Raw genomic sequence first — 114,102 nt, forward strand, 5'->3', positions numbered from 1 at the left:
CGCAACGCGCGCGCGAGATCTTCCGTCGACAGCACCAGCGGCGCGTAGAAATTAAGCCCCTTGGCGTTGAGCCGGCGCGCGATTTCCATGGTGCACTGGTCGGGCCGATAGGAGTAGGGCGCGCCGAGATTGCCGCAGAGCTGCACCACCGTGACATCCTGCAGGTCGGCATAGGACATGATGTCGGCGATCGTATAGACGGTGCGGCCCCAGGCGACGCCGATGCGGTCGCCCTTCTTGACCAGTTCGAGAAAGACGCTCGCCGCCAGCACGGCGATATCAGTCGACGGGTCCGGGATATAGCCGTTCTCCGGCGCGATCCAGACCGCGTCGAGCTTCAAGGCATCCTCGAGCCTGCGCGCCATCACGTCATCGGTGAACAGCTGCGTCGAGGTCGAGATGTTGACGATGCCGGTCTCGCGCGCCTTGCGCAGATACATGGCCACCGAAGCACGTGAAATGTTAAGCTGGCTCGCAACCTGGTCCTGCCGCAGGCCATGCGCATAGTAGAGCCAGGCGGCTTTGTGAATGAGTTGTTCTGCCGGTCGGATCGCCATGCCGTCTCCTCGGCTGACATTAGTCACGGCTCTCGACAAAAGTCAAATTGGCATGCGTGAGTGCGATCGCCTCTAAACAAAACGCATCCGGGATGGTCGTTCTACAAAGTCCGGACAGCATAGCATTTTCGACCATTCAGGGGGATGGCCTGACGAGAGCCCTAAGGTTAGAAAGCTCGAAAAGGACTTGGGGAGGACGGGATGGGCAATTCCTACGAACAGGATCTGGACAGGAACGCGGCCAACCACCAGCCTCTGACGCCGCTCACCTATCTGGAGCGCGCGGCAAAGACCTATCCCGACCACATCGCCATCATCCACGGCCGCCAGCGCATCAGCTACCGCGATTTCTGGCACCGCTCGCTGAAGCTCGCATCGGCGCTGCAAAAGCGCGGCATCGGCAAGGGCGACACGGTCACCGTGATGCTGTCCAACACGCCGCCGATGCTGGAGGCGCATTTCGGCGTGCCGATGACCAAGGCGGTGCTGCATTCGCTCAACACCCGCCTCGACGCCGCGGTCATCGCCTTCCAGCTCGACCATGCCGAGACCAAGGTGCTCATCGTCGACCGCGAATTCTCCGGCGTCGTCCGGCAGGCGCTCGATCTGGCCAAGGTCAAGCCGCTGGTCATCGACTATGACGATCCCGACTACGCCGCCGACGCCCCCTATCCGAAGGGCGAACGGATTGGCGGGCTCGACTATGAGGATTTTGTCACCGGCGGCGACGAGGATTTCGCCTGGTCGATGCCCGACGATGAATGGGACGCCATCTCGCTCAACTACACCTCGGGCACGACGGGCAATCCGAAGGGCGTCGTCTATCACCATCGCGGTGCCGCCCTGATGGCCTACACCAACACCATCCATGCCGGCATGGCCAAGCACGCCGTCTATCTCTGGACGCTGCCGATGTTCCACTGCAATGGCTGGTGCTTTCCGTGGACTCTGGCCGTCCAGGCCGGCACCCATGTCTGCCTGCGCTGGGTGCGGCCGAAGCCGATCTACGACGCCATCGCCGATCACGGCGTCACCCATCTCTGCGGCGCGCCGGTCGTCATGTCGGTGCTGATCAACGCCCGGGATGAGGACAAGCGCACGTTCGCGCAGACGGTGACCTTCAACACCGCGGCCGCGCCGCCGCCGGAAGCCGTGCTGTCGGGGATGGCCGATGCCGGCTTTGCCGTCACCCATCTCTATGGCCTGACCGAGACCTATGGCCCGGCCGTGGTCAACGAATGGCACGGCGAATGGGACGATCTCGCAAAGGGCGAGCGCAGCGCCAAGAAGGCAAGGCAGGGCGTGCGCTACGCCGCGCTCGAAGGCCTGACCGTCATGGACCCCGAAACGATGCAGGCGACGCCGGCCGACGGCGAGACCATCGGCGAGGTCATGTTCCGTGGCAACATCGTCATGAAGGGCTATCTCAAGAACCGCAAGGCCAGCGACGAGGCCTTCGCCGGCGGCTGGTTCCATTCCGGCGATCTCGGCGTCATGCATCCCGACGGCTACATCCAGCTCAAGGACCGCTCCAAGGACATCATCATCTCGGGCGGCGAGAACATTTCCTCGATCGAGGTCGAGGATGCGCTCTACAAACACCCGTCCGTCGCTTCCTGCGGCGTTGTGGCGCGCCATGACGACAAATGGGGCGAGGTGCCGGTCGCCTATGTCGAGCTGAAGCCCGGCAAGACGGCGAGCGAGGCCGAGATCATTGAGCACTGCCGTGCGCTGCTTGCCCGCTTCAAAGTGCCGAAAGCCGTGATTTTCGCCGAGATTCCAAAGACCTCGACCGGCAAGATCCAGAAATTCCGGCTCCGGGAAATGGCCAAACTCGCCTGAAGAGCGACTGCCTCTCAAAAAATATTTCGAGTTGCCCGCATCCTTGGGCCGCTTGGTGACGTCTGTTGGATGTCACCATCTGTCACGATATTGAACGCGTACGTCGATTTCGCGTTGACATCCCACCTTCTTCAATTTACGACTGACGAAAATTGAAATTCGTCACTTGTCAAACGAAAGAGCCATGTCCGAAGCCGCCAACATCATGGTCGATACCGCCAGACAGGAGAATGTGACCCGCATTCTCGACTGCGCCGAGCGCCTGTTCCGGCACTATGGCTACGGCAAGACCAATGTAGCCGACATTGCCCGCGAGCTTGGCATGTCGCCGGCCAACATCTACCGTTTCTTTGCCTCCAAGGTCGAAATCCACCAGGCGGTGTGCGGCCGGATGCTCGGCGCCAGCTACAAGATGGCTTACGAGATCATGCACCTGCCGATCGGCGCCGAGGAGCGGCTTCGTCGCTACATCCATGCGCAATACAAGATGACGCTGGAGACCATGCTCGATGCGCAGAAGGTCCATGAGATGGTCATCGTCGCGCTTGAGCGCGATTGGGGCGTCATCGACAAGCACGTCGACAGCATCCACGATCTCTTCGCGGAAGTGATCCGCGAGGGTATCGAGGCCGGCGAGTTCGCCAAGCAGGACCCGGTGACCGCGTCACGCTGCTTCGGCGCCGCTACAATCATCCTTTGCCACCCGCAGATGGTGGCGCAGTGCCTTGCCAAGACCAACCGGGCAATGCCCGACGAACTTATCGACTACGCCATCAGAGCCTTGAAATAGCCGCCGGTCGCCGGTGTCGGCAGTCCGCCTCCAGTCGGGAGTATTACTATGTCCTTGTCCCATTCCATCATCCGCGGGTTGCCGGTCGCGGGCCTGGTAGTCGCGGCGCTCGCGCTTGCCGGCTGCAGCCAGGAGAAGGCCGAGGTCAAGGAAATCATCCGCCCGGTCAAGGTCGTCGAGATCGCCCAGGCGCATGACTCCCGCACGCTCTCCTATTCGGGGTCGGTGCGGGCCCGCACCGAAAGCGCCCTGGCTTTCCGCGTCAACGGCAAGATCACCGAACGTCTGGTCGACATCGGCCAGCATGTGGTGCCGGGCGATGTGCTCGCCCGCATCGATCCCACCGACTACGATCTGTCGGTCAAGAGCGCGCAGGCAGCGCTCGATGCCGCCGAACGGCAGGTCGAGACGACAGAGCTTGCGCGCAAGCGCGCCGAGCAGCTTTTCGCCAAAAACTTCGCGCCGAAATCGCAGCTCGAACAGGCGACGCTGACCCATGACCAGGCGGTCGCCACGCGCGACTCCGCCCGTTCCTCACTTGACCAGGCCAAGAATCAGGTCGGGTATACCGACCTCAAGGCCGACAGGGACGGCATCGTCACGGCTGTCAACGCCGATGTCGGCCAGGTGGTCGGCTCCGGCACGCCTGTGGTCACTGTCGCGGTCGACGGCGAAAAGGAAGTTCTGATCGCGGTGCCGGAAATGGAGATCGCCGAGTTCAAGCCCGGCAAGTCGGTCAAGGCCGGGTTCTGGTCGGACAGCGCGCTGGCGCTCGACGGCAAGGTCCGCGAGGTTGCCGGCAGCGCAGATCCACAGTCGCGCACTTTCGCCGTCCGTGTCAGCCTGCCCAATGATCCACGTGTGCTTCTCGGCATGACCGCCAATATCGAGGCCTCGGCCGCCAACGAAAAGCAGCTGGTTTCGATCCCCTTGAGCGCGTTGGCGGAGAAAGACAGCCAGTCGATCGTCTGGACCGTCGATCGTGACGCCGACACCGTTCATGCCCGTCCGGTGAAGGTTGCCAAGTTCGCCGCCGATGGCGTGCGTGTGGCCGAAGGATTGAAACCCGGCGATGTCGTGGTCGCCGCCGGCACCCAGTTCATGACCGAGAATCTGAAGGTCAAGCTCGCCGGCGGCGTGGCGCAGCAATCCGCGTCCGCCGAGGGCGACGACGCCAGCCGGCTGCGCTGAGGACAGATAGGTCGGCCGCGCGTTCCCGCGGCCGCAGGTTTCCGGGCGGCGTGCGCCCGAAGGTTGAGACGTCACGGCCGATGTACCCCCGCATCGACCTAGCGTCCCACCGCGATGAGTGTCTCTCCGCTCGGAAAGCCTCGCCGCCCGGAAGCCAGATCGAACACGGATGATTTCGTTTCGCGCGCCCTGCTTCTTCGAAGCGCCAGGCGCCGGCAAACAAGCAAAGTGGACCTGCAACGATGACGACCTCCACTGAAGAAAAGCGGCCCTTCAACCTGTCGCGCTGGGCCATCGGTCATCCCTCCATCGCGCGCTTCCTGTTCGGGCTGATCATCATCGCCGGTGCGCTCGGCCTGATGCGCATGGGCCAGAAGGAAGACCCCGATTTCACCTTCCGGGTGATGGTCGTCCAGGCGATCTGGCCGGGTTCCTCTATCCAGGAGATGGAGGACCAGGTCGTCAACAAGATCGAGCGCAAGCTGCAGGAAACGCCGCATCTCGACTTCGTGCGCTCCTTCACGCGCGCCGGCAGCGCCATCATCACCGTGCAGATCAAGGGCGACACCAACGCCGCCGAGGTGACGGACGCCTTCTATCAGGTGCGCAAGAAGGTCGGCGACATTTCCGGCGACCTGCCGCAAGGCCTGCTCGGCCCCTATTTCAACGACGAGTTCGGCGACACCTTCATCACCCTGCATTCGATCAGCGGTGACGGCTTCTCCTATCCAGAGTTGAAGAAGTTCGCCATCCAGGCGCGCGACATGCTGTTGACCACGCCAGGCGTCGAGAAGGCCGTCATCATCGGCGACCAGCCGGAAAAGCTCTATATCGATGTCTCGTCCAAGGCGCTGGCCGAGCGCGGCCTGACGCTGACCGACCTGCAGAACGCCATCAAGGGCCAGAACAATGTCGATCCGGCCGGTGCCGTCGACACCGGCGTCAATTCGGTGCGCATCTCCGTCGAAGGCGACGTCACCAAGGCCGCCGACATCAGGGAATTGCGCCTGCGTGCCGGTGGGCAGGTAACCCGTCTCGGCGACATCGCCACCGTGACCTCCGGGCTCGAGGATCCCTTCCAGCGCAAATACCGCTTCAACGGTCATGACAGCGTGCAGCTTGGTGTCGTCATGGCGAAGGGTTTCAAGGTCACCGATGTCGGCAAGGACGTCGAGGCGACCTACAAGCGCTTTGAAGAAGCGCTGCCTTATGGCGTGTCGGTCGACCAGATTTCCGACCAGCCGGGCGTCGTCACCGATGCAGTGGCCGAATTCATGCATGCGCTCGGCGAGGCGCTGCTGATCGTGCTTGTCGTCTCGTTCCTGTCGATCGGCTGGCGTTCAGGGCTGGTCATCGCCATCGCCATCCCGCTGGTTCTGGCCGCTACCTTCGCCATCATGTACGAGCTCGGCATCGACCTGCAGCGCATTTCGCTGGGCGCCCTGATCATCGCGCTCGGCCTGCTCGTCGACGACGCCATGATCGTCGTCGAGATGATGGAGCGCAAGCTTGAGGAGGGGCTGGTCAAGATCGAGGCGGCTAGCTTCGCCTATACGTCGACCGCTTTCCCGATGCTGACCGGCACGCTCATCACCACCGCCGGCTTCATCCCGGTCGGCTTCGCCGCTTCCACGGCTGGCGAATATGTGCGCACGCTGTTTTATGTCGTCGGCATCGCGCTGATCGTCTCGTGGTTCGTCGCGGTCTATTTCACGCCGTGGCTCGGCAACATGATCCTCAAGCAGCGCAAGCATGCCGGCAGCCATCACGATGTCTTCGACACGCGCTTCTACCGCCGGCTGCGCTCTACCGTCGGCTGGGCCGTGCGCCACCGCATCATCGTTCTCGTCATGACGCTGGTGACTTTCGGCACCAGCCTGTGGGCGTTCCAGTTCATCCCGCAGAACTTCTTCCCGCAATCGTCGCGGCCGGAAATCCTGGTCGATCTGTGGCTGCCGGAAGGCACCAGCATCAAGGAGGTCGAAACGCAGGCCAAGGCGCTGGAAGCCAAGATGATGGACGACAAGGACAAGCGCTTCATCGCCACCTATATCGGCGAAGGCGCGCCGCGCTTCTTCCTGCCGCTCGACCAGCAGCTGCGCAACCCGAACTTCGCCCAGATGCTTGTCATGGCCAATGACGAGCCTGCGCGCGAGCGGCTGATCGTCAAGCTGCGCACGGTTCTGGCCGAGGATTTCCCCTCGATCCGCGCCAAGGTCGATCGCCTGTTCCTCGGACCGCCGACCGGCTGGCCGGTGCAGATGCGCGTCATGGGTCCCGATCGCCAGGAGGTGCGCCGCATCGCCGACCAGGTGAAGGCGAAATTCCGCGAGGATCCGCTGCTGGGCGCGGTGCATGACGATTGGCTCGAGCCGGTGCCGGCAATGAAGCTGGTCATCGACCAGGATCGTGCTCGGGCGCTCGGCGTTACCTCGCAGCGCATCCGCCAGATGCTGCAGGCGACCATGGCCGGTGCGCCGCTCGACGACTTCCGCGACGGCGAGGAGACGGTCTCCATCGTTGCCCGCGAGCCGGATGCCAGCCGCAGCCTGCTGTCCTCGGTCGATTCGGTCTACATCCCGACCGATTTCGGCGGTTTCGTGCCGCTGTCGCAGGTGGCCAAGGTGGTGCCGGTGCTGGAGCAAGGCATCGAGTGGCGCCGCGACCGCCTGCCGACGATCAGCGTGCGTGCAACGCTTCCCGATGGCGTGCAGTCCAACGACGTCGTCACCAAGATGTACAAGGACATGCAGGGCCTGCGCGACGGCCTGGCGCCCGGCTACAAGATCGAGATCCAGGGCGGTGCCGAGGATTCGGCCGAAAGCCAGGCGTCGATCGCCGCCAAGGCGCCGGTCATGCTGGCCATCATCGTCGTGCTCCTGATGATCCAGCTGCAGAACTTCGGCAAGGCGATGCTGGTGCTGGCCACCGGTCCGCTCGGCATCATCGGGGCTGCCGCCGCGCTTTTGATCAGCGGCGCGCCGTTCGGCTTCGTCGCCATTCTCGGCGTCATCGCGCTGCTCGGCATCATCATGCGCAACTCGATCATCCTGGTCGACCAGATCGACCAGGACATCGCCAGAGGCATGGAACGTTCGGAGGCCATCATCGGCTCGGCCGTGCGTCGTTTCCGGCCGATCGTGCTGACGGCGATGACGGCGGTGCTGGCGCTCATCCCGATCTCGCGCGCCGTGTTCTGGGGGCCGCTCGCCTACGCCATGATGGGCGGCATCGTGGTTGCCACCGTGCTGACCATCCTGGTGCTGCCGGCTGGCTACGCCCTGTTCTTTGGCCGCGAGCCGAAGAAGGTGGTGAACAATGAGCAGGCGCCCGAGCCAGAGTTGGCGACCGAGCGGCCGCAACTGGCCCTGGCCGCGGAATAAGGAGGTTTCATCGCATCATCCGCCGTCAGCTATGGCGGATGATGCGGTGTGACGGCTGGTCCGTCGCACCGATGAAAATGCTCCCCGCTGCCGATTTTGCAAAACAGAATTCCTTCCCAGGGCCGCAATGCGGTTCCATGTTGAGCGACACCGGAGCGGCAACGCTCGTCCTCATCAGGATGTCTTCCCATGGCAGAAAAACGGCAATTGCGGCTTGGCGCCTTCATGCGCCCGGTCAGCTTGCACACCGGCGCCTGGCGCTATCCCGGCGCCTATCCTGACGCCAATTTCAACTTCGCGCATCTGAAGCGCTTCGCCCAGACGCTGGAGGCGGCGAAGTTCGACGCCTTCTTCATGGCCGACCATCTGGCCGTGCTCAACATGCCGATCGAGGCGCTGCGCCGCAGCCACACCGTGACCTCGTTCGAGCCGTTCACGCTGCTGTCGGCGCTGGCCGCCGTCACCGATCACATCGGGCTGGTCGCCACTGCGTCGACGACCTTCGACGCGCCCTATCACATTGCTAGGCGCTTCGCGTCTCTCGACCATATCAGCGGCGGACGCGCCGGCTGGAACATCGTCACCACGTCCAACCCCGATGCGGCGCTCAACTTCGGGCTGGACGAACATGTCGAGCATGACGAGCGCTATCACCGGGCGCGGGAATTCTACGATGTCGTGACCGGCCTGTGGGACAGTTTTGCCGACGACGCCTTCATCCGCGACGCCGAAAGCGGGCTCTATTTCGATCCCGCCAAATTGCACGTGCTGGACCATAAGAGCGAACACCTCTCCGTGCGTGGCCCGCTCAACATTGCGCGGCCGGTGCAGGGCTGGCCGGTCATCGTCCAGGCCGGCGCCTCGGAAGCCGGGCGGCAACTGGCCGCCGAGACGGCCGAGGTGATTTTCGCCGCCCATGGCGATCTTGCCGCCGGGCAGCGCTTTTTTGCCGACGTCAAGGGCAGGGCACAGAAGTTCGGCCGCTCCCGGGACGACATCAAGATCCTGCCTGGCGCATTCGTCATCGTCGGCGACAGCGTCGAGGATGCGCGGGCCAAGCGGGCGAAGCTCGACAGCCTGGTCTATTACGAGAGCGGCATTGCCTCACTGTCGATCGCGCTTGGGCATGACGCGTCGGCCTTTGATCCCGATGCAACGCTGCCGGACATACCCGAGACCAATGCCTCGAAGAGCAGCCGCGAGCGCGTCATCGAGCTTGCCCGGAACGAAAACCTGACCATTCGCCAGCTTGCCCAGCGGCTGGGCGGTTATTCCGGGCTCGCCTTCGTCGGCACGCCGCAAACCATTGCCGACGAGATGGAGGAATGGCTGGTCACCGAGGGATCGGACGGCTTCAACATCATGTTTCCCTATCTGCCCGCCGGGCTCGACGATTTCGTCGAGAAGGTGGTGCCCGAGCTGCAGCGGCGCGGCATCTTCAGGCGGCAGTATGAGGGCTCCACGCTGCGCGAGAATCTCGGCCTGAAGCGGCCGCCCAACCGGTTCTTCGAGAAGACGACGATCCGCAAGGCCGGTTGACGAAAAGCATCGGGCGCGCCGAAGCGCGCCCGATGCTTCATAAGTCGGCCTGTCAGATGACGAATACCCAGTTTGCGATCAGCATCACCGCCACACCGGCGATCAGCGTCAGATAGGGCAGCATGCCCGCTTTCTTAACCGCGAGGTCAGCTCCCGTCATGCCGAGATCGGCCAGCATGTGGTCGGGGAATTTGCCCTTGTCCTGGATGTAGTGGCGGTAGCAGAACACTGGGATAATCAGTGCCGCGGTGATCAGCCCGGCCCACAGCGCCATCGGGTTCCATACCTTGGCGCCGGCGCCCATGAAGATCGCGTTGACATAGGCGAAGATCGCCCCGATCCCGAGAAGCCAGGTCGGCGCTTTCCACGGCCGCGCGATATGGCCGTTGTCGATGCGATGGATCCAGCCGGCATTGAGGTTGAGGAAGTTGAAGATGATGTAGCCGCAATTCGACACGGCGAGGATGAAGAAGAAGCTCGTCGCGTCGGCCGAGGCGATGGCCAGCACGATCAGGTTGAAGCAGAGGTCGGTCCACATCGCGCGCGTCGGCGCGCCATGTTCGTTGACGTGGCTGAGATAGCGCGGCAGCCAGCCGTCGACCGAGCCCTGGTAGAGTGTGCGCGAGGAGCCGGCCATCGCCGTCATGATGCACAGCACCAGCGCCAGGATCATCAGCATCACCAGCAGGCTGTGGATAATCTTGCCGCCGCCGACCATGCCGGCCAGCGCATCCGCCACACCCGAGCCGTCGACGATCGGTGTCGCCAGCATGCCGTTCAAGCCCAGCACACCCTGGAAGGTGAAGGGCACCAGGATGAACAGAAGCATGCAGAGCAGGCCGGAATAGAAGATGGCCTTGAACGTGTCGGTGCCGGGGTTCTTGAACTCGGAGGTGTAGCAGACGGCGGTTTCAAAACCGTAGGTCGACCAGGCGGCGATGAACATGCCACCGAGCACCAGCGTCCAGCCGGCGATGTTCCAGGCGCCCGGGTCCGGCGCATAGGCGGCCGCCAGCGGCACCAGCGGCGAGAAATTGGCCCAGTTGATCTGTCCGGTGAAGATCGGCACGACGCCGACGATCAGCATCGGGATGATGACCAGCAGGCCAATATATTTCTGCACATTGGCCGTGCCGAGGATGCCGCGATGCTGGATCGAGAAGATGATCAGCATCAGCACCGCGCCGATGAAGAAGGTGGCGTTGAGCGTGAAGGAGACCGGACCCAGCGTGTGGCTGTACAGCGTCCAGTTGCGGATCGCCGGTGTCGCGGCCGCGGTCACCGCCGTGATGGCGTCCGCGGGCGCCGTTCCGGCATGCGCCGCTATATAGGCGACGACATCAGGCGAGGTCTCGGTGAACAGCGGCACCGGCGCCAGCGCGTTGAGGATATAGGCGGCGGCGATCGAGCAGCCGAGAGACAGCACCGGCGACCAGGCGAACCAGTTGCACCACACCGACAGCGGCGCGATGAACTTGGAATAGCGCAGCCAGGCGGTGGCGCCGTAGATAGAAGCGCCGCCAGACTTGTTTGGGAACAGGCCGGCGATCTCGGCATAGGTGAAGGATTGCAGGAAACCCATGATCATGGACACCGTCCAGATCAGGAAGGCCAGCGTCCCGGTCGTGCCGGCGATGCCGCCGATCGAAAACAGGACCAGTGCCGGAACGCCGCTCGCCACCCAGAAGGCGCCGCGCCAGTCGATATGCCTGAGCAGCTTGCTTTCGGCAGGCTGCTCGAGGGCCGTGCTTATGGTGCTCATGTCAGTGACTTCCCCTTTTTCTCGTGTTCCCCGCCAGCGATGCCTCGGCTTTGCGAAGCTTGCTCCCCGGCACATGACCTTACGACTCCGGTGTTTCCACTCAGTCGTATTTTTTTCTTAGGAGTGAAGATTGATCCGGCGCGCTTTCACGTCAAGCGTTTTGTGACGCCGTGCACATCACGCTTGCGCGCGCAGGCGGCAATACGTCTCGCGGCACCTCTGACGCGCGCGGTTTTACCTGTCCGGAGGGCAGCAATCAGGAGCGCGGCCGGGTCTTCTGCGGATCGTAATGGGCGAAGGCGACGACACGCGCCGGCAGCCGTTTGGCGTGGCCGTCGAGCTTGCCGATCTCGACCTCGGTACCAACAGCCGCGTGGGTGACGTCGAGCCTGGCCAGCGCGATGTTCTTGCCAAGCACCGGCGACCGCATGCCCGAGGTGACGACGCCGATCTGGGCGCGGCCGACATGCACGCAATCGCCATGGCCGACCGCGACATTGCTGTCGATGTCGAGCCCGACCAGTTTGTTCTGCGGGTTCTCTTTGCGGCGGATCAGCGCCTCGCGGCCGATGAAATCGTCGGTCTTGCTTTTCAGCGGCACGGTGAAGCCGATGCCGGCCTCGAACGGATCGGTCTGGTCGGAGAATTCGTAGCCCGCGAAGATCAGCCCGGCCTCGATGCGCACCATGTCGAGCGCTTGCAGGCCCATCGGCTTCAGCCCATGCGGCTGGCCGGCTTCCCAGATGGCGTCGAACACTTTTTCGGCGTCGCGCGGATGGCACCAGATCTCATAGCCGAGCTCACCGGTATAGCCGGTGCGCGAGACGACGACCGGAATGCCGTTGCCGCCGCCGATGCGGGCGACCGCGAAGCGGAACCATTCGAGCTCGTCGATCGAAGGCTGCAGCGGCGAAGTCCAGATCACTTCTCTGAGGATATCGCGGCTTTTTGGGCCCTGTACGGCGACATTGTGCATCTGGTCCGTGGAGGAGCGCACCAGGACATTAAGCCCAAGCTTCTTGGCGGTCTCTCGCAGCCATTCACCGGACAGATCGTCGCCGCCGACCCAGCGGAAATTATCCTTGCCGAGCCGCAGCAGCGTGCCGTCGTCGATCATGCCGCCATGCTCGTAGCACATGGCGGAGTAGACGACCTGGCCGACGCCGAGTTTTTTCACGTCGCGGGTCAGCGTGTATTGCAGCAGCGCTTCGGAATCCGGGCCGGTGACCTCAAATTTTCTGAGCGGCGACAGGTCCATGATCACGGCGTCCTGCCGGCAGGCCCAGTACTCGGCGATGGGGCCCTCCTTGGCGAAGGAGTTGGCCAGCCAGTAGCCCCTGTATTCCGAGAAATTGCGGGTGTGCTTGGCAAAGGACGAATGGAAGGAGGTCTCGCGGGTCATTTTCGGTTCCGAATCGGGCGTCATGCGTCTGGCGATCGCTCGCGAGAATTTGTGCTGGCCGGAATAGGTCCGCACATGGATGTCGGTGAGATCCCAGCCATTGGCCGGCGTCGTGTCGTCGGGGCAGGCGGAGGAGACGCAGACGATGTCGGTCAGCGCCCTGAGCAGCACATAGTCGCCCGGCCGCGACCATGGTTCGTCGGACACCATCACGCCATGCGCGTCGATGGCGGTGTTGAAGAAGAAGTTGATCGCCATCCACCCGGCGCGGGGATTGACGCCCTTGCCGGCCAGGGCGCCATTGAAATTCTCCGAGCAGTTGGTGTGGCCGGGATAGCCGATGTCGTCGTAATATTTCGCAGCACAGGCCAGCGCGAAGGCATCATGCCGGCCGCATGTGTCCTGCACCACCTCGACCAGCGGCTCCATGTCCTGGTCGTAATATTTGGAATGCAGGCCAGGCATCGGATAACTCGACCCCATCAGCGTGCGCGTCGTCGTCACGTCGAGCGGATGGTCGAGGCCCTTGTCCAGCTTGCGCGCCGAAAAGCACTGGAAGTCGGTGCATTGCCGGCCGTCGACATCGATGATCTGCAGATAGTCGCCGGCCTTGACGAAGTAGGATTCCGCCGTTGCCGAATGGACGCGCAGGTCAAGCACCGGATCGGCGAGGGGATCGGCCACCTGCGATTTTGTTTTCAGGCGGATCGTGGCGCGGCGCACGATGACGGTGAGCGGCGTCGCCGTGTCATGGCTGTCGACCAGCATCGGTCCGCCGGGCGCGGCGATGACCATCGAGCCGTCGCGCGTGACGGTGAAAGCCTGTTCGGTCCCGGCGGGCGTTGTGCTGCCGAACACGCGCAGCGCCTTTGCCTGATCGAGCACCACTTGCCGGCGCGCCAGCCCGCGGCGTAGGGACGCGAGACTGTCATCGCCCTCGGCGAGGAGCGCCTTGATGCCGGCGGCATTGCTGTTGGATTTTTCGCCGAAGATGCCGGGATCGGTGGTGCCTGTGGTGTCCCAGGCCAGAACTTCGCAGGCCTGGCCGCCTTCGACATTGCGTACGGTGATGATATCGCCGGCCTCGACCTCGATCAGCAAAGCCCCGTTGCCTTGGATCGTGTGGCGCTCCATGCCCGGCGGCAGCGCGATCTGACCGGGCCTCAGGATGAGGCTCGGGCGCGGCGGTCCGGCTGTGACTGTTGGGTAGGGCGACTGGCTCATCTCAGCCCTTGCGGTTCGAGAAACAAGTTTGCCTGTGTGTGAAATTATTTTAGCAGCAAGAATAGCAGCGCGGTTGCGTTTGGCAAGGCAGACCACCCCTTCTTCCTTCTCCCCTTGTGGGAGAAGGTGGATCGGCGCGCAGCGCCGAGACGGTTGAGGGGTGGGTGACGGAGTGCCGTCCTTGCCAAGCTGGAACACCCCTCATCCGACCTCGCTTCGCGAGGCCACCTTCTCCCGCAAGGGAAGAAGGGAAAAGCGCGCAAGGGCTACGCCAGTTGCTCTGAATGCGCGATCGCCAGGCCGTACTCCGCAGCCGAGTCCAGCATCGTGTGCCAAAGGCTCTCGGCGAAGGTCGCGAACACCAGAATGTTGAACACCGCCAGCCCATCCGCCAGGTCATTCCCACGCCAGAGCGTGACGCTGGTGTGATCCATCGACGTGGCCGCCGCCGCGCCGACGGCGAACACACCCGAATGCAGATCGATCGACGACAGCTTGGCCAACATCGCCCGCGCCTTGACGCCAGAAACGCTGATCAGCACACGGGCATGCGACTGGTCGGAGAGCGAAGCCGATTGCGCGAACGCTTGGCCAAGCGCCCCAATCGCGTGCTTGCCGCCCTTCGACAGGACAAAAAACTGATCAGGTCCCGACCAGATCAGCGTGGCATCCGAGCCTTGCACCGCCTGCGGTGTTTTCGGAGCCGCACTGCCGAAGCGTGCCTTCGCGGCCTTGGCCATCTCCGCCGCCTTGCCGCGCCGCGCCATCACCTGGACGAGGTCGAAATTGCGGATCTCGGTCAGCGTCACGCAGGCATCGCCACGCGCATCATACCGCCCCACCGCGAGCGCGCGATCGAGCGGACTGCGAACGTCCCAGGAAAACTCAGCCACGCTGGCGCCCTCCATCTGGATCATAGAAGACGGGATTGCAGAGCTCGACGTCATAGTCCTCGCCGCGTATCGGGTCATGCGCATGGACGATCTCGCCGATGCGCTCGCGTCCGCGCTCGACAAGCGCGAGCCCAATCCACTGGTCTGATGTCGGCGAGAAGCAGACCGAGGTGACATAGCCCTGGTCGTTGCCTGGCCCGGGCGTCTGCCCCTTCGGGATGATGTGCGCGCCCGAGCGCAGGCGGCGCGCTCTGTCCGTCGGCTTGATGCCGACGACGACCTGCCGGTCAGGCGCGACAAGCGCCTCGCGGCCGGCCATGACGCGGCCGATGAAATCTTTCTTGGTCGACGTCATCTTGCCGAGGCCAAGATCGGCCGCCGTCGTCGTACCGTTCAGTTCCGGTCCGGCTACGTGGCCCTTTTCGATGCGCATCACGCCGAGCGCCTCGGTGCCGTAAGGCGTGACGCCGAACGGCTCGCCGGCCAACATCAGATTGCGCGCCATCGCCTCGCCGTAGCGTGCCGGCACGGAAATCTCGAACGCCATCTCACCGGAGAAGGAGATGCGGAACAGCCTTGCCTTGATGCCGCCGCGCAATGCGACTTCCCGCGCGCCCATGAAGGGAAAACCTTCATTGGAAAGGTCCTCCGCCGGGTCGACGATCTCCTTCAGCAGGCCGCGGGTTTTAGGGCCGGCGATCGAGAATTGCGCCCACTGGTCGGAGACGGAGGTCAGCTGCACGTCGAGTTCGGGAAACAGCACCTGCCGGCAGAATTCGAGGTGCTGCATCACCAAACCGGCCTTGGCGGTCGTGGTGGTCAGGAAATAGTGGTCCTCGGCCAGCCGCGACGTCGTGCCGTCATCATAGACGATGCCATCCTCGCGCAGCATCAGCCCGTAGCGCGCCTTGCCGACGGCGAGGTTGGAGAAGGTGTTGATGTAAACGCGGTCGAGGAAGGCGCCGGCATCGAGACCGTGCACGTCGATCTTGCCGAGCGTCGAGACATCGCAGAAGCCGACGCCGCTTCGCACGGCCTTGACCTCGCGGGTCACCGATTCCAGCCAGTCCTTCTCGCCAGCGCGCGGATACCATTGCGCGCGTTTCCATAGGCCGGTGTCGACGAAGACAGCACCCTGTTCGGCGGCCCAGTGATGCGACGGCGTCAGCCGCGTCGCGTGGAACGTCTCGTCGCGATGATGGCCGGCAAAGGCGCCGATGGCGACCGGCACGTAAGGCGGCCGGTAGATGGTCGTGCCAGTCTCTGGAATGGATTTTCCGGTCACCGCTGCCATGATGGCTAGGCCGGCGACATTGGACGTCTTGCCCTGGTCGGTCGCCATGCCGAGCGTCGTATAACGCTTCAGATGCTCGACCGATTCAAAACCCTCGCGCTGCGCCAGTTCGATGTCGGAGGCGGTGACATCGTGCTGGTAGTCGACGAAGGCCTTGCCCTTGCCGGCGACGTGCCAGAGCGGCGTCAGCGAGAATGCCTCGTCGTTGGCAACAGGCGCGGTGCCTGCCTTGCCACTATGTCCGGCACCATGTGCCGCTGCCACGCCGGCGGCAAACCCTTTGGCGAGGCAGGCGCCAAGTCCGAAGTCGCCGTTGGCCGCACCGGCTGCGACCATGCCGGGAGGCGCGCCGTCGGGCACGAAGGCAGCAATGTCGTCGCGCCATTTCGGTCGGCCGCGATGATAGGAGGTGAGCCCGACCCCCGGATTCCAGCCGCCGGAAACCGCGAGCCCGTCGGCCTCGACTTCGGCGCGCGCGCCGCCGGTGAGCGACACTGCGATTTTCCGAACACCGTCCTTGCCGCCGTCAACGCCGCTGACGGAGCCGTGCAGCACCGTGAAGCCATTCCTGGAGGCCAGCGATCGATGTGACGGCGAAACGTCCGGCCGCGCGTCGATCACCGCCGCGATCTGCAGCCCGGCACCAAGCGCGGTCTCGACCGTGCGCCAGCCATCCTCATTGTTGGTGAACAGCGCGATGCGCTTTGCTGGAACAGCGGCATAGCGTCCGACATAGGTTCGCATCGCCGAAGCCATCATCACGCCGGGCGTGTCGTTGCCGGCGAAAACGATCGGCCGCTCAAGGGCGCCGGCCGCGACCACACAGCGCTTGGCCACGATGCGCCACATCCGCTGGCGCACCTGATGTTCGGGCGGCGAGGGCATATGGTCGTTGACCCGCTCCAGCGCGCCGTAGGTGCCGCCGTCATAGACGCCGAACAGCGTCGTGCGGGTCAGGATGCGGACATCGGGCATTGCCGCCAGTTCAGCTAGCGCCCGCGACAACCATTCGGCGGCCGGCAGGCCATCGATCGTGCCGCCATCCGACAGCAACCGGCCACCGAACGCAAAATCCTCTTCGCACAGGATGACGCGGGCGCCGCTGCGGCCGGCGGCCAATGCTGCCGCCAGACCGGCCGGACCGGAGCCGGCGATCAGCACATCGCAATGCGCCCAGGCCTTGTCGTAGTGGTCCGGGTCGGCAACACCGGCGGCACGGCCAAGACCGGCGGCGCGGCGGATCGCCGGCTCGTAGATGGCTTCCCAGAATTTCGCCGGCCACATGAAGGTCTTGTAGTAGAAGCCGGCGACGAAGATCGGCGAGAACAGCTGGTTCACCGACATCACGTCGAAGCGCAGCGACGGCCAGCGATTCTGGCTGGCGGCCTCGAGGCCTTCATAAAGCTCCGCCGTCGTTGCCTTGGTGTTCGGCTCGCGCCGGGCACCGGTGCGCAGTTCGACCAGCGCGTTGGGTTCTTCCGAGCCCGCGGTCAGGATGCCGCGCGGGCGATGATACTTGAACGAGCGCCCGACCAGCTTGACGCCATTGGCAACCAGCGCCGACGCCAGCGTGTCGCCCTGGAAGCCGGAAAAGCTCTTGCCGTCGAAGCGGAAGTTCAGCGGCGCCGAGCGGTCGATGAGGCCGCCATTGTTCAGCCGGTTTGTCTGCGCACCGGCCATCACGCGCCAACCTTCGCCGCACCGGCGCCCGCTGCCGGTTCGATCGCCGAAATCTCATGCGTCAGCGTGTTGCGGGTGACCTTCAGCCAGGCCCGGCAGCCACCGCCGTGATACCAGTTCTCGCTCATCACGCCGGCGATGTTGTCGCGCAGATAAACATAATCGTAGACGGCATCTTCACCGGCCCCCGCCGCCGGCCGCACCGGTTTGGCGTCGCCGAGATAGGTGAACTCGCCGAGTTCGCGTTCGCCGCAGAAGGGACAGACAATGCGCATGATTTTCCGGCCGTCCTCAGTGCAGGTTCGGTTGGGCGCCCTGGCCCTTTTCGTCGATCATGGCGCCAGTCCGGAACCGGTCGAGGCGGAACCGTACAGCTTCCTCGTGCGGCGTGTCGCGGGCCAGCAGGTGGGCGAAGACGAAGCCTGAGCCTGGCGTCGCCTTGAAGCCGCCATAGCACCAGCCCGCGTTGAGATAGAGGCCGTCGACCGGCGTCTTGTCGATGATCGGCGAGCCGTCCATCGACATGTCCATGATGCCGCCCCACTGGCGCAAAAGCCGCACGCGTCCGATCATCGGCATCAGCGCCATGCCGCCCTCGCAGACATCCTCCATCACAGGCAGATTGCCGCGCTGGGCGTAGGAATTGTAGCCGTCAATGTCGCCGCCGAAGACAAGGCCGCCCTTGTCCGACTGGCTGACATAGAAATGGCCTGCGCCGAAGGTCATGACATTGGGGATCAACGGCTTGATCGCCTCGGAGACGAAAGCCTGCAGCACATGGCTTTCGATCGGCAGGCGCAGGCCCGCCATTTCAGCGACGCGTGACGAGGAGCCGGCGACCGCCATGCCGACCTTGCCGGCGCCGATCCTGCCGCGCGAGGTTTCGACACCAGTCACCTTGCCGTTGGCGTCCCTGACAAAGCCGGTCACCTCGCAATTCTGGATGATGTCGACGCCAAGCCCGCTGGCCGCATGGGCATAACCCCAGACCACGGCATCGTGCCGCGCCGTGCCGCCGCGCCGCTGCAGCAATCCGCCTTGCACGGGAAAGCGCGCATTGTCGAAGTTCAGGAACGGCATCATCTTCTTGACCGCAGCGAGGTCGAGCAGTTCGGCGTCGATGCCGTTGATGCGCATGGTGTTGCCGCGCCGCGCATAGGCGTCGCGCTGCGCGTCGGAATGGTAGAGGTTGATGACGCCGCGCTGGCTGACCATCGCATTGTAGTTGAGGTCCTGCTCCATCCGCTCCCACAGCTTCATCGACAATTCGTAGAAGCCGGTGTTGCCGGGCAGGCCGTAATTGGAGCGGATGATGGTGGTGTTGCGGCCGGCATTGCCCGAACCGATCCAGCCTTTTTCCAGGACCGCGACGTTCTTGATGCCGTATTCGCTGGCGAGGAACCAGGCGGTGGCCAGGCCATGGCCGCCACCGCCGATGATCACCACGTCGTAGCGATCCTTCGGCGTGGCGTCGCGCCAAGTGCGCTGCCAGTTCTTGTGGCCGGAAAGGGCGGCACGGGCGAGCGAGAAGATCGAGTATTTCATACGTTCATTCCGAGGTCGCTCGCACCGGCAGGACGGCTATATGTCCAGCGTGTGGTCGCGCTCCCATTGCGTGAAGTGCGAAGCATAAGAATTCCATTCCTGGTGCTTCAGCTTTAGGTATGCCGACGAGAATTCCTCACCCAGCGCCGCCTTGAGTGATTTGTCCTTGTCGAACTCGCGCAGTGCGTCGAGCAGGTTCAGGGGCAGTTTCGGCGCGCCCTTCACCGTGTGGCCGTGCTGGTACATGTCGATGTCGTAGCGCTTGCCGGGATCGGCCTTCGAGCGGATGCCGTCGAGGCCAGCGGCAATGATCACAGCCTGCAAGAGATAGGGGTTTGCGGCACCGTCGGGCAGGCGCAGTTCGAAGCGGCCGGGGCCGGGCACGCGCACCATGTGGGTGCGGTTGTTGCCGGTCCAGGTCACCGTGTTCGGCGCCCAGGTCGCGCCCGAAATCGTGCGCGGGGCGTTGATGCGCTTGTAGGAATTGACCGTCGGGTTGGTGATCGCGGCAAGCGCGGAGGCATGCTTCATGATGCCGCCGAGGAAGTTCTTGCCCTTGGCCGACAGCCCAAGCTCCATCGAATTGTCGGCGAAGACATTGGTCTTGCCCGCCTTGTCCCACACCGAGATGTGGGCATGGCAGCCATTGCCGGTCAGGCCCTGGAAGGGTTTCGGCATGAAGGTGGCCCGCAGGCCGTGCTTCTCGGCCACCGACCTGACCATGAACTTGAAGAAGGAGTGCTTGTCGGCGGTGGCGAGCACGTCGTCGAAGGCCCAGTTCATCTCGAACTGGCCGTTCGCGTCTTCATGGTCGTTCTGGTAGGGTCCCCAGCCGAGCGCCAGCATGTGATCGCAGATCTCGGCGATGACGTCGTAGCGGCGCATCACCGCCTGCTGGTCGTAGCAGGGCTTTGAGGCCGTGTCGTATTGGTCAGAGATGACGCCGCCGTCCGGCGAGATCAGGAAGAACTCGGCCTCGACGCCGGTCTTGACATGCATGCCGTCGCCGGCGGCCTCCGCGATCAGCCGCCTCAACGTATTGCGCGGCGTCTGGTCGACCTCCTTGTCGTCCATGACGCAATTGGCGGCGACCCAGGCCACCTCCTTTTTCCACGGCAACTGGATGACCGAGTCTGGATCCGGCACTGCCAGCATGTCGGGATGCGCCGGCGTCAGGTCCAGCCAGGTGGCGAAACCGGCAAAGCCGGCGCCATCCTTCTGCATGTCTGATATCGCCTGCGCCGGCACCAGCTTGGCGCGCTGGCCACCGAACAGGTCGGTGTAGGAAATCATGAAATATTTGACGTTTTTCGCCCTTGCGAATTCTGCAAGATCAGCTGTCACGGAAGTTCCCCATTTTTTTGTCGATCGTTGCCCCAGAGCGTGCGGGCTTCGGCCCTTCGTTGATCAGAAGCCGTTCTTCCCCGGTATCCAGTTGGTGCCGGCCAGCGGCACGCCGGCCATGGCGGCTGCCTCGATTGTCAATGCGACGAGGTCCTCGGGTTCGAGATTGTGCAGGCTGTTCTTGCCGCAGGCGCGGGCGATCGTCTGCGCCTCCAGCGTCATCACCTTCAGATAGTTGGCCAGCCGCCGTCCAGCAGCCACAGGATCGACCCGCTTCATCAGCTCCGGGTCCTGTGTGGTGATGCCGGCAGGGTCGCGGCCTTCATGCCAGTCATCATAGGCGCCTGATGTGGTGCCGAGCTCGTTATACTCCGCCTCCCAGCGGGGATCATTGTCGCCGAGCGCGACCAGCGCCGCCGTTCCGATGGAGACCGCGTCGACGCCGAGTGCCAGCGCCTTGGCGACATCGGCGCCATTGCGGATGCCGCCCGAGACGATCAGCTGCACCTTGCGGTGCATGCCGAGATCCTGCAGCGCCTGCACCGCCGGCCGGATGCAGGCGAGCGTCGGCTGGCCGACATTCTCGATGAACACTTCCTGCGTTGCCGCCGTGCCGCCCTGCATGCCGTCGACGACGACGACATCGGCGCCGGCCTTCACAGCAAGCGCGGTATCGTAATAGGGGCGGGCGCCGCCGACCTTGACGTAGATCGGCTTTTCCCAGTCGGTGATCTCGCGCAGCTCGAGGATCTTGATCTCGAGATCGTCCGGGCCGGTCCAGTCGGGATGGCGCGAGGCGGAGCGCTGGTCGATGCCTTTCGGCAGGGTGCGCATCTCCGCGACGCGGTCGGAAATCTTCTGGCCAAGCAGCATGCCGCCGCCACCCGGCTTGGCGCCCTGGCCGACGACGACTTCGATGGCATCGGCACGGCGCAGGTCGCGCAAATTCATGCCGTAGCGCGACGGCAGATATTGATAGACCAGTTGCTTGGAATGGCCGCGCTCTTCCTCGGTCATGCCGCCATCGCCCGTCGTGGTCGACGTGCCCGACAGCGTCGCGCCACGGCCGAGCGCCTCCTTGGCCGGACCGGAGAGCGAACCGAAGCTCATGCCGGCAATGGTGATCGGAATCTTCAATTCGATCGGCTTCTTGGCATGGCGCGAGCCGAGCACGACGCTGGTGTCGCAGCGCTCGCGGTAGCCTTCGAGCGGATAGCGCGAGATCGAGGCGCCGAGGAACAAAAGGTCATCGAAATGCGGCAGCTTGCGCTTGGCGCCGGCGCCCCGGATGTCATAGATGCCGGTCGCCGCGGCGCGGCGGATTTCGGAAAGCGTGTAGTCGTCGAAGGTCGCGGATTTGCGCGGCGTCGTCGGCGGGTTGCGATAGGTCATGCTGCCTCAATACGCGTCGGCGTTGTCGATATTGAAATTGTAGAGGGTGCGCGCCGAGCCGTAGCGCTTGAACTCCGATGGCTTGACGCCGGTGACGCCGGCGCGGTCGAGCAGGCCCTGCAGCAGTTCCAGGTGTTCACCCCGCATCTCCTTGGCGATGCAGTCGGCGCCGAGGCTGTCGACCTTGCCGCGCACGAACAGCCGCGCCTCGTAGATGGAATCGCCCAGCGCATCGCCGGCATCGCCCAGCACCACCAGATTGCCGGACTGCGCCATGAAGGCCGACATGTGGCCGATATTGCCGTGCACGACGATGTCGATGCCTTTCATCGAGATGCCGCAGCGCGACGACGCATTGCCTTCGATGACCAGCAGGCCGCCCTTGCCGGTGGCGCCGGCATATTGGCTGGCATCGCCTTTCACGATGATCGAGCCCGACATCATATTCTCGCCGACGCCGGGACCGGCCGAGCCATGCACGGTGATGGTGCTGCCGGAATTCATGCCGCCGCAATAATAGCCGACGCTGCCGCGCACATCGATGGTCACGGGCTGGTCGACGCCGACGGCGACCGAATGACTGCCCTTCGGGTGCAGCACTTCCCACGCCGTTTCGTTCGAACCGGGCGTCAGATTGTGCAGCGCCTGGTTGAGCTCGCGCAGCGACGACATATCGAGATCGAAGATCCGCGAGGCGTGGTCGTGGGCCGCCGCCTTTGAAAGTTTGGTTGCCGTCATGAACTCAATGCTCCCAGAAATAGACGGTTGCGGGTTCCGGTTCCCAGACCCTCGCATTGTCTATGCCGGGCAGTTTGGTCAGCGCGCGATATTCCGAGCCGAAGGCGACATACTGGTCGGTTTCGGCCATGACGGCGGGCTTGCAGGCGATCGGGTCGCGCACCACGCCAAAACCGTTCTTGGTGCCGACGACGAAGGTGAAGAAGCCGTCGAGATCCGAGAGCGTGCCTTCCAGGGCTTCGCCGAGGTTCTTGCCATGCGCCATCTGGGACGAGAGATAGGCGGCGGCGACCTCGGTATCGTTCTCGGTCTCGAATTTCATGCCTTCGCGGATCAGCTCACGGCGGACATTGTTGTGGTTCGACAGCGAGCCGTTGTGCACCAGGCACTGGTCGGCGCCGGTCGAGAAGGGATGAGCGCCCATCGTCGTCACCGCCGATTCCGTTGCCATGCGGGTGTGCCCGATGCCATGCGTGCCGGCCATCTTGCGGACGTCGAAGCGATCGACCACCGCTTCCGGCAGGCCGACTTCCTTGTAGATCTCGACGACGTCGCCGGCGCCCATGATGCGGATGTCGGGGCGAAGTGCCTGGATGGCCTCGCGCGCTTCGTCAATCTTGGCCGGCGTCGTCCGCACGACGGCGTGCGTCGACTTGACCGAAATGCTCACCGGCGCACCGATGGCCTTGGCAAGCTCGGTATCGAGGTCGCGAAAATCGCGCGCGGGCTTCGCCGACTGGATGGTGATCTTGGCTTCATTCCTGGAAGGCGCGCCATAGATGGCAATGCCCGCACTGTCGGGCCCGCGATCGCTGAGCGATACCAGCATCTCCGACAGCATCGCGCCGAGCTTCGGCTCCAGCGACTTGTCTTTCAAAAACAGTCCGACAATTCCACACATGTCAGCCTCCCGGCGTTTGTAGCTAGAAGATGATGTATCGAATGAGTCCCGCAAATTCAATCATATGAAAAAAATTTTCCTCTAGTTACGTATAGGGCGTAATGCCGCCATGCGAGTTATCGCTGCCCTGCGTGGCATTGTGAACCCACGTGGCATGGCGGATACGGGCGAGCTTGTAGGCGTCCAGGATGGATAGCGCATAGATCAGGAAGCCGCCGGCGTGACGGCCGATGAAGCTGGCGTCGGGCGGCGCGATCTTGGCGGTCACCCATGCCAGGATCACCATGAAGAAAAGGAACTGCAGCCCGCGCACCGGCACGCCCAGAATGACATGGCCGCTCGCCGGCAGCATGATTGACGCGCCGAGGACGAGATAAGGGTTCACCGGCGCCGGCTGGGTGTTCGAACTGGTCATGCGGCTTGCCGTTCGCTTCGGTTGATGGCGTCGCGCAGCGCCGAGAGCGAGGTGAGCAGCCGCTCGATCAGCGCCGGATCGATCTGTGCCCCACCGAACGCGGCCTGCCGGAAAACGCCGTAGCGCGCCCGTTCGGCCTCGGCCAGCAGCCACACGATGCGCACCCCGTTTGGCGTGATCAGCAGCTCCTTGGCGCGCCCTTCCGAAAAGGGTTCCAGATGTTCGGCGATGATGCCCTGCGGGAACCGCGTGCCGCGGCGGTCGGTCCGCAGCACCGCCTCGGGGGGAAATCCCGGAGCCTTGGGCAGCGTATGCTGGAGATGGTCGAAATTGGAGAAGGTCGTCGGCGAGCCCGGCCGCATCATCATGTCGAAGGTCGCTGGGACGGCGACCTTTTCGGTGATCGAAACGCTGAGCCAACGCGCCGGCAGTTTTCGTGTCGCCAGGGTGTCGACGATGGTACGCAACTGAACGCGTTGGCCGTTCCACGACCCTTCCCAGGTGACGACACCGGCGGTGCCGTCCGAAACATCAGCGGCGTCGGCGACAATGGTGCGTATGCCGGCCTCCTCGGCGGCGAGCGCCGCCAATGCCCTGTTGCGGCTGCGCCGTGCCAGCCACGCAAGATGGAGAGCGAGAACCAGGACAATGGCCCCGGCGAACAGTGCTGATGTCACGTCGGACATTTTGTCATGTCCGGCCCGCCAAGGATCGGGGCGGGCCGTCTCCCATCAATAGCCCTGCGGTTTCGGCCACGGCATGGTGAACTGGTCGCCGCGCCGTACGAATTTGTAACGGTAGAAATGGAACCACAGCGAGATCAGGAAATAGAAGATGGTCATCGCGATCAGCTGTGAGCCGAACCCGAGGAAGATGGCGAAGAAGGTCACCACGCAAAGGCAGAACAACACGATCGCCGGCAGCGGATGGAAGGGATGCGTGTAGCCGCGGCGGATCGTGCCGAGCGGCCACTTCTTGCGGAACATCATGATGTTGATGCTCATGAAGGTGTATTGCAGCACGCCCGACAGGATCGAGAACGTGATCGCCTGGTTGAGGTCGGCAATGAAGGCGAAGGCGAGCGCGATCGGCAGCAGGAACAGGATCGAGCGGTAGGGCGTGCGATATTTCGGGTGCACGGCCGAGAACCAGCTCGGCAGATAACGGTCGCGGCCGAGCGAGAACCATGCGCGCGCCGCATCGTTGATGCAGCCATTGGCGGAAGCCAGCGCAGCCAGCAGCGTCGCGATGAACAAGAGGTTTTCCAGCAGCGGACTGCCGGTGAGCTTGCCGGCGTCCCACAGCGGATAATAGGTGATGCCGAGATATTCCCAAGGCATCAGCGAGGCGCAGACATACCAGGTCATGGCGGCGGCGATCAAAAGCGTGATCATGCCGGCCATCGTGCCGTAGGGCAGCGAGCGGGCCGGCGAACGCACTTCCTCGGCCGCCTGCGTGGTGCCTTCGATGCCGAGATAATACCAGATGCCAAACTGGAAGGCGGCGATGACGCCGATCCAGCCATAGGGCAGCGCATTGCCCGGCGTCACCAGCTCGTTGAGCTTCAGCACCGCGCCTTGCGTCCACGGGCTGACCGAGAAGAACAGGATGACGATCGAGATATAGGCAATTGCGGTGATGACGAAGTTGACGTTGAGCGTCATCAGCACGCCGCGATAGTTGAGCCAGGCCAGCACGACGATGGTGGCGGCGATGAATGAATTGTGGGTGAGCCCTTCGACGCCGGCCTTGGCGACGATGGTGTCGCCGAGCAGGATGGCGTCGGAGACCTCCAGCATCGTGTACGCGAAGACCAGGAACAGCGCGACGTTGAAGGCCATCAGCGGCCCGACAATATGCTTGGCCTGCGCATACTGGCCGCCGGCAGCCGCCACCGTCGACGTCACTTCGGAATCGATCATGGCGACCGAGGTATAGAGCAGCCCGACGATCCAGCAGACGATCAGCGCGGCGAGCGCGCCGCCCTTGTCGGCCGAAAAATTCCAGCCGGTGAATTCACCGACCAGAACGATGCCGACGCCGAGTGCCCAGACATGGGCCGGGCCGAGCACCCGCAGCAGTGAAACCCTGTCGCCGTGAATTGCCGGTTCAAGTACGGTCGTCGTCATTGTTCGTCCCCACTCAAATCCGGTGTTTCTCGGAAACGGCTTCAAGCTCGCCTTCGCGTGACGAGGTCAGAACGTCTTCGGAATAGGTCGTGTCGACCTTGAACCAGTCGTAGAGCATCCACAGGGCGAGCACGATCGAGATGCCCCAGCATGCGTAAGAGAGTGAAATCCACATGGTGCGTCCCCGATTGCTTGCCTTCGGAACTCTTACTTGTCGTTGAATTTTTCGTTGATGACGTCGCGATATTCGCGGTCGGAGGCTCGGAACAGGAAGACGAAATAACCGATCAGCACCGCCGCCATGATGATCAGCGTCGGCCAGTCGATGACATAGTGGAAGCGATTCTGGATGATGTCATGCGCAGTCTCGGGTGTGTAGCCGAGCTTCTCCCAGATGGCTGCCATGGTCGGGTTCTGGCCAAGCGCTTCCCAGGTCTTGGCATCGAGCGCGTCGATGGATTTGGCGGCTCCGGCAAGGCCGAGCTTCAGCGGCAGCCACAACGCCACGAAGATGGCGACAACCACGACGACGATATCGAAAACCTGGCCGGCCTTGCTCTGCTCCGGCGGCGTATAGCGGGACATTTCTTGTACCCCTCAGGACTGGCGGTTGCGGGATGCGTCGGCGTTCTTGATGTCGAGGCCGTAGATGAAGTCCTTGTCTTCCTTGTAGTGTTTGACCATCGCCAGGATCGCGGCCGTGTTGAAGATCAGCACGGCGGCGGCGGCAATCGCGACGACGGCCTTGATGCCGGCGTGCGGGATGTACGGCCATGTCATGAACAGGACGAAGAGGATCGTCGCCCACAGGCAGACGATCAGCAACGCGGATCCGCGCAAATCGGAACGGTACAGCGCCTCGATGCGCTGCTGCAGGTCTGACATCGGTTTGTCCCCTTTTTTCGACGCCCGGTTCCGAATCCACCTTGCGTCGCTCTCTTTCAAGAGAGTGAAATTTTTTTCATAAATTCAGGCCGTTTACCGCAATTGTCAAGACGAATTTACGCTGAGTTAACTGTTTGCTTGGGGCGGTCAATTTTGCCTGACAATGAAATTATTTGCTTTCAGGGGATTGCGGCTCTCCCGCGTTTGCGGTCAATATTCGCTCCAAAGCTCCGGCCACCGCGCCAAGGAGCGGGGAACAGTGGATTTTTGAACGGAGGACGAGCGGATGACGGCATCCTGGAGATTTTCGACCCTGGCGGATCGCCATCGCGCGCTGGGTTCGAAGCTCGAAGACTGGAGCGGCATGGGCACCGCCTGGACCTACGACAAGGATGCCGACGAGGAGTACATCGCCATCCGCACCAAGGCCGGGCTGATGGATGTGTCGGGCCTGAAGAAGGTGCACATCACAGGGCCGCACGCCTCGCATCTCATCGATCTCGCGACCACCCGCGACGTGGAAAAGATCTACCCCGGCAAATCGGCCTATGCCTGCATGCTGAACGAGGCGGGAAAATTCACCGACGACTGCATCCTCTACCGCACCGGCCCGAACAGCTGGATGGTCGTGCATGGCTCGGGCACCGGCCATGAGGAATTGCAGCGCGCCGCGATGGGCCGCGATGTCTCGCTACGCTTCGACGACAATCTGCACGATCTGTCGCTGCAGGGACCGACCGCGGTCGACTATCTGGCCAAGCATGTGCCGGGGATTCGCGACCTGAACTATTTCCATCACATGCAGACGCAGCTGTTCGGCTTGCCCGTCATGATCTCGCGCACCGGCTACACCGGCGAGCGCGGCTACGAGATCTTCTGCCGTGGCCAGGATGCTGGCACGATCTGGGACAGGATTCTCGACGAAGGCAAGAGCGTTGGCATCATTCCCTGCCGCTTCACCACGCTCGACATGCTGCGCGTCGAAAGCTACCTGCTGTTCTATCCCTACGACAATTCGCAAAAATATCCGTTCGAGAATGAAGGCCCCGGCGACACATTGTGGGAACTCGGCCTCGACTTTACCGTCAGTCCCGGCAAGACCGGCTTTCGCGGAGCCGAGGAACACTACCGTTTGAAGGGCAAGGAGCGCTTCAAGATTTTTGGCGTGCTGCTCGACGGCAAGGAGCCGGCCGACGAAGGCGCGCCGGTCTATCGCGACGGCAAGAAGGTCGGCGTGGTGACCTGCGCCATGTATTCGCCGCTGGTCAAGAAATCGATGGGCATCGCCCGCCTCGACGTCGACTGCGCGGTCAAGGACACCAAGCTCGAAATCCGCAACAAGAGCGGGTCGATCAAGGCGACGGCGCAGCCATTGCCGTTCGACGATCCCAAAAAGACCAAGCGCACGGCGAAAGGCTGAGGCATAATCAACAGCGAGGGGTTCGAGGCACGAAGATTTAAATGGCAGCAAAAAGCATCATCAGCCGGCCGGTCTACGGAACGCTCTCTCCGCAGCCCGGCAAACACCATCTTTTCATCGCCGATGCCGAAGGTGCGCTCGCTATTTCAGACATGGCCGCAAAAGCGCCTGCCGGGTTCTTCGATGGCGCCGAAATCGACTTTATCCCAGGGCCGGACAACAAACACGTCGCCGCCCTCGAAGCGCTGAGGCCGGCGCAGTTTCATCAGGCGCCATCCTTCGCCAGCCTGCTGCCGAGGCTGAAGCAGACGCTGGGCAATGCCCATATGGGCTTGCGCCTCTACCTCGCCGGCACCGAGGGACTGATCGGCCAGGCCATGCAGGTGGCGCTCGAAGCCGGCATCGACCACACCTCCATGCAGACGGAGCATCGTGGCTCGCTGGCCAGGCGCATGCAGTGCGTTCACTGCAAGGGCATCACCGAGAACGTCACGACACAGCCATCGACCTGTTCGCATTGCGGCTTGCTGCTTCTGGTGCGCGATCACTATTCGCGGCGCCTCGCCGCTTTCCAGGGCGTCTGCATCAATGCCGAGGATCGCTCGGAGATTCCTCCAATGGAGGAGGCCTTCCCATGAGCACCGGCACCACAAAACTCGATGTCGTCGTCAGCGACGTCGTTCCGGTCAACGAACTGGTCACCCGCTTCCATTTCCGCAGGCGCGACGGCGAGCTGTTGCCGACCTTTTCCGGCGGCGCCCATGTCGTGGTCGAGATGCGCGACGGCGATCGCACCCGGCTCAATCCCTATTCGCTGATGGGTTCGCCGCTCGACACGCGCGAATACACGATCTCGGTGCGCCGCGACGATGTCGGGCGTGGCGGCTCGCTGTTCATGCACCGGTCCGTCAAGCCGGGCCTGGAGATGGTGATCAGCTATCCCGTCAATCTGTTCTCGCTCGACTTGCGTGCCAGGAAACACCTGATGCTGGCCGGCGGCATCGGCATCACGCCCTTCATGGCGCAGACCGCGCAACTGGCGGGCGAGGGCGGCAATTTCGAACTGCACTACACCTGCCGGACCGCCTCTCTGGGCACTTATGCCGACGTGCTGCGGGAGCGCTACGACAGGCGCATCAGGCTCTACCATGACGACCGTGACGAGCGCATCGATCTTGATCGATTGCTGTCGACGCAGCCGCTCGGCACGCATCTCTATGTCTGCGGCCCGGCCGGCATGATCAACTGGGTGCGCGACCGCGCGGCCGCCTTGGGCTGGCCATCGGAGGCCGTGCATTTCGAGCATTTCGCGGCACCCCAGCCCGGCCTGCCGTTCGATGTGACGCTGGCAATCAGCGGCAAGACCATCCGCGTCGATGAACAGCTGAGCCTGCTGGAAGCGATCGAGGCGGCCGGGGTCGACCCGCCCTATCTCTGCCGCGGCGGCGTCTGTGGCCAGTGCGAGACCAACGTGATCTCCTACGATGGCAAGTTCATCCACAACGACCACTGGCTGAGCGAGGACGACCATCGCTCCGGCTGCAAGATCATGCCGTGCGTGTCGCGCTTCGAGGGCCGGTCGCTGGTGCTGGAAAGATAGGAGGCGAGCTTGGGCATCACCTTTCGCAAGGAAACCTTCCGCGACGACTTCACCTTCAGGAACAGCCCGGAGCACATCAGGCGGTTCCCGTTCCCGTTCCATGAAGACGCCTACATGTATGCGGTCAACATCGAGCCGCATGTCGTCGGGCCGAAGGGCAGCGTGCTGGAGAACCTGATCGATGTCGACGAGCACTACGTCGCCGAGATGCAGGACCGCGCTTTGGTGCTGGCCGAGGATCCGCTGCGCTGCCAGTCGCTGCCGCATATGACGCTGGCCGGCTGGGATCTGCTCGAACTGCTGATGGAACAGCAAGCCCTTGGCTATCCCGAACATTTCACGCTGACGCGGGACGGCGACCGCTGGCGCTGGATCAACCGGCCGCTCGGCATCGACGACACCTTCACCTTCGGCGACACCTCGACCCTGCCTTACGGTCCGATGGAATACATCACCCGCCAGAGCCAGGGCGATTTCTGCATCCTCGACCAGCGCGACGGCAATCTGTGGATGGATGCCGGCATGGTCACCACCCAGGCCGATTGGTCGCTCGATTTCGACATCGGCATGAATTTTTTCGAGTGGCACGCACCGGTGCCGCTGGCGCATGAGAAGGGCATTTTCACCAGGGCGCTGAAATTCCTCACCAACATCCAGCAGGGTAAGCCGGCGCGGCGCCTCAACTGGACTATGACCATCAATCCGCGCCTCGATACCAGCCCGGAAAATTACCACAAATGGGGTCCGGACCGGACAACCGTGACGCCCGAAAATGTCGGCGACAAGGTGCATCTGCGCGTCGAGCTGCAAAGCTTCTGGCGGCTGCCGCGCTCCAACGGCATCGTCTTCCCGATCCGCTGCTACCTGATCAAGATGGACGAACTCGTGACGCAGCCGAAATGGGCGCGACGCCTGCACCGCGTCATTCGCGATCTGCCCGAGGAACTCGCCACCTACAAGGGGCTCACACGCTATCGGCCAACCTTGGTGGAATGGCTGTCGAAGTTGGATGACGGGAGTGCGACGTCACTGGGGTTTGGACCTGATTGAAATCTGCCTGCTGCTATTTCAACGGGGACCTGATTTTCTTTCTCCGCTTGGATAATGTGACACGATGACCGAAAATCCCGAATATACCTTCCGATACATGCGGAAGGATCATACTGGCCAACTTCACAATGGCATTGTGTTGGTTGAGAGATACCTTGATGCGGCGGTGAGGCAACACGCTTTGATGATGGAAGCGTGGCAGGCAAAGCAGCCTAGGCGGGCCCTAGTGGAACTACACTTTTTTCTAATTTCCGTAGACAGAGTTAAGGATGGCATTGCCTTGGCAGCTAAAGTCCTAGGTAATAAAATGGCTAATCATTTGAGCGCGCTTGACCTAACCTTTTACAAGCAGGCCAGGGATCACTTTGAGCATATCGACGACCGGCTGTACCTATCTCGCAAGAATGCTCCAAAGCCGATTGAGGAAAATGGATTTGTGCGAACGATTCACTTTGGCTTGTCGTCTAAAGACATGACTTTCCGGTGGAGTGATCAAAGAATTGACATCTCGGGTCAGTTTTTAGACGTGTTTGTCGCGTGGGCCAAGGAAGCCTGCGCGATAGCCGATCAATCCCTCGTCGAACTTTAAAGTGTCGACAGAAAACCTCACCCCGCGCTGTTCTGCGGATAGCAGATGATCGACAAATACCGCATTGGCAGTTTCGTCAGCTGCTCCGGTCCGTGCGGCGCGTCGGCGTCGAAGAACAGGCTGTCGCCGGGCTTCATCGGGTAGAGGTTGCTGCCGTGCCGGTAAACCACTTCGCCCTCCAGCATATAGAGGAACTCCATGCCCTCATGCTGGAAAGTCGGGAACACGTCCGAATCTTCGGTCAGGGTGATCAGGTAGGGTTCGACGACGACGCCGCTGGTGTTCGACCCGATATGGCCGAGCAGATTGTACTGATGGCCGGCGCGCGTGCCGCGGCGCTCGACATCCAGCCCTTCGCCGGCTTTGACGAAGACGGCGCTGCGCTCCTCCTCGAAGCGGCGGAAGAAGGCGGTGACCGGAACGCCGAGCGCCCGCGACAGCGCCTGCAGCGTGGTCAGCGACGGCGAGGTGATGCCGTTCTCGATCTTCGACAGCATACCCAGTGAAATGTCGGTCGCGACGGCGAGATCGGCGACGGTGATGCCGAGCTTCTTGCGGAACGCCCGCACCTCGCGGCCGATGGCCACCTCCAGCACCTTCTCGCGTGTGTCGCGGATGGCGTGCGGGTTCTGCGTCAGTGGTGCGCGGATGGTCTTGCCGTCCGCCGAGACCTTTGGCTGGGGCTTCGGCTTGGCGCCGGCAAGCCCGGCCTTGGAACTGTCTTTCGCCATGTCGCCCCCGGACTTCGCGGATTTATTTCACTCAAGGTGAACATGTCAGGTGGCGATACAGCAGCGCGGCTGTGTCGGCAAGCTGTCTTAAGTCCATCGGACGATCCCATGGATTCTGTCCGCGAAGGTTTTTCGCCAGGAATCCTTTGCGGGCAAACGCCGTTCCCGCAGATGTCTGTTGACAGCACCGAAGGGCCAATTAGTGTCACTGTCAGTGAAATTTGTTTCGCTGGGGAAATCAAAAATGAGGAGGCCCTGGAAATGAAAACTCGTGTTGCCGTCATCGGCGCCGGACCGTCCGGCCTGGCACAGCTCAGGGCCTTCAAGTCGGCTGAAGACAAGGGCGCCGACATCCCCGAAATCGTCTGCTTCGAAAAGCAGTCGGACTGGGGTGGCCTGTGGAACTATACCTGGCGCACCGGCCTCGACGAGCATGGCGATCCCGTGCATGGCTCGATGTACCGCTACCTCTGGTCGAACGGCCCGAAGGAATGCCTGGAATTCGCCGACTACACTTTCGAGGAGCATTTCGGCCGGCCGATCGGCTCTTATCCGCCGCGCGCAGTGCTGTGGGATTACATCAAGGGCCGCGTCGAAAAATCGGGCCTGCGCAAATGGGTGCGCTTCAACAGCCCGGTGCGCATGGTGACCTTCTCGGACGAAACCAAGAAATTCACCGTCACCGCGCATGACCGCGCCAACGACGTCACCTATTCCGAAGAGTTCGACAACGTCGTCGTCGCCTCAGGGCATTTCTCGGTGCCCAACGTTCCCTATTTCGAGGGTTTCGCCACCTTCAACGGCCGCATCCTGCACAGCCATGATTTCCGCGACGCCATGGAATTCAAGGGCAAGGATATCCTGATCATTGGCCGCTCCTATTCGGCCGAGGACATCGGCTCGCAATGCTACAAATACGGCGCCAAGTCGATCACCTCCAGCTACCGTTCGAAGCCGATGGGCTTCAGATGGCCGGAGAATTGGAAGGAAGTGCCGCTCCTGCAGAAGGTCGTCGGCAAGACCGCGTACTTCAAGGACGGCACGTCAAAGGATGTCGACGCCATCATCCTGTGCACCGGCTATCTCCATTCCTTCCCCTTCCTCACCGACGACCTCAAGCTCAAGACCGCCAACCGCATGTGGCCGCTGGATCTCTATGAAGGCGTGGTGTGGGAAAAGAATCCGAAGCTGTTCTATATCGGCATGCAGGACCAGTTCTACACCTTCAACATGTTCGACGCGCAGGCCTGGTTCGCCCGCGATGTCATCATGGGCCGCATCAAATTGCCGTCGGCCGAGGCGATGGCAGCGCACGGCGCGAAGTGGCGGGCGCGCGAGGAAACGCTGGAAGACGCCGAGCAGATGATCTGGTTCCAGGGCGACTACACCAAGGAACTGATGGACCAGACCGACTATCCCGGCTTCGATGTCGAGGCGGTCAACCAGACCTTCATGGAGTGGGAACACCACAAGGCGGAAGACATTATGGGCTTCCGCGACCATGCCTACCGCTCGCTGATGACCGGCACCATGGCGCCGTTGCATCACACGCCCTGGCTGCAGGCGCTGGACGATTCCATGGAGAGCTATCTCGAGGTGAAGGGCGTCGCGGCGGAGTAGCCGCGACGCTGCCTATCCCAGCCTTGCCCGCGCCTTCGCCGTCCAGGCGTTGAACAGCCGGTCGGCGACGATGCCGATGAAGGCGATGGCCAGGCCCGCGACGATGCCGCGGCCGGAATCGGCCTTGGACAGCGCGATGAACACCTCCTGGCCGAGATCGCGCGTGCCGACCATGGCGCAGATGATGATCATCGCCAGCGCCATCAGGATGGTCTGGTTGACGCCGAGCATGATCTCCGGCAGCGCCAGCGGCAATTGCACGCGAAAGAAGGTCTGGCGCGGCGTGCAGCCCGACACCTTGGCCGCCTCGATCAGAGCCGGCGGCACCTGTCTTATCCCGTGATTGGTGTAGCGGATCGCCGGCACCACGGCGAAGGCTATTGTTGCAATCATGGCGGTCACGTCGCCGACGCGGAACAGCATCACCACCGGGATGATGAAGCAGAAGGACGGCAGTACCTGCAGTGTGTCGATGATGGGCGTGACGATCTTCTCGAAACGGTCGCTACGCGCTGCCATCAGCCCGATCGGGATGCCGATCAGGCAGGCGATGAAGGCCGAGATGCCGCAGAGATAGACCGTCGCCATGGTCTTTTCCCACAGCCCGGTGATCGCGCAGAAACCGGTCAGCGCGGCGACTAGGGCGGCCAGCCGCAGGCCGCTAAGCTGATAGCCGGCAAGGCCGAGCAGGAACACCGCGCCTAGCCACGGAAAGCCTTCGCAGAAGGCGCGCACCGGGTTGAGCACGTTGAGGATCAGCGCAACGCGAAAGGCTTCGATCGCATCGAAGAAATTGATCGTCACCCAGTTCACCGCCGCCTTCCACAGCGGCGCGGTGGTGAAGGTGATCGCCTTCGGCACCGCCGCGAGGGCCGGCACGAACAGGCCGAGCAGCGTGGTGACGGCAAGGATGGCGATGGCCAGCGACAGATTGGGATGGCGCCGCCAGAGGCTCGGGCTCACCGCCTGATGAACATGGCCCTTCGCCTGGTTATGCGCGATGGCCTGGCTCAGCCGGTCAAGCGCGATCGCCAGCGCCACAATGGCGAGACCAGCCTCCATCGCCTCGCCAACCTTCAGCGCCCGCAGCGCCAGAAGCACGTCGTAGCCGAGGCCGCCGGCGCCGATCATCGAGGCGATGATGACCATGTTGAGCGCCAGCATGATCACCTGGTTGACGCCGACCATCAGCGTCGGCCGCGCCGAGGGCAACAGCACCCGCCACAGTTTCTGCCGCGCCGTGCAGCCGGCCATGTCGCTGAATTCGCCGATCTCCAGCGGCATGCGGGTGAGGCCGAGCATCGCCGCCCGCACCATCGGCGGCGTGGCGAAGATGGCGGTGGCGATCATCGCCGACACTGGACTGTTGCCGAACAGGAGCAGCATCGGGATGAGATAGGCGAAGGTCGGGATCGTCTGCATCAGGTCGAGGGCAGGGGAGACGATAAGCCTCTCCGCCCAAGGCTTGCGCCAGGCCCAGATGCCGGCGAACAGGCCGGTGGCGATGCAGAACGGCACGGCAATGGAGATCAGCGCCAGCGTCAGCATGGCGCTGGTCCATTGGCCGAACAGCGCGATGTAGAGGAAACAGCCGCCGACCAGCAGGCTGAGTTTCCGGCCGCCCACGGCATGCCCGGCGAGGAAGGCGACAGCGCAGACGCCAACCCAGGACAGGCGCGGCAGGACATAGGCATCCGCGCCGTGGCCGATTTTGAAGTTCTTGGCCAAGAGATTGAGCGCGAAATCGAGCGGCACGCCGAGGAGCGCGGTGATCGAGCGGGTCAACCATGACAGGTTCGACTTGATCCAGCCCATCAGCGCGCTGACCCAGTCGGCGACCGGCACGACGGCGTTGGCCGGATAGTCGACAGCCCAAGGGACGCTGTCCTGCAACAGGAACACCAACAGCACAGCGGCAAGGGCCGCCGCCCAGACCAGCAGCCAGCGCTGAAGCGGCGGCCTCGGCTCGCTGGCGCTTGCCGTCACCGTCATGCGTCGGCTCTTGCGTGCTCGATGCCGGCCAGCAGGTCGATGACCGCTTGCGGCGTCACTTCGCCGATCGGCTTGCCGGTGCCGTTGACCACGGCGAACGGCTTGCCGGCTGAAACGATGCTTGCCGAGAAACTGGCGATCTTGGCATCCGGCGAAACCGTGCCACCATGCTCCGAACCATCGCAGGCACGCATCAGGCTGTACGCGGAAATCACCTTGGCGCGGTCGACGTCGCGGGTGAATTCTGCGACATAGTCGGTCGCCGGATTGACCACCAGCTCCTCCGGCGTGCCGATCTGGATGACCTCGCCATCCTTCATGATGGCGATACGGTCGGCCAGCCGGATGGCCTCGTCGAAATCATGGGTGATGAAGACGATGGTCTTGTGCAGCATGGTCTGCAGCCGCATCAGCTCGTCCTGCATTTCGCGGCGGATCAGCGGATCGAGGGCGGAGAACGGCTCGTCGAGGAACCAGATCTCCGGTTTGGTCGCCAGGCTGCGGGCGATGCCGACGCGCTGCTGCTGGCCGCCGGACAATTCGCGTGGGTAGAAATGCTCGCGGCCGCGCAAGCCGACCAGATCGATGACTTCGCGCGCGCGCGCCTCGCGCGTTGCCCGGTCCTGCCCTTGGATGCTGAGCGGAAAGGCGATGTTGTCCAGCACATTGAGATGCGGCAGCAGCGCGAAATTCTGGAACACCATGCCCATGCGGTGGCGGCGCAATTCGATGAGCGCCGCATCGGAAATCTTGAGCAGGTCCTTGCCCTCGAATTCAATCTTGCCATGGCTCGGCTCGACCAGTCGCGACATGCAGCGCACCAATGTCGATTTGCCGGAGCCCGACAGCCCCATGATGATGAAGATCTCGCCCTGGCGGATTTCGAGATCGACCGCGCGCACGGCTCCGACCAGTCCGGCAGCAGTGACATCGGCCATGCTAGCCCTGCCGTCGCGCTCGCGGATGAAGCTGGCTGCGTTCACTCCGAACAGCTTCCACACATTGCGGCAGGCAAGCTTTACCGGGCGATCGTTGGTGCCTGGTTGTGTCGATCCCTGTTCAGTCGTCATCCAATCATCCTTCTGGAACATCAAGACCTGAGACCCGGCCGATCAACGGCCAGGCCCCATTTTTCCAGTCGGAACGATCACTGCGCCCAGGCTTTCCAGTCTGCCTCATGCGCGGCGATCCAGGCGGCGGCGACATCTTCCGGCGTCTTGCCGCCGAGATCGATATCGCCGCTCATCTTGTTGAGCTCGTCGGTGTCGATCGTGAAGGCCTTGGCCACCTTATAGGCGACCGGCCATTTGTCCTTCATGCCGGACCAGGAGTATTTCCAGATCTCGCCGTGCGGCTTGCCGCAATCATATTTGGCGTCGGGGTTCACGCCCCACTTCGGATCATTATAGCATTCGGGCGTGTATTCCGGGAATTGCACCCACTCGCCCTTGTACTTGGCCGGCGCCCAGTGCGGCGAATAGATCCACAGCATGATCGGCGCCTTGCGCTGATAGGCGGAATCGAGTTCGGCGAACATTGCCGCATCGGTGCCGGCATGGATGACGGTGAAGGGCAGTTTCAGCGCCGCGACACGCTCGTCGTCAAAGCCTTCCCAAGTCACCGGGCCGCCGAGATAGCGCCCCTTTGGAGCGGTCTCCGCTGTCGAGAATGACGCCGCGCATGCGGCGTCGAGCAAGGCATGCCAGTCCGGCAGTGTCGGGCATTTCTCCTTCATATATTCGGGAAACCACCACTCTTCCTTGGCCTTCGGGCCGAGCTTGCCGAGGCGCTCCGTCTGGCCGGTCGCATCGGAGGCCTTCATCGCCTCGCCGGCAGTCGTGTCCCAGAATTCCAGACCGACATCGAGGTCGCCATTGGTGAGGCCGGTGGTCAGGCTGGAGAGATAGTCGGCGGTCGGGTATTCAACGGTATAGCCGAGCTTTTCCAGGATGCCGCCGAGGATCTTGGCGTTGAGATTGACGCTGGTCCAGTCGAACAGCGCGATCTTTATCGGGTCATTGGATTCCGGTGCGGCGGCCCGGGCGGAAGGTGTGAGCAGGCTTAACGTTGCGAGCGCGACGGCGCCAATCGATAGTTTTGAAACTCGACTGCGAAATGACATGCTTGTTCTCCTTCAAGCTGTGACGGTTATCGGTCGTTCCCTTCTTGCGGCTTTTCTTGATTGTGTTGGAAAGGCGGTTCGCTGCGCAAGGCCGTCGGCGCCAAAATTGTCGCCCTGGCTTTGGCCAGCGCAGGCAAGATGGTGCTCAATTCTCGTGACGATGGAATATGCCGTCCGCGTCATGGCTGCCGACAGACCGCTGGTGGAGCGACCATCCGCGGATCAATTGCCAGTCTTGCGGCGCCCTGCAAGGTGCAAGCCATCAAGGTCCCATGATCTCGGCTGTCGGCATGGCAAGCCCCCATCTCGCCAAGCCCTTTCATGGGATGAAATTATATATACCAACGTTCATCTTACGCAACGACTAACGCTTCGCAGATGCACAAATTGAGACTGCAGGCGAAGTTCGGCGAGATGCGGCCCTACCAGCAGACGTAGCCGCCATCGACGATCAGGTCGAGGCCGGTGACGAAGCTCGACGCGCGGCTGGCCAGGAACACCGTCGGCCCGACCATTTCCTCAGGCGCTGCCATGCGTCCCATCGGCGTGTCGCGCTTGAAGATCTTGATCTCCTCCGCCACTTCCGGCCGCTTGTTCATCGGTGTCAGCGTATAGCCGGGGCTGATGACATTGACGCGCAAGCCCCGGTCCGCCCATTCCATTGCAAGGCTCTTCGACATGTGGATGACGGCGGCTTTCGACGAATTGTAGTGCGCCTGCGTCAATCCCCGATTGACGATGGAGCCGGACATCGAGGCGATGTTGATGATCGAGCCTTTGCGGCGCGCCAGCATCTTGCGGGCTTCGGCCTGGCAGGACAGGAAAACGCCGGCGACGTTGACCTCGTGCACCTTCTGCCACTTATCGAGCGACAAGGTCTCGGCCGGTTCCGAACCGGCGATGCCGGCATTGTTGACGGCAACGGTCAATGCACCGAGTTCGACCTCGACGCGATCGATTGCCGCCGCCAGATCGCTCTCCGAAGTGACCGTGCCGGTCAGCACCAAAGCCTTGCGCCCGAGTGCCGTGATTTGGTGCGCGGTTTCTTCCAGCCCGCCTTTCGATGCATGACCGAAACACGCGACGTTGGCTCCTGCCTCGGCCAATCCAATTGCGATTGCCTGGCCAATGCCGCTGCCGGCACCGGTAACCAGCGCGACATCGCCGTCCAGCTTGAAAAGATCCATCGATAGCCCTCCCGTTTCAGGGAAGGTATGCGCTGCGCCATGTTTCGATCAAGCGCTCAATGCGCAAGCCGGCAGGGGCAGCGATGCCTAGAAATAGCCGTCCGACGCAGCGGTGGCTTCCTTCGGGATCTCGACGCCGTCGACCAGGATCTTGTCGACCAGTTCGTGGTGGAAGCAGACCAGTCCCTTGATGCGCTCGGCCTCATGCACCGGCTCGGGATAGTACCAGACGAGATTCTCGTGCCGCTTCTTGGGCGTCGTCACGTGATAGTAGTTGGAGATGCCCTTGTAGGGGCAGCGCGAAATGTAGCGGCTGGGCGCGAACATATCGAGCCGCGTGTCCGAGATCGGCAGATAGTGGCGCACCGGATGGCCGGTTTCGAACAGGAACACGCCGCGGTGTGAATCGGCGACCTGTTCGCCGTCTAGGATGACCTGCACCCGTCGCGAGGAGGGCAGGCAGTCGACCCGGCGGAACGGATCGCGGGCGTGGACGAAGATCTCTTCGTCTTCCTCATACCAGTGCGTCATCTTGGGCCAATAGAAGGACATGTGGTCCGAAAGCAGCGGCGATCCCTTGACCGGATCCAGATAACGCCAGGCGGCATCCTCGACCAGCGTGATGCCGGTGTTCAGCGAATAATGCGTGGCGACGCCCTTGAACGGGCTCTCTGTCGTCGTCCTGCTCGGCAGCAGGAACTCCTCGCGCACGTCACTCACCGGAAAGTAGTAAACCGGCAGATGATCGGATTCGTAGAGCACCAGCGCCTTGGTCGTATCGGCGACGATCATCGATCCCACCTGCACACGCAGCCGCTTCTGCGTCGGCATGGTGAAGGCGACATAGCCCGGCTCGAACTCATACTGCACGATATTGTCGAGCAAGGGGAAATGCGGTCCGCGACCGCGCAAATGAGGCTTGCGAATGGTAGTCTCCCGTTTCTTGTCTTTTGTCATCGAGCGTTGGCGCACAGCGAGATGAACCTGCATTGAGCCATGGTGCCGCTGAGGGTTTCCGGGCGGCGGGTTTTCCGTGCATCGAGCCGCTCGAACGATGGCCCCCATCGCTCTTCGCAGCCTTGCCAGCGGATAGTCTCGCCGCCCGAAAGCGGAATTGTCCAATCCAGTCTCTATCCCAGCGACACGCGATCGAGCAGCAGGCCGGCGGCGATCGGCGGCAGGCCGCTGACGTTCTTGCGCACCGGCACCAGCAGATCCGGGAAATAGCTGAAAATGACCGGCGTCTCGTCGAGCAGCAGCTTCTGGATGTCGGAGGCCGCCGCGCCCTGTGCGCCGATATCGAGTGCCTTGAGGTAGGAGGCGACCATGCCGTCATAGGCAGTGTTTTTGAAATGCGCCGCGTTCCACGGGCCATCGCTGACCAGCGGGCTCTTGAGGAAGACGTTCGGCACACTGCGATGGGCGTAGTCGGTGATCCCCAACGGGCTGTCCAGCCAGTCCGACTGGCCGAACACCGCCTTGCCGTAATATTTGTCCTGGTCCTCGATGTTGAGCGCGATGCGGGCACCGATCTCCTTGGCGAAATTCTGGAACAGCTGCGCGTAGCCTGGAATGTCTGAATAGCGCAGCGTCGTCAGGGTGATGTCGAAGCCGCTGGCGAGGCCGGCCGCCTCCATCAGCTGCTTCGCCTTGGCGATGTCCTTGACGCGCTGCGGCACGGACTTGTCGGTCGCGGGGAAGGCCGGTGCGAACGGGCTGTCATTGCCGGTGGCCGCCATGCCGCGGCAGAGGCCGTCGACAAGCTTGGAGCGGTCGATGCTGAGCGCCAGCGCCTGGCGCACACGCTTGTCGGTGAAGGGACCGGTGTCGCAGCGCATGTGCAGCTGGCGATGCGCGGTCGAGGCGACACGCAGCACCGTGATGTCGGGGCTGTTCAGCACCACTTGGCTGACGTCGAGCGGCACGGCGTCGAGGACGTCGACCTCGCCGGCCTGCAGCGCCAGGATGCGCGGCTGCACGTCGCCGTAGAATTTGAACTCGAGCCGGTCGGGCAGCGCCTTCTCGCCCCAATAGTCGGGATTGCGGATGAAGGTCGCGCCAACCTTCGGCGTGTAGCTCTCCAGCCTGAACGGCCCGGTGCCCTCAAAGGTCTTTTCGTAGTCGCCCTTGTAGCTCGCCGGCAGGATGACGGCGTTGTAATTGTCGATCGACACCGAATAGGGAAAGCTGCCGTTCGGCGCGTCGAGATGGAAGGCGACGGTGTGGTCGTCGACTTTCTGCGTGCCGCCCTTCGACAGCAGGCCCTTGAATACCGAAAGCGCGTTCGAGGCGCCGTTGGGATCGGCGAGGCGGTCGAAGGTCGCCACCACGTCGTCGGCTTTGAAGTCCTCGCCATTGTGGAATTTCACGCCCTTGCGCAGCTTGAAGGTCCACACACTGCCGTCCGCGTTCGGCGACCAGCTTTCCGCCAGCACCGGCTTCAAGGTGAGATCCGGCTGCGTGATGCAAAGGAATTCGGCGGTCTGGAAAACCAGCTGGTAGCTGCCGCTGTCATAGTAGGTGACCGGGTCGATGGCGCCGCCCGGTGTCGCCACGCCCGCGCGCACCGTGCCGCCCGGCTTGCCCTCGGCGCGGACTTGTTGCGTGCCGAGGCCGGCGGCCGCGACAAGGCTGCCCAGGAACGGCAGGGAAATGCCGAGCACGCTTCCGTGGCGCAGGAAATCGCGGCGGTCGAGCCTGCCGGCCAGCAAGTCGTCGACAGCGGAATTTTCGATTGCGGTCAGGTTCTTGCGAGCAGTGTCGATCGTCATGAAATGCCTTGGCATGGCTGCATTCCTCGCTTGCTCTTCGGGGATCGGCCATTTAGGTCATTGTTGACCGCGACCGGAAAGCGATATTTTTTGATAGGGTCCATCGAAATTTTCGATGCAAGGTGTAAGCCATGGATACCGAGAACCTGCGCAGTTTCCTGGAGGTCGCCGAGCATGGCAGCTTCACCGTCGCGGCCAGCCGGCTCAACCTTGCGCAGTCCACTGTCAGCGCGCGGATCAGGGGGCTGGAGGAACAGTTGGGGCGCCGGCTTTTCGTGCGCGACCGCGACGGCGTCACGCTGACGCCGGCCGGCCGGCAGTTCCTGCCGCACGCCTCTTCCATCACCCGCACCTGGGAGCAATCGAGGCAGGACATCGCCGTTCCCGACGGCTATGACAGCCTGCTGCGGCTGACCGCTCCCGCCTATCTGTGGGAGCGCATCACCTCGCCATGGGTCGAGTGGATGCGGGCCAGGCGGCCGAACGTGGCCCTTCGGCTCGAAGGCAGTTTTCCGGATCTGGCCATCGACCAGCTGGCGGAAGGCCTGCTCGACATCTGCATCCTCTATCTGCCGCGCCCGCATCCCGGCATCGTTTATGAGACGCTGGCCGTGGATCAGGTCGTGCTCGTCCAGCATGCGGCGCAGACCAAGCCGTGGACTGAAAACTACATACTGATGGACTGGGGGCTCGAATTCCGCATCGAACACGACCGCGCCTTTGCCGGCATGGTCAAGCCGGCGATTTCCGCCGGCCTGGTCTTCATCGGGCTGCAGCATGTGCTGTCGCGTCAAGCGGCGGCCTATCTGCCGCTCAGCGCCGTCAGCGGCCATATCGAGCGCGGCGAGATGCGGCGTATCGACAACACACCGGTGTTTCAGCGGCCGATCTATCTCGCCTATCCATCGAATCCCGTCTCGTCGGATGTTCTGGATGTCGCGCTGACGGGCTTGCGCTCGCTGGCCAGGGACTGGACCAGCGAACAGGGTTTTTCGGAAGGCGACCGTTCCCTGGGCATGGCCGGCCTGAGCTAACCGGCCGGCGATGCCTTGCTATGCCGGTTCAGTCACGGCTGCCTTCTGCAGCCTGGCAAGTTCCGGGTAGGGGATGTGGCAGCGGATCGAGTGGCCGGGCTGTGCCTCGGCCAGCGGCGGCTCCTGCTGCTCGCAGATCGGACCGATCTTGCGCGGGCAGCGCGTGTGGAAGACGCAACCCGACGGCGGGTTGGTGGCGCTCGGGATCTCGCCGTCGAGCCGGATGCGCGCCGTCTCGGTCTGGTCGAGCTTGGGCACCGCCGACAGCAGCGCCTCGGTATAGGGATGATGCGGCCCGGAGAAGACTTCCTCCGATGGGCCGATCTCCATGATGCGGCCGAGATAGAGCACGGCGATCTTGTCGGAGAGGTAACGCACCACGCCAAGGTCGTGCGAAATGAAGATGTAGCTGACGTCTTCCTTGGATTGCAGGTCGGCGAGCAGGTTGAGGATCGCCGCCTGGACGGAGACGTCGAGCGCGGAGGTCGGCTCGTCGCAGACGACGATACGCGGATCACCGGCGAAGGCGCGCGCAATGGCGACGCGCTGCTTGAGGCCGCCTGACAGCTGGCGCGGCTTGACGGCGAGATGCCGGTCGGTGAGGCGCACCGAGCGGACGAGGTCGTCGAGGCGCGCCTCCTGGGCCTTGCCGGAGAGGCCGGCCAGCCGCTTCAAGGCACGGCCGAGAATGTGGCGGATTGAATGCGAGCGGTTGAGCGCGGAGTCCGGGTTCTGGAAGACGATCTGCATCGCCTTGACCTGGTCGTCGCCACGGTTCTCCAGCTTCGGCGCCAGCGCCTTGCCCTCGAGTTCGATGGTACCGCCGTCATCGGGCGGCACAAGGCCGAGCAGCAGCCTGGCGAAGGTGGTCTTGCCGCTGCCGGATTCGCCGACCAGCCCCAGCGTCTCGCCGGGCCTTAGATCGAGCGAGACATCCTTGACGGCGCGCAAGGGATGGCCGTGGCTGGCATAGGTCTTGTTCAGCCCGGCGACGCGCAGCACCGGTGCGGTTGTCGGCTTGGGCGCTGTCGCAACATCGCTCGGTGTGGCGCGCGGCAGGGCTTGCGCCTTGTCGTGGTGAAAGCAGCGCGACAGCCGCTTGCCGCGCTCGTCACTCAGATCATAGAGCGGCGGCAATTCGGTGCGGCAGCGATTGTCGGCGAGCGCACAGCGGTCGGCAAAGGCACAGCCCTTGATGTCGGCGCCTATGCCCGGCAGGAAGCCCGGAATGGTGTCGAGCCGGCCCTGGTCCTTGCGCTGGCCGCCGCGTGGCAGGCAGCGCAGGAGCGCGACCGTATAGGGATGGCGCGGATCGTTGAAGACGACATCCGTCGGCCCTTCCTCGACCAGCATGCCGGCATAGAGCACGCCGACGCGGTCGCACATGTTGGAGACGACGGCGAGGTTGTGGCTGATGAACAGGATCGAGGCCGACAGCTCTTGCCTGAGCTGCGCGATGAGGTCGAGCACCTCGGCCTCGACCGTCGCGTCGAGGCCGGTGGTCGGTTCGTCGAGGATCAGCATCGAGGGATCGTTGGCCAGCGCCATGGCGATCGCCACCCGCTGCTGCATGCCGCCGGAGAGCTGGTGCAGATAGCGCTGCATGACGCTTGGCGGATCGGAGATGCGCACGCGGTTGAGCATGGCGATGGCGCGGTCAGTCGCTGCCTGTCCCGTGATCCCGCCAAGCTCGAAGATCTCGGTCAGTTGCCGGCCGATGCGGATCGACGGGTTCAGCGCCTTGCCGGGATCCTGATAGACCATCGAGACGCTTTCGGCGCGGGCGCGCCGCAAGGCCTCGGCATCGAGCTTCATGACGTCCTGACCGTCGAGCGAGATCGCGCCGCCCGATATCGAGCCGTTTCTTGGCAAATAGCGCACGACGGTGAGCGCCACGGTGGATTTGCCGCAGCCGGACTCGCCGACCAGCCCATAGGCCTCGCCTTGCCTGATGTTGAGGCTGAGATTGCGCAGCACGGCGCGGTTGCGCCCGGCCACCCGGTAGGCGACCGACAGATCGTGCAGCTCGAGGGCGTTTTCAGCCTTTGAGGAGTTAGTCATTGAGCGCTCCATGAACGCCGTCGGCCACAAGGTTGACACCGATCACCAGCGAGGCGATGGCGAGTGCGTCGAACAGCACCGTCCACCAGAAGCCGCCGCCGATCATGCCGTAATTGCTGGAGATCGACAGCCCCCAGTCGGGCGAGGGCGGCTGGATGCCAAAACCCATGAAGGAGAGCGTGGCGACCGCGAAAATGGCGTAGCCCAGCCGCACGGTGGTCTCGACCAGGATCGGCGGGATGACATTGGGCAGGATCTCGACGAACATCGTGTGGAAGGCGCTCTCGTGCCTCAACTGCGCGGCGGCGATATAATCGAGTTCGCGCTCGGCCAGCACCGCCGAGCGCACGGTGCGCGCAATGATCGGCGCGAAGCTCAAGCCGATGACGACGATGACGGTGGCCTTGGACGTGCCGAGCGCGACGATGGCGAGCAGCGCGACAATGACCACGGGGATGGCCATGAAGGCTTCCAGGATGCGGCTGACGACATCGTCGACGATGCCGCGGAAATAGCCGGTGAGCAGGCCGAGTGCCGTGCCGGCGATCGTCGCCAGCAAGGTCGCCAGCGGGGCGACCGTGAGGATGTCGCGCGAGCCGACGATGACGCGCGAGAAGACGTCGCGGCCGATCTGGTCGGTGCCGAACCAGTGTTCGGACGACGGCGGCGCCAGCGCGTTGATGATGTCGTCGGCAAGCGGGTCGTAGGGCGCGAAGTGCTCGCCGAACAGCGCGCAGGCGACCCAGAACAGCACGATGGCAAGACCGACAAGGAAGGTTCGCGAGCGCATGAGCGAGAAGAAGACTTCCGCCATGGGGCTGCGCCGGCGCGTGTCGTCTTGCGGGGAAGAGGTGGTCTGGACGGCGCTCATTGGTCTGACCCCAGCCGGATGCGTGGATTGAGCACGGAATAGAGGAAGTCGGCGATCAATGTCGCCACCGCATAGACGATGCCGATGGTGAGGATGCCGGATTCCAGCATCGGGAAATCCTTGCCGCGCGCGGCGGTGAAAATCAGTGAGCCGATGCCCTGGTAGCGGAACAGCGTCTCGATCACCACCAGGCCGCCGATGAGATAGCCGGTCTGGGTGGCGATGACGGTGATGGTCGGCAGCAGCGCATTGCGCAGCACATGCCGCCAGATCACCGTGCGCCAGGGCAGGCCCTTGAGCACGGCCGTTCGCGTATAGTCGGAATCGAGCGCCTCGATCATGCCGGAGCGCGCCATGCGCGCGATATAGCCGAACAGGACCAGGAACAGCGGCAGCGACGGCAGGATCAGATAGTGGAGCTGGGTGAAGAAGCCGGCGTTCTTCGGCCATGCCGCCGAGATCGGCAGCCAGCGCAGCCACACGCCGAAGATCAGGATCAGGATGATGCCGGTGACGAACTCCGGCAGCACCGTCACCGACAGACCGCCCAGGCTGATGATGCGGTCGAGCGGGCGGTTGAGGTTGAGTGCCGCCACCACCCCGCCCAGAATGCCGATCGGCACCACCAGGACGAAGGCGACCGCGGCCAGCTTCATCGAATTGCCCAAGGCATCGATGACGAACGGCGCCACCGGCGAGCGGAAGATGTAGGACGTGCCCATGTCGCCCCGGATAAAATTCCAGATCCAGGTCGCATATTGGGTGAGCAGCGGCCGATCGACGCCCAGCGTATGATTGAGCGCATCGACCGCGCGCTGGTCGGCAAACGGCCCCAGGATCGCGCGCCCGACATTGCCGGGCAGCACCTGGCCGCCCAGGAACACCATGATGCTGAGCAGGAACAATGTAACCAGCGACAGCGACACACGCCGTGCAAAGAAGGAGAGAATGGCTAAGACTCCTTGTGGAGCCAGCCCCCGCGCGGGAGCTGGCTGTTAGAGGATTGGCTTTCCCTTTTTCGTTTTAGGCCTTCGATGCCTTTTCGAGGAACAGCTGCGACATGGCGGTCGGCTGCACGCCGGCCACGCCTTTCGCCGTTGCCGTCAGGTAGTCGTAGAAATAGCCGAAGATGACGGGCGTTTCCTCGAGCAGCAGCTTCTGGATCTTGCCCGCCGTCGCCTTTTGCGCCTCGAGATCGAGCGCCGCGATATAGCTGGTCGCCAGCGTGTCATAGTCCTTGTTCTTGAAGTGCGCGGCGTTCCAGGTGCCGTCGCTCTTCAGCGGTGCGGCAAGGTACACGTTCGGCACGCCGCGGTGACCATAGTCGGTGATGCCCATCACCGAATCCAGCCAGTTCGATTTGCCGAACACGGCGTCGCCGTAATACGCGCCCTGGTCCAGGATGTTGAGCTCCAGCTCGATGCCGATCTCCTTGACCCAGTTCTGGATCAGCTGGGCGTATTCGGGAATTTCCAGGTAGCGCTCGGTGGTCAGCGTTACCTTGAAACCCTTGCCGGCGCCGGCCGCTTCCATCAGCTGCTTGGCCTGCGCGATGTCCTGCTTGCGCTGCGGTATGCTCGTATCGGTCGAAGGGTAGACGGCCGCGAACGGGCTGTCATTGCCGAGCGCCGAGCGACCCTTCATCAGGCCTGCGGCCAGCTTGTCGCGGTCGAGGCAGAGCGCGATGGCACGGCGCACGCGCGCGTCCTTCAGCGGGCCGTCGTCGCAGCGCATATGCAGTTGCTGGTGGGCCGACGACTTCAGGCTGATGATGTCGACGCTCGGATCATTGAGCAGGGCGACGCCGGCCAGCACCGGCATCTGGTTGATGATGTCGATCTGTCCGCCCTGCAGCGCCAGGATCTGCGGCTGCATGTCGGCGAAGAAGGTGAATTCGGTCCGCTCCGGCAGCGCCTTTTCGCCCCAATAGTCCTCGTTGCGGACGAAGGACGCACCGACCTTGGCCGTGTATTTCTCGACCTTGAACGGGCCCGTGCCGTCGAAGCTTTTCTCGTAGTCGCCCTTGTAGCTCGCCGGGATGATGACGGCGTTGTAGTTGTCCGACGACACCATGTAGGGAAAGTTGCCGTTCGGCGCGTCGAGATGGAACTCCACCGTGTAGTCGTCGACCTTCTTGGTGGCGCCCTTCTGCAGGATGCCGGTGAACACCGACAGGGCGTTGGACGAGTTTGCCGGGTCGGCGAGGCGGTCGATGCTGGCCACGACGTCGTCGGCCTTCATCTCGCCGCCGGAGTGGAATTTGACGCCCTTGCGCAGCTTGAAGGTCCACACCGTGCCGTTGTCGTTCGGCTTCCAGCTTTCGGCCAGCGCCGGCTTGAGCACCAGGTCGGGGCCGTCGACGCAGAGGAATTCGGCAACCTGCTGCAGGATCAGCAGGCCGCCGGCATCGGCGATGGTGACCGGGTCGATGGTTGCCGCCGGCACGCTGCTGCCGACACGGATGGTCGCGCCAGGCGCGCCCTGCGCGCGGGCGAGCGACGGCATGCCACTGAAGCCGGCAGCGGTGGTGATGCCGCCCAGAAGCGGCAGCGACAGGCCGAGCAGGCTGCCGTGGCGAATGAAGTCGCGGCGGCTGACACGGCCGTCGACGAGACCGTCGATGAGATGGTTTTCGAGCGGCGAGCGATTGCGTCGGATCAGGTCGAGAATGCGGTGGTTCTTGCTCATGGGTTTAACCCTTTCCCCTTGTTTCTTATGGCTGAAGAAAGCACTTCCGGTTGACGAAATTCCGTGGAGTTCTCCTTGCCCCGGCCGTCAACGAAGTCGGTCGACCGGGACTGTAGCATGCGGCTTTATCCGGTCCATCCGATCGTTGCGGCGAAGCGGTCAGATTTTCTTGAGGATGTTTCCACCCATCCGGTCCTGCCGTCGCGACCCAATCGCGGCGGCGGCTTGTTTCTTGACGACGTCTCCTTTCCCTTCTCGTTCTCCTAGTTCAGCGGCAGGCGGCGATATGTGCCGGGCTTCGCCGGGTCGTGATATTTGTTGCACGGGCCGTTATCGGCGAAATCGCGATGGCAGGCCGCGAGGTTTTTCCGCGACAAGGTGACGCCGAGACCGGGACCTTCCGGGACGTGCACGACATTGTTCCTCGGCGAAAATGGCCCTTCCTCGGTGATGTCCATGGGCTGCATGCGAAACAGCGACTGGTTGGGCTCCCGGATCCAGCCGAGCGCCGCGCACAGGTGCAGGTAGGCGGCGCTGCCGATGCCGCTGTCGCCGCTGTAGCACCAGAAATCGACGCCGGCATGCTCGCAGGCGCCGACGAAACGCAGCAGGCGGCCGATGCCGCCATGCGCCGTCGGATTGCCGACGAAGGCATCCGGAACCTTGAGGTCCATGGCACGCGCAATGTCGATGTTGTGGGTGGAGAACGGGATCGAGCAATGTTGCCGCAGCTGCCGCATCTCCTCGATGGTCGCCACCGGATCCTCCCAGTTGCGCACGCCGAGCTCTTCGAGCGGCCGCGCCAGCCGCCGCGCCGTCGCCAGCGAATAGGCCTGGTTGGAATCGATGCGGATCATCGCCTCGTCGCCGAGCTTTGCGCGGATCAGCTCGACCATTCTCAGCGAGACTTTCGGGTCTTCGGTCGAGAACTTGCCTTCGAAGAAGGTCGTACCATGCGTCTCGTGCAGTTCGACGCAATAATCGGCGACTTCTTCCGGCGTCGTCTCGCCTTTCACATCGGGCCCGTCGCCGCGCATCGAGAAATAGTCGGTGAACGGGATGTCCTTGCGCACGGCGCCGCCGAGCAGCTGGTAGAGCGGCTGGTTCCACGCCTTGCCGCGCAGGTCCCACAGTGCCATCTCGATCGCGCCGAAACCCATGATGCGGGTGCGGTCGTTGATCGACTGCACACCGGTCCAGTAGGGCAGGCAGACATGCTCGGCGCCGGCGATGTCGAAGGCATCGCGGCCAACCAGGCGCTCGGCCAGAACATCATTGATGATTGCGGCCGCCGCCGGCGTCGGCGCCTCGCCGAGGCCGACCAGCCCATCCTCGGTCTCGACCTCGACAATGGTCTGCGAAAAACCGTCGAGCTCGCCGAACACCCAGCCATAGGGTGCTTCGAGACGAAGATTGATCGGTGTGGCCGTGATGCCTCGGATCTTCATCTCAGCCGACCTCGAAGAAAGGCTTGCCGAGCAGGCTCGGATCCACATCGATGCCGAGGCCGGGGCCGTCCGGAATGCCCATATGGCTGCCGGTGACCGGCGGGGCGTTGAAGGCCGTGCGCACCGTCACCCATTCATGGAAGGCAATGGCATGCAGCCGGCGCTCCTCAGGCGTCGACAGCGACAGATGCGCCATCGCTGCCGTGTCGATCTCGGCGCCGCCTGTGTCCTCGACAGTGATCATGAAGCCGAGGTCGACGGCAACGTCGCGGATCTGGCGCGTCTTCGTCACGCCACCCAGCCGCGAGATCTTCAGCGTCAGCCCGTCGGCCGCGCCCAGGCGATGAATCTCCAGCATCTCCTCCAGCGAGGTGACGGATTCGTCGAGCACCATCGGCTTGTCGAGCATGCGGCGCACCGACATGTTCTCCTCGAGCGTCGTGCAGGGCTGCTCGAACGTGTAGTCGATGCCACGCGTGGCATCGGCGAACTGCCGGGCCTGGTAGGGTGTCCAGCCGGCATTGGCGTCGCAGAAAATCACCGTACCTTTCGGCACCGCCGAGGCGACTGTCGTCACTCGCTCGATGTCGTCGTGCACGTTGCCGCCAACCTTGACCTGCAGACGGCGACAGCCCTCGGCGATGATCCTTTTTGCCAGTGCCGCCATCTGATCGAGCGTGCCGTGGGTGACGACCCGGTAGGTCTCCGCCATATCGCTCTCCTTGCCACCGAGCAGCGTCACCAGCGGCACATCGGCGGCGCGCGCGGCGAGATCCCAGCACGCCATGTCGAGCGCCGATTTGATATAGGGATGGCCCTTGAACACCGTGTCCATCAGCCGGCCGATCCTGGCCAGCCCGCGCGGGTCGTGGCCGATGAGATGCGGCGCGATTTCCGGCACGCCCGCGCGTGTTCCCGCCGGAAACGCGGCCGAGTAGAAATTGCCGAGCGGCGCCATCTCGCCCCAGCCGGTCAGGCCGCTGTCGGCGGTGACGGCGACGATCACCGCGTCGAAGGCGTCGGCCTGGCGCCCCTTGGACATGCGGTAGGGGCCGTCCACGAAGGGCTGCACGACACGGTAGGCTTTGATGGATTTGATCTGCACTCTGTCTGTCCGCTGGCTGCGATGTCTGGGAATTGGTCAGGCGCCCTTCGACAGGCGCTGTTCGAGGCTGCGCGCATAAGAGAGCAACTGCTCGAAGTCGAGATTGATATGTTCTCGTGCGTGACGCTGGGCAGCGCGCATATCGGCGCCCTTCATCAGGTGCACGTAGGTTTCATGGACGTCTTCGGCCGGCACCGGTTCGTTGCGCGCATGCTGGTGCAGCGCGAAATACATTTGCAGCCGGCTGGTCAGCCGCTGCCAGGTTTCCAGAAGCACCGAATTGTCGGCCCACTCATAGATCAGGCCATGCAGTTGCAGCGCCGTTTCGATCTGCCTTGTGGTGTCGAGGTTGCGTGTCGCCTGTTTCACCGCTTCGTGGCGCCGGTCAAGTTCGTCGAAGAAACGCTGGTCGCGCTGTGGCCATGTCCGTTCGATGGCGAACTCGTCGAGCACCTGGTTGAGCGAATAAGCATCGTCGATGTCCTTGGCGGTGACGTCGATGACGAAGGTGCCGGCATAGGGGATGCTGGTCAGGATGCCTTCCTGCACCAGCTCGCGCATCGCCTCGCGCAATGGCGCGCGGCTGACCCGCATCTGTTCGGAGATTCTGAGCTCGTTGAGCTTCTGGCCGGGTTGCAGTTGCCCGGTCAGGATGGCGCGCCGCAGCAGCGCGACGATTTCGGCGCGACGCGTCGTATCGGCAATCGGGCTGAAATCCGTCTTCACCATCCGGCCCACTCCAGCGAGTACAGCGGCAAGACAATCAGATTGTCGACAATCTAACAAGAGGCTATTTATGCATTCACGCTGCCAAGGCCGACCGCGCCGATGTGGCCGCTCTTGTCGGCCTGCTTGTAAATGCGGCGCCCACGACCCGTGGGAAGGTCGCGGGCGCCGCGCGGAAACCGGGCCCGCGGGGGAGTCAGGTAGCCGGTTTCTGTGGCAGTGGCGAGATCGGCATTCCGGGCCCGATCTTCTGCAGATTGCCAGTGATCACCTGGTCGCCTTCCGAGACGCCGCTCAAGATCGCTACAAGGTCACCGCTGGTCGGGCCGAGCGAGACCAGCCGCTGGTCGACCGTGTTGCCCTTGCCGACGACGTAGAGATATTTGCCGAGCTGGCTCGAGCCCAGCGCCGTCTGCGGCACCATCAGCGCGTCCGGCTGTTGCCTGATGTGCAGCCGCACGCGGACGTACTGGCCAGGCATGAGCGTGAACTTCGCATTACCGATGGTGGCGCGCGCGGTGATGGTGCCGGTCGAGTGGTCGACCGTGTTGTCGACGAAGGTGAGTTCGCCCTTCTGGCTGGTCTCGGTCTGACCCGGCAGCAGGACTTCGACATCGACCGGGCCGGCCGCGCGGGCCTGCTCGATCTCGGCCAGATCCGTCTCGCTCGGATTGAAGGTGACATAGATCGGGTCGAGCTGCACCAGCGTGTTCAGCACCGTGCCGGCGACGCTGACCAGCGTTCCGACCGAAGCCTGGTTGCGGCCCAGGCGTCCGGTGAACGGCGCATGGATCTCGGCGTAGCTCAGATTGAGCTCCGCCGTGCGCACGGCCGCTTGGTTAAGCGCCAGCGACGCCTGCGCTTCGCGCAAGGTGCTGGTGCGCTGGTCGAAGCTGTCCTTGTCCAGATAACCGCTCTTGGCGAGCTCGGTGCCGCGGCCGAGATTGGACCGCGCATAGTCGAGCGTCGCCGTATCGCGCTGGACCTGGGCTTTCGCCTGGTCGAGCGCGGCCTGGAAGTCGTCGGGCGAGACCCTGTAGAGAAGGTCGCCTTGCCGCACATCCGCGCCGTCCTGCGCCGTCTGTTCCTGCAAATAGCCCGGCACGCGCGCCTGCAGCGTGATGCTGCGGATAGGCTCGATGCGGGCGGCATAGTCGAGATAGATCGGGATCGTCTTCTTGACCACGCTCGCCACCGGCACCGGCATGACGAATGCCGCCGGAGCGGGCGTTGCCGCACCGGCCGTGCCGGTGCTCAGCCTGAGATTGCCCATATCGAGCAGGTGGACGCTGGCCACGGAGATCGCGCCCAGCGCGACGGCCGCTCCCAAAGCGATTTTCCATTTACGCATAATATTTCTCCAATCTTATTCGGCCGCTTCCGCCAGGGGAGGGAAGGCGGGTTCGGCAGTTGGTTCAGTATGCCTGGAGGCGGGTTCGCCGCTTTCGCGGCGCTCCCGCAACTGTTCGATGACCGCGTAGAAGACCGGCACGAACACCAGCGACAGGATGGTCGCGGCGACCATGCCGCCAAACACCGTGGTGCCGATCGACTGGCGGCTTGCGGCACCGGCGCCAGTGGCGAACATTAGCGGCAGCACGCCGAGGATGAAGGCGAAGGCCGTCATCAGGATCGGCCGCAGCCTGAGCCGGGCGGCTTCCATCGCCGCCTCGACGATGCTGAGGCCCTCCTCGCGTCGCCGCCTGGCGAACTCGACGATCAGGATCGCGTTCTTAGCCGCCAGGCCGATCAGCATGACGAAGCCGATCTGCGAGTAGACGTCGATCTGCATGCCGCGCACCGATAGCGCCGCGAAGGCACCGAACAAGGCCAATGGCACCGCCAGCAGCACCATGAACGGCATCGCCCAGCTCTCATATTGCGCCGCCAGGATCAGGAAGACGAAGACGATGGCGAGGCCGAAGACGACGGACGCGATGGATCCTGCCTTAAGCTCCTGGAAGGTGATGCCGGTCCATTCGAAACCGAAATCCCTGGGGAGCGCGGTGGCCGCCGCCCGTTCCATGGCAGCGACAGCCTGGCCCGAGGAGAAGCCCGGCGCGGCACCGCCATTGATCGAGGCCGAGGCGTTGTTGTTGTAGTGCGGCACGGTTTCCGGCCCGACGAACGGCACCAGCTTGCCCAGCGTGCTGAGCGGCACCATGCCGCCCGACGCGTTGCGTACATAGAGCCGCGAAATGTCGGCGGCGCCGGCACGTGCATCCTTGTCGGCCTGGATGGTCACCCGGAAGGTGCGGCCGAACAGGTTGAAGTCATTCACGTAGAGCGAGCCGAGATAGATCTGCAGCGTGTTGAAGACATCGGGCAGGTTGAGGCCAAGAAGCTTGGCCTTGCTACGGTCGAGGTCGTAGTTGAACTGCGGCGTCGAGGTCGAGAATGGCGAGAACAACTGCTGCGGATTGATTTCCGGCTGCTTGCGCGCCTCGGCGATCACGGCTTGCGTCGCGTCATTGAGGGCCGTGCTGCCGCGACCGGTGAGATCCTCGACGACGAATTCGAAGCCGCCCGTGGTGCCGATGCCCGGGATCGAAGGCGGATCGAAGGAGAGCGCGAAAGCTTCCGGAATCTGCATCAGCTTGCCGCGCACGTCGGCGACGAGCTTCGATGCGCTCTGGTCGGGGCCACGCTCTTCCCATGGTTTTAGGATGGCGAACTCGACAGCCGAGTTCGACTGCGCCGCACTGGTCAGGAAGTTCAGGCCGCTGATCGAGCCGACAATGTCGACGCCGGGCGTTGCCTGCAGGATGTCACGCGCCTTCTGGGCCACCGCGTCGGTGCGCTCGAGCGAGGCACCGTCGGGCAACTGGATGACGACGAAGAAATAGCCCTGGTCCTCGACCGGAAGGAAGGTCGACGGCAGTTTCTGCCAGACGAAATAGGTGGCGACCAACCCGGCGGCGAACAGGCCGAGCATGATCCAGCGCAGGCGGATCAGGAAGCGCACACCATGGGCATAGGCATGCGACAGCCTGTCGAAGCCGGTGTTGAACCAGCGGAACAGGAAGAACTGCGGCCCATGGCGATGACGCAGGAAAGCGGCACTGAGCGCAGGGCTCAGCGTCAGCGAATTGAAGGCCGAGATGCCGACCGAAATCGCCACCGTCAGCGCGAACTGGTTGTACAGCCGCCCCGACACGCCCGGAATGAAGGCAACCGGCACGAAGACGGCCATCAGCACCGCGGTGGTGGCGATGATCGGACCTGTGACTTCGGCCATGGCGGCCTTGGTCGCCGCCAATGGTTTCAGCCCGGCCTCGAGTTGTCGTTCGACATTCTCGACCACCACGATGGCGTCGTCGACGACAAGGCCGATCGCCAGCACCATGCCGAGCAAGGAGAGCATGTTGAGCGAGAAGCCCAGCATCTCCATGACGACCAGCGTCGCCACCAGCGACACCGGAATGGCGATGGTCGGGATGATGGTCGTGCGCCAGCTCTGCAGGAAGATGAACACCACGGCAACGACCAGCACCAGCGCTTCGCCGAGCGTGATCAGCACGTCATGCATCGACGCCGAGACGAAGCGCGTCGTGTCGTAGTGCATGGCATAGGACACGCCCTTCGGGAAACGCGCCGACAGTTCCTGCATCTTGTCCTTGACGCGCTGCTGAAGGTCGAGCGCGTTGGAACCGGGCATCTGGTAGACGGCGAGAACCACCGTCGGGTCCTTGCCGAAGAACGCCGAGGACGAATATTGCAGCGCGCCGAGCTCGATACGCGCGACGTCGCGCAGCCGCACCAGCGAGCCGGAGTCGGTGTTGGCGCGCACGACGATGTCGCCGAATTCCTTCGGGTCGCTCAGGCGCCCGACGGCGTTGACCTGCATCTCGAAGGCGGTGCCGGCGGGCGCCGGCGACTGGCCGATCTTGCCGGCCGCCACCTGGACGTTCTGCTCGGCGATGGCATTCTGCACGTCGACGGCGGTAATGCCGAGATTGGCAAGCTTGTCCGGATCGAGCCAGACGCGCATCGAATAGCGCCGCTCGCCGAAGATCTGCACGTCGCCGACGCCTTGCAGCCGCTTCAGCGGATCGACGACCTGCAGATAGGCGAGGTTCGACAGCGCCACCGGATCGACCGACTTGTCGGGCGAGGTGAGGTTGACGATGAGCACGAAGTTCGGGTTCTGCTTCTTGATCGTCACGCCGCCCTGGTTGACGATCGCCGGCAGCGAGGAGGCCGCCTGCGAGACGCGGTTCTGGACGTCGACGGCAGCGGTGCTCAGGGAGTAGCCGACATCGAAGGTGATGGTGATGGTCGAGGAGCCGTCATTGGAGCTCGTCGACGACATGTAGGTCATGCCCTGCACGCCGTTGATCTGCTGCTCCAGCGGCGTCGTCACCGTGTCGGCCACGACTTGCGCGCTGGCGCCCGGATAATGGGCGCTGACCACGACCTGGGGCGGCGTGATGTCTGGAAACTGCGAGACCGGCAGCAGGAAATAACAAATCGTCCCGGCGAGCACCATGATGATGGCGATCGCCGACGCGAAGATCGGACGGTGAATGAAGAAATTTACCACGACACACATGCCTCGCCGGCTGCTCTTGCCCGCCCGAAGGCGCTTGCAACTCTGGATAACTGGCCGTGCCCGTCACGGGAGGCTTCCCGTGAACGCAGCAACGGCACTTCGCGACGCTGCCCATCGGCAAGCGAACGAAGCATCTTCTCGAGGGCGCGGGGGTCGACCCCATCTGCCTTCATGACCAGCCGGATCATCGGATCCCGGACGGCCTCATCTATGGTAAGATCGCGGCGCTGTGGCATTGGCCGGCTCCTTGTCTGTCGATTCGCAGCCCATGCTCGCGAACCGTTTTCCATTTCCTCACCGGCCGGAGCCGCATGATTGGCAGTTTCTCGTCCGTCTCATCTGGCAGGACCAGTTCACGGCCTTGTTATTGACGACGGACGACGTAGGTGTTACCAGTAAGTAACATTCTGGAAGTTACAGACCGGTAACACCCTAGTCAAGAGGTGGCCGAGGGTTTTTTGGAAACGAAAGGAGATCATGATGACAGACGGCGTCGTGGAGCGCTCTCGTCCCAGGGATCGGATTCTGGAGACGGCACGCGACATGTTCCACAAGCATGGCATCAAGGGCGTCGGCGTCGACGCCATCACCGAAGCTGCCGGCACGAACAAGATGACGCTCTATCGTCACTTTGAATCCAAGGACGAACTGATCGTCGAGTGCCTGCGCGCCAATGCGGCCAAGGCCGGCGCCATGTGGGATGCTTTCGAGGCCGAGTTCCCCGGCGACAAGCTCGCGCAGCTGCATGCCTGGGTTCGCAAGGCGGCTGCCATGCTCAATGCCGACGGCCGCGGCTGCGACATGGCCAATGCCGCCGCTGAGCTGACTGAGCCGGACCATCCGGCGAGACTGGTGATCAAGGAGCTCAAGGAAGCCCAGCGCGAACGCCTGGTGGCGCTCTGCCGGGGTGCGGGCATCGGTCAGGCCGAACTGCTTGCCGATACGCTGTCGCTGCTGTTCGAGGGCGCCCGTGTCAGCGTGCAGACCGTGGGCGCCGAAGGCCCGAGCACGCAGTTCGTGCGCATGGCCGAAGGGTTGATCGTTTCCTTCCGGGGCACCGCCGCCGGTTGAAATCCGCCGCGGCTGTTGGCGATCTGCCGGTCGTATGACCGAGGCGATGCTCGGCGCCCTTTGGCGCGGGCGGCACAGGAATTTCCGATGCTGAATGAAAAAAGCCCGCTGCCGGGAGGAGGTGGCAGCGGGCTCGATTTTCGAATGTGGCGCGGGAGGAGGTGCACCCCATTCAGCGTCGGCATCGCATCTGGGAGGAGTAGATGGCCGACAACCAGAAGCTACGAGTTGCCCAATGATTCGGCAACAATGAATTGTGCATAGCAGCTGTGCAGATTTGCCGTGTCAATTATCAGACAAATCCAGGAAGCCGGCATTGCCAGGCGGTCTCGCTTCACTGCACCGGCACGTTTTCCCTGAAAATCAGGCGCGGCTCGATGAATTTCCGGGTGAGATAGGGCGCCGATGAGGCGATGGAGCCGAGCAGGCGGATGACCGACTGTTCGGCGATCAGCCTGGCGTTCTGGTCGATGACGACGTCGGCGAGGTCGTCGACGAGGTAGCCGCGCGTCTCCTTTGTAAGGTCGTGGCAGATGAACACCGGCTTGCGGTTGGGCCTGGCTTCCCGGATGGCTCTGGCAACACCGGAGCGTCCGGCCCCGACGCAATAGATGCCGAGCAGTTCCGGTTCGTTGTGCAGTGCCTTCATGGTCTCGGCGTAGCTGGCATCCGGTTCGTCGTTGATCTCGACGGCGCTGGTCACGGCGAGGTTGGGAAACTCCTCGCCAAGCACGGAGCGAAAGCCCATTTCGCGCTCCTCATGACCGCGGTAGGAGCGTGAACCGACGACCATCGCCAGATGGCCTTCGCGGCCGCCGAGGAAGCGACCCATCAGAAGTGCCGCCGTTCGGCCCGCAACCCGGTTGTCGATGCCGACATAGGCCGAGCGGGGAGCGGCCGGAATATCGGACACCAGCGTCACCAGGCGGATGCCGGTTTCGACGATGTCGCGCAGGATGTTGCGGGTTCGCGGATGGTCGATGGCGATGACACCGACGCCATTGGCCTTCAGCGACAGGTTTTCCACGGCGCTCTGCAGCGCGTTCGGCGAGATGCCGGCGAGGTTGTGGATCCGGCACGAAGCGACCAGCGGCAGGCGCGATGCATAGTCTTCGATGTGCCTTGCCAGATCCTGCATGAAGGCGTTGCTGCCGATCGGCAGGAAGAACTCGAGGTTTGCCGGTCTGGAGGGAAGCGTCACCTGATCGGCGACCGGCAGATAGCCGAGCTGTTTGGCGGCTTCCATCACGCGTTGCCGGTTGGCGGCGCTGGCGCCCGGCCGGTTGTTGAGCACCCTGTCGACCGTCGCGGTCGACAGCCCGCAATTCCTGGCGATGTCGGAGACGGTGGCCTTCATGCCGCAACCCTACGCGCCGATGCGATGACGCGCCAGATAAGTGATTTCGCAGCCGATGCGATCCGACGGACGGGTGATTGACACCCATCGCCGCCATGCGCATTGAGCCGCTTCGGCAAGACGGATCCGCCCGTCCTCAGTGCGACGGCCTGCCGTCGGCGACGGCGTCGCGGATTTCCTTGTCCGACATGCCGGTGATGATCCGTTCGACCTCCGTCACGGTTGTCTTCTTCGGGTCGATGTCGTCGGCGACCACCTTGCCCCGGCGCATGACGACGATGCGGTCGACCACCTGGAAGACGTGATGGATGTTGTGCGCGATGAAAATGCAGGAATGGCCGGAATCGCGGGCGCTGCGCACGAAGCTAAGCACCCCTTGTGTTTCGGCGACGCCGAGATTGTTGGTCGGCTCGTCGAGGATGATGAGGTCGCTGTCGAAATGCATGGCGCGCGCGATCGCCACCGCCTGGCGCTCGCCGCCGGAGAGCGAGCCGATCGGCGTCGTCGGTGGAATGTTCTTCGAAATGCCGACCTGTTTGAGCAGGTCGCGGGCGACGTTGTTCATCGCCTCCTGGTCCATGCGGTTGAGGAAACGCGGCGGCTTGATCGGCTCGCGCCCGAGGAACAGATTGCGGGCGATCGACAGTTGCGTGACCAGCGCGGAATCCTGGTAGATCGTTTCGATGCCCTGCGCGATGGCATCGCTGGTGCTGCGCAAGGTGACCTTCTTGCCGCGGATGAAGATGTCGCCGCTGGTCAGCGGCACCGCGCCCGACAAGACCTTGATCAGCGTCGACTTGCCGGCGCCATTGTCGCCGAGCAGGCCGACGATCTCCCGCTCGTTGACATGGAAATTAGCGTCCACAAGCGCCTGCACGCGGCCGTAGGACTTGCGGATGTTCTGCATGCGGATCAATGGCTCGGCCATGGTTCAAGTCCCTGCCTGGTGCCGGCGTTCCAGCCATGAGTGGAGCGCCATCATGCCAAGGATGATCGCGCCGATGAAGATATTGTAGGCAAGACCGGGCACGCCGATCAGCACGATGCCGTTGCGCATCACGCGCAGGATTAGGATGCCGAGCACGGTGCCGATGATGGTCCCGCGTCCGCCGGTCAGCGCCGTGCCGCCGATCACCACCATGGCGATGACTTCGAGTTCGTAGCCGGTGCCGCTGTTGGGATTGGCGGCCGACGTGCGCAGCGAGGAGATGACGCCGGCCAGCGAGGCCATGAGCGACGACAGCACGAACAGGCCGATCTTGACGCGGTTGACATTGACGCCGCGGGCACGCGCCGCGTTGGGATTGCCGCCCGCCGCCTGGATCCAGTTGCCGGTCCGGCTTTGCGTCAGCACATAGCCGAGCGCGATCGCCGCGGCGATGAACCAGAACAGCGACATGTAGATGCGGAACGGCCCGATGAAGAAGTCGCCGACCAGCGCTTCCGCCAGCCAGCTGCCCTCGGCGCTCCAGGTGCGCTGCGGAAAACCGTCGGTGATGAAAAGCGCACTGCCGCGCACCACCAGCAGCATGCCGAGCGTCACCAGGAAGGACGGGATCTTGAGCTGCGTGACGAACCAGCCATTGACCAGACCGATCAAGGCGGCAACCACCAGCGCGACGACGAAGCCCATCTCCAGCGAGGTGACGCCGCCGTTGAACAGCGTCCACATCAGCACTGGCGAGAAGCCGAACAGGGATCCGACGGACAGGTCGAATTCGCCTGATGTCATCAGCAAGGTCATCGCCAGCGCGATCAGGCCGAGCTCGACCGTGAAGGCCAGCGTGTTGGAGATGTTCTGCGGCGACAGGAAGTCGTGGTTGAAGCCCCAGAAAACGCCGATCTCGACGATGAGCAGCACGAAGGGACCGAATTCGGGCCGCGCAATCAGGCGTTGGACAAGCGAATGATTTTCCACTGGGAACCCGCGACATGGTTGGAAGGGCCGCGATCTCCACCGCCTCGGATGGATGGTCGCGGCGCAAGCAGATATCTGGCGCCGCGTGCCAGATGGGTGCGGCGCCAGGGACCGCGGTTTATTTGCCGGACAGGATCTTGTCGTAGATGCCGGCGGTGTCCTTCTCGTAAAGCGCGCCGGTGATGACGTTGAAGCCCGGGGGAATGCCTGACGCCGCCATGTTGGCGAGCGACAGCGCGACATAGCTGGTCGCCTGCGGGTCCTGCCACTGGCCGGCATTGACGTAGCCGTTCAGAACCTCCTGGGTAGTGTCGAGCGAGTTGCCCCAGCCGACAACAGGGATTTCACCCGGCTTGACGCCGACCTGGTCGAACACCCGCTTGATCGAGCCGGTGACGAGGTCGCCCAGCCCGATAACGGCCTTAACCTTGCCCTTGTGGGCGGTGAGGTAGTCGACCATGCGATTGATCACCTCGGCCTGGTCGAGCGTCGCTTCGGTCACTTCATAGGTGATGCCGAGCGGTCCGAAGACGCTCTTGATGCCTTCCTCTTCCTGGACGCCATAGGTGGCGCCGGGGACCTCGACCGGCATCCAGACGAAGTCGCCCTTCTTCACCAGGCCCTTGTCGACCAGATACTGCGCCCAATGCTTTCCGAAGGTGACGTTGTCGCCGCCGACATAGGCATTGAAGTTGGCTTTTGGATCGGGCGTATTGAAGTTGATGATCGGGACGTTGGCCGCGCGGGCTTCCTTGACGATCTCGACGAGGCTGCCCGGATCGGGGCTGGTGGTGACGATGCCGTCGGCCTTGGCCGAGAGGGCGGCGCGAACCGCTTCCTGCTGGGAGGCAACATCGCCATTGTGGAACGAGGTGTTGACGGTGTTGCCGGTGTCCTTGGCCCATTGCTTGGCCCCGGCCAGGAAGTAGGTCCAGACCGGGTCGGCGGGGCCGCCATGCGAAATCCAGTAGAAGGTCTTGGCCTGCGCGGCTGCCGGAATGACCGTCAGCGCGACCAAAAGGCCGTAGAGCACAAGTCTCAGTCTTGTCAGCATTTGATTTCCTCCCGGTTGAAGATGATCCGTCCCTGTTCCGGCGTCGGCCGGATTGCGTCTTTTGCCAGCGCCGCTCGGATGCCTCAGAGCATTCCCTTTTTCGACGGATGGCAAGCCTCCATCTGCAGATGTAGTTGGCGCCTGACGCGACGCCATCAACGGTCCCATCAGATTGCATCAGTCGGGGTGATTTTTCAGGAGCGGTCGGATGATTGGCGGCGAGGCTCAGCCGGGCGGATTGTCCGCGCTGTGTCCGGCGCGCCAGCGGCGTCGCAGCCGGTCGATCGCCAAGGCAAGCACGACCGGAGCACCGGTGGTGAAGGCGGCCCAGATGGCATCCACGCCAAGCAAGGTCATGGCGTTTTGGATAGAGTCTAGATCAGATCGGCCTTTGCCAGGTCACGCATGAGATGGCTGGCGCCGTAGGTCCAGTGCGGGCAGTCGGGCGACAGCCGCACCCGGTTGACCAGCGCGCCGAATTTTTCCGATGAGATGGTGACGATGTCGCCGACCTTGTGGGTAAACCCCTTGCCCTTCTCGCCGCGGTCCTTCGACGGCACGAACATGGTGCCGAGATAGAGCGCCAGCCCGTCCGGATACTGGTGGTGCGGACCCATCGCGGCGGCAACGAGCTCTTCGGGCGAACGGCTGATCTCGGCCATCGAGCTTGCGCCCTCCAGCGAAAAGCCATCCTCGCCCTCGACCTTGAGGCGCACGACCGCCTTCTTCACGTCGTCGATCGAGAAGGTGTCGTCGAACAGGCGGATGAAGGGTCCAAGCGAGGCCGAAGCATTGTTGTCCTTGGCCTTGCCGAGCAGCAAAGCGGAACGCCCTTCGACGTCGCGCAAATTGACATCGTTGCCGATGGTGGCGCCGACGATGCTGCCGCTCGAGGCGGCGACCATGGCGATCTCCGGCTCCGGATTGTTCCAGGTCGACACCGGGTGCAGGCCGACATCGGCGCCGAAGCCGACCGACGCCATTGGCTGGCACTTGGTGAAGATCTCAGCATCGGGGCCGATGCCGACTTCCAGATATTGCGACCAGGCGCCGCGCGCGATCAGCTTGGCCTTGATCTCCATGGCTTCCGGCGAACCGGGCTTGAGCTTCGACAAATCGTGGCCGATCAGCCCGGCAATGTCGGCGCGGATGGCGTCGGCCTTTTCCGCCGAGCCGCGCGCCTGTTCCTCGATCACCCGCTCTAGCAGGCTGACGACGAAGGTGACGCCCGACGCCTTGACCGCCTGCAGGTCGACCGGGGAGAGGAGATAGGGTTTGGCCTGATCGCGCCCGGCTGCAAAACTATTGGCCGCGATGTCGTCGAGCGAGCCGATCGGCTTGCCCTTGGCCGAGCGCACATGCCCTGCCGGATCGGCCATCTCGCAGATGTCCCGCACGGTCGGCGCCTCGCTCGACGTAATGTCGAAGACGGTGCCGTCACGCACCGTGACCACCAGGGGATGGGGCACAGCCGGTGATCGAGCGCGGCCGAGAAAGACGCCATCGTCAGGCAGAAACGTCATGTTTGTCATTGCACTCTCGTTATTGCGCAGGATGGTTCGATGTTATGAGGTGCGCATGGCCTCTTCAAGCCGACACGCCCTGAAGCAGCATGTGCCAAGCGACGGACGATCAACGGAAATGGCCTTTGCCACCATGCCACTGCACCGCTTCGCGACTTCCGATCTGGCGCTATAGCTCACCCCAGCGTAACCGCAAATGCGCGCTTGTCGATCCGCCTTTTTCCAGCGTCGTCAGGCCGCTGCCGTGATGGGCGTCCACCACATGTGAAACGGGTTCGAAGCAGAAGAAATCAGCGTCTCGTGCCGGTGAATAGAGGACGAAGACATTCAGCGAGGGCGACGCCTCGACCGTGAGGGCGATGGCGTCGTCCGGCTGGATGATCGAGGCGTGCCCGTTCCAGCCTTCGAAGGCATTGTTGACCCAGGCGTCGGGAAGCGGCGCGGCTTGCGAAAAGTCCCAGTCCGGCCGGGAGGCCAGCGGCACCACCCCCGTCGGCAGGTGTCGTTCGTCTTCCAACCAGACACTGTGCGCCGATGCTTGCAGCAGAGTGCGCGGGCGGCGCGGAAACCAGGGGTGGAAGCCGAGCCCGTAGGGCAGGCGGATGGCGGCTCGGTTTTCGACAGCCAGCACGGCGGACAGCGCGCCTTCCTCCAATGCATAGCGGACGCTTGCATGGTAGCGGTAGGGTCCGATCGCCCCATCCTCCAGAGCCAGCTCGATTTCAGTGCCGGTTCGCCTCGTCAACCGCCACGGTCTTTGAAATGCGTCGCCGTGGAGTGGGAACCGCTCGCCTTCGACATTGGGCTCTATCGCATGGAAGCGCCCGTCAAACTCGAAGCCTCCACCGGAAATGCGGTTTGACCAGGGAGCCAACAGTTGAGACCCGAACTTCAGCAGGCCTCTCGATGGCTCAAGCAGAGGCGTAGGTGCTCGGCCGGGGCGGAGAGCGTCGTAGCGCAGGATGGCGGCGCCCTCGCGGGGACACACCACAAGGCTTGCACGCCCGTCGGCAAGTTCGATCTCATCGCCATTTGTCATTGAAGGGCCGCTATGGCTACCATCCGCCATCGATGTTGATGTTCTGACCGCTGATCATGTCCGAGGCCGGGGAGACGAGGAACAGCACGAGATCGGCGATATGCTGCGGCTCGATGCGTCGCTTCAGGCATTGGTTGGTAAGGATCCAGTCGTTGTATTCCTCGAGCCGTTCTCCGAAGACGCGCTCCTCTGCCTCGGAAACGACGGCGCCTGGCGACACCGCGTTCACGGTGATGCCGTGTGGTCCCAATTCCCGCGCCAGCGACTTGGTGAGTCCCAGCATGGCTCCCTTCGAGGCCACATAGGGCACGTAGCCGTCCCAGCGGCCGTTCAGCGTCACCGAGCAGAAATTGACGATCCTGCCCTGGCCCTTCCTCTTCATGCCAGGCGCGCAAGCGCGCGCCAGCGCGAAGGCGGCTGACGAATTCACACGGATCTGGTCCTCGTACTCGCCAAGTGAGAATTCCTCGAACGGACGGTTGATGATGAGCGCCGCGTTGTTGATCAGAATATCGATCGTGCCTTCTTCGTCGGCGAGCGCCTTGACCGCTGCCTCGGCTTCGGCCAGCTGGTTCAAGTCGCAACCGACATAGACGATCGTACCTTTGTTTGTCGCCGCCAATTCCGCCGCGATCTTAGGCCCTTCCGCATTCTCCGGCCGGTCAAGCAGAAGCACGCGCGCGCCAGCGCGGGCAAGCGCGGCAGCCTGGGCGCGGCCGAGCGAACCCAGACCACCCGTCAGGAGCACGACTTTACCGGAAAGGTTCGTCATCACCGTTCCCGCTCCTCAAAGCACGTTGTGAACTTCATCGATGGAGGTTTCCTCGATGCGCTTGTCGAGAACGACCTCGCCGCGCGCCATCGCGACCACACGATCACAGCAATCAAAAACGTGATGCATGTTGTGGCTGATGAAAACGCCGGTCACCCCTTGCGCCTTCAATCCACGCACAAAGCCGATGACCTTGCTGGTCTCCTTGACCGAAAGGTGATTGGTCGGCTCGTCGAGGATCATCACCTTCGACTTGAAATGCATGGCTCGCGCGATGGCGACGCCCTGCCGCTGGCCGCCTGACAATTCACCGACCAGTGCGTCGGGCGAGCGCAGATGCAGGTCGACATTGGCGATCGCCTTGATGCTCTCGCTGGCCATCTGCTTTTGATCCAGGATGCCGACGCCGAATACGGAAAACAGCGTCGGTTCGCGGCCGATAAACAGGTTCCTGGCGATCGACATGGTGGGGACCATCGAATTGTACTGGTAGATGGTCTCGATACCGAGGTTCATCGCGTCGCGCGGCCTGGCGATTCGCACTGGTCTGCCTTCGACCAGGATCTCGCCCTCGTCGGCGGTGTGGACGCCTGACAGAATGTTGATGAGCGTCGATTTGCCGGCACCGTTGTCGCCGACCAGCCCAAGTGCCTCGCCTCGCTTCAGGTCGAGGCTCACGCCCTTCAACGCATGGACGCCGGAATACCATTTGTGAAGATTGCGGACGGAGATGATTGCGTCTTCCATGGCTCAGCCCTCCATCTTGATGGCCTTGGCGCGCTTGCGCATCCAGGCGTTGGCGACGACGGCGAAAATGGTCAGGAAGCCGATCGCGAATTTGAACCAGTTCGCGTCGACATTGGAGAGCACCAGCCCGTTGTCGATGATGCGGATGAGGATTGTGCCGATGATGCCGCCAGCGACGGTACCGATGCCGCCTGCGAGCGACGCGCCGCCGATGACCGCCGAGGCCACCGCCTGGAGCTCCAGGCCTTCGCCGATGGAAGGCAAGGGAGAGCCCAGCCTCAGCACTTGCAACATGCCGGCGAAGCCCGACAGCATCGAGCAAAGCACGAAGCATGCGAGTTTTACTCTCGCGGTCGGGATGCCCATGGAGGCGGCAGCCGGGTGGAAGCCGCCGGTGGCCTTTATCCAATTGCCGAAATTGGTTCTGGAAAGCATCAGTGACGTCAGCAGGGCAATTCCCGCAAACCACAGGAACGACATGCGGAACATGTTGCCGGGGCCGACGAACGAAGTGAACAGCCAGTTCGGAAGATCGGCGGGAAGCAAGGGTGGAAACCCGCCCGAGACGACGATCGTCAGCGACCGGGCGATGAAAAGCATGCCGAGCGTGGTGATGAAGCTCGGGATCTCGAACCAGATCGTCACATAGCCGTTGATAAATCCGATCACCGCGCAAACGACAAGCCCGGCCAGCAAGGCAAGCGGGAAAGGCACCCCTTCGACCATGAGGACCGCCATGCACATCGGCATCAGGGCAAACACCGATCCAACCGAAAGGTCGAACTCGCCGCTGATCATCAAGATGGTGACGCCGATGGCGACGAGGCCCGTTTCCGGCAGAATGCCGAGCATGCCGCGAAGGTTATCCTGGTTGAGGAACACGCCATTCGAGCGGATCTCGAAAATCACCACCAGAAGCACCAGCAGGATCAGTCCCGCCAGTTCCGGCTTTTCCAGATAGGTCTTGAAGAGGCGTTTCAAGGCAGGCTCCAGGAATTCGAGGCAAGGGACCACCCGGCGGTGCGAACACCGCCGGGTGAACACATGGCGCGCGTGGGCTTAACGCAGGCCTTGCGATGAAAGTGTCATGATCGCGTCGGCCTGATTCGGGCGCACGATGCCTTGACCCGTATCGATGTCGGAGGGCGCCAGACCTACCTTCTTGTTCAGGTAGGCTTCCATGACCGGCATGAAGCCCTGCATGTAGGGCTGTTGGTCCACCAAAGCCTGTACGTAGCCCTTCTGCATCTGCTGCAGGACTTCCGGCACCAGATCGAACCCGCCAAGGAGGATCTTGCCCGGCGCGACGCCGCGATCCTGCAGCGACCGCGCTACGCCCGCGCACCAGAAGCCGGTGTCGAAATAGGCTGTGGTGTCGGGATGCGCATTGAGATAGGCGCCGACACGATCGGACGTGATCGCGAGGTCCGTTCCGCTGTCGATCCGCTCCCACGAGACCTGGCGGTCGGGGTGGGCCGCCTTGTACTCTTCCAGGAACTGCATCACGCCTGCGCCGCGGCTTTCGGACCAGTTCTGGCCGGGTGCGGAAATGCCGACCAGAACCTTGATTGCCCCCTCTTTCGGGAAGCTCTCGGAAATCGCCTTGCCGAGCGAATAGCCCGCCGGCTTGAAACCCTGCCCTATGAAGGCCTGCCGCGCATTGCCCTTGGCGCCCTCGGTGTCATCCACATTGACGGCAATCACCAACACACCGGCATCTCGCGCTTCCTTGATGACGTCGTCGAACGCCTTGTTGTCGACAATCGAGGTCAGCAGCGCATCCGGCTTTGCCGCAAGCGCGGCGCGCATGTTGGCGAGTTGCTGCTCGACCGAGCCTTCGGTCTGGGTGAAAATCATGTTGCACTTGGCCTCGACCTTGCCGCAGGCATCGTCAAAGCCCTTTTTCACCGCCTGCCAGAAGGTGTTCGAGGCCGACGAATGGTGCGTGAAGACGATGTTGAGCCCGTCGGCGCTGGCGACGGAAGGCCCGGCGAACAGTGTCGTCGCGAGCAAAAGCGTTGCAGTCAGTCGTTTCATTACTAATCCTCCCGTTGGTGTTCTTCAGATGTCCGCCTTGTCGGAGACGCGGCGATGGACGGTGTAGGCCCGACCGAGGTCGGGATTGAGTTCCAGCCCGAGGCCGGGGCCAGGCGGCACGGTGATCATGCCGTCCTTGACTTCCGGTAGCGCGGTCACGAGGTCGCGATACCAGGTCCTGTAAAATGCCCGCACACTCTCCTGTACGAGTGCGTTGGGCGCGTTGAGGGACAAATGCGTGGACGCCGCCAGAACCACCGGCCCGGTGCAGTCGTGCGGCGCGACCGGCAAATGCCAGGCCTCAGCCATCGCCGCGATCTTGCGTGCTTCGGAAAGCCCGCCGCACCAGGAAATGTCCAGCATGACGATGCCTGCGGCGCCGGTCTCCAGAAGGTCGCGGAATGCCCAGCGACTGCCCAAGGTTTCCGACGCCGAGATCGGTGCCGGGCTCGCGGCCTCATAGCGCTTGAGATCGGCGAGGCTGTCCATGCGGATGGGATCCTCATGCCAGTACGTGCCGTAAGGCCCGAGCGCCTTGGCAATCTTGATCGCGGGCAAGAGCTGCCACATGGAGTGGAACTCGACCATGATGTCGATCTTGTCACCGACAGCTTTGCGGATCTTCTCGAAGGGTTGCAGCGCGGCTTTCAGGTCGCCGGCGTTGATGTCTTGCCCTCGGCTTTTCTCGGCGGCATGGTCGAAAGGCCAGATCTTCATGGCCGTTATGCCATCCTCGAGCAGCTCCGCTGCCAATTCGTCGGCGCGGTGGAGAAACCCGTTCAGGTCGTCGTAGCCTTGCCTTGTGCCGAGACCATAATTCGCGGTGGTCTGCCCCTTGCCGTCCTTGATGTATTCGGTGCCGGCGCAGGTGTTGTAGGTACGGATGGACTGCCGCGAAAAGCCTCCCAGGAGTTGCGCGATCGGCTGGTTCATGGCCTTGCCGAAAATATCCCAGAGCGCGATGTCGAAGGCGGAATTGCCGCGGACTTCGACCCCGCTTGAGCGGAAACCGAGATAGCCGACCAGGTCCGCGGAAAGCAGATCGATCTGCAGTGGATCGCGGCCGATCACGCGCGGCGCGACATATTCATGGACATATTCCTCGACCGTGCGGGCCAAGAAAAAGGTTTCGCCAAGGCCGGTGATGCCCTCGTCGGTATGCACCTCGATCCAGAGCAGATTGGGCCGCTCTTCGATACGAATGGTCTCAAGCGAGCGGATTTTCATGCGATCCCCGCGTCGATCAATGCCTTGACGCTTTTGTCGAAATGCGCGGCCATATGTTCGGCGGCGAGTTGCGGGTTCCCCGCGATGATCGCCCGAGCAATATCCGCGTGCCCCTCGATCATCTTGATCTGCTCTTCCTCGGTTGCACGCGTACGCCAGCCGATCACCCAGGTGCGTCGCGTGACGCCGCTGAAGGCGTTGATGATCAACGAAAACACCGGGTTGTGAGAGGCCCGCGCGATCGCTTCATGGAATGCGATGTCGTGTTCCATGACGATCTCCGGCGCACGGTAATTCTCGCGCATCAGCTGCGCGCATTTCTGAACGTCAGCCGCCTCCGCGTCGGTCCGCCGGAGCGCGGCCAGCGCCACCGTGCGCATTTCGATGGTGCGGCGCACATCATAGACCTGCTGGATGCTGATCTGTTCGGTCGTGACGCCGTGCTCGATCACCATCGACATCGCGCCAATGTCGAGCTTGGCAACGCTGGCGCGCCGCCCGGCGCTCATGTCGATCAGGCGCATCGCCGACAGCGACCGAAACGCCTCCCGCACCACCGTGCGCGAGACACTGAGCTTGCGGGTCATGTCGGCTTCACTGGGCAAGAGGTCGCCAGGGCCAAGGCCTTCAACGCGGATGTGTTGGGTGATGGCCTGAATGGCGGCGCTCACCAGCCCGGGATTTGTCTCGTCAGGCCCTATGCTGCGATCGCTTACCATTTGCCCAAAACCTGTATGACATGTTTCCTTGAAATGTGTATATCTTTGTGAAATCTTGTCTGTCAATAGCGGTTGACTACGCGACAGTTGGAGGGGAAGGGCAGTGGATAGCGGAGAAAAACGGCCAGGCTTGGCGTTCGATGCCCAGGATATCGTCGGTGAGAGCCTGCTCTGGGACGAGAACAGGAAGACACTGATCTGGGTGGATATAGTCGGGCGACGCATCCACCAGCTCGATCCGGTTACTCGCGATCATCAGAGTTGGCAGACACCGGACCTCGCAACCTCGATTGGCCTGCGCGGGGACGGGGGCGCGATCGTCGGGCTGCGAAAGGATGTGGCTCTGTGGGATTTCGGAGAAGCCTTCAGGACGATCGCGACGATCGAACCGGACAGCCCTGACACACGGTTGAATGAGGGCGTGGTCGCCCCGGATGGCTCGTTCTGGGTCGGCACCATGGAAAACAACATCGACGACGATGATCTTGCGCGCGATATTTCGCGAGATGCGGGGCGGATCTATCGCGTCGACACAGCCGGCATTGTCGAGGCGCTCAGTGCCGATCGCTTCGGCATCACCAACACGATGATCTGGACAGCGGATAATGCCTTCATCACGGCGGACACGACGAAGAACCAGGTCTTTCGTTATCGCTGGGACAGGGTGCGGTCGCGAATAACCGATAGGCGTCCTTTCTTCTCGGACTTTCCACGCGGTCTGCCGGACGGGTCGTGCATGGATGAGGAAGGCTATGTCTGGAACTGTCGCGTTGCGGGGGGCGGGTGCCTGGTTCGCATTTCACCTGACGGGGTCCTGGACAAGGTGGTGGACCTGCCGTGCAGCTGGCCTACGAGCTGCACCTTCGGCGGCGAGAATTTCGATACCCTCTTCGTCACTTCGGCGCGGTTTACCATGAGCGAGAGACATTTGCAGGCAAACCCGCAGGAGGGCGGGTTGTTCGCGGTGCGCGCAGGCGTTCGAGGCACACCGGCCAAACGGTTCGGATGAGATTAGCTGACGAACGCGGCCGAGAACGGCAGGCTTACCAGGTCGGCTACGGCTTTTTGACCATACCGGGCAAAGCCCCAAGCGTTCCGGCAGTCGCTGGAGCGTTGATGACGACCAATTCAGGAAAGCCGGATTCTGCTTGACAGTTTCACGAATATGAAAAACTGTTAGCCAATTTCAAATTTGGTGGGCAGGTCGATGTCGGCCTTAGTTGCAGCACAAGCGCCAGGGGCCCGGTCTTCATCGGGCTTCCGGCTCGCCATGCTTTTGCCAGGGGCGCTGGTCACTTTCCTGCTGATCCTGTTCGCGCTTGGCCTGGTGCTGTTCCTCGCCTTCCGCGGCAATGACGGCTCGCTCCTCGGCGTCGGGCTGACCGTCGAGAACTTCGTCACCGTGGCCACCGATCCGCTCTACTGGACGGTGACGCTGCGCTCGCTGGTCATCGCCGGCCTGGTGACGCTGGCAACCGTCGCCACCGCCTATCCCGTCGCCTATTATCTTGCCTTCCACGCCGGGCGCCGGCGCGGCCTGCTCTTGTTCCTGGTGACGCTGCCATTCTGGACCAGCTATCTCCTGCGCGTCTTCGCCTGGAAGATCGTGCTCGCCTATAACGGCGTCCTGAACTCGGCGCTGATCGAAAGCGGCATCTGGTCGGAGCCGACACTGGCCTTTCTCAACACGCCGGCCGCTGTGGTCGTCACGCTGGCTCACGCCTATGCGCCCTTCGCCATCCTGCCGATCTATGTGGCGCTCGACACCATCCCGAAATCGCTGCTCGAGGCTGCCTCCGACCTCGGCGCGCGGCCGTTTACCGCGTTCCGCCGCGTCGTGCTGCCGAACTCCATGCCGGGCGTGCTGGCGGCCGCGCTCGTCGTCTTCGTGCCGACGGTCGGCGACTATGTCACGCCGGCCATGGTCGGCGGCCCGGCCAGCACCATGATCGGCACGCTGATCCAGTCGCAGTTTGGCAAGGCCAATGATTGGCCGTTCGGCGCCGCGCTTTCAGTCTCCGTCATGCTGGTCATCCTCGTCGTGGTGCTGGTCGCGCGCGGTGCCGACCGCAGATTTGGCAGCCGCACATGAAAGCCGAACGCGCCGGCACGAAACCGGATGGCCGCTGGCTCGGCCTCTACGTGCTTGCCTATCTGGTGTTTCTCTATCTGCCGGTCCTGCTGATTCCGCTGTTTTCCTTCAACGATTCCATCCAGGCGGCGTTTCCGCTGCAGGGTTTTACGTCGCAATGGTATGCGACGCTCTACGGCAATCCGGCGCTGTCCGGCGCGCTCCTGAACAGCCTCGTCATCGGCACCATCGCCGCTTCCGGTGCCACGCTGTGCGGCATCACCGTGTCCTATATGGACCTCTATGGCCGCTCGCCGCTTGCCGCCACCATAAGCGCCATAGCCCGCCTGCCGATCCTCATCCCCGGCGTCATCGTCGGCATATCGTTGCTGATCCTGATCAACCTCATCGGCCTTGGGCCGTCGCGGGTCGCCATCGTGCTCGGCCACATACTCGTGGCTTTGCCGACGACCGTGGTCGTCATGCGCAGCCGTTTCGCCGCCATCCCCAGGACGGTTCGCGAGGCGGCGCTCGACCTCGGCGCCTCCGACTGGACGACGTTCCGGCGCGTCATGCTGCCGCTCAGCCTGCCCGCCGTGCTGTCGGCCTTCATGCTGGCCTTCCTGATCTCCTTCGACGAGTTCATCGTCGTCTTCTTCCTTGCCGGAACCGAGCCGACCCTGCCGCTCTATATCTGGAGCCAACTGCGCTTTCCCCGCTCGCTGCCGACCGTCATGGCGCTGGGGACGGTGATCCTGGCCACATCCTTCATCATCGCCGGCACTGCCGAGATCCTGCGCCATCGCGGGCTCGGTGCCGCGCGCCGCGATCCAGCCTGACCATAACAATGAGAGGAGAACGAAAATGACATTCCACCTGACATCGATAACCGGATACAAGGCGCGCGCCGGCCTCGCCGCGCTGGCGCTAGCACTGTCTTCGACCGTAGCGCCGGCCGCCGAAAAGCTGCAATATTTCACCTGGTCGGGTTACGAACTGCCCGATTTCAACAAGAGCTTCCTCGCCGCTCATCCCGATGGCGTCGAGGCCTCGATCTTCGGCGACGACGACGATGCCTTCACCAAGGTCAAGGCCGGCTTCCGGCCTGACATCGCGCATCCCTGCTATGACAAGGTGGCGCGCTGGAACAAGGAAGGCCTGCTGCAGCCGATCGACACCAAGCGCATCAAGAACTGGGATTCGATCTTCCCGGTGTTCAAGAACCTGCCCGACCTGCAGGCCGGCGACGGCAAGGTGTGGATGGTGCCGTGGGACTGGGGCAACACCTCCATCCTCTACCGCACCGATCTGGTGAAGAACCCCGAGGCAAGCTGGAACCTGCTGTGGGACAAGCAATATGCCGGACGCATGGCGACGATCGACGCCGTGCATGACACGCCGATCGTCGCCGCGCTTCTGGCCGGCGTCAATCCGTTCGACATGACGCCCGCTGAGATGGACAAGGTCGCGGCAAAGCTGCGCGAACAACGCCCGCTGCTGTCGAGCTACACCACGGACATGACGTCGGTCGAGCAGGCGCTGGCCAGCGGCCAGCTTGTCGCCGCCATGACCTGGAATGCGTCGGCCACCTCGCTGAAGAAGCAGGGCGTGCCGGTCGAGTTCATGAAGCCGAAGGAAGGCATGCTGACCTGGGCCTGCGGCTTTGTGATGCTGAAGGACGCCAAGAATGTCGATCTCGCCTATGATTTCATCAACAGCCGGCTGGATGCCGGTTCGGGCAAGTACCTGATCCAGTCCTATGGCTATGGCAGTTCTCTGAGCACCGCCTTCGCCGGCGTGGCGAAGGAGGAACTGGAGAAACTGCAGCTGCCGTCCGATCCGGAAGTGATGCTGAAAACCACGATCTTCACCGGGCCGATGAAGCAGAACGACGATGTGGCCAAGATGTTCGAGAAAGTGAAGGCTGGTGGGTGAGCACTCTTGCCTTCTCCCGTTGCGGGAGAAGGGAAAGACAACGAGGACGAATGCATGGACATGCTGGACGACGCCGCCGAAAAACCCAGGGACGATGCCGATGTTCGCGTCGGGCGCCGTGTGCGGGCGCTGCGGCTGGAGCGGCGCCTGTCGCTGGCCGAACTGGCGGCCAGGGCAGGCGTGTCGATCGGCGCGCTGAGCCAGATCGAGCGCGGCATGTCCTCGCTGCGCGTCAAGGTGATCTGGCCGCTCGCCGCCGCCCTCGACATCGAGCCTTCGGCGCTGATCGCCGATGGCGACGAGGCCGTCAACGATCTCTATTGCGTGCGCGCCGACAAGCGGCGCTCCATTCCCGTAAAGTCGGAAGGCATTGCGAAGGCGCTGCTGTCGCCGCCCGGTGCGACGCTGACCGGCATGCTGGTGACGGTGGAGGCCGGTGGCGGCACGGCGGAAGCCTATGCCCATGCCGGTCATGAATTCGGCTATGTGCTTTCGGGCGAGGCCGAACTGGTGGTGGACTCGACAAAATACGGGCTGAAGACCGGCGACAGCTTTGCCTTCAAGAGCACGCTGTTGCATGCCTTCCGCAATCCCGGCGCCGAGCAATGCCAGATCCTGTGGGTCAACACCACGAAGCCTTCCGAGGTTCGCGATGGCGCCTGATCCACTCGTCCGGTTGCAGGCGGTCTCCAAGGTTTTCCCGGGCGGCATCGTTGGGCTCGATGCCGTCGATCTCGACATTATCAGCGGCGAGTTCATCACGCTGCTCGGGCCGTCAGGCTGTGGCAAGACCACCAGCCTGCGCGTCATCGCCGGCTTCGAAAGCCCGTCGAGCGGCAAGGTCTTGCTTGACGGCCGCGACATCACGGCGCTTCGGCCTTTCGACCGGCCGGTCAATACGGTGTTCCAGGATTACGCGCTGTTTCCGCATATGGATGTCGCCGACAATGTCGGCTTCGGCCTGTCATTGCGCAGATTGTCGGGAATCGAGCAGGCAAAGCGGGTCGGCGAAGCGCTGGACATGGTCGGTCTCGCCGACAAGCTTCGCGCCCGTGTTTCCGAATTGTCGGGCGGCCAGCGCCAGCGCGTGGCACTTGCTCGCGCCATCGTCTGCGAGCCGCGCGTGCTCTTGCTCGACGAGCCGCTGTCGGCGCTGGACGCGCATCTGCGCGAACAGATGCAGGTCGAACTGAAGCGGCTGCAGTCGCGGCTCGGCACGACCTTCGTCATGGTCACCCATGACCAGACCGAGGCTCTGTCGATCTCCGATCGCATCGTCGTCATGAACAAGGGCCGCATCGAGCAGATCGCGCCGCCGGCGACGCTCTATGACCGGCCTGCGACGAAGTTCGTGGCGAGCTTCATCGGCACCATGAACCTGCTGCAGTCGCGCTTTGTCGGCCGCGACGGCGATCGTTTGCGCTTCACTGCCGGCGCTCTGCCGCTGGAGGCTACCTCCGAAACCGGCCAGGCACCCGGCGAAGGCGAGATGCGCACCATCGGCGTGCGTCCGGAGGACTTGCTGGCCGCCACCGAGGCGACCGAAGGAACCGCGCCGGCGCGGGTGAACAGCATCGTCTTCCACGGCCGTACCTTGCGGCTGCATGCTGAACTTGGGCAGGGGTTGCCGGTGGTGATCGATGCGCCGCGCCAGGCCGAGGGGTTTCAATTCAGCATTGGCGATGTGGCGCATGTCAGCCTGCGCCGTGGCGCCAACTGCCCCATGCTGCCGGGCTAGCCTCTTCCGCCTTCGCATGGTCGCCCGCAACCGCGGGTCTGATCGACATGTGAACAAACGACCATGGAATTAAGTAGGAATTGACTAATCTAGGAAGACATTCCTAAATTAGTTGATGCCGGAATTGAGCACCCGACCGCGCCGAAATGTACAAACCCTATGCCTCGCGCACGAAGTGGGGCAACTCATTCGTGTCCGATGCCGGCACTGCAACATCACCCGGCACTATCTGCCCGGCGATCTCGCGAAGCTTGTCGGTGACATTCCCTTTTGGGATGTCGAACGGCATATGCGGTGCGAGCGCTGCAAGCTTCGCGAGCTTGATGCCGACATAATTTTGCCGAGCGCTGCTGAGCGCTTGAAAATTCGTGTGAGACGCCTTGTCGAAATCCGCATGGTTCGCCGTGTGATATGGCGAGACGAGGAATGAGGAACGCGGCTATCCCCTCAGCCTAGAACAGAGACCCTTGGGCCGGTGCCTGCTGCGGAAACTTGATTTGTGTGGCTGGCTTCTCAACGATGACCAACGCGTTGTCTGGCGCTGTTCGCTGCAAATGCCGTGCTTCTGCCCAGGGTGCCGTCAGCCAGGCCTCGGTCTCGTCCGACGTGGTCAGGATTACTGGCATGGCCTTCTCATGGATCGGCGCTATGAGGGCGTTAGGCTTGGTTGTCATGAAGGCAAATAACTCGAAGTCGCCGGGTCCGTCCTTGACCTTTCGAACACCCTGCCAACGGGTCCAGAAGCCGGCAAAGAAGAACAGCGGCCGGCTTTCGTCACGGGCAAACCAGTAATTGCGCTGGATGCCTGTTTCTGGGTCCTTGTCGCTCGGTGTCGGGCTGGGTTCGGCAAAACTGGTGACCGGTACGACGCATCTATGCTCGACCCCGACAAACTGTTGCCAGTGCGAATATTGTGGATTGCGAACGTTGGTCGTGCCGTAGTCGGCCTTGCCCTTCATGCGCTCTGGTGGCGTCGGCAACCCCCAAAGCAGTTTCGCCAGCTCGCGCTTCCCGTCTGCCGTGTTGCGGACGACCGGGCCGGGCTGATTGGGGTAGATGTCAACGGAAGGTTCAAGGTTGCCGCTGATATCGCGCAGCGCGCGCGTCCATTGGCGGACCGCCTCTTGCGTCGTGGTGATGTTGTAGAGGTTGCACATGCATCCAGCATTGCGGAATTGGCTTGCGTCCGCAACCGAGGCCGCTGCCCGCGCTCCTGAAATTCATCGTCACAGAGCCGGGCTATATCGATCGTCCTGACACACTTTGTCAGCTGTCATGTGGGCACAGGTGGCAGACGGGCAGGCTCTTCCCTAATTGCAGTGCGTCTGAACAGGAGGAATACACATGACCAACGCGGAAATTGCCAAGGATTTCACCGAGCTCCTCAAGCAGGGCGATCACAATGGCGCTGCTGAAAAATACAATGCCGACGATATCGCCAGTTACGAAGCCATGGAGGGGCCGATGGCCGTCAGCCACGGCAAGGAGGCCCTCAGGCAGAAAAGCCAATGGTGGCAGGAAAACCACGAAGTCCACGGTGGTTCGGTCGAAGGCCCTTATGTCAACGGCGACCAGTTCGCGCTGCGCTTCACGTTCGACATTACGCCCAAGGCCACCGGCCAGCGCGTCACGATGGATGAGGTTGGCCTCTACACGGTCAAGAACGGCAAGATCACCGAAGAGCGCTTCTACTACTGAGGCCGAAAGCTCCGACATCGGAGGCTTCTCTTCGCTACAGGATCGAGAAACAAGCATGGCGGCCCGGGACGGCGTCCTGGCCGCCATGCGAGAGTTCAAATCGTCTTCACATACTCGGCGAGCTGATCGGCCACCGTACCCCAGCCATCGAAGAAACCCATCTCATCATGGTTGTTGCCCGAATATTCCGCAGTTACGGGCCTGGGTGCTGGCAAAGCGGGAAGGGCGGTTTTAGGCTGTGGGACGGATTCGACTGTCAGCTTGAGGGACGCGCTTTGACGATTACGATCTACGGCATCACCACCTGCGACACGGTCAAAAAGGCGCGCGTCTGGCTGGAGAGCCATGACGTGGCCTATCGCTTCCACGATTTCCGCGCGGAGGGGCTGGGCGCGAAGCGGCTGGATGGCTGGGTCGGCAAGGTCGGCTGGGAAAAGCTGCTCAACAAGGGCAGCACCACATTCCGCGAACTGGCGGATAAGGACAAGCAAGGCCTCGATGAAAACAAGGCCAAGGCGCTGATGCTGGCCACGCCGACGATGGTCAAGCGGCCGGTGCTGGAAATCGGCGATCGGGTTCTGGTTGGGTTCAAGCCGGATGTTTATGAGCAGGCGGTGAAGTAGGTAGCGAAGCCGTTGAAGCTGCCGATCTCCCCCCTTGTGGGGGAGATGTCCGGCAGGACAGAGGGGGGCGCTGTCCCGCCGGCCCCAGAAAGTTATGGCCGCCTCAGCCTCTCCCGCGCAAATACTCCGCCAGCGCCACCGCATTGTTGTGCGCCTCGTCATGGGCGCCGTAGAGCAGCGTTACCTTGCCCTCCCGAAGCAGGTCGCGCAGTTGCGTCACCGCTTCTTCATTCCGATCCAACTCGACGCGATAGCGTTTCTGGAACTCCGCCCAGCGTGCGGGCTCATGCCCGAACCACTTCCGCAACTCGTCGCTCGGCGCGATCTCCTTCAGCCACAGCGCCAGCGCGGCATGCTCCTTGCTGACGCCGCGCGGCCAGATGCGATCGACCAGCACCCGCTGCCCGTCATCGGCAGCGGCCGGCTCGTAGATCCGCTTGACCATCAGGTCGAACGCCATTCGACCTCCCTACGCCGAACCCCTCAGGCCCACTCGCCCTTGCGCATCACCGGCACACGGCTGCCGTCCTTGTGGACGCCGTCAATGTCGATCTTGTCCGAGCCGATCATCCAGTCGATGTGGATGAAACTCTTGTTGCCGCCGCGCGCGGCGATCTCGTCCTGGCTGAGCGAGGCACCGTCGACAAAGCACTTGGAATAGCACTGGCCGAGCGCGATGTGGCAGGCGGCGTTTTCGTCGAAAAGCGTGTTGAAGAACAACAGGCCGCTGGCCGAGATCGGCGAGGAATGCGGCACCAGCGCCACCTCGCCGAGACGCCGTGCGCCCTCGTCGGTGTCGAGCACCTTCTTCAGCACATCCTCGCCCTTCGACGCCTTGGCCTCGACGATCCTGCCTTCCTCGAAACGCACCGAAATCTCGTCGATCAACGTTCCCTGGTAGGACAGCGGCTTGGTCGAGGAGACATGGCCCTCGACGCGCCTGGCATGCGGCGTGGTGAAGACCTCCTCGGTCGGGATGTTGGGATTGCAGGTGATGCCGTTCTTGGCGGTCGAGGCGCCGCCCATCCATTCATGGCCGTCCGCCAGCCCGACTGTCAGGTCGGTGCCTGGTCCGGTGAAGTGCAGCGCATGGAAATTATGGCCGTTCAGCCATTCGGTTCGGCCGCGCAGCGCGGCGTTGTGCGCCTTCCAATTGCCGATCGGGTCTTCCACATCGACCCGCGACGCCGCGAAGATCGCGTCGGCGAGCTTCGCCACCGCGACGTCGTCGGCGTCATCGGGAAACACCTGCTTGGCCCAGGCGAGGTCCGGATAGGCGACGATGTTCCAGTTGATGTCGAAGCCGGTGATCTTTTCCAGCGCCGGCTGGTAGGCCATGGAATTGGCCTTGTTGGCGCGCGCCACTTTTGCCGGGTCCTGCGCCGACAGGAGCGACGGATCCTCGCCGCGCACGGCAAGCCTGGCGGCATTGTTGGAAAAAGCCTTCGCCATGCCTTCATAGAGCCAGCCGGCGGCGCGATCGAAGCTGGCGTCGGCGCCGAAGCGATAGCGCGCCAGCGTCATCTCGTCATCGTTGAAGATCGGTGTCACCAGACCGGCACCGGCCTTGTAGGCATGCTCGACGATGCGCCTGGTCAGCGGCAATGCCGCGATCGACGAGGTCAGTACGAGATCCTGGCCGGGCTGCAATTGCAGGCCGACCTTGATGGCGACTTCCGCCAGCCTGTCGAGCTTCACCGGGTCGATCGTTGCGGAAACGCCGCGCGAATGTGTGGTCATGATCCTGCCTGCCGTGATGTGAGGTCCGATACCTTACATAGACCGGCGCCACCCGCCTTTCCACCGCGATTGCGCTGGGCCAGTTCAGGCCATGGTCCCGAAAAGCGGGAACCGGTTTTCGGACAAGATCATGGTCGACCAAAAGCGACAGAGCGCCATCCCGATTCCATCGGGACGAAACAGGCTCTATGCCGCGCTTTCGAGAGATCCGAACTGCGCCATCGTCGCCTCGATCTCTTCCTTGATCCAGGCCTTGAAATCCCGGACCTTGCGACTCTCCGTCTTGGCCGACGCGGTCACCAGCCAGTAGCCGAGCCCGCTCTGGGCGCGGATTCCGAACGGCGCCACCAGCCGCCCGTCGGCCAGCGCATCCGCCGCCAGCAACTGCCAGCCCAGCATCACGCCATGGCCGGCAATCGCCGATTCCAGGCACAGCATCGGGTCGGTGAAGCGCGCGCCTTTCTGGAAGGCGACGGGCGCGACACCGGCCGCCGCGAACCAGCTCTCCCAGTTGATCATCGCCCGCTCGTCGGTGATGGCGCAGGTCTGCGCAAGGTCCTCGATCGATTTCAGTTTCCGGGCGATGTCAGGTGCGCAGACCGGGAACACTTCCTGCGCCAAGAGCAGTTCAGCCCGCCCGCCAGACCATTTGCCGTCGCCAAGCCGGATGGCGATGTCGACGTCGGAATGGTCGAGATTGGCCAGCCGCACCGAAGCGTCGATGCGCAACAGCACGTTGGGATGGCGGTCGAAGTGACGCGACAGTCTGGGCAGCAGCCATTTCGAAGCGAAGGCTGGCGCTGCCGAGACGACCAATGTGCATTGGCTCGCTTCGTCGGCCAGCGCCACGGCCTGGGCAAGCTCGCGAAATCCAGCCCCGAGGCGGGTCGCGAAGACGGCGCCGAACTCGGTCAGCACCAGACCGCTCGCCGTGCGCTCGAACAGCGCCTGGCCAAGCTGCTTTTCGGTGCGGCTTATCTGCTGGCTGACGGCGCTGACGGAAACGTTGAGCTCGCCGGCGGCCGCCCCCAGCGAGCCGAGACGGGCTACGGTTTCGACGGCGCGAAGGCCGTTGAGATGAACGCGGTTGAGCATGGCCATTTGAGATTTTCTAAACTGGTCCGGCTGAAATCTCAATTGAAAGACGCGAGGGAACGGCAGACTTTGTCGATGGGAGCCAGATCCGAGGAGGCTCAAATGTTAAGGCTGTTGTCGTCGCTGAAGGTTCTGTTTGCTGCGGGCACGCCGTCCGGGTCGCGCGCGCAAAGCGACACGCAGACCTGGCTGACCGATCCGCTGTCGCATCCTGTGCTGAACACCATGTCTGAGCGTGAATTGGGCGACGTGCCGTTCAGGCTGACGGCGCGGCGAACGGTGCACGAGACCGCTTCATTGCACGCCGGTTTGGGTGGGCGCTGCTGAGCCGACGACGCGCCTTCGGCTTGACTGGAAGTCGAACCCGTCGCGCCTCTGCGCGCGCACTGGCCCAACGGATGGCGGATTGTTTCAACGATCCCTGCATTTATTGTGCGCTGCAATGAGATCGGCCACCTCAACAGCACTGCGCTTCACCCTCGCCGGCATGATCGCGATGGCGGTGGCCATGGGCATCGGCCGCTTCGTCTACACGCCGATCCTGCCCGGCATGATGGAGGAACTGCATCTGTCGCCGGCCAACGCCGGGTGGATCGCGTCCGCCAACTATCTCGGCTACCTCGTCGGCGCGTTTGTGGCGGCGGGCGGCTGGGCGCATGGGCGCGAGCGTGTGCTGATGCTGGGCGGTCTTGGCGCCAGCACCATCCTTGCCGCGTTGATGGGGCTGACCGACGCCATGGCCGCCTTTCTCCTCATCCGCTTTCTGGCCGGTCTGGCCAGCGCCTTCGTCATGGTCTTCATGGCCAGCATCGTTTTCAGCCATATCAATGCCGCCGGTCGCGGCGACCTGCAGGCCTGGCATTTTGGCGGCGTCGGCCTCGGCATCGCGATCTCCGCGGTGATGATGGCGGGGCTGGTGACCGAGCATGCGGGCTGGGCCGCGGGCTGGTTGTGGTCGGCGGCAATTTCGGCTTGTGGCTTCGTGGTCGTGGCGCTGCTGGCGAACGAAGGCCCGCTCGCAAACGGCCAAGCCGTCCGTGAACCGGCGCTGCCGAAAGACCGGTCGCTGATGAAAATCATCATCGCCTACGGCCTGTTTGGCTTTGGCTATGTGGTGACGGCGACGTTCCTGGTCGCCATCGTCCGCCAGGGCGGCGGCGGCCGGGTCTTCGAGGCCATGGTTTGGCTGGTCGCCGGTCTTGCCGGTTTTCCCTCGGCCTGGCTGTGGCAGAAGATAGCCGGGCGGGTCGGGCTGAACGCCGCCTATGCGCTGGCATGTCTCATAGAAGTGATCGGCGTCACCGCCAGCGTGGCGCTTGGCGGATATTTAGGACCACTGCTTGGCGGTTTGCTGCTCGGCGGCACCTTCATCGCCATCACCGCGCTTGGCCTGCAGGCCGCGCGGCAGCAGGCGCCGCAGGCGCCCCGGCGCATCTTTGCCTTGATGACGGCGTCGTTCGGCCTTGGCCAGATCATCGGCCCGATCGCCGCCGGCCTGTTGGCGCAGATGTCAGGCGATTTCTTCCTCGCTTCGATCGTCGCCGCGGCCATGCTGGTGATCTCCGGCGCCATCACATGGTCGGCCGTGCCAAAATCGCCATGATTTGTGGTCTTGCTCTGCGCCGGGCATCGGGGCAGGCATTTTCTTTCCCCCTAATGTGTGACCTTATGCCCGCCGAAGTCAGCTGATTTGCCCACCAAGCAAGGAATTCGCCACAGTGTTCGTATCCTTCTTCCCGCAGCCGAAGCTCTTTTTCTCTTCGGCCGCCATTTGGAGCCTTGCGGCAATCCTGTTCTGGTTTTTCGGCGGTGAGCAATTGGGCGCCGTTTTCGGCCTGCCAGCCGCCGCCGCCGATGCGCCGCCCATCATCGGCATCGCTGTTCTCGTGTCGAAGCCGTTCCTCTGGTTCTACATCTATTTCGTGGCCTGCGTGGCCATCTTCTACGCATTCTGGAGTTGGTATTCGCCGCATCCGTGGCAGCGCTGGTCGATCCTGATGACGGCGGTCATCCTGTTCTTCATCTATTTCAATGTGCAGGTAAGTGTCGCCGTCAACGCCTGGTACGGGCCTTTCTTCGACTATGTGCAGGGGCTGATGTCAGGGACCGGAAAATCGACCAACGGTGAATTTTATACCGGGCTGGCCGACTTTTCCTGGCTCGCGCTGGTCGGCATGAATGTGCAGGTGGTCAATGCCTTTATCGTCAGCCATTGGATATTCCGCTGGCGCACGGCGATGAACAACTACTTCATCGAGAACTGGACCAGGCTGCGCCATATTGAGGGTGCTTCGCAGCGCATCCAGGAAGACACGATGCGGTTTTCGCAGATCATGGAAGATCTCGGCTCCAGCTTCGTCCAGTCGATCATGACCTTGATCGCTTTCCTGCCAGTGATGATCCAGCTGCAGGCCCATATCAGCGAATTGCCGATCGTCGGCGCGATCCCGCAGCCCCTGGTGGTCGCGGCGCTGGCCTGGTGTCTGTTCGGAACGATCTCCGTGATGATTGCCGGCCTGAAACTTCCGGGGTTGCAGTTCCGCAACCAGCGCGTCGAAGCCGCTTACCGTAAGGAACTGGTATACGGTGAGGATCATGCCGACCGTGCACAGCCTGCCACCACCGCCGAACTGTTCGCCAATGTCCGGCACAATTATTTCAGGCTCTATTTCCACTACATCTATTTCAACGTCGTCCGGTACACCTACCTGCAGGCCGACAACATCTTCTCGCTGCTGATCCTGGGTCCGTCGCTGGTCGCGCACAAGATAACGTTCGGCGCGCTGAACCAGATCTCGAACGCCTTCGGCAAGGTGACGGGTTCGCTGCAATTCCTGCTCACCTCGTGGTCGACCATTGTGGAGCTGCAATCGGTCCATAAGCGCCTGCGCGCCTTCGAGGCGACGCTGCTGGGCGAACCGCTGCCCGATATCGATCGGCGCTATCTGGCAAGGCAGGGCGCCGAAGATCCCGCCTGAGGAGATTTGGGTTGATGCCAAACAGGTTGGCGGCTCAGCCGCCAACCGAGGCCTGCTTCTGGACGACAGCCTGCCGCGAAACGTAGTCGCGAAAACTGATGCATTCGACATCGGCCTTGACGCAGACCTCGCCGGCAAAGCGCTCCAGCGCGTTCCAGTAGGCGCCGTCATTCATCAGCGTGAAGTGGAAGCCGAGTTCCAGCGGAATGCGCTTGCCCTGATACTGCGCGTCGAAGGCGGCGCGAAAGGCCTGATAGGTCCGGTTAGCGAACTCGTCCGCCATGCTCGGCCGCTCGAAACCGCCGGAATGCCTGACATAGAGATTGTAATCCATGGCGATTACCGGCCTGGATTTCGGTCCTTCCGGGATCTGCGGCAGTGAAAAGCGGGTGATGCCGCCGACGGTCGGCGGCTGGGCAGGACCTTGCGAGACGCCGCTGGCGTCGAACTCGTAGCCGGCGGCGGGCAAGGCCTCGTAAAGCGCCTTGCTGGCCGACAGATACGGCGCGCGGAAACCGATCACGGCATGCCGTGCGAAGTCGCGCCAGCCAGCGGGCTCAGGCGCGATGCCGTTGATTGCATAGGCATTCTCTAAAATGTGTTCGAACGAGGCGAATTCTTTCAGCCAGTCGGCCTTGCTCCAGTCCTTGCCGTCGAAATGGCCGCAGGCATGGCTGGCGATATCGTGGCCTTCATGCGTGGCAAGGCCGATCTGCTCGAGCCGCTCGGCCACTTCCTGCTTGGAAGCGGCAAAGCCGATGTTGGATTTGCCGGCCGTTTTGCCTGGTGCGGTGTATTCCTGGCGTGTCTCCTGCGACAGCAGGAAGACGCAGGAGAGAAAATAGGTGAAATGCGCGCCGGTGCGCTGCGCCAGCGCCCGGCTGCGCTTCCACTGCGAGATGTCGCGGGCGCTGTCGAAGGAGATGATCACCACCTGCTTCGGCTTTGCCGGCATTGGCGGCGCGGGCGGATCGGCCAGGGCCGCGCCGGCGGTGGCGAGGGAGACAAGCGAAAACGCGGCAACGCGGGACAAACAAGGCATCGGTAAACTTACAGGCTCCGGGCGGTCAGCAAGCCGGCTATCCCCGAAATGTGGCATGGGTGCGATTGGGCTTTCTGCCGGTTTGCCTGGGCAAACATCCGTTTGCCCTGGGTAAACATCCGTTTGCCCGGTGGGAATAGGCGATTTTCAGGCCGAACCCCTTCCATGCCGACAAAATTTCGCTAAAACGCGGGCTCATGAACCGCCCCGGCCCGGGGCAGGAATGGTTTTGATTGATGTCCGACGACAGTTTTATCCGTGAAGTCAACGACGAGATGCGTCGCGAGCAGGCGCAGAAGCTGTGGGACCGTTTCGGCCCGGCCTTGCTCGTCATCGCCATCCTCGTGGTGCTCGGCACCGCCGCCTTCGTCGGCTATCGCTATTGGGACGAGACGCGCGCCAACCGCTCCGGCGATGCCTTCTCGCAGGCGCTGAAGCTGGCCAATGACGGCAAGAACGACGAGGCGCTGGCCGCGCTCGATCAGCTGGAAAAGGATGGCTACGGCGCCTATCCGCTGCTTGCCCGCATGCGTGCCGCCACCGTCAAGGCGAGCAAGGGCGACGCTGCTGCCGCCGTCAAGGATTTCGACGATGTCGCCGCCGACACCGCCATCCCCCAGGGCATTCGCGACATGGCGCGGCTCAGGGCAGCGCTGCTGCTCGTCGACCACGGCTCCTTCGCCGACGTGTCCAGCCGCGTCGAGGCGTTGACGTCGGACACCAACACGCTGCGCCACGCGGCGCGCGAGGCGCTCGGCCTTGCCGCCTGGAAGGAAGGCAAGACCCAGGACGCGTTGAAGCTGTTCGACCAGATCGCCGCCGATGACGGCGCCCCGCGCAACACCCGCGAGCGGGCAACGCTGATGTCCGAGCTGATCCGCGGCTCGGGCAATGGCTCGTAAATGCATGTCGCCCAAAAAGTGTGCAGCGGTTTTGGGACAACGACATGCATGATTGTAGGACCGTATGACCTTCAAAGTCGCCATCATCGGCAGACCTAACGTCGGCAAATCGACCCTTTTCAATCGGCTGGTGGGAAGGAAGCTGGCGCTTGTCGACGACACGCCGGGCGTCACCCGCGACCGTCGCGTCCATGCCGCCAAGCTTTACGATCTGCATTTCGACGTCATCGACACCGCCGGTTTCGAGGACGCCGGCGCATCGACCTTGCCCGGCCGCATGCGTGTGCAGACCGAGATCGCCATCCACGAAGCCGACCTGATCTTCTTCACCATCGACGCCAAGTCCGGCCTGCTGCCGGATGACAGAACCTTCGCCGAGATCGTGCGCAAGTCCGGCAAGCCGGTCGTGCTGGTCGCCAACAAGGCCGAGGCCAAAGGCGCGCAGGGCGGCATGCTGGAAGCCTGGGAGCTTGGACTTGGCGAGCCGATCCCGGTTTCCGCCGAACATGGCCAAGGCATGCCCGATCTGCGCGATGCGGTGATCGCGGCACTTGGCGAGGGGCGCGCTTTCGGTGAGGACGAAGGGGGCGAAGACGACGAGATCGCCACCACCGAGGTGCTGATCGGCGAGGATATTGCCGACCCCGACGCCGAGGATGTGCACGCTTACGACGACACCAAGCCGATGCGCATCGCCGTCGTCGGCCGCCCGAACGCCGGCAAGTCGACGCTGATCAATGCGCTGATCGGCGAGGAGCGGCTGCTGACCGGACCAGAAGCCGGCATCACCCGCGATTCGATCTCGGTCGACTGGGATTGGCACGGCCGCCGGCTGAAGCTGTTCGACACGGCCGGCATGCGCCGCAAGGCGAGGATCCACGAAAAGCTGGAAGTGATGTCGGTGCAGGACGGCTTGCGCGCCATCCGCTTCGCCGAGATCGTCATCATCGTGCTCGATGCCACCATTCCCTTCGAGAAGCAGGATCTGCAGATCGCCGACCTGATCATCCGCGAGGGAAGGGCGCCGGTAATCGCCTTCAACAAATGGGACCTCATCGATCATCCGCAGGAACTGCTGGCGGAACTGCGCGAGAAGACCGAGCGGCTGCTGCCGCAGGTGCGCGGCATCCAGGCGGTGCCGGTCTCGGCCGAGACCGGGCGCGGCCTCGACAAGCTGATGGATGCGGTTCTCAGAACCCACAAGGTCTGGAACAGCCGCGTTTCGACCGGCAAGCTCAACCGCTGGCTCGAAGCCATACTGGCGCATCATCCGCCGCCCGCCGTTGCCGGGCGCCGGCTCAAGGTCAAGTACGTCACCCAGGCCAAGACCCGGCCGCCGGGCTTCGTGGTCCAGTGCTCGCGTCCGGATGCGATGCCGCAATCCTATGTGCGCTATCTCTCCAACAGCCTGCGCGAAGCCTTCGACATGCCGGGCGTGCCGATCCGCATTGCGCTGCGCACCTCCGACAATCCGTTCGCCGGCCGGGCCAAGAAACGCGGCTGAGCCTCAGTGCTCGTCCGATCAGGCGACCGCACGCAGGCCGGTAGTCCCCGCATTGCCCGGCAAGGCCTGCCGCGCCGCCTCCAGCAATATGGCGGCGAGGCGGGCCGCCACCGGCTCGGGTTCGGCATCCCGGCGGTGCAGAAAGAGGGCCATCTTGGGCAGTGCCGGCAGACCGGCAATCTCCGGCGTCATCGCGCTGACGCTGGCCGGCAGGCCGACATCGGTGCGGATCGTCAGCCCCAGGCCAGCCGCCACGGCCGCCCAGATGCCGCCGAGGCTCGGGCTGGAGAAGGCCATGCGCCAGGGCAGCCCGCCGCGATCGAGCGTCTCGGTCGCAACCGTGCGCAACAGGCATGGCGCCTCGAGCGCCACCAGGGGCAGCGGTTCGCCGTCGCGCAGGCTGGTCTCGATGCGCCTTGCCGGGCCGATCCAGCGCATGGGAACATCGGCGACATGCTCGCTGTAGGGCAGCGTCTGGCCGCTATGCCAGGCGAGCGCGATGTCGAGGTTGCCTGACATCACCCTTTCGGCAAGCTCGTGGCTGCGCGCGATCCTGGCCTCGATCTTGACCTTGGGGTGGGCACGGGCGAAGCGACCGAGCACATCCGGTAGCACCGCTTCGCCAAAATCCTCCTGCAGGCCGAGCCGCACCCAGCCTTCCAGTTCGACATCATGGATCGCCGCCGCCGCCTCGTCATTCAGCTCGAGCAGCCGGCGCGCATAGCCGAGCATGGTCTCGCCGGCCTCCGTCAAGGCCAGCCCACGCCCCGATTTGCGGAAGATCGGCGTCGCTGCCTGCTCCTCCAGTTTCTTCAATTGCGCGCTGACCGCCGAGGTCGACCGGCCAAGCCGGTCGGCGGCCTTGGCAAAGCTGCCCAGCTCCATGCCGGTGACGAAACTGCGGAGAACGTCGAGGTCGAAGGTCACGCGTCGCATGGAAACGTCCTGTTTTTCAGGATCAATATTCAAAAACTTCCTGATTTTAAGGATGAACTTATGGCGCTAGGGAAATGCCGTCAAGATCCACGCGACTGGACCACCACGGGAATGAAACCATGTCCTCCATTGTCGACTGCACCGACCAAGACACGCAAAAACCCCTGGGAGGCAGTGCTGCCGGCCCTACCGGAAGGGTATTCAGCCCTGGCCACCGCTGGAAGGTCCTGGGCATCGGTGTCGCCGCGAACGCCAGCTTCTCGGCCACCTTCTCCGGCATACCGGCAACGGCGGTCGTGCTTCGTCAGGGCTATCACCTGAGCAATGCCGAACTTGGCCTGGCACTCGGCCTTCTCGGCCTGGGGGTTGCGCTGAGCGAATTGCCCTGGGGCTTGCTTACCGATCGCTGGGGCGATCGCCGCGTGCTGCTGATCGGGCTTGGCGCGACGGCGGCCTGGCTCCTTGCCATGGCCATGCTCGTCGTACCGACAAGGTCAGGCGTTCCCGATGTCATGCTCCTGTCGGCAAGCCTGCTCCTCACCGGCCTGCTCGGCGGCAGCGTCAATGGCTCGAGCGGCCGAGCCATTATGGGCTGGTTCCGGGAAAGCGAGCGCGGTTTCGCCATGAGCATAAGGCAGACGGCGGTGCCACTTGGCGGCGGCCTAGGCGCGCTTGTCCTGCCTTCGCTCGCCTTGGCTTTCGGCTTTGCCGCGGTGTTCGCGCTGCTGGCCGGCGCCTCCGCTCTCTCGGCGCTGTTTGCCTGGCGCTGGCTGCATGAGCCGCCGACGGCGGGGCACGTCGTCGCGTCGGCTGTGGCCGGACCGGCGCCGCTGCGCAACATCGAGGTCTGGCGCATCGCCACCGCCATCGGCCTGCTCTGCTTCCCGCAGGTGGCCGTGCTCACCTTCGCATCGGTCTTCCTGCACGACTTCGTCGGGCTGGGGACGGCGGCGATCAGCGCGAGCCTCGCCGCCGTGCAGATCGGCGCCATGGTCATGCGCGTCTGGAGCGGCCGCTTCACCGACCGCCATGGCAACCGCCGCCAGCTTCTGCGCGCATGCAGTGCGCTCAGCGGGTTGGCCTTCTCTGTGCTTTGGCTGATGGTCATGGCCAGCCCCACATTGCCGGGCGGCCAGTCCTTGCTGATTGCCGTCCTTCCCTTGGTGCTGATTGTCGCGGGTATCTCGGTTTCCGCCTGGCACGGCGTCGCCTATACCGAGCTTGCCACGCTGGCCGGCGCCGGCCATGTCGGAACCGCGCTCAGCTTGGCCAACACCTTCGTCTTCGTCGGCTTCTTCCTGGTGCCGGTGGCCATCCCCGGGCTGCTGCACCTCTGGTCATGGTCAGGCGTATGGTTGTCGGCCGCCATCTGCGCGCTGGTCGCCTGGCCCGTCTTCCTGCGGCCGGCCTGAACGTCCCGGCCGCAAAACCGCCCGACTTCCAAACCACGACCTTGAGCCGACTGAGAAAACCCGATCGATCCCGTTAACGTCCCATCAAGGTTAATGCATCATTTTGCTCTCCAGTGGGGTCAGTAGCGTTCCTGGAGAGAGTTCCGTGCATCGACGCGTCTTGAAGCGGCTTGTTGCCGCCGCCGGTGAGAAGAAACGCAATTTTGTGTCTCCTTTCATCATCGGCCTCGGCATCTGGATCGGCTTCCCGACCGTCGCCGCCTACCAGGACATGACGAGCCTCGTTTCCGGCCTCGAATCGCCGACCGCGCGCTGGAATTCCTATGTCGAGAGATCCGTCGCAGGTTCGACCCATGCCGCCGAGATGCCCTTCGTCGATTCCGACGTCACCGGCTCGATCTCCGGATCGGGTATTCACCTGGCTGGCGTCGGCAACGTTTCGTTTCGCGGCAAGGGCGGCAAGGTCAGCGGCTCGCCCGACGAGGACCGCGTGGTGCGCGCCGACAAGAAGGGCCGCATCGTCCAGGTGTCGCCCGTTGCGCCGCCGAAGAACTTCAACGCCGGTTCGATCTTCCAGCGGACCTCTTCCCTGATGCGGCCGAGCATGGACGGCGGCCTGAAGATGGCCTTTGCCAAGCCGCAGATCAAAGGCAAGGAAATCCAGATCGCCGCGGAATTCCATGCGCGTGAAGACAAGAAGCCGGATCCCGGCATGCCGGCCATGCTTGCCGCCTTGGTCAACAACGATCATCCCGATGTTCTGGCAACGGCCTATGCGCAGTCCGAGCCGGACTATGCCAAGGCCTCGCCCTTCGAAGCCCTGCTGCAGGATGAACAGCCCAACAGCGGCCGCTTTATCCCGCCGATGGCCAAGGGCGACCATTGGTGGATTCAGAACCCGCTGCCGGCCAGCGTCTTCTCAAAGCCTGAGCAAAAGTGCCTGGCCAACGGCATCTATTTCGAGGCGCGCAGCGAATCCGTTCGCGGGCAGGCCGCCGTTGCCCAGGTCATCCTCAACCGTGTGCGCAATCCGGCCTATCCCAATTCGATCTGCGGCGTCGTCTATCAGAACGACAGCTGGTTCAACCGCTGCCAGTTCTCCTTCGCCTGCGACGGCAGGAAGAAGCGCATCGACAGCCCGGCCGCCTACAAGACCGCGCAGGATATCGCCATGGCCGTCACCGCCGGCAAGATATTCATTGCCGAGGTCGGATCGTCGACGCATTACTATGCCCAATATGTCCATCCGGGCTGGGCGCGCACCATGCAGAAGATGACGAAGATCGGCCTGCACATCTTCTACCGCACCTATGGCGGCGGCTGGAGTTGAGAGCTCGCCGGCCGATGGTCTTTTCCATCGGCCGCAGGCTCGACCAGGCAGCCATTGCCGGGAGGATTCGCGCAGCGCATCCCCATCATCGCGGCGGGCACGATGTCGCACCTCGCTAATTAATTGATTTTATTGCTTAAAATACATGGCAATGATCTTCCGCCCGTGGCTTGACGGGCGCAAACCCTCTAACTATGTTGCCGGCGACTTTAGAAGCGGACGGACGGTGACGGTCTGACCGGGCAGGGGGGTTGCGATGGCCGATAAAAACAGGCCAGACGGAACCGGAGAAACCGGCCGCGGCAAGCAGCATGAACCTGACATCCGCGACGACGATCTTGAGCGACGTCGGCGTGAACTTGAAGCATCGCTTGCGACAAGGCTGCCGAACCGGCTCGAGGGGAAAGACGACGCGAAAGCGGGCAGTGCGGCCGGATATGGCCAGGCGGTCAAACTCTCCAGTGAATTTATCGCTGGCGTGGTGGTGGGCGCCGGCATCGGCTGGATCATCGACCGTATGGCGGGGACATCGCCGTGGGGTCTGATCGTTTTCCTGCTGCTTGGTTTTGGCGCCGGCGTGCTCAATGTCATGCGTTCGGCAGGCGTTGTGGCAGAATTCGGACAGGGCGACAAATCACGCTCTGGCCGGGACGACAGCAAATGACCGCCTTTCAGGCGGCATTCGGAAATAGCCGCCCTCACGCGGCAATGGTAATTTGGCCGTACGCGGCATTGACGGGGTTAGAACGTGGCAGCTGACAAGGTCGATCCGATCCACCAGTTCCATATCATCAAGCTGGTTCCGATTAACATCGGCGGCTACGACCTGTCCTTTACGAATTCGGCACTGTTCATGGTCGCGACCGTGGTCGTCGCAGCCGCGTTCCTGTTCCTCACGACATCGAGCCGCAGCCTGGTTCCCGGCCGGCTGCAGTCGATCTCCGAGATGGCCTATGAATTCGTCGGCAACATGTTGCGCGATGCCGCCGGCACGCAGGGCATGAAGTTCTTCCCCTTCGTGTTCTCGCTGTTCATGTTCGTGCTGGTCGCAAATCTGCTGGGCCTGTTTCCTTATTTCTTCACCGTCACCAGCCACATCATCGTCACCTTCGGCCTCGCCGCCTTGGTGATCGGAACCGTGGTGGTCTACGGCTTCATGAAGCACGGCCTCGGCTTTCTGAAACTGTTCGTGCCGCATGGCGTGCCGGTGTTCCTGCTGCCGCTGGTGGTACTGATCGAAGTCATCTCCTTCGTCTCGCGCCCGGTCAGCCTCTCGGTTCGTCTGTTTGCCAACATGCTTGCCGGTCACATCACCCTGAAGGTGTTTTCAGGCTTCGTCGTCAGCCTCTCCGCGCTCGGCGCGGTCGGCGTCGCGGGCTCGGTCCTGCCGCTGGCCATGGCGGTGGCGCTGACGGCGCTTGAATTGCTGGTCGCCTTCCTGCAGGCCTACGTCTTCGCGGTGTTGACCTGCATGTATCTCAACGACGCCCTGCATCCCGGGCATTGAGGAAGAGTTTCCGGCCCAAGGACATTGGCGCCGGATGGAAACGCAACGGAATTTCAGATCCAAAGGAGTTGAACAAATGGACGCAGAAGCAGCAAAGTACATCGGCGCCGGCATCGCTTGCCTGGGCATGGGTGGCGCGGGCATTGGCCTGGGCAACATCTTCGGCAGCTACCTGTCGGGCGCGCTGCGCAACCCGTCGGCTGCTGATGGCCAGTTCGGCCGCCTGATCTTCGGCTTCGCCGTGACCGAAGCTCTGGGCATCTTCTCGCTTCTCATCGCGCTGCTGGCCCTGTTCGGCTGAGCCAGGCTTTGGGAAGATATTGGACAGGCCGGCCGCGCAAGAGGCGGGCCTGATATCTGGGGATAGTCCATGTTCGTGACATCTGCCTTCGCGCAAGAGTCCGCGCCATCAGCCGATACCAGCCATGCCGCGACCGGAGCCGATACGAACTCCGGTACCAGCGTGCCTGCCGAAGCGCATGGCGCATTTCCGCCCTTCGATCCTGCGACCTTCCCGTCGCAGCTTCTATGGCTGGCAATCACTTTTGGGCTGTTCTACCTCTTCCTGAAGCGGGTCGTGGTGCCGCGCGTCGGCGGCATCATCGATGTCCGTAACGATCGCATCAGCCAGGACCTCGATCAGGCATCGAAGTTGAAGGGCGAGGCCGACGCCGCCGTTGCTGCCTACGAGCAGGAACTGGCCGAAGCCAAGAAGAACGCCAACTCGATCGGCCAGCAGGCCGCGGATGCGGCCAAGGCGGAAGCCGAGACCGCGCGCAAGAAGATCGAGGCCGCGCTCGACGAGAAGCTTGGCGAGGCCGAGGCGCGCATTTCGTCCATCAAGGCCAACGCCATGAAGGAAGTCGGCGGCATCGCCGAGGACACGGCTTCGGCGATCGTCGAGGCTCTGGTCGGCGGCAAGGCCAGCAAGGCCGAGATCGCGGCCGCGGTCAAATCCGTGGCCCGGTGAGGAGCGCATCATGGACGCTACATCTCTCGCAACGCTTTGGGCCACGATTGCCCTGATCATCTTCCTGGGCGTCGCCATCTACATCAAGGTGCCCGGTCTTATCGCCAAGGCGCTCGACGCCCGCGCTGCCAGGATCAGCAGCGAACTCGACGAGGCACGCAAGCTGCGCGACGAGGCCCAGCAACTGCTCGGCCAGTACAAGAAGAAGCGCAAGGAAGCCGAGCAGGAGGCAGCCGACATTGTCGCGGCCGCCAAGCGCGAAGCCGAAATGCTCGCCACCGAAGCGCACAAGAAGACCGAAGACTATGTCGCCCGGCGCACGGCACTTGCCGAGCAGAAGATCGGTCAGGCCGAGCGTGACGCGGTCGCCGAGGTGTGCGCCAGCGCCGTCGACATCGCCGTCGAAGCCGCCCGCGCGCTGCTCGCCGCCAAGGTCGACGTCAAGGCCGGAGCCGACCTGTTCAAGGCTTCGCTCGCGGATGTGAAGGCCAAGCTGAACTGAGCTGACATTTGGATATCAAAAGGCCGCCCGGGCAACCTGGCGGCCTTTTTTGTTTCAGCGCCGAGGCCAACGCTGCCGATCTCCCCCCTTGTGGGGGAAATGCCCGGCAGGGCAGAGGGGGGCGCCAAAGAATGCCGGCCTTGGTTGCCTCTGGCCAACTTTGAATCCGCCTTAGGCTGGAGATGTTCAGGAAGCCGAGTAGGATCGATCGATATCCCGGCGGGACAGCGCCCCCCTCTGTCCTGCCGGACATCTCCCCCACAAGGGGGGAGATCAGCTATGTCGCTGTCGGCTCAATCCAGCCCGGCGAGGCTCTCTTCCTCAACCACCTCGGTTCCGCCCAGCCTGAACGGCGCGAACGAAATGCGGTGCAGCCGTGCCACCGGGCCATGCGTCTCGATCGCCGTGCGGTGCCGGGCCGTGGCGTAGCCCATATGGACCTCGAAGCCGTAGCGGTCGTGGTGGCTGCCGCAGCCGCACATCATGCGGTCGCGCATCACCTTGGCGACGATGGAGGCGGCGGCGATCGACTGCGAGCGCTGGTCGCCCCTGATCAGCGCGCGTCCATCGCATGGCAGTCCGGGCGGCACGTCGCGGCCGTCTGCAAGCGCGAGCTTCGGGCGAACCGACAGCCCGACCAAAGCGCGGCGCATCGCCTCGAGGCTGGCCTTGAGGATATTGCTGCCGTCGATGCCTTCGGCGCTGATCGACGCCATCGAAACCGCCTGCGCGGAGCCGAGAATGCGCAGGAACAGCGCCTCGCGCTGCAAATGGCTGAGACGTTTGGAATCGTCTAGGCCTTCAGGGATGTTGGCGGGATCGAGCACCACCGCTGCCGCGACCACCGGTCCGGCCAAAGGACCGCGGCCAGCCTCGTCCATCCCGGCGACCGGCCACAACCCGTCGGCCATCGCCTTCGTTTCGAAGGAGAAATCGGGTTTCTCGACGATTTCGAAGAGAAGCGGAGAATCGGAACGCGCGCGAGCCATGTTGCGGCGAGGTTCGCATCGGCTCCGATTCTCCGCAAGTCCCTCCGGGTCGGGTGGGGCGCCGGACCGGGAGGGCACCGTCTGCAGGCCGGGGCAGGCCGGACGGGATTTTGTGCGCCGTGGCAGCTCAAACCGCCGCCGCGAATTGCAGTCTCACAGCAGCATCAACTGCTCCTGGTCCTTTCCGGCGGCGATGAACTGGTCGGTGCGCAACGTGCGCCGTTCGGCATTGAGGCCGAGCCGCTTGGCGGTGATCTCGAATCGCCGGCCGATCTGCCAGGCGTAGGGTCCGGCGCCCTTCATGCGCTTACCCCATTCCGAATCGTAATCCTTGCCGTCACGCATCGACCGGATCAGCGACATCACGTGGCGATAGCGGTCGGGATAGTGGCGCAGCAGCCAATCCTTGAAGATTGGGCTGACCTCCAGCGGCAGGCGCAGCACGACATAACCCGCCTCGCGCGCACCGGCGGCGTAGGCCGAATCGAGGATCCGCTCCATTTCCTGGTCGGTGAGGCCGGGGATGATCGGCGCCACCATGACCGAAGCCGGAATGCCGGCGTCAGAGAGTTGCCGGATCGCTTCGAGCCGCTTGGTCGGCGTCGACGCGCGGGGCTCCATCGTCCTGGCCAGCATGCGGTCCATGGTCGTCACCGACAGCGCCACCTTGGCCAGTCCGCGTTCGGCCATGCGCGACAATATGTCGATGTCGCGCGTCACCAGGGCGGATTTGGTGACGATGCCGACCGGATGGCCGCGCGCTTCCAGCACTTCGAGGATCTCGCGCATGATCCGGTACTGTTTCTCGATCGGCTGGTAGGGATCGGTGTTGGTGCCGATGGCGATGGTGCGCGGCTGGTAGCCGTCCTTGGACAGTTCCTTGTCGAGCAGCCGCGCCGCATCCGGCTTGGCGAACAGCTTGGATTCGAAATCCAGTCCCGGCGACAGGCCCATGAAGGCGTGCGTCGGCCGCGCGAAACAATAGACACAGCCATGTTCGCAGCCGCGATAGGGATTGATCGACCGGTCGAAGGAGATGTCGGGCGATTCGTTGCGGGTGATGATGGTGCGCGGCTTTTCCACCTGCACTTCGGTCTTGAACGGCGGCAGTTCCTCCAGCGAACTCCAGCCATCGTCGAAGACATGCCGGCTGACCGGTTCGAAGCGGCCGGACGGATTGATGCCCGCCGACCGTCCGCGAATGCGGTCCGGACGGATGCGCATGCCACTCTGCTCGATCATCGCATTGGCCATTTCGGCTCGTCCTGCCCCGAAGGCTGCAATGTCGGCACGCACGATCGGTTCCATCTTGGCCCGCTCCCAGGGACTGTCCATGTTGTGTCGAATCGCTCTGTTCATGAAATTATTCCTATTTTGCCAACGAGAACAAAGCAAGAACTTTTTATGCTGCGCCGCAAAAACTGGCGCTGTGCGCGGCTTTCCGCTATTCGGCTAAATATGCTCAGTGTTCTCATCGAAACCCGCAATGACGAGGAGGCTCTCGCCCGCACGCTTGGCTCGCTGATTGGCGGCGCGGTCGAGGGCGTGGTGCGCGAAGTTGTCGTCTGCGACACCGGCTCCAACGACCAGACGCATCATGTCGCGGACCATGCCGGCTGCCACTATGTGGCAAGCGGCGGTATCGCCGCCGGGATAAGGCAGGCCAAGGGTGATTGGCTGTTGCTGCTGGAGCCGGGCGCGCGGCTGGTGGAGGGCTGGACCGACGCGGTCGTCGCCCACACGGCGAGGCAAACCATGGCGGCGCGGTTTTCGCGCGCGCGGGGCAGCCGCACGCCTTTCCTGGCCAGGGTCTTTTCGGGAAACCGTGCGCTCGCCGACGGGCTGGTGATCAGCAAGCGCCAGGCCGCATCGCTGTCAAAGAGTGCCAGCAGCGCCGAGGCGCTGGCGCGGGGCCTTGCGACGAAGAAGCTCGAGGCCGAGATCTGGGTGGCGCCGCCGAAGCAGCAACACCGCGCGCCGAAGTGATTTTTTGCACCTGCTCTGCTCATTGTGCATTGCACAAAATCTGACGCACGGTTAGCCTTTCCCGAGGTGGGTGAATTGGGTTTGGGTCATGCGAGTGGTGGGCACCGATGCGGCATCGGTGTCACCCTCAAAGAAGAGGACCCGATGACGCTTTCAACCCCTGACAATTCCGGTGCTGACAGTCTCGAAGCCATTGCGCGCAATGGCAGCCTGCTGCGGCGTATTGCCGTGCGCATTCCGACCTATCTCACGGACCTGCGCGAAAACCCGGCCTGGCTGCCGATGTTCATGCTGGCGCGCACCATGCCCGGGCGCCGGATGCATTGGCTGGGCGCAAAACGCGCCCGTCCTGCCGACAATGTCGGGGATACGATGTTTTCCGGTGTCGAGCGGGCGGCGGTGGTCGATGCGCTGCGTTCCGACGGCCTGTTTTCAGGCCTCGTCCTGCCGCCGGAGATCCATGAAGAGATCGCGGATTTCGCGGGGCGCAAGCCTTGCTTCGGCAATTTCGACCGCCGTCTCGAATTCATGCCGGGCGACCATGCGCAGGCCGAGAAACGCCTGGGCCGCTCTCTGCTCAGCGGACACTATTTCGAGCGCATCCTCGACTGCCCGGCGGCACTCGCTATACAGCGCGATCCGCTGCTTCTCGACATTGCAGCGCACTATCTAGGCGCTCAGGCGAAACTGATCACGACGCGCGTCTGGTGGAGCTTTCCGACCGGCAAGGCCTCGGACGCCGACAAGAACCTTGCCTCGCTCGGCAAGTATCATTTCGACCTCGACGACTGGCGCATGCTGAAGTTCTTCTTCTACCTCAAGCCGGTCGATGCCGACACCGGTCCGCATGTCTATGTCAGGGGTAGCCACAGGCGCCGCGCCATCAAGCATCAGTTGACCCTGCTGGTCGGCCATCCCGCCCAGGAGGTGCTGGACGTCTATGGCGAGCACAGCCCGGTGACGCTGACCGGCGAAGCCGGCCTCGGCTTCGTCGAGGATCCGTTCGGCTTTCACATGGGCACCGTGCCGACGCGCACGCCGCGGCTGATGATGGAAGTCGGCTTCGGCGTCTCACGCCCCTCGCGCCGGCGCTTTCATGGCGAACCGGTTATTCGGTAAAGGCGAACCGGATCTCCACCTGCATCCACCGCACCTGTCGCCGGGCAATGCGGCTTTCCCTGCTCTCGGCATCATAGTCCACGGCGACTGGTTCGCGGCTGAACTTCAACCGGTCGTCCAGGGCATTGACGATGGCGATCGCCCTTGAATCACCGTCATCGGTGGTGATCGCCGCGACGTAGACACCGCAGTCCCGGCAGATCAAATAGTCGGCTGTACGCAGGCCGAACCGATATCTGTGCAATTGGGCTTCGTCCTTGATCAAGACGGTCAGCCTGCCGTCCGGATCGGCGACGGCGCGCGAGCCATGTTTGGTGCAGAACGAACATTGGCAGGCGCGGACCTCGATTTGCGAGGGGTCGATATTGGTTGAAAATCGAAGTCGTATGTTGCCGCAATGGCACCCGCCGGCATGCTCGTTCATCGTATCTTCCTGGGCCGTGATCGGCCTTCCACGAGAAGGTACTTTCTCCGGCATCCGGTTTGGAATGGCTTTTGGAAGGCACTGACGCCGTTCTGCCTTCCAAGCGCGGCGTGAAACCCGGGCTTTGCCCTCAGCTCTTACGGAGCCGACTTCCCGCGCCGCAGATGTTCGTCCAGGCGCGGCATGATCTCGACGAAGTTGCAGGGCATGTGGCGGTAGTCGAGCTGCGCCTTGAGGATGCCGTCCCAGGCATCCTTGCAGGCGCCGGGCGAGCCCGGCAGCACGAAGACGAAGGTGGCGTTGACGACGCCGCCGGTCGCCCGGCTCTGGATCGTCGAGGTGCCGATCTTGTCGTAGGAAATGCGGTGGAACACTTCCGAAAAGCCGTCCATCCGCTTTTCGAAGATTGGCTCCAGCGCCTCCGGTGTCACGTCGCGCCCGGTAAAGCCGGTGCCGCCGGTGGTGATGACGACATCGATGGCCTTGTCCCGCGACCATGCCAGCACCGTGTCGCGGATCTTGTCGCGGTCGTCGGTGACGATGTCGCGAGCGGCCAGGATGTGACCGGCCTCGGTGATGCGGTCGGCCAGCGTCTGTCCGGATTTGTCGTCTGCAAGGCCGCGCGTGTCCGAAACCGTCAGCACCGCGATACGCACCGGAATGAAGGAACGGCTCTCGTTGATACCAGCCATGTCACTCAGCCTCCGATGGCATGCTGCGCGTCGCCGCGACGAACCAGTCGGGCTGGCGGCCGCGGATCTCGGCAGCCGCGCGCTTGGCGACATTGCCGGTCTCGAACAGGCCGAAACATGTCGCGCCCGATCCCGACATGCGTGAAAACCCCGACCCGGCCTTGTTGAGCCATGACAGGGCCCTGCCTATGGCGGGCTGCAGTGCAAGGGCTGCCGGCTCCAGATCGTTGCGGGTAATCTCCAGCCAGTTGCGCAGGCTGTGAAAATCGATGCTGCGCGGCAGCGGCGGCAGGGGCTCGTTGTCGCGGCGAGACAGGGTCGCGAAGACATCCGCCGTCGACACCGGCGTGCCTGGATTGACCAGCACCAGTCCCAGCGCCGAAAAGTCCGGTACGATCGACAGCTCGTCACCGATGCCGCGCGCCACCAGTGGCTTTGCCGCCAGGCACATCGGTACGTCGGCGCCAAGCGAAAGGCCGATCCGCGCCAAGCCGGCGTCGTCCAGATCCAAGGCCCATGCCTGCGCCAGTCCGCGCAACACGGCCGCCGCATCGCTCGACCCGCCGCCGACGCCGGAGGCAACCGGCAGGTTCTTTTCGAGTTTTATGGAGATGGGCGGGGTCCGTGAGGGGCCAGCCTCCCGTCGCAAGGCATCGCGGGCCTTGAGCACAAGATTGCTGGCGTCGAGCGGAACCGCCGGCGCATAACGGCCCGACACGGTGAAATCATCGTTATCGGCGAGCGCGATCTCGACCCGGTCGCCAAAGCGTGTGAACACCGCCAGACTGTCGATCAGATGGTAGCCGTCAGCACGCCTGCCGGTGACGTGTAGCGCCAGATTGATCTTGGCATGCGCGTGCCAGATACACGAACCGATCTCGGTGTCCACGGCGTCAGTCGTATAGGGGATGATGCTCAGTCCTTGGCCAGCCGGTATTCGCCGGTCTTCGGGTCCTTGACCAGCGTTCCCATCGCGCCATTGGCCGCCTGCTTTTCGGTGCGCCGCACCTTGGCCGTCACACGCTCGGCTTCCCGGATGAAAGTGCGGTAGCCAAAATAGGCGGCGGCGCCAACGACGGCGAAGAAGATGATCTGCGGCATGTCACAACTCCTACCACGCTGGGCCGGCGAAGGCGGCCGGTCGGGTCGGTTGATGCATGTCGCCCAAAACTGTGTCCGGTTTTGGAAAAACGGCATGCATGGACTTCAAGCCTTCATGCTAGACGGTTTTGCGCGGTTTTCAAAGCCCGAAGCGGGCCCACAATGCGCGCTCTTCCGCCGCATCGATGACGCCGCTGGCGGCGGCGGCGGCAATATCGGGCGCTGAAAAGCCCTTGCTTGAGCCGAACAGGCCGAAACGACCGAGGAAACCGCGCGGCGCGGTGATCAGCCTGAGCTGGGTCTTCGCGCCAAACCGGGTCTTCAGCACCGTGCGCATGTCGCCGAGTGCATCGACGAGGCCGAGCTCCACGCCTTTCTTGCCGGTCCAGAACAGACCGGTGAACAGATCCGGATCGTCCTTCAGCTTCGTGCCGCGCCGCTCCTTGACCAGATCGATGAAGGTTTCGTGCACCTCGAGCTGCAGCGCCTTCAGCCGTTCCACGTCTTCTTTTTTTTCGGGCTTGAACGGATCGAGCACCGCCTTGTTCTGGCCTGCGGTGTGGACGCGGCGCTCGACGCCGATCTTCTTCATCAGTTCGGGAAAGCCGAACGAGGCCGAGACCACACCGATGGAGCCGACGATGGAGGAGGGATCGGCAAAAATCTCGTCGCCGGCGACCGCGATCATGTAGCCGCCCGAGGCCGCGACATCTTCGACGAAGACCAGCACCTTCTTGTTCTTTTCAACCGCCAGGTCGCGGATGCGCCTGAAGATCAGGCGCGACTGCACCGGCGAGCCGCCAGGCGAATTGATCGAGATGGCAACCGCCGGCGCATCGAAGGAAAATGCCTTCTCGATAAGGCCGGCTGTCGAGGCCAGCGACAGATTCTGCCGGAACTGGCCGCCGGCCATGATCGTGCCGTGCAGCCGGATGACCGGAATGGTGACGACGGTGGAGCGCCAGGATTTCGGCAGCAGGCGGTTGAAAAAGCGTTTCACGAGGGCGCGGTCTCCGGTCGATAGGTTGCAGGCATGTAGGGATTTCCCGGCCAACGGCAATGCGGCGGCGAGGAATAGCTCAATCTCCAAACAGCGAGGCGAGACCGTTGGCAATCATTTCGCTGCGCTCGTCGGGGCTATTGCCCGATTGCGCGTGAAGCATCAAAGGCGGACGGATGGCAAGTTTTCCGCGCGCGCCGAGCGCTGCCCGCACAATGATACGGATCGCCGCTGCGTCGGGGCGAGGGTGCACGGCGAGCAGCTCGGCATCGCCGAAGCGACCTGACATCGCGTCGAGAATGGCGCCGAGCTGTTCGGGCCGCGCGATGACGGCAAGCCCGCCGCGCGGCCTGACCACCGCTGCCGCGCTGCGGATCCAGCTTTCGAACAGCCCGTCCTCCATGACATGGGCTTCCTTTCGCAGCCGGTCAGGCGTGGCGCGGTCCCTGGCTGCGTTGAAGGGCGGGTTCATGATGACATAGTCGAAGTCGTTGTCGGCCAGACCTGCCGCCACCCGGGCCTGGCCTGAAACCGTGACGTCGGCGACGAGCACGGATGCGCGATCGCTGAGATGCGCATTGCCGGGGTGAGCAAGGGTAGCCGATGCGAAGGCGGCCATTTCCGGTGCGCGTTCGACCAGAACGGCCCGGGCAGCCGGGCAGCGCGACAGCACCGCCAGGCCGGCAGCGCCGGCGCCGGCGCCGAAATCGGCGAGACGTCCGCCAAAGACGGACGGCACGGACGCCGCCAGCATCATCGCATCCATGCCGGCGCGGTGGCCGCCATGCTTGGGCTGGACGAGCCAGAACCGGCCGCGATGGAAGGCATCGACCGTATGGGCCGGCGTGTCCGAGCCGAGGGTGTCAAGGGCAGGGGCGGCTGGCGCGGTCGACATTATTTTGTGCGGATCTCGTTGGCGATGCCGGCATCCCTGAGGATGCGACGAGCGGCATCGGCCTGGTCGGCGTCGACCATGACGCGCTTCTGCAAAAGCCCGATCGACCCTTCGAGAATGCTCATATTCTGATCGGCGACAAAGCAGGCGATACCGGCGTCGCGCATCAGCGATTCGACGAAGGAGATGATCACGGCATCGTTGGTGCGGACAAGCTCTATCATCGTATGAAACTCGCAGTTTGCGCCATTGATGTAAACGGGCAGGGGATTCGGCGGCAGAGCCTTGGCTCCATCCAGGATCGTTAACAGGCTGTCACCGCCGCCGCGCCAATTCGCCACTTGCCGTGGCCGTGTCCGCCGCCCTAGAGTCCGTATCGGGACTAAGGGTGCCGTCGCACGCGTTGTAACAAGACGGGAGTTATTGTCGTGGGTGTCGTTCTCAACATCGAAAACGGGAAGCGGGAGCCCGCCTCCATCAAGGATCTGATCGATCTGACGGCGGCCGACATGGGACGCGTCAACGAATTGATCCTGTCCAAGGCCGGCTCCGACGTCGAGATGATTCCGGAGGTCGCCAACCATCTGATCTCGTCGGGCGGCAAGCGGCTCAGGCCGATGCTGACGCTCGCCGCCGCGCAGATGTTCGCCTATGCCGGCGAAGGCCATGTCAAGCTGGCCACCTCAGTCGAGTTCATGCATACCGCGACTTTGCTGCACGACGACGTCGTCGACGAGAGCGGCATGCGCCGTGGCAAGAAGACCGCCCGCATGATCTGGGGCAACCAGGCAAGCGTGCTGGTCGGCGATTTCCTGCTTGGCCAGGCCTTCCGCATGATGGTCGATGTCGGCTCGCTCGAAGCGCTCGACATCCTGTCGAGCGCCGCCTCGATCATCGCCGAGGGCGAGGTCATGCAACTCGCAGCCGCCAAGAACCTTGAAACCACCGAGGACGAGCACTTCGCCGTCATCAAGGCCAAGACAGCCGCACTGTTTTCGGCCGCCGCCGAAGTTGGACCGGTCATCGCCCAGGCGACCCGCAATGATCGCGCGGCACTACGCTCCTACGGCATGAATCTCGGGCTTGCCTTCCAACTCATCGACGATGCGCTGGATTATGGCGGCACCAGCAAGGACCTGGGCAAGAATGTCGGCGACGATTTCCGCGAGGGCAAGGTGACCTTGCCGGTCATCCTCGCCTACCGGCGCGGCACCAAGGCCGAGCGCACCTTCTGGAAGCGCGCCATCGAGGACAATGTCGTCGACGACGCGGGCCTAGAAAAGGCGATCGGCCTGATGACCCGTCACGGCGCCATCGCCGACACGATCGGCCGCGCCCGCCATTTCGGCGAGATCGCCCGCGACGCGCTGGCGCCGCTGGAAGAAACGCCGCAGAAATCGGCGCTGATCGACGTCATCGATTTCTGCATCAGCCGGGTGAACTGAGAAGGCCGTCTTTTCTCCGAATTTCCCGTCGCTTTGTACTGGGGAGAACGATGGCGAACACGGCCTCGTCGTCTCGACAAGCGGCCTTACGGCAAATTATCTATAAAACATGGCAAAGGGCACGGACGACACCATCGCGGTGCGCATCAGCAAGGCGCTGGCGGACCGCATCATCTCGGGCGCGATCGAGCCTGGAGCGCGGCTGCGCCAGGATCATGTCGCCGAGGAATTCAACACAAGTCATGTTCCGGTGCGCGAGGCCTTCCGCCGTCTGGAGGCGCAAGGCCTGGCCGTCAGCGAACCGCGCCGTGGCGTGCGCGTCGCGGCTTTTGATCTCGGCGAGGTCAAGGAGGTCGCCGAAATGCGGGCCGCGCTCGAAGTGCTGGCGCTGCGCCACGCCGCGCCGCATCTGACGTCGGCTATTCTCGATCTTGCCGAGGAGGCGACCAAGGCCGGCGACAAATCCCGCGATGTCCGATCCTGGGAGGAAGCCAACCGCGCCTTTCACCGGCTGATCCTGGCGCCATGCGGCATGCCGCGCCTGCTCGCCACCATCGACGATCTGCATGCCGCCAGCGCCCGCTTCCTGTTCGCGGCATGGCGCTCGGAGTGGGAGGCGCGCACCGACCAAGACCATAGGGCGATCCTGACCGCTTTGCGGCAGGGGAACACCGAATCGGCCGCGGCGACGCTGGGGCGGCATGTCCAATGGATCGGCCGCAAGCCGGTCAGGACGGCGTCCGGCGCGACGCGCGAAGCCTTCGCGATCGTGGGTTGATGCCCCTCACCCAAAAGTGGCCCTCAATTTGGGGCGCCATCCATAAAGCAATGACCTGAAGCGCATCGGGACGCAGTTCAGACGCTCTTTGTCGTGGGAAGGCTTGCTATGTTGCGAGAAATGTGGATTCGATAATAGATCGAAAACAGAAATTATCTATAATTTCAAATCGACCGAAGGGACCCTCATGACAGACATCGCATTCACGTCCAGCAAGCCGTCCTTCAGCCCGCTCCGGCTTCAAGACCGCTCGCTCGCCTGGCAGGTCGGAGCCGTGGTGCTCGGCACGCTGTTCCTGGCGCTGTCCTCCTACATCGAAGTGCCGATGGTGCCGGTTCCCGTGACCATGCAGACCTTCGCGGTGACGCTGATCGGCGCGCTCTATGGCTGGCGGCTTGGCGCGGTCACCATCGCGGCATGGCTGGTCGAGGGTGCTGCCGGCTTTCCGGTGCTGGCCGGGGGCGCTGCCGGCGTCGCGCATTTCGTCGGGCCGACCGGTGGCTATCTCTTCGCTTTCCCGATCACCGGCGCGCTTGTCGGCTGGCTGGCCGAACGCGGCTGGAACGGCGACAGGGTGGTGCTTGCCTTCGCCGCCATGCTGCTCGGCAATCTTGCCTGCCTGGTGCTCGGCACGGCATGGCTCGCCGTCATGATCGGCACTGAGAAGGCCATTACCTTCGGCTTCCTGCCGTTCATTGTCGGCGGCTTGCTGAAGTCGGCGCTTGGTGCCGCGACACTCATGGCGCTCCCCCGTGGCAAGGCGAAGCCGGCCAATCCGTGACGATCAGGCTGCGCGCTCATCATCTCCTTTGCCTGCTCACCTATGTGGGCAAGGGATACAGCCCCGCCTTCACCGTCAATTATGACGCGATCGCGGAGCGCCTGAGCCGGGGCGAGGACATCCTCCTTGTTTCCGGCCCGGATGATGTCTGCGCGCCTTTGCTCGAAGGGCCGGACCCGCATTGCCGCAACGAGAGCGTCATCGAGCGGGACCGGCTTGCCGCACGCGATGTCGGGGATCTTCTGGCCCGACCAATCCAGCCCGGCGTCCGCCTCGATCTCGACGCGGCAATCCTGGCGCGGCTGCGACGGGCGTTCTCCGTTGGTGGCGTGCGCAAGGCTTGCGGCGGTTGCGAATGGAACGAGCTGTGCGGCGCGATTGCGGCCGGCGGCTTTCCCGAGACGAAAGTGCAGCGATCCGTCGTGCAGCGCTGACCTTGACGCCGGCCTTTCCGCGGCCGAAAATCTCCTCCAGCCATGGTTTGTTAATCGGCTGACCCGATTGTGAATTTCAGGCGGATTGAAGCGCGACCCCAAAAAGGCCATGCTTTGCCCGGAAAGATCGAGTCTACGTCGATCCCGCTGAAGCGGAGATGGCGCCTGGCTGAAAGGGATACGATGCAGCAAGGACGTGCGCGCTGGCTGACAAGGCTGGCAATTGTGACGGGCATGGCGATTTCGGCTTTGCCGGCCTATGCCAAGCAATCCACCGAACCGGTCAAGATCTCGTCGTTCTCGGGCGCCTATCTGGCAGCGCGGATCGCCGAAGGCGACAACGACCTCGACAGCGCCATCGCCTACTACAAGCAGGCCCTGGCCTTCGATCCGAGCGACACCGGCCTGCAGCAGAGCCTGATGCTGTCGCTGATCGCGCAAGGTCGCTTCGACGAATCCCTGGTCTATGCCGACAAGCTCAAGGAAGTGCCCGATGTCGAGCGCTTCTCGCGCCTGGCGCTGGCCGTCGATTCTTTCCACAAGAAGGATTTCACCAAGGCCCAGTACTGGCTGAAGCTGTCACTGGAGTCCGACCTTGACCGGCTGATTTCCGGCGTGATGTCCGGCTGGGCCGAACAGGGTGCTGGCCAAGCCGGCGACGCGATGGCTTCGATCGACAAGCTTCAGGGCCCGGACTGGTTCGGCCTGTTCAAATCCTTCCACCGCGCCCTGGTCGCCGATGCCTCGAACATGCCCGAAAAGGCCGAGGCGATCTACGCCGCGACGATGCAGGATACCGCCGCCGGCGGAGCCGCGCCCGAAACCTGGATGCGCAACGCGCAGGCCTATGCCTCGTTCCTGGCCCGCAAGGGCGACAAGGCCAAGGCGATCTCGGTGCTCGACCAGGCCGAGGCGTTTTCGCCGGGTAAGCTCGAAATCGTCGCCTTGCGCGACAGGATCAGCAAGGGCGACAAGATCGCGCCCTTCGTGTCCGGTCCGTCCGACGGTGCTTCCGAAATCCTGCTCGACCTCGCCACCGCGCTCAACCGGGGCGGCGGCGAGCCGTTCGTTCGCCTTTACCTGCAATATGCGCTCGCCCTGCGGCCCGACAGCGACGCGGCTCTCGTGCAACTCGCCGCCGTCGCCGAGCAGCTGAAGGACGGCGAGGGCGCCATCGCGCTCTATCGGCGGATTCCCGATTCTTCGCCGCTGAAGGAGCTTTCTGATCTGCAGCTTGGCCTCAACCTTGCCGATCTCGACCGCCATGACGAGGCGATCACCCATCTGAAGGCCTTCGTCGAGGCTCATCCCAACGACATGCGCGCCTATCTGGCGCTTGGCGGGGTCTATTCCTCCAAGGACGATTTCCGCTCGGCCGCCAACCTCTACGACAAGGCCGTCGAGGCGCTGAAGACGCCGACCGCTGCCAACTGGAACATCTTCTACCAGCGTGGCATCGCCTACGAGCGGCTGAAGGAATGGCCTAAGGCCGAACCGAATTTCCGCAAGGCGCTGGAACTGCAGCCGGACCAGCCGCAGGTGCTGAACTATCTCGGCTATTCCTGGGTCGACATGAACACCAACCTCAAGGAAGGCCTGGCGATGATCCAGAAGGCCGTCGACCTCAGGCCGAGCGACGGTTACATCGTGGATTCGCTGGGCTGGGCCTATTTCCGCCTCGGCCGCTTCGATGACGCGGTGCGCGAGATGGAACGCGCCGTATCGCTGAAGCCCGAAGATCCGGTTCTCAACGACCATCTCGGCGACGCCTACTGGCGCGTCGGCCGCAAGCTGGAAGCCACCTTCCAGTGGAATCAGGCGCGTGACCTGAAGCCCGATCCCGACGTGCTGGCCACCTTGCAGCAGAAGCTGATGAAGGGCCTGCCGCCGATCGAATCCAACACGGCGCAGGAAACGCCCAAGGTCAAGCCCGAGCCGGTACCTGTCCCGAAGGGGTGAGATCGGCTACTTTTGAATGCGAACGGGGCTTCTTTGGGAGCCCCGTTTTCGTTTGGAGGCGCGCAGCCCTCAAAACAGCTTCCGGTAGACGACGAAACCGGAGCGTTCGCCGACCTTGTCATAGAGTCTCATCGCGGTCTGATTGGTTTCGTGCGTCAGCCAATACACCCGTCCGGAGCCGGCGGCCTGCGCGCGCTCATAGACGCCTTCGATCAGCGCCCGGGCGATGCCTTTGCCACGCGAAGCCTGCGTGGTGAAAAGATCCTGCAGATAGCAGTTCGGTGCGATCGCCGTCGTGCTGCGGTGGAACAGATAGTGCACGAGGCCGAGGAGCTGTCCCTGGCTTTCAGCCACCAGCGCATGGACCGGTTCATAGGCGTCGAAGAAGCGCGACCACGTCATCGCGGTGATCTCGCTTGCCAGCGCCGTCTCGCCGGCGCGGCCATAAAATGCGTTGTAGCCGTCCCACAGCGGCAGCCATTGCTCGTAATCCTGTCGCGTGACCGGGCGGACGATGATGGAGCTGGGCATGGCTGGACCTGTGGTCGTTGATGTGGGCTGGAGGGACGAAACAGACCGCAGGCTCCCGAGCCCGGCAATGGGCCAGTCCCCGGCAAAGTCTTCAACACCGCCCGGCATACTCATGGCGGCTCGCATCCGGCGCGCCCCTTGCTTGACGCTTCGCCGCCGTGTCTCTAGGACGGGCCGGCAAGTGCATGATCCCGAAAAGTGGATACCGGTTTTCGGAAAAGATCATGCTCGAGGACAGGCTCCAGCCTTTGATGTCGAGGCCACCCGTGACGATTGAAATCCCTGCCCATATGCATCCCAGCCGCTCGTTCCAGGGGCTGATCCTGACCTTGCACAATTACTGGGCGACTTATGGTTGCGTCATCCTGCAGCCCTACGACATGGAGGTCGGCGCCGGCACGTTTCATCCGGCAACGACGCTGCGCGCGCTCGGGCCGAAGCGCTGGAACGCCGCCTATGTCCAGCCCTCGCGCCGCCCCAAGGATGGCCGCTATGGCGAGAACCCGAACCGGCTGCAGCATTATTACCAGTACCAGGTGATCCTGAAGCCGAATCCGCCGAACCTGCAGGAGCTCTATCTCGGCTCGCTGGCGGCGATCGGCGTCGATCCGCTGCTGCATGACATCCGCTTCGTCGAGGACGACTGGGAAAGCCCGACGCTCGGCGCCTGGGGGCTTGGCTGGGAATGCTGGTGCGACGGCATGGAAGTCTCGCAGTTCACCTATTTCCAGCAGGTCTGCGGCATCGAATGCGCGCCGGTGGCGGGTGAACTGACCTACGGGCTGGAGCGGCTCGCCATGTATGTGCAGGGCGTCGACAATGTCTACGACCTCAACTTCAACGGCCGCGAAGGCGCCGACAAGGTGACCTATGGCGATGTCTTCCTGCAGGCCGAGCAGGAATATTCGCGCCACAATTTCGAATACGCCAACACGGCGATGCTGCTCAGGCATTTCGAAGACGCCGAGGCCGAGTGCAAGGCGCTGCTCGATGCCGGCGCGCCGGCATCGAACGACAATCTGCCGATGCACAAGATGGTCTTTCCGGCCTACGACCAGTGCATCAAGGCCAGCCATGTCTTCAACCTGCTCGACGCGCGCGGCGTGATCTCGGTTACCGAGCGGCAGAGCTACATCCTGCGCGTGCGCAATCTGGCGAAGGCCTGCGGCGAGGCGTTTTTGAAGACACAGGCGGGTGGATTGGCGGCCTGAGCAATTCCAGGAAAAGCGCGTAGCTTTTTCCCGGGGGAGTTGCGCCAAACAAAGCTCTGCTTCAGGCAGACCTCATCGTCTCGAGGGTAGCGTTGATCGGTGACAGGATCTGGCCGCTCGAGCCAGCCATTGTCCGCAATGCCTGCCGAACACCCGGCATCGAGAAAGCGCCATGGACCTGCGCGGTGAAGCAGGCGCTGAGCGCGAGGATCTGCAGAAGTCTGGATGCCGTTTTCATGGTCGTTCAGCCAATAGTTCCCTGCCTGAGCGTGGGTCGCTTCAGCGCTGCGTTCGGTTCACGGAAATCTTTGATCCAAGGACGGACTGGGGCGCCGCGTCCCGACAAGGCAGCCAAAATTTCTGGAAAGGGTGACAGCGGCCAGCCGAGTTGCTATGCCCCGCCCGGACCACTCTCCCGCATGAGCTGACCCCAATGCCTGACCTGCTTCTAGAACTTCGCTCCGAGGAAATCCCTGCCCAGCCGCGCGACCGCAGCGCCGGAGGCGCGAGGACGCGCAAACAGGAAACTGGCATGCGGGTGGAGACACTCTGATGCCGGATCTTTTGCTGGAACTTCGCTCCGAGGAAATTCCCGCCCGCATGCAGCGCAAGGCGGCGGGTGATCTCAAGAAGATGCTGACCGACGGTCTGGTCGAAGCCGGTCTGACCTATGAGGCGGCGCGCGAATACTGGACGCCGCGGCGCCTGTCGCTCGACATCAGGGGCCTGACGGCGCGCTCGAAGGATATCCGCGAAGAGATCAAGGGACCATCGACGACGGCACCCGAGCAGGCGGTCCAGGGGTTCCTGCGCAAGGCAGGGCTGTCCTCGGTCGCCGAGGCGCATGTCCATTCCGACCCGAAGAAGGGCGACTTCTACGTCGCCCACATTTCGAAGCCGGGCAGGGCGGCCGAAGAGATCATCGCGGAACTGGTGCCGGGCATTATCCGCAATTTCCCCTGGCCGAAATCGATGCGCTGGGGACCGGCCTCGGCCAAGCCAGGCTCGCTGCGCTGGGTGCGGCCGCTGCAATCGATCCTGTGCACCTTCGGCCCGGAAACCGAGGAGCCTGTCGTGGTCGATTTCGAGATCGACGGCATCCGCTCCGGCAACGTCACATATGGCCACCGTTTCCTCGCCCTGGGCGAAATCACCGTGCGCCGCTTCGAGGATTATGTGAGCAAGCTGGAAGCGGCAAAGGTCGTGCTCGACGCCGACCGGCGCAAGGAGATCATCCTTGCCGACGCCCGCAACCTCGCTTTCGCCAACGGGCTCGACCTGGTCGAGGACGAAGGGCTGCTGGAGGAAGTGTCCGGTCTCGTCGAATGGCCTGTCGTGCTGATGGGCGAGTTCGAGCAGGATTTCCTCGCCATTCCGGCCGAAGTGATCCGGCTGACCATCCGCGCCAACCAGAAGTGCTTCGTCACGCGACCGCAAGGTGAAGGCGAGGCGCTGTCCAGCCGCTTCATTCTCACCGCCAACATCGAGGCCAGGGACGGCGGCAAGGAGATCGCCCACGGCAACGGCAAGGTGGTGCGCGCCCGCCTCTCCGATGCGCTTTATTTCTGGACCACGGACCAGGGCGATCTGCCGGACCTCGGACAACTCGAAGCCTCGGCGAAAAAGTTTGGCCTCGATCTGAAAAGGCCGCTCGACCAACGCATGGCCCGCCTCGACCATCTCGGCGTCACCTTCCACGCCAAGCTCGGCACCCAGGGCGAGCGGGTGGAGCGGATTGCCCAGCTGGCTGAAGACCTGGCACCGACCGTCAGTGCTGACCCGGCGCTCGCCGCACGCGCGGCGGTTCTCGCCAAGGCCGATCTCACCACTGAAGTCGTCGGCGAGTTCCCCGAATTGCAGGGCGCCATGGGCCGCAAATATGCGTTGCTCCAGGGCGAGCACCCATCCGTTGCAGCAGCCATCGAGGAACATTACAAGCCGCAGGGCCCGTCCGACTATGTGCCGAGCGACCCGGTGTCGGTCGCCGTCGCGCTTGCCGACAAGCTCGATACGCTGGTCGGCTTCTGGGCGATTGACGAAAAGCCGACGGGGTCGAAGGACCCCTACGCGCTGCGAAGGGCCGCGCTGGGCGTGGTGAGGATTGTCCTCGAAAACAAGATCAAGCTCGCCTTCAGTACCGCGATTGCCGCGACGGTCGCGGCCGCACTTGATGCCTATGAGAGCATGGGCGAAAGCGCTGAGAGCCGGGGCGCCGTGGCAATGCTGGATGCCCGGATTAAAGACTACAGGGGCGAGAGCCGACTGTTGCCGGAAGCGGGACTTATTGCCGACCTGGTGAGGAACGGCCTCGACAAGGCCATATCCGAAACATTCGAGGCCACCGATCCGGAGAGCGAATTCTTCGATGGGCAGCGTATGATGGAAATGCAGGCCTCCTTGGCTCCGTTTACCGCCGACCTCCTCGCCTTCTTCCACGACCGCCTCAAGGTCTACCTCCGCGACCAGGGCGCCCGCCACGATCTGATCGACGCCGTCATCACCCCGCAGTCCGACGATCTCCTGCAGATCGTTCGTCGTGTCGAGGCACTCGGCACCTTCCTCGACACCGAGGACGGCAAGAACCTGCTCGCCGGCACCAAGCGCGCGGCCAACATCCTGGCCGCCGAGGAGAAGAAGAAAACAGCTGTTGCCGAAACCGTTGAGCCGGCCTTGTTCAAGGAAAATGCCGAAAAATTGCTGTTTGTGGCGGTGAATCAGGCCGAGAAGCAAGCCGGCGAAGCGATTCAAAACGGAGACTTTTCCGCCGCCATGCTGGCGCTTAGCGCGTTACGCGAACCGGTTGATTCATTCTTTGAAGGTGTTCTCGTGAATGATGAAGACCTGGCGGTGCGAGCCAACCGTCTGGCGCTGCTCACGCGCATCCGCGCGGCCACCGGTCAGGTCGCGGATTTCTCGAAAATCGCGGGTTGAGAGCTTAACAAAAATATCTTCCAGCCGGCCGTTCGAGCCGGCTTACAGTCATATGGCGATGATCTCTGCGTGGCAAAAGGGACATGTTCCCCAACCCAACGGAGGCTTCCATGAATTCCGATCACGACATCGAAGTGACTGAAGAAACCTCGGCCGCCGCCGAGGCGCTTGAATCCGCTTCCGAAACCGCCCTCGACCATGCCGCTGCCACGGCGGTCGAAGCCGCCGATCACTCTGATGACGAGGATGGCGACGTAGAAGAAGGCGACGACGCCGAAGACGAAGAAGAATCCGAAGGCGGCGAGTCCGAGGAAGACGAGGACGACAAGGAAGAAGCGGCCTGAGATTTCAATCCGGCTCTGTCGAGAAGCGGGCGGCACATCGGCGCCGCCCTTTGTCATCTTCCCGGACGCTTGTCAGTTCTCCAGGATGCGGACGCGCACGCTGTCCTCGTAGACGTCGACCTGGATCAGCGGTTCTCCATTGACGATGGCGCGCTTGGTCGACGAACTCATCGCGCCGGGACGCTCCAGCATGCGCTGCAGGTCCGCGCGCTGGTCGTTGGTCCTGAACCAGGCATCACCCTCATCGTCGCTGTCGCGGCGATGGAATTTGTGCCAGTTGGCGCGGTCCTGCCGCACCATCTGCGCGGCGTTGTCCAGCGCATAGCCGTCGCTCGCCTGATGGTCCCGATCGGAAATACGCGCGACATAGGATCCCAGCATGTCATCGGCTTGCGCTGCACTGGCGCCCAGCAGCGATGCCAGCAGAAGCCCGGCCACGGTAACGGTCTTGGATAGTCTCATGATCAACCCCCTTTTGAAACGACGAACTCGTTTGCCACGGCCGCCCCTTTCCCTGAATCGCTCGACCAAATTCAGGCGGCTTCGAGCGGCAAGATATGCCGGCACGAACTCGCGCGGCAATGGTGCGCAGGGCGCCGTCAAACTGTCAACGAACTGGCCGGGTCCAGCAGTTTGCCGGCCGGCTACTTGACCTTGCCGACCTTGGAAGCGGGCGCCGATGCGGCTGCCGGTGCGGCCGGCTTCTTCTGCGTGCCCGACGCCGGAGCCGCCGAGGCGGTCGCCTGGGCCGGGGCAGGAGCCGCGGCGGTGGTGGCGGCCGGTGCCTTGGTTTGTGTCGGTGTCGAGAAATCGCCGCCGACGATGCCGCCGCGAATGATCATCGGGCTTGGCATGAAGCCGTGCTGTGCCTCGGGCGGGCTGGGGATCGCCGCCACCTTCTCATAGGTGACGTCGGGCTCGCCGAGCGCGACGACGGACACCACATCGCTTGCCTTGATATCGGCCGCCTTCAGGGTCAGGATGGAGGGCGTCGCGGCCGGCGGGCCGGGAAAGACCAGGGACGAGGCCTGAACTCCGCTGGCCATCGTGGCCAGAGTTATTCCCAGCAGTACGCGCACAGACACTGATATAGCTCCCCTTTGCCCCGAAGCTGCTCAATAGCAGGCCAGAATTGATGCCGGCTTTCGCACAAACATAGCATTTTAGGGATTGATAAATCGCCAAGACCCTCTCTTGCCCAACAGCCGCCATCGTACTACGCAGCCGGCATCTGCGAGGTGACGAGAGTGGCTGAGATACTTGCCGTCGGCGAGGCGCTGGAGCGGGCGCTGGCTTTGCTTCAGGGCGGCGACGTCGTCGCCATTCCGACGGAAACCGTCTACGGGCTTGCCGGCGATGCCACCAACGGCATCGGCGTGGCGCGCATCTTCGAGGCCAAGGGGCGGCCGCGCTTCAATCCGCTGATCGCCCATGTCGCCGACATGGCCATGGCCGAGCGCATCGCCGTGTTCGATCCGCTGTCGAAGAAACTCGCACAGGCCTTCTGGCCGGGTCCGCTGACGCTGGTGCTGTCGCAGCGGCCCGGCAACGGCATCCATCCA

The 114,102-nt window shown here is 63.2% G+C and carries 110 protein-coding genes (2 of these 110 cut by a window edge); 45 read left to right on the top strand and 65 right to left on the bottom strand.

The window, feature by feature from the left end:
* Positions 1–557, bottom strand: partial view of a sugar-binding transcriptional regulator gene (locus FJV83_RS02355; protein ID WP_095786694.1) — the 5' portion only. Its footprint begins 409 nt before the window's first position; 557 of the gene's 966 nt are visible here — the first part of the coding sequence; it begins with the start codon at positions 555–557; the stop codon falls past the left edge of the window.
* Positions 558–758: 201 nt separating this feature from the next.
* Here FJV83_RS02355 and FJV83_RS02360 point away from each other — a divergent pair, with 201 nt between their 5' ends.
* The 5 genes from FJV83_RS02360 (at position 759) to FJV83_RS02380 (ending at position 9,302) form a co-directional block, all read left to right on the top strand.
* Positions 759–2,399, top strand: coding sequence for an acyl-CoA synthetase (locus FJV83_RS02360; RefSeq protein WP_142875332.1), 1,641 nt, complete (start codon positions 759–761; stop codon positions 2,397–2,399).
* Positions 2,400–2,583: 184 nt separating this feature from the next.
* Positions 2,584–3,189: a TetR family transcriptional regulator gene (locus FJV83_RS02365; RefSeq protein ID WP_095771150.1), complete on the top strand. Its 606-nt coding sequence runs from the start codon at positions 2,584–2,586 to the stop codon at positions 3,187–3,189.
* 48 nt (positions 3,190–3,237) lie between these two features.
* Positions 3,238–4,380 carry an efflux RND transporter periplasmic adaptor subunit gene (locus FJV83_RS02370; protein ID WP_095786692.1) on the top strand — a complete coding sequence of 381 codons (1,143 nt, stop codon included), beginning with the start codon at positions 3,238–3,240 and terminating at the stop codon, positions 4,378–4,380.
* A gap of 242 nt (positions 4,381–4,622) precedes the next feature.
* The gene (locus tag FJV83_RS02375) at positions 4,623–7,763 is read left to right on the top strand and encodes an efflux RND transporter permease subunit (RefSeq protein WP_095786691.1); all 3,141 of its coding nucleotides are present in this window, start codon (positions 4,623–4,625) and stop codon (positions 7,761–7,763) included.
* Positions 7,764–7,952: 189 nt separating this feature from the next.
* On the top strand, positions 7,953–9,302 hold the full coding sequence (locus FJV83_RS02380) for an LLM class flavin-dependent oxidoreductase (protein WP_095786690.1): 1,350 nt from the start codon (positions 7,953–7,955) through the stop codon (positions 9,300–9,302).
* A gap of 52 nt (positions 9,303–9,354) precedes the next feature.
* On the opposite strand, the gene FJV83_RS02385 is transcribed toward FJV83_RS02380, so the two are convergent.
* From FJV83_RS02385 to FJV83_RS02465, 16 genes are all read right to left on the bottom strand, one after another.
* Positions 9,355–11,064: an APC family permease gene (locus tag FJV83_RS02385; RefSeq protein ID WP_095771146.1), complete on the bottom strand. Its 1,710-nt coding sequence runs from the start codon at positions 11,062–11,064 to the stop codon at positions 9,355–9,357.
* Positions 11,065–11,320: 256 nt separating this feature from the next.
* On the bottom strand, positions 11,321–13,690 hold the full coding sequence (locus FJV83_RS02390) for an aminomethyltransferase family protein (RefSeq protein WP_142884944.1): 2,370 nt from the start codon (positions 13,688–13,690) through the stop codon (positions 11,321–11,323).
* Between the two features lie 266 nt (positions 13,691–13,956).
* Complete coding sequence (locus FJV83_RS02400; RefSeq protein WP_246691779.1) at positions 13,957–14,583, bottom strand: sarcosine oxidase subunit gamma family protein; 627 nt, start codon at positions 14,581–14,583, stop codon at positions 13,957–13,959.
* Positions 14,576–17,557 carry a sarcosine oxidase subunit alpha gene (locus FJV83_RS02405; RefSeq protein WP_142884945.1) on the bottom strand — a complete coding sequence of 994 codons (2,982 nt, stop codon included), beginning with the start codon at positions 17,555–17,557 and terminating at the stop codon, positions 14,576–14,578. Before FJV83_RS02405 ends, FJV83_RS02400 begins: the two co-directional genes overlap by 8 nt.
* Positions 17,557–17,832 carry a sarcosine oxidase subunit delta gene (locus FJV83_RS02410; RefSeq protein WP_140887637.1) on the bottom strand — a complete coding sequence of 92 codons (276 nt, stop codon included), beginning with the start codon at positions 17,830–17,832 and terminating at the stop codon, positions 17,557–17,559. Before FJV83_RS02410 ends, FJV83_RS02405 begins: the two co-directional genes overlap by 1 nt.
* A 16-nt stretch (positions 17,833–17,848) precedes the next feature.
* Positions 17,849–19,102: a sarcosine oxidase subunit beta family protein gene (locus tag FJV83_RS02415; protein WP_095791251.1), complete on the bottom strand. Its 1,254-nt coding sequence runs from the start codon at positions 19,100–19,102 to the stop codon at positions 17,849–17,851.
* Between the two features lie 36 nt (positions 19,103–19,138).
* Positions 19,139–20,446 carry a type III glutamate--ammonia ligase gene (gene glnT, locus FJV83_RS02420; protein WP_095771141.1) on the bottom strand — a complete coding sequence of 436 codons (1,308 nt, stop codon included), beginning with the start codon at positions 20,444–20,446 and terminating at the stop codon, positions 19,139–19,141.
* 63 nt (positions 20,447–20,509) lie between these two features.
* Positions 20,510–21,838 (bottom strand): FMN-binding glutamate synthase family protein, encoded by a 1,329-nt coding sequence (locus tag FJV83_RS02425; RefSeq protein WP_095771140.1) that lies wholly within the window; start codon positions 21,836–21,838, stop codon positions 20,510–20,512.
* 6 nt (positions 21,839–21,844) lie between these two features.
* A complete protein-coding gene (locus FJV83_RS02430) occupies positions 21,845–22,576 on the bottom strand; it encodes a GXGXG domain-containing protein (protein ID WP_142884946.1) in 732 nt (243 codons plus the stop codon).
* A gap of 4 nt (positions 22,577–22,580) precedes the next feature.
* On the bottom strand, positions 22,581–23,477 hold the full coding sequence (locus FJV83_RS02435; RefSeq protein WP_095771138.1) for a glutamine amidotransferase family protein: 897 nt from the start codon (positions 23,475–23,477) through the stop codon (positions 22,581–22,583).
* A gap of 85 nt (positions 23,478–23,562) precedes the next feature.
* Positions 23,563–23,892 carry a hypothetical protein gene (locus FJV83_RS02440; protein ID WP_142884947.1) on the bottom strand — a complete coding sequence of 110 codons (330 nt, stop codon included), beginning with the start codon at positions 23,890–23,892 and terminating at the stop codon, positions 23,563–23,565.
* Positions 23,889–24,578 carry a hypothetical protein gene (locus FJV83_RS02445; RefSeq protein ID WP_185973310.1) on the bottom strand — a complete coding sequence of 230 codons (690 nt, stop codon included), beginning with the start codon at positions 24,576–24,578 and terminating at the stop codon, positions 23,889–23,891. The genes FJV83_RS02440 and FJV83_RS02445 overlap by 4 nt, the downstream gene beginning before the upstream one ends.
* Positions 24,579–24,623: 45 nt before the next feature.
* Positions 24,624–26,021 carry an amino acid permease gene (locus FJV83_RS02450; protein WP_095771136.1) on the bottom strand — a complete coding sequence of 466 codons (1,398 nt, stop codon included), beginning with the start codon at positions 26,019–26,021 and terminating at the stop codon, positions 24,624–24,626.
* Between the two features lie 13 nt (positions 26,022–26,034).
* Positions 26,035–26,196 carry a hypothetical protein gene (locus FJV83_RS02455; protein WP_019856863.1) on the bottom strand — a complete coding sequence of 54 codons (162 nt, stop codon included), beginning with the start codon at positions 26,194–26,196 and terminating at the stop codon, positions 26,035–26,037.
* Positions 26,197–26,228: 32 nt separating this feature from the next.
* A complete protein-coding gene (locus FJV83_RS02460) occupies positions 26,229–26,606 on the bottom strand; it encodes a hypothetical protein (RefSeq protein WP_095771135.1) in 378 nt (125 codons plus the stop codon).
* Between the two features lie 12 nt (positions 26,607–26,618).
* Positions 26,619–26,906, bottom strand: a complete 288-nt coding sequence (locus FJV83_RS02465) for a hypothetical protein (RefSeq protein WP_095771134.1) — start codon at positions 26,904–26,906, stop codon at positions 26,619–26,621.
* 286 nt (positions 26,907–27,192) lie between these two features.
* Between FJV83_RS02465 and FJV83_RS02470 the strand changes: the two genes are divergently transcribed.
* The 5 genes from FJV83_RS02470 to FJV83_RS02490 all read left to right on the top strand — a co-directional run bounded on the left by FJV83_RS02470 (position 27,193) and on the right by FJV83_RS02490 (position 31,565).
* Positions 27,193–28,326, top strand: coding sequence for an aminomethyltransferase family protein (locus tag FJV83_RS02470; protein WP_142884948.1), 1,134 nt, complete (start codon positions 27,193–27,195; stop codon positions 28,324–28,326).
* Positions 28,327–28,367: 41 nt separating this feature from the next.
* Positions 28,368–28,964, top strand: coding sequence for a dimethylamine monooxygenase subunit DmmA family protein (locus FJV83_RS02475; protein ID WP_095791256.1), 597 nt, complete (start codon positions 28,368–28,370; stop codon positions 28,962–28,964).
* The gene (locus FJV83_RS02480; protein ID WP_142884949.1) at positions 28,961–29,926 is read left to right on the top strand and encodes a PDR/VanB family oxidoreductase; all 966 of its coding nucleotides are present in this window, start codon (positions 28,961–28,963) and stop codon (positions 29,924–29,926) included. The genes FJV83_RS02475 and FJV83_RS02480 overlap by 4 nt, the downstream gene beginning before the upstream one ends.
* A 9-nt stretch (positions 29,927–29,935) precedes the next feature.
* Positions 29,936–30,976 (top strand): DUF3445 domain-containing protein, encoded by a 1,041-nt coding sequence (locus tag FJV83_RS02485; RefSeq protein ID WP_142884950.1) that lies wholly within the window; start codon positions 29,936–29,938, stop codon positions 30,974–30,976.
* Positions 30,977–31,040: 64 nt separating this feature from the next.
* Positions 31,041–31,565 carry a hypothetical protein gene (locus tag FJV83_RS02490; RefSeq protein ID WP_095771129.1) on the top strand — a complete coding sequence of 175 codons (525 nt, stop codon included), beginning with the start codon at positions 31,041–31,043 and terminating at the stop codon, positions 31,563–31,565.
* A 17-nt stretch (positions 31,566–31,582) separates the two neighbouring features.
* On the opposite strand, the gene FJV83_RS02495 is transcribed toward FJV83_RS02490, so the two are convergent.
* Positions 31,583–32,296, bottom strand: a complete 714-nt coding sequence (locus FJV83_RS02495) for an XRE family transcriptional regulator (protein WP_064983208.1) — start codon at positions 32,294–32,296, stop codon at positions 31,583–31,585.
* A 261-nt stretch (positions 32,297–32,557) separates the two neighbouring features.
* Between FJV83_RS02495 and FJV83_RS02500 the strand changes: the two genes are divergently transcribed.
* Complete coding sequence (locus FJV83_RS02500; protein ID WP_095786678.1) at positions 32,558–33,916, top strand: NAD(P)/FAD-dependent oxidoreductase; 1,359 nt, start codon at positions 32,558–32,560, stop codon at positions 33,914–33,916.
* Between the two features lie 12 nt (positions 33,917–33,928).
* Here FJV83_RS02500 and FJV83_RS02505 read toward each other — a convergent pair whose 3' ends face one another.
* From FJV83_RS02505 to FJV83_RS02530, 6 genes are all read right to left on the bottom strand, one after another.
* Positions 33,929–35,908 (bottom strand): ABC transporter permease subunit, encoded by a 1,980-nt coding sequence (locus tag FJV83_RS02505; protein ID WP_142884951.1) that lies wholly within the window; start codon positions 35,906–35,908, stop codon positions 33,929–33,931.
* Positions 35,905–36,978 carry a glycine betaine/L-proline ABC transporter ATP-binding protein gene (locus tag FJV83_RS02510; protein WP_142884952.1) on the bottom strand — a complete coding sequence of 358 codons (1,074 nt, stop codon included), beginning with the start codon at positions 36,976–36,978 and terminating at the stop codon, positions 35,905–35,907. The genes FJV83_RS02505 and FJV83_RS02510 overlap by 4 nt, the downstream gene beginning before the upstream one ends.
* A 77-nt stretch (positions 36,979–37,055) precedes the next feature.
* Complete coding sequence (locus FJV83_RS02515) at positions 37,056–38,030, bottom strand: ABC transporter substrate-binding protein (RefSeq protein WP_095771126.1); 975 nt, start codon at positions 38,028–38,030, stop codon at positions 37,056–37,058.
* Between the two features lie 422 nt (positions 38,031–38,452).
* Positions 38,453–39,217: an SDR family oxidoreductase gene (locus FJV83_RS02520; RefSeq protein ID WP_142884953.1), complete on the bottom strand. Its 765-nt coding sequence runs from the start codon at positions 39,215–39,217 to the stop codon at positions 38,453–38,455.
* 87 nt (positions 39,218–39,304) lie between these two features.
* Positions 39,305–40,102: a DUF427 domain-containing protein gene (locus FJV83_RS02525; RefSeq protein ID WP_246691780.1), complete on the bottom strand. Its 798-nt coding sequence runs from the start codon at positions 40,100–40,102 to the stop codon at positions 39,305–39,307.
* A 245-nt stretch (positions 40,103–40,347) separates the two neighbouring features.
* Positions 40,348–42,003: an ABC transporter substrate-binding protein gene (locus FJV83_RS02530; RefSeq protein WP_142884955.1), complete on the bottom strand. Its 1,656-nt coding sequence runs from the start codon at positions 42,001–42,003 to the stop codon at positions 40,348–40,350.
* A gap of 116 nt (positions 42,004–42,119) precedes the next feature.
* Here FJV83_RS02530 and FJV83_RS02535 point away from each other — a divergent pair, with 116 nt between their 5' ends.
* On the top strand, positions 42,120–43,022 hold the full coding sequence (locus FJV83_RS02535; protein ID WP_095771124.1) for a LysR family transcriptional regulator: 903 nt from the start codon (positions 42,120–42,122) through the stop codon (positions 43,020–43,022).
* Between the two features lie 18 nt (positions 43,023–43,040).
* Here FJV83_RS02535 and FJV83_RS02540 read toward each other — a convergent pair whose 3' ends face one another.
* The 4 genes from FJV83_RS02540 to FJV83_RS02555 all read right to left on the bottom strand — a co-directional run bounded on the left by FJV83_RS02540 (position 43,041) and on the right by FJV83_RS02555 (position 48,642).
* On the bottom strand, positions 43,041–45,083 hold the full coding sequence (locus FJV83_RS02540; RefSeq protein ID WP_142884956.1) for an ABC transporter ATP-binding protein: 2,043 nt from the start codon (positions 45,081–45,083) through the stop codon (positions 43,041–43,043).
* Positions 45,076–45,954, bottom strand: a complete 879-nt coding sequence (locus FJV83_RS02545) for an ABC transporter permease (protein ID WP_095771122.1) — start codon at positions 45,952–45,954, stop codon at positions 45,076–45,078. Before FJV83_RS02545 ends, FJV83_RS02540 begins: the two co-directional genes overlap by 8 nt.
* Positions 45,951–46,904: an ABC transporter permease gene (locus FJV83_RS02550; protein WP_095771121.1), complete on the bottom strand. Its 954-nt coding sequence runs from the start codon at positions 46,902–46,904 to the stop codon at positions 45,951–45,953. The genes FJV83_RS02545 and FJV83_RS02550 overlap by 4 nt, the downstream gene beginning before the upstream one ends.
* Before the next feature lie 73 nt (positions 46,905–46,977).
* The gene (locus FJV83_RS02555) at positions 46,978–48,642 is read right to left on the bottom strand and encodes an ABC transporter substrate-binding protein (protein WP_095786673.1); all 1,665 of its coding nucleotides are present in this window, start codon (positions 48,640–48,642) and stop codon (positions 46,978–46,980) included.
* 117 nt (positions 48,643–48,759) lie between these two features.
* Here FJV83_RS02555 and FJV83_RS36295 point away from each other — a divergent pair, with 117 nt between their 5' ends.
* Complete coding sequence (locus FJV83_RS36295) at positions 48,760–48,909, top strand: hypothetical protein (protein WP_179295772.1); 150 nt, start codon at positions 48,760–48,762, stop codon at positions 48,907–48,909.
* Here the strand turns inward: FJV83_RS36295 and FJV83_RS02560 are convergent.
* The 5 genes from FJV83_RS02560 to FJV83_RS02580 all read right to left on the bottom strand — a co-directional run bounded on the left by FJV83_RS02560 (position 48,906) and on the right by FJV83_RS02580 (position 56,473).
* Positions 48,906–50,090 (bottom strand): mandelate racemase/muconate lactonizing enzyme family protein, encoded by a 1,185-nt coding sequence (locus FJV83_RS02560; protein ID WP_142884957.1) that lies wholly within the window; start codon positions 50,088–50,090, stop codon positions 48,906–48,908. The two genes, FJV83_RS36295 and FJV83_RS02560, sit on opposite strands and share 4 nt — an antisense overlap.
* Before the next feature lies 1 nt (position 50,091).
* On the bottom strand, positions 50,092–51,195 hold the full coding sequence (locus tag FJV83_RS02565; protein WP_095771118.1) for a mandelate racemase/muconate lactonizing enzyme family protein: 1,104 nt from the start codon (positions 51,193–51,195) through the stop codon (positions 50,092–50,094).
* A 36-nt stretch (positions 51,196–51,231) separates the two neighbouring features.
* On the bottom strand, positions 51,232–51,924 hold the full coding sequence (locus FJV83_RS02570) for a GntR family transcriptional regulator (protein WP_095771117.1): 693 nt from the start codon (positions 51,922–51,924) through the stop codon (positions 51,232–51,234).
* Positions 51,925–52,117: 193 nt separating this feature from the next.
* Positions 52,118–53,272, bottom strand: coding sequence for an efflux RND transporter periplasmic adaptor subunit (locus FJV83_RS02575; RefSeq protein ID WP_142884958.1), 1,155 nt, complete (start codon positions 53,270–53,272; stop codon positions 52,118–52,120).
* Between the two features lie 15 nt (positions 53,273–53,287).
* Positions 53,288–56,473 (bottom strand): multidrug efflux RND transporter permease subunit, encoded by a 3,186-nt coding sequence (locus tag FJV83_RS02580; protein WP_179295771.1) that lies wholly within the window; start codon positions 56,471–56,473, stop codon positions 53,288–53,290.
* 480 nt (positions 56,474–56,953) lie between these two features.
* Between FJV83_RS02580 and FJV83_RS02590 the strand changes: the two genes are divergently transcribed.
* Positions 56,954–57,544: a TetR/AcrR family transcriptional regulator gene (locus FJV83_RS02590; RefSeq protein WP_095771432.1), complete on the top strand. Its 591-nt coding sequence runs from the start codon at positions 56,954–56,956 to the stop codon at positions 57,542–57,544.
* Positions 57,545–57,878: 334 nt separating this feature from the next.
* On the opposite strand, the gene FJV83_RS02600 is transcribed toward FJV83_RS02590, so the two are convergent.
* The 13 genes from FJV83_RS02600 to FJV83_RS02655 all read right to left on the bottom strand — a co-directional run bounded on the left by FJV83_RS02600 (position 57,879) and on the right by FJV83_RS02655 (position 69,937).
* Entirely contained in the window at positions 57,879–58,901 is a 1,023-nt protein-coding gene (locus FJV83_RS02600; protein ID WP_142884959.1) for a LacI family DNA-binding transcriptional regulator, read from the bottom strand.
* A gap of 136 nt (positions 58,902–59,037) precedes the next feature.
* A complete protein-coding gene (locus tag FJV83_RS02605) occupies positions 59,038–59,829 on the bottom strand; it encodes an ATP-binding cassette domain-containing protein (RefSeq protein ID WP_095771113.1) in 792 nt (263 codons plus the stop codon).
* Positions 59,830–59,832: 3 nt separating this feature from the next.
* Entirely contained in the window at positions 59,833–60,819 is a 987-nt protein-coding gene (locus FJV83_RS02610; RefSeq protein WP_095771112.1) for an ABC transporter permease, read from the bottom strand.
* 118 nt (positions 60,820–60,937) lie between these two features.
* Positions 60,938–61,873: a substrate-binding domain-containing protein gene (locus FJV83_RS02615; protein ID WP_095771111.1), complete on the bottom strand. Its 936-nt coding sequence runs from the start codon at positions 61,871–61,873 to the stop codon at positions 60,938–60,940.
* A 225-nt stretch (positions 61,874–62,098) separates the two neighbouring features.
* The gene (locus FJV83_RS37505) at positions 62,099–62,230 is read right to left on the bottom strand and encodes a hypothetical protein (protein WP_280951219.1); all 132 of its coding nucleotides are present in this window, start codon (positions 62,228–62,230) and stop codon (positions 62,099–62,101) included.
* Between the two features lie 17 nt (positions 62,231–62,247).
* Positions 62,248–63,405 (bottom strand): fumarylacetoacetate hydrolase family protein, encoded by a 1,158-nt coding sequence (locus tag FJV83_RS02620; RefSeq protein WP_095771110.1) that lies wholly within the window; start codon positions 63,403–63,405, stop codon positions 62,248–62,250.
* 160 nt (positions 63,406–63,565) lie between these two features.
* Complete coding sequence (locus tag FJV83_RS02625; RefSeq protein WP_142884960.1) at positions 63,566–64,465, bottom strand: aldose 1-epimerase; 900 nt, start codon at positions 64,463–64,465, stop codon at positions 63,566–63,568.
* Positions 64,452–65,207, bottom strand: a complete 756-nt coding sequence (locus tag FJV83_RS02630) for an SDR family oxidoreductase (RefSeq protein ID WP_095771108.1) — start codon at positions 65,205–65,207, stop codon at positions 64,452–64,454. The genes FJV83_RS02625 and FJV83_RS02630 overlap by 14 nt, the downstream gene beginning before the upstream one ends.
* A gap of 15 nt (positions 65,208–65,222) precedes the next feature.
* Positions 65,223–65,954, bottom strand: a complete 732-nt coding sequence (locus FJV83_RS02635; RefSeq protein WP_095771107.1) for an ATP-binding cassette domain-containing protein — start codon at positions 65,952–65,954, stop codon at positions 65,223–65,225.
* 3 nt (positions 65,955–65,957) lie between these two features.
* Complete coding sequence (locus FJV83_RS02640; RefSeq protein WP_095771106.1) at positions 65,958–66,935, bottom strand: ABC transporter permease; 978 nt, start codon at positions 66,933–66,935, stop codon at positions 65,958–65,960.
* 78 nt (positions 66,936–67,013) lie between these two features.
* Positions 67,014–67,991 carry a sugar ABC transporter substrate-binding protein gene (locus FJV83_RS02645; protein ID WP_095791273.1) on the bottom strand — a complete coding sequence of 326 codons (978 nt, stop codon included), beginning with the start codon at positions 67,989–67,991 and terminating at the stop codon, positions 67,014–67,016.
* A gap of 24 nt (positions 67,992–68,015) precedes the next feature.
* Complete coding sequence (locus FJV83_RS02650; RefSeq protein ID WP_095771104.1) at positions 68,016–69,218, bottom strand: mandelate racemase/muconate lactonizing enzyme family protein; 1,203 nt, start codon at positions 69,216–69,218, stop codon at positions 68,016–68,018.
* A complete protein-coding gene (locus FJV83_RS02655) occupies positions 69,215–69,937 on the bottom strand; it encodes a FadR/GntR family transcriptional regulator (protein WP_095786662.1) in 723 nt (240 codons plus the stop codon). Before FJV83_RS02655 ends, FJV83_RS02650 begins: the two co-directional genes overlap by 4 nt.
* A 130-nt stretch (positions 69,938–70,067) precedes the next feature.
* Here FJV83_RS02655 and FJV83_RS02660 point away from each other — a divergent pair, with 130 nt between their 5' ends.
* From FJV83_RS02660 to FJV83_RS02685, 6 genes are all read left to right on the top strand, one after another.
* Positions 70,068–70,946, top strand: a complete 879-nt coding sequence (locus tag FJV83_RS02660; RefSeq protein WP_246691781.1) for an SMP-30/gluconolactonase/LRE family protein — start codon at positions 70,068–70,070, stop codon at positions 70,944–70,946.
* A 198-nt stretch (positions 70,947–71,144) separates the two neighbouring features.
* On the top strand, positions 71,145–72,029 hold the full coding sequence (locus FJV83_RS02665; protein WP_142884962.1) for an ABC transporter permease: 885 nt from the start codon (positions 71,145–71,147) through the stop codon (positions 72,027–72,029).
* Positions 72,026–72,847 (top strand): ABC transporter permease, encoded by an 822-nt coding sequence (locus tag FJV83_RS02670; RefSeq protein ID WP_095786659.1) that lies wholly within the window; start codon positions 72,026–72,028, stop codon positions 72,845–72,847. The genes FJV83_RS02665 and FJV83_RS02670 overlap by 4 nt, the downstream gene beginning before the upstream one ends.
* Positions 72,848–72,872: 25 nt before the next feature.
* Complete coding sequence (locus FJV83_RS02675) at positions 72,873–73,943, top strand: ABC transporter substrate-binding protein (protein ID WP_142884963.1); 1,071 nt, start codon at positions 72,873–72,875, stop codon at positions 73,941–73,943.
* Between the two features lie 54 nt (positions 73,944–73,997).
* Positions 73,998–74,606, top strand: coding sequence for a cupin domain-containing protein (locus FJV83_RS02680; RefSeq protein WP_095771098.1), 609 nt, complete (start codon positions 73,998–74,000; stop codon positions 74,604–74,606).
* Complete coding sequence (locus FJV83_RS02685) at positions 74,596–75,681, top strand: ABC transporter ATP-binding protein (protein ID WP_142875361.1); 1,086 nt, start codon at positions 74,596–74,598, stop codon at positions 75,679–75,681. Before FJV83_RS02680 ends, FJV83_RS02685 begins: the two co-directional genes overlap by 11 nt.
* 452 nt (positions 75,682–76,133) lie before the next feature.
* On the opposite strand, the gene FJV83_RS02695 is transcribed toward FJV83_RS02685, so the two are convergent.
* The gene (locus FJV83_RS02695) at positions 76,134–76,838 is read right to left on the bottom strand and encodes an SOS response-associated peptidase (protein ID WP_142884964.1); all 705 of its coding nucleotides are present in this window, start codon (positions 76,836–76,838) and stop codon (positions 76,134–76,136) included.
* 187 nt (positions 76,839–77,025) lie between these two features.
* On the opposite strand from FJV83_RS02695, the gene FJV83_RS02700 reads away from it, so the two are divergent.
* Together FJV83_RS02700 and FJV83_RS02710 are read left to right on the top strand one after the other, a co-directional pair.
* On the top strand, positions 77,026–77,379 hold the full coding sequence (locus FJV83_RS02700; protein ID WP_142875364.1) for a SnoaL-like domain-containing protein: 354 nt from the start codon (positions 77,026–77,028) through the stop codon (positions 77,377–77,379).
* Between the two features lie 275 nt (positions 77,380–77,654).
* Positions 77,655–78,002, top strand: coding sequence for an ArsC family reductase (locus FJV83_RS02710; protein ID WP_142884965.1), 348 nt, complete (start codon positions 77,655–77,657; stop codon positions 78,000–78,002).
* A 103-nt stretch (positions 78,003–78,105) separates the two neighbouring features.
* Here the strand turns inward: FJV83_RS02710 and FJV83_RS02715 are convergent, their stop codons facing one another.
* The 3 genes from FJV83_RS02715 to FJV83_RS02725 all read right to left on the bottom strand — a co-directional run bounded on the left by FJV83_RS02715 (position 78,106) and on the right by FJV83_RS02725 (position 80,843).
* Positions 78,106–78,462 (bottom strand): DUF488 domain-containing protein, encoded by a 357-nt coding sequence (locus FJV83_RS02715; RefSeq protein WP_095786653.1) that lies wholly within the window; start codon positions 78,460–78,462, stop codon positions 78,106–78,108.
* A 23-nt stretch (positions 78,463–78,485) separates the two neighbouring features.
* Positions 78,486–79,742, bottom strand: a complete 1,257-nt coding sequence (locus FJV83_RS02720) for an aminopeptidase (protein ID WP_142884966.1) — start codon at positions 79,740–79,742, stop codon at positions 78,486–78,488.
* Between the two features lie 186 nt (positions 79,743–79,928).
* On the bottom strand, positions 79,929–80,843 hold the full coding sequence (locus tag FJV83_RS02725) for a LysR substrate-binding domain-containing protein (RefSeq protein ID WP_142884967.1): 915 nt from the start codon (positions 80,841–80,843) through the stop codon (positions 79,929–79,931).
* A gap of 96 nt (positions 80,844–80,939) precedes the next feature.
* Here FJV83_RS02725 and FJV83_RS02730 point away from each other — a divergent pair, with 96 nt between their 5' ends.
* The 3 genes from FJV83_RS02730 (at position 80,940) to sbmA (ending at position 83,815) form a co-directional block, all read left to right on the top strand.
* Positions 80,940–81,164, top strand: a complete 225-nt coding sequence (locus FJV83_RS02730; RefSeq protein WP_095771090.1) for a hypothetical protein — start codon at positions 80,940–80,942, stop codon at positions 81,162–81,164.
* A gap of 115 nt (positions 81,165–81,279) precedes the next feature.
* Complete coding sequence (locus FJV83_RS02735; protein ID WP_142884968.1) at positions 81,280–82,440, top strand: YbfB/YjiJ family MFS transporter; 1,161 nt, start codon at positions 81,280–81,282, stop codon at positions 82,438–82,440.
* A gap of 115 nt (positions 82,441–82,555) precedes the next feature.
* On the top strand, positions 82,556–83,815 hold the full coding sequence (sbmA, locus tag FJV83_RS02740) for a peptide antibiotic transporter SbmA (RefSeq protein ID WP_095771088.1): 1,260 nt from the start codon (positions 82,556–82,558) through the stop codon (positions 83,813–83,815).
* A gap of 34 nt (positions 83,816–83,849) precedes the next feature.
* On the opposite strand, the gene FJV83_RS02745 is transcribed toward sbmA, so the two are convergent.
* Entirely contained in the window at positions 83,850–84,857 is a 1,008-nt protein-coding gene (locus tag FJV83_RS02745; RefSeq protein WP_142884969.1) for a polysaccharide deacetylase, read from the bottom strand.
* Between the two features lie 236 nt (positions 84,858–85,093).
* Between FJV83_RS02745 and FJV83_RS02750 the strand changes: the two genes are divergently transcribed.
* Both FJV83_RS02750 and der read left to right on the top strand, forming a co-directional pair.
* Entirely contained in the window at positions 85,094–85,759 is a 666-nt protein-coding gene (locus FJV83_RS02750; protein ID WP_142884970.1) for a tetratricopeptide repeat protein, read from the top strand.
* A gap of 64 nt (positions 85,760–85,823) precedes the next feature.
* Positions 85,824–87,263: a ribosome biogenesis GTPase Der gene (gene der / locus FJV83_RS02755; RefSeq protein ID WP_142884971.1), complete on the top strand. Its 1,440-nt coding sequence runs from the start codon at positions 85,824–85,826 to the stop codon at positions 87,261–87,263.
* Positions 87,264–87,281: 18 nt separating this feature from the next.
* On the opposite strand, the gene FJV83_RS02760 is transcribed toward der, so the two are convergent.
* Positions 87,282–88,199 (bottom strand): LysR substrate-binding domain-containing protein, encoded by a 918-nt coding sequence (locus FJV83_RS02760; protein ID WP_142884972.1) that lies wholly within the window; start codon positions 88,197–88,199, stop codon positions 87,282–87,284.
* Between the two features lie 119 nt (positions 88,200–88,318).
* Here FJV83_RS02760 and FJV83_RS02765 point away from each other — a divergent pair, with 119 nt between their 5' ends.
* From FJV83_RS02765 to FJV83_RS02795, 7 genes are all read left to right on the top strand, one after another.
* Entirely contained in the window at positions 88,319–89,611 is a 1,293-nt protein-coding gene (locus FJV83_RS02765; protein ID WP_142884973.1) for an MFS transporter, read from the top strand.
* Between the two features lie 145 nt (positions 89,612–89,756).
* A complete protein-coding gene (locus FJV83_RS02770) occupies positions 89,757–90,941 on the top strand; it encodes a cell wall hydrolase (protein ID WP_095791284.1) in 1,185 nt (394 codons plus the stop codon).
* 256 nt (positions 90,942–91,197) lie between these two features.
* On the top strand, positions 91,198–91,605 hold the full coding sequence (locus FJV83_RS02775; protein WP_095786645.1) for an AtpZ/AtpI family protein: 408 nt from the start codon (positions 91,198–91,200) through the stop codon (positions 91,603–91,605).
* Positions 91,606–91,689: 84 nt separating this feature from the next.
* Positions 91,690–92,448, top strand: a complete 759-nt coding sequence (locus FJV83_RS02780) for a F0F1 ATP synthase subunit A (protein WP_019856924.1) — start codon at positions 91,690–91,692, stop codon at positions 92,446–92,448.
* Between the two features lie 76 nt (positions 92,449–92,524).
* Positions 92,525–92,749, top strand: a complete 225-nt coding sequence (locus FJV83_RS02785) for a F0F1 ATP synthase subunit C (RefSeq protein ID WP_013896722.1) — start codon at positions 92,525–92,527, stop codon at positions 92,747–92,749.
* A 69-nt stretch (positions 92,750–92,818) separates the two neighbouring features.
* Complete coding sequence (locus tag FJV83_RS02790; RefSeq protein ID WP_142884974.1) at positions 92,819–93,418, top strand: F0F1 ATP synthase subunit B; 600 nt, start codon at positions 92,819–92,821, stop codon at positions 93,416–93,418.
* A 10-nt stretch (positions 93,419–93,428) separates the two neighbouring features.
* Entirely contained in the window at positions 93,429–93,920 is a 492-nt protein-coding gene (locus FJV83_RS02795) for a F0F1 ATP synthase subunit B (RefSeq protein ID WP_142884975.1), read from the top strand.
* Positions 93,921–94,213: 293 nt separating this feature from the next.
* On the opposite strand, the gene FJV83_RS02800 is transcribed toward FJV83_RS02795, so the two are convergent.
* Both FJV83_RS02800 and FJV83_RS02805 read right to left on the bottom strand, forming a co-directional pair.
* Entirely contained in the window at positions 94,214–94,909 is a 696-nt protein-coding gene (locus tag FJV83_RS02800) for a ribonuclease HII (RefSeq protein ID WP_142884976.1), read from the bottom strand.
* Positions 94,910–95,062: 153 nt separating this feature from the next.
* A complete protein-coding gene (locus FJV83_RS02805; protein WP_142885067.1) occupies positions 95,063–96,217 on the bottom strand; it encodes a PA0069 family radical SAM protein in 1,155 nt (384 codons plus the stop codon).
* A 150-nt stretch (positions 96,218–96,367) separates the two neighbouring features.
* Here FJV83_RS02805 and FJV83_RS02810 point away from each other — a divergent pair, with 150 nt between their 5' ends.
* Both FJV83_RS02810 and FJV83_RS02815 read left to right on the top strand, forming a co-directional pair.
* The gene (locus FJV83_RS02810; protein ID WP_095771078.1) at positions 96,368–96,895 is read left to right on the top strand and encodes a glycosyltransferase; all 528 of its coding nucleotides are present in this window, start codon (positions 96,368–96,370) and stop codon (positions 96,893–96,895) included.
* 144 nt (positions 96,896–97,039) lie between these two features.
* The gene (locus FJV83_RS02815; RefSeq protein ID WP_142884977.1) at positions 97,040–98,014 is read left to right on the top strand and encodes a hypothetical protein; all 975 of its coding nucleotides are present in this window, start codon (positions 97,040–97,042) and stop codon (positions 98,012–98,014) included.
* Here FJV83_RS02815 and FJV83_RS02820 read toward each other — a convergent pair.
* From FJV83_RS02820 to FJV83_RS02850, 7 genes are all read right to left on the bottom strand, one after another.
* Entirely contained in the window at positions 98,004–98,438 is a 435-nt protein-coding gene (locus FJV83_RS02820; protein ID WP_095771076.1) for an aldehyde-activating protein, read from the bottom strand. The genes FJV83_RS02815 and FJV83_RS02820 overlap by 11 nt on opposite strands.
* 137 nt (positions 98,439–98,575) lie before the next feature.
* On the bottom strand, positions 98,576–99,130 hold the full coding sequence (gene moaB / locus FJV83_RS02825) for a molybdenum cofactor biosynthesis protein B (protein ID WP_142884978.1): 555 nt from the start codon (positions 99,128–99,130) through the stop codon (positions 98,576–98,578).
* A 1-nt stretch (position 99,131) separates the two neighbouring features.
* Positions 99,132–100,019: a 4-(cytidine 5'-diphospho)-2-C-methyl-D-erythritol kinase gene (locus FJV83_RS02830; RefSeq protein ID WP_142884979.1), complete on the bottom strand. Its 888-nt coding sequence runs from the start codon at positions 100,017–100,019 to the stop codon at positions 99,132–99,134.
* Between the two features lie 26 nt (positions 100,020–100,045).
* On the bottom strand, positions 100,046–100,231 hold the full coding sequence (locus FJV83_RS02835) for a membrane protein (RefSeq protein ID WP_019856933.1): 186 nt from the start codon (positions 100,229–100,231) through the stop codon (positions 100,046–100,048).
* 139 nt (positions 100,232–100,370) lie between these two features.
* Positions 100,371–101,231, bottom strand: a complete 861-nt coding sequence (locus FJV83_RS02840) for a S49 family peptidase (RefSeq protein WP_095771073.1) — start codon at positions 101,229–101,231, stop codon at positions 100,371–100,373.
* Between the two features lie 79 nt (positions 101,232–101,310).
* Positions 101,311–102,126 carry a tRNA1(Val) (adenine(37)-N6)-methyltransferase gene (locus FJV83_RS02845; protein ID WP_142884980.1) on the bottom strand — a complete coding sequence of 272 codons (816 nt, stop codon included), beginning with the start codon at positions 102,124–102,126 and terminating at the stop codon, positions 101,311–101,313.
* Complete coding sequence (locus FJV83_RS02850) at positions 102,126–102,350, bottom strand: DUF2007 domain-containing protein (RefSeq protein WP_027041409.1); 225 nt, start codon at positions 102,348–102,350, stop codon at positions 102,126–102,128. Before FJV83_RS02850 ends, FJV83_RS02845 begins: the two co-directional genes overlap by 1 nt.
* A 204-nt stretch (positions 102,351–102,554) precedes the next feature.
* Between FJV83_RS02850 and FJV83_RS02855 the strand changes: the two genes are divergently transcribed.
* The 5 genes from FJV83_RS02855 to FJV83_RS02875 all read left to right on the top strand — a co-directional run bounded on the left by FJV83_RS02855 (position 102,555) and on the right by FJV83_RS02875 (position 107,523).
* Positions 102,555–103,571 carry a polyprenyl synthetase family protein gene (locus FJV83_RS02855; protein ID WP_142875377.1) on the top strand — a complete coding sequence of 339 codons (1,017 nt, stop codon included), beginning with the start codon at positions 102,555–102,557 and terminating at the stop codon, positions 103,569–103,571.
* A gap of 109 nt (positions 103,572–103,680) precedes the next feature.
* Positions 103,681–104,349, top strand: a complete 669-nt coding sequence (locus FJV83_RS02860) for a GntR family transcriptional regulator (RefSeq protein ID WP_095771071.1) — start codon at positions 103,681–103,683, stop codon at positions 104,347–104,349.
* 187 nt (positions 104,350–104,536) lie between these two features.
* The gene (locus FJV83_RS02865; RefSeq protein WP_142884981.1) at positions 104,537–105,130 is read left to right on the top strand and encodes a biotin transporter BioY; all 594 of its coding nucleotides are present in this window, start codon (positions 104,537–104,539) and stop codon (positions 105,128–105,130) included.
* Complete coding sequence (locus FJV83_RS02870) at positions 105,127–105,564, top strand: DUF1284 domain-containing protein (RefSeq protein ID WP_142884982.1); 438 nt, start codon at positions 105,127–105,129, stop codon at positions 105,562–105,564. Before FJV83_RS02865 ends, FJV83_RS02870 begins: the two co-directional genes overlap by 4 nt.
* 183 nt (positions 105,565–105,747) lie before the next feature.
* Positions 105,748–107,523: a tetratricopeptide repeat protein gene (locus tag FJV83_RS02875; protein ID WP_095791291.1), complete on the top strand. Its 1,776-nt coding sequence runs from the start codon at positions 105,748–105,750 to the stop codon at positions 107,521–107,523.
* A 69-nt stretch (positions 107,524–107,592) separates the two neighbouring features.
* Here the strand turns inward: FJV83_RS02875 and FJV83_RS02880 are convergent, their stop codons facing one another.
* Positions 107,593–108,054, bottom strand: a complete 462-nt coding sequence (locus tag FJV83_RS02880) for a GNAT family N-acetyltransferase (RefSeq protein ID WP_095771067.1) — start codon at positions 108,052–108,054, stop codon at positions 107,593–107,595.
* A 251-nt stretch (positions 108,055–108,305) separates the two neighbouring features.
* Here FJV83_RS02880 and FJV83_RS02885 point away from each other — a divergent pair, with 251 nt between their 5' ends.
* A complete protein-coding gene (locus FJV83_RS02885; RefSeq protein ID WP_185973321.1) occupies positions 108,306–109,265 on the top strand; it encodes a glycine--tRNA ligase subunit alpha in 960 nt (319 codons plus the stop codon).
* 61 nt (positions 109,266–109,326) lie between these two features.
* Here FJV83_RS02885 and FJV83_RS36300 read toward each other — a convergent pair whose 3' ends face one another.
* The gene (locus tag FJV83_RS36300; protein ID WP_179295769.1) at positions 109,327–109,503 is read right to left on the bottom strand and encodes a hypothetical protein; all 177 of its coding nucleotides are present in this window, start codon (positions 109,501–109,503) and stop codon (positions 109,327–109,329) included.
* Between the two features lie 314 nt (positions 109,504–109,817).
* Here FJV83_RS36300 and glyS point away from each other — a divergent pair, with 314 nt between their 5' ends.
* Positions 109,818–112,196: a glycine--tRNA ligase subunit beta gene (gene glyS, locus FJV83_RS02890; RefSeq protein WP_142884984.1), complete on the top strand. Its 2,379-nt coding sequence runs from the start codon at positions 109,818–109,820 to the stop codon at positions 112,194–112,196.
* Between the two features lie 110 nt (positions 112,197–112,306).
* Complete coding sequence (locus tag FJV83_RS02895) at positions 112,307–112,540, top strand: ATPase (RefSeq protein ID WP_095771065.1); 234 nt, start codon at positions 112,307–112,309, stop codon at positions 112,538–112,540.
* A gap of 72 nt (positions 112,541–112,612) precedes the next feature.
* Here the strand turns inward: FJV83_RS02895 and FJV83_RS02900 are convergent, their stop codons facing one another.
* Positions 112,613–113,002 carry a hypothetical protein gene (locus FJV83_RS02900; RefSeq protein WP_095791293.1) on the bottom strand — a complete coding sequence of 130 codons (390 nt, stop codon included), beginning with the start codon at positions 113,000–113,002 and terminating at the stop codon, positions 112,613–112,615.
* A 182-nt stretch (positions 113,003–113,184) separates the two neighbouring features.
* Positions 113,185–113,625, bottom strand: a complete 441-nt coding sequence (locus FJV83_RS02905) for a hypothetical protein (RefSeq protein ID WP_246691782.1) — start codon at positions 113,623–113,625, stop codon at positions 113,185–113,187.
* A gap of 162 nt (positions 113,626–113,787) precedes the next feature.
* Between FJV83_RS02905 and FJV83_RS02910 the strand changes: the two genes are divergently transcribed.
* A protein-coding gene (locus FJV83_RS02910; RefSeq protein ID WP_185973311.1) for an L-threonylcarbamoyladenylate synthase crosses the window boundary here: on the top strand, positions 113,788–114,102 show its 5' end (the start). Its footprint extends 660 nt past the window's final position; the window shows 315 of its 975 coding nt (coding positions 1–315); it begins with the start codon at positions 113,788–113,790; its stop codon lies beyond the right edge, outside the window.

This window comes from Mesorhizobium sp. WSM4307 (assembly GCF_007003945.1).
Classification (GTDB): Bacteria; Pseudomonadota; Alphaproteobacteria; order Rhizobiales; family Rhizobiaceae; genus Mesorhizobium.

Coding starts and splice junctions, on each gene's coding strand:
- FJV83_RS02360 (WP_142875332.1), top strand. CDS start 759: ATGGGCAATTCCTACGAACAGGATCTGGACAGGAACGCGGCCAACCAC.
- FJV83_RS02365 (WP_095771150.1), top strand. CDS start 2,584: ATGTCCGAAGCCGCCAACATCATGGTCGATACCGCCAGACAGGAGAAT.
- FJV83_RS02370 (WP_095786692.1), top strand. CDS start 3,238: ATGTCCTTGTCCCATTCCATCATCCGCGGGTTGCCGGTCGCGGGCCTG.
- FJV83_RS02375 (WP_095786691.1), top strand. CDS start 4,623: ATGACGACCTCCACTGAAGAAAAGCGGCCCTTCAACCTGTCGCGCTGG.
- FJV83_RS02380 (WP_095786690.1), top strand. CDS start 7,953: ATGGCAGAAAAACGGCAATTGCGGCTTGGCGCCTTCATGCGCCCGGTC.
- FJV83_RS02385 (WP_095771146.1), bottom strand. CDS start 11,064: ATGAGCACCATAAGCACGGCCCTCGAGCAGCCTGCCGAAAGCAAGCTG.
- FJV83_RS02390 (WP_142884944.1), bottom strand. CDS start 13,690: ATGAGCCAGTCGCCCTACCCAACAGTCACAGCCGGACCGCCGCGCCCG.
- FJV83_RS02405 (WP_142884945.1), bottom strand. CDS start 17,557: ATGGCCGGTGCGCAGACAAACCGGCTGAACAATGGCGGCCTCATCGAC.
- FJV83_RS02410 (WP_140887637.1), bottom strand. CDS start 17,832: ATGCGCATTGTCTGTCCCTTCTGCGGCGAACGCGAACTCGGCGAGTTC.
- FJV83_RS02415 (WP_095791251.1), bottom strand. CDS start 19,102: ATGAAATACTCGATCTTCTCGCTCGCCCGTGCCGCCCTTTCCGGCCAC.
- FJV83_RS02425 (WP_095771140.1), bottom strand. CDS start 21,838: ATGACCTATCGCAACCCGCCGACGACGCCGCGCAAATCCGCGACCTTC.
- FJV83_RS02430 (WP_142884946.1), bottom strand. CDS start 22,576: ATGACGGCAACCAAACTTTCAAAGGCGGCGGCCCACGACCACGCCTCG.
- FJV83_RS02435 (WP_095771138.1), bottom strand. CDS start 23,477: ATGTGTGGAATTGTCGGACTGTTTTTGAAAGACAAGTCGCTGGAGCCG.
- FJV83_RS02440 (WP_142884947.1), bottom strand. CDS start 23,892: ATGACCAGTTCGAACACCCAGCCGGCGCCGGTGAACCCTTATCTCGTC.
- FJV83_RS02445 (WP_185973310.1), bottom strand. CDS start 24,578: ATGTCCGACGTGACATCAGCACTGTTCGCCGGGGCCATTGTCCTGGTT.
- FJV83_RS02450 (WP_095771136.1), bottom strand. CDS start 26,021: ATGACGACGACCGTACTTGAACCGGCAATTCACGGCGACAGGGTTTCA.
- FJV83_RS02455 (WP_019856863.1), bottom strand. CDS start 26,196: ATGTGGATTTCACTCTCTTACGCATGCTGGGGCATCTCGATCGTGCTC.
- FJV83_RS02460 (WP_095771135.1), bottom strand. CDS start 26,606: ATGTCCCGCTATACGCCGCCGGAGCAGAGCAAGGCCGGCCAGGTTTTC.
- FJV83_RS02465 (WP_095771134.1), bottom strand. CDS start 26,906: ATGTCAGACCTGCAGCAGCGCATCGAGGCGCTGTACCGTTCCGATTTG.
- FJV83_RS02470 (WP_142884948.1), top strand. CDS start 27,193: ATGACGGCATCCTGGAGATTTTCGACCCTGGCGGATCGCCATCGCGCG.
- FJV83_RS02475 (WP_095791256.1), top strand. CDS start 28,368: ATGGCAGCAAAAAGCATCATCAGCCGGCCGGTCTACGGAACGCTCTCT.
- FJV83_RS02480 (WP_142884949.1), top strand. CDS start 28,961: ATGAGCACCGGCACCACAAAACTCGATGTCGTCGTCAGCGACGTCGTT.
- FJV83_RS02490 (WP_095771129.1), top strand. CDS start 31,041: ATGACCGAAAATCCCGAATATACCTTCCGATACATGCGGAAGGATCAT.
- FJV83_RS02495 (WP_064983208.1), bottom strand. CDS start 32,296: ATGGCGAAAGACAGTTCCAAGGCCGGGCTTGCCGGCGCCAAGCCGAAG.
- FJV83_RS02500 (WP_095786678.1), top strand. CDS start 32,558: ATGAAAACTCGTGTTGCCGTCATCGGCGCCGGACCGTCCGGCCTGGCA.
- FJV83_RS02505 (WP_142884951.1), bottom strand. CDS start 35,908: ATGACGGTGACGGCAAGCGCCAGCGAGCCGAGGCCGCCGCTTCAGCGC.
- FJV83_RS02510 (WP_142884952.1), bottom strand. CDS start 36,978: ATGACGACTGAACAGGGATCGACACAACCAGGCACCAACGATCGCCCG.
- FJV83_RS02515 (WP_095771126.1), bottom strand. CDS start 38,030: ATGTCATTTCGCAGTCGAGTTTCAAAACTATCGATTGGCGCCGTCGCG.
- FJV83_RS02520 (WP_142884953.1), bottom strand. CDS start 39,217: ATGGATCTTTTCAAGCTGGACGGCGATGTCGCGCTGGTTACCGGTGCC.
- FJV83_RS02530 (WP_142884955.1), bottom strand. CDS start 42,003: ATGCCAAGGCATTTCATGACGATCGACACTGCTCGCAAGAACCTGACC.
- FJV83_RS02535 (WP_095771124.1), top strand. CDS start 42,120: ATGGATACCGAGAACCTGCGCAGTTTCCTGGAGGTCGCCGAGCATGGC.
- FJV83_RS02540 (WP_142884956.1), bottom strand. CDS start 45,083: ATGACTAACTCCTCAAAGGCTGAAAACGCCCTCGAGCTGCACGATCTG.
- FJV83_RS02545 (WP_095771122.1), bottom strand. CDS start 45,954: ATGAGCGCCGTCCAGACCACCTCTTCCCCGCAAGACGACACGCGCCGG.
- FJV83_RS02555 (WP_095786673.1), bottom strand. CDS start 48,642: ATGAGCAAGAACCACCGCATTCTCGACCTGATCCGACGCAATCGCTCG.
- FJV83_RS36295 (WP_179295772.1), top strand. CDS start 48,760: ATGCGGCTTTATCCGGTCCATCCGATCGTTGCGGCGAAGCGGTCAGAT.
- FJV83_RS02560 (WP_142884957.1), bottom strand. CDS start 50,090: ATGAAGATCCGAGGCATCACGGCCACACCGATCAATCTTCGTCTCGAA.
- FJV83_RS02570 (WP_095771117.1), bottom strand. CDS start 51,924: ATGGTGAAGACGGATTTCAGCCCGATTGCCGATACGACGCGTCGCGCC.
- FJV83_RS02575 (WP_142884958.1), bottom strand. CDS start 53,272: ATGCGTAAATGGAAAATCGCTTTGGGAGCGGCCGTCGCGCTGGGCGCG.
- FJV83_RS02580 (WP_179295771.1), bottom strand. CDS start 56,473: ATGTGTGTCGTGGTAAATTTCTTCATTCACCGTCCGATCTTCGCGTCG.
- FJV83_RS02590 (WP_095771432.1), top strand. CDS start 56,954: ATGACAGACGGCGTCGTGGAGCGCTCTCGTCCCAGGGATCGGATTCTG.
- FJV83_RS02600 (WP_142884959.1), bottom strand. CDS start 58,901: ATGAAGGCCACCGTCTCCGACATCGCCAGGAATTGCGGGCTGTCGACC.
- FJV83_RS02605 (WP_095771113.1), bottom strand. CDS start 59,829: ATGGCCGAGCCATTGATCCGCATGCAGAACATCCGCAAGTCCTACGGC.
- FJV83_RS02615 (WP_095771111.1), bottom strand. CDS start 61,873: ATGCTGACAAGACTGAGACTTGTGCTCTACGGCCTTTTGGTCGCGCTG.
- FJV83_RS37505 (WP_280951219.1), bottom strand. CDS start 62,230: ATGACCTTGCTTGGCGTGGATGCCATCTGGGCCGCCTTCACCACCGGT.
- FJV83_RS02620 (WP_095771110.1), bottom strand. CDS start 63,405: ATGACAAACATGACGTTTCTGCCTGACGATGGCGTCTTTCTCGGCCGC.
- FJV83_RS02625 (WP_142884960.1), bottom strand. CDS start 64,465: ATGGCGGATGGTAGCCATAGCGGCCCTTCAATGACAAATGGCGATGAG.
- FJV83_RS02630 (WP_095771108.1), bottom strand. CDS start 65,207: ATGACGAACCTTTCCGGTAAAGTCGTGCTCCTGACGGGTGGTCTGGGT.
- FJV83_RS02635 (WP_095771107.1), bottom strand. CDS start 65,954: ATGGAAGACGCAATCATCTCCGTCCGCAATCTTCACAAATGGTATTCC.
- FJV83_RS02645 (WP_095791273.1), bottom strand. CDS start 67,991: ATGAAACGACTGACTGCAACGCTTTTGCTCGCGACGACACTGTTCGCC.
- FJV83_RS02650 (WP_095771104.1), bottom strand. CDS start 69,218: ATGAAAATCCGCTCGCTTGAGACCATTCGTATCGAAGAGCGGCCCAAT.
- FJV83_RS02655 (WP_095786662.1), bottom strand. CDS start 69,937: ATGGTAAGCGATCGCAGCATAGGGCCTGACGAGACAAATCCCGGGCTG.
- FJV83_RS02665 (WP_142884962.1), top strand. CDS start 71,145: ATGTCGGCCTTAGTTGCAGCACAAGCGCCAGGGGCCCGGTCTTCATCG.
- FJV83_RS02670 (WP_095786659.1), top strand. CDS start 72,026: ATGAAAGCCGAACGCGCCGGCACGAAACCGGATGGCCGCTGGCTCGGC.
- FJV83_RS02675 (WP_142884963.1), top strand. CDS start 72,873: ATGACATTCCACCTGACATCGATAACCGGATACAAGGCGCGCGCCGGC.
- FJV83_RS02680 (WP_095771098.1), top strand. CDS start 73,998: ATGGACATGCTGGACGACGCCGCCGAAAAACCCAGGGACGATGCCGAT.
- FJV83_RS02685 (WP_142875361.1), top strand. CDS start 74,596: ATGGCGCCTGATCCACTCGTCCGGTTGCAGGCGGTCTCCAAGGTTTTC.
- FJV83_RS02695 (WP_142884964.1), bottom strand. CDS start 76,838: ATGTGCAACCTCTACAACATCACCACGACGCAAGAGGCGGTCCGCCAA.
- FJV83_RS02700 (WP_142875364.1), top strand. CDS start 77,026: ATGACCAACGCGGAAATTGCCAAGGATTTCACCGAGCTCCTCAAGCAG.
- FJV83_RS02715 (WP_095786653.1), bottom strand. CDS start 78,462: ATGGCGTTCGACCTGATGGTCAAGCGGATCTACGAGCCGGCCGCTGCC.
- FJV83_RS02720 (WP_142884966.1), bottom strand. CDS start 79,742: ATGACCACACATTCGCGCGGCGTTTCCGCAACGATCGACCCGGTGAAG.
- FJV83_RS02725 (WP_142884967.1), bottom strand. CDS start 80,843: ATGGCCATGCTCAACCGCGTTCATCTCAACGGCCTTCGCGCCGTCGAA.
- FJV83_RS02730 (WP_095771090.1), top strand. CDS start 80,940: ATGTTAAGGCTGTTGTCGTCGCTGAAGGTTCTGTTTGCTGCGGGCACG.
- FJV83_RS02735 (WP_142884968.1), top strand. CDS start 81,280: ATGAGATCGGCCACCTCAACAGCACTGCGCTTCACCCTCGCCGGCATG.
- FJV83_RS02745 (WP_142884969.1), bottom strand. CDS start 84,857: ATGCCTTGTTTGTCCCGCGTTGCCGCGTTTTCGCTTGTCTCCCTCGCC.
- FJV83_RS02750 (WP_142884970.1), top strand. CDS start 85,094: ATGTCCGACGACAGTTTTATCCGTGAAGTCAACGACGAGATGCGTCGC.
- der (WP_142884971.1), top strand. CDS start 85,824: ATGACCTTCAAAGTCGCCATCATCGGCAGACCTAACGTCGGCAAATCG.
- FJV83_RS02760 (WP_142884972.1), bottom strand. CDS start 88,199: ATGCGACGCGTGACCTTCGACCTCGACGTTCTCCGCAGTTTCGTCACC.
- FJV83_RS02765 (WP_142884973.1), top strand. CDS start 88,319: ATGTCCTCCATTGTCGACTGCACCGACCAAGACACGCAAAAACCCCTG.
- FJV83_RS02775 (WP_095786645.1), top strand. CDS start 91,198: ATGGCCGATAAAAACAGGCCAGACGGAACCGGAGAAACCGGCCGCGGC.
- FJV83_RS02785 (WP_013896722.1), top strand. CDS start 92,525: ATGGACGCAGAAGCAGCAAAGTACATCGGCGCCGGCATCGCTTGCCTG.
- FJV83_RS02790 (WP_142884974.1), top strand. CDS start 92,819: ATGTTCGTGACATCTGCCTTCGCGCAAGAGTCCGCGCCATCAGCCGAT.
- FJV83_RS02795 (WP_142884975.1), top strand. CDS start 93,429: ATGGACGCTACATCTCTCGCAACGCTTTGGGCCACGATTGCCCTGATC.
- FJV83_RS02800 (WP_142884976.1), bottom strand. CDS start 94,909: ATGGCTCGCGCGCGTTCCGATTCTCCGCTTCTCTTCGAAATCGTCGAG.
- FJV83_RS02805 (WP_142885067.1), bottom strand. CDS start 96,217: ATGGAACCGATCGTGCGTGCCGACATTGCAGCCTTCGGGGCAGGACGA.
- FJV83_RS02810 (WP_095771078.1), top strand. CDS start 96,368: ATGCTCAGTGTTCTCATCGAAACCCGCAATGACGAGGAGGCTCTCGCC.
- FJV83_RS02815 (WP_142884977.1), top strand. CDS start 97,040: ATGACGCTTTCAACCCCTGACAATTCCGGTGCTGACAGTCTCGAAGCC.
- FJV83_RS02820 (WP_095771076.1), bottom strand. CDS start 98,438: ATGAACGAGCATGCCGGCGGGTGCCATTGCGGCAACATACGACTTCGA.
- moaB (WP_142884978.1), bottom strand. CDS start 99,130: ATGGCTGGTATCAACGAGAGCCGTTCCTTCATTCCGGTGCGTATCGCG.
- FJV83_RS02835 (WP_019856933.1), bottom strand. CDS start 100,231: ATGCCGCAGATCATCTTCTTCGCCGTCGTTGGCGCCGCCGCCTATTTT.
- FJV83_RS02845 (WP_142884980.1), bottom strand. CDS start 102,126: ATGTCGACCGCGCCAGCCGCCCCTGCCCTTGACACCCTCGGCTCGGAC.
- FJV83_RS02850 (WP_027041409.1), bottom strand. CDS start 102,350: ATGATAGAGCTTGTCCGCACCAACGATGCCGTGATCATCTCCTTCGTC.
- FJV83_RS02860 (WP_095771071.1), top strand. CDS start 103,681: ATGGCAAAGGGCACGGACGACACCATCGCGGTGCGCATCAGCAAGGCG.
- FJV83_RS02865 (WP_142884981.1), top strand. CDS start 104,537: ATGACAGACATCGCATTCACGTCCAGCAAGCCGTCCTTCAGCCCGCTC.
- FJV83_RS02875 (WP_095791291.1), top strand. CDS start 105,748: ATGCAGCAAGGACGTGCGCGCTGGCTGACAAGGCTGGCAATTGTGACG.
- FJV83_RS02880 (WP_095771067.1), bottom strand. CDS start 108,054: ATGCCCAGCTCCATCATCGTCCGCCCGGTCACGCGACAGGATTACGAG.
- FJV83_RS02885 (WP_185973321.1), top strand. CDS start 108,306: ATGTCGAGGCCACCCGTGACGATTGAAATCCCTGCCCATATGCATCCC.
- FJV83_RS36300 (WP_179295769.1), bottom strand. CDS start 109,503: ATGAAAACGGCATCCAGACTTCTGCAGATCCTCGCGCTCAGCGCCTGC.
- glyS (WP_142884984.1), top strand. CDS start 109,818: ATGCCGGATCTTTTGCTGGAACTTCGCTCCGAGGAAATTCCCGCCCGC.
- FJV83_RS02895 (WP_095771065.1), top strand. CDS start 112,307: ATGAATTCCGATCACGACATCGAAGTGACTGAAGAAACCTCGGCCGCC.
- FJV83_RS02900 (WP_095791293.1), bottom strand. CDS start 113,002: ATGAGACTATCCAAGACCGTTACCGTGGCCGGGCTTCTGCTGGCATCG.